Genomic DNA, 108,426 nt, shown 5'->3' with positions numbered 1-108,426 from the left:
GTCAGCCGACGAGACAACGAGGATCGCACCGTCCATCTGCGCGGCGCCGGTGATCATGTTTTTAACATAGTCGGCGTGGCCCGGGCAGTCAACGTGAGCGTAGTGGCGGTTTTCCGTCTCATACTCAACGTGAGCGGTGTTGATCGTAATGCCGCGCTCCTTCTCTTCCGGAGCCTTGTCGATGGAATCATAAGCCTGATACTCGGCAGCGCCGCCCATAGCCAGCACCTTGGTGATTGCGGCGGTCAGCGTGGTCTTGCCATGGTCAACGTGGCCGATGGTGCCGATGTTAACGTGCGGCTTGTTGCGCTCAAATTTTGCTTTTCCCATTTTGGGTATCCTCCTCGTAAATTGAATTCTTAGTCATTGGTAAAATCATTCTACTGCAATTTGTAGAAAAATGCAATAGTTTTTAGTTGTCGTTTTTGCTGCGCGCGTCGATGATCTTTTCCTGAATCGACTTCGGCACTTCGGTATAGTGGCTCGGACTCATGGTGTACTGGCCGCGGCCCTGCGAACGCGAACGAAGGTCGGTCGCATAACCGAACATCTCAGACAGCGGAACAGCAGCGGCGATCGCTTGTACGCTGCCACGGGCCTCCATGCCCTGAATCTGGCCGCGGCGAGAGTTCAGGTCGCCGATAACGTCGCCCATATACTCTTCCGGGACCATGACATCAACCTGCATGATGGGCTCCATCAGCACCGGGTCGGCTTTCTTCATTGCTTCCTTGAACGCCATAGAACCGGCGATCTTAAAGGCCATTTCAGAGGAGTCAACTTCGTGATAAGAACCATCGTACAACGTGACTTTCACATCGACAACCGGATAGCCAGCCAGAATGCCGGCCTGCATAGCGCCTTGGATACCCTGGTTGACAGGCTCAATATATTCTTTCGGAATCGCGCCGCCAACGATCTTGTTGATGAACTCGTAGCCCTTGCCGGACTCGTTCGGCTCAACAATGATCTTACAGTGGCCATACTGGCCTTTACCGCCGGACTGGCGGGCGTATTTCTGGTCGACATCGGCCGAACGGCGGATAGTCTCCTTATACGCTACCTGAGGCGAACCAACGTTGGCTTCAACCTTGAACTCACGCAGCAGACGGTCGACAATGATTTCCAGATGAAGCTCGCCCATGCCTGCAATGATGGTCTGGCCAGTCTCTTCGTCCGTATAGGTGCGGAACGTCGGGTCTTCTTCCGCCAGCTTCTGCAGCGCAATACCCATCTTTTCCTGACCGGCCTTAGTCTTGGGCTCGATCGCAACACGGATAACCGGATCCGGGAACTCCATTGACTCGAGGATGATCGGATGCTTTTCATCACAGAGCGTATCGCCCGTGGTGGTATTCTTAAAGCCTACCGCAGCTGCGATATCGCCCGAGTAAACTACGTCGATATCCTGACGGTGGTTCGCGTGCATCTGCAAAATGCGGCCAAGGCGCTCACGGTTGTCCTTGGTGGCGTTCAGCACCGAGGAACCGGCCGTGATCGTACCGGAATATACGCGGAAGAATGTCAAACGTCCAACAAACGGGTCGGTCGCAATCTTGAACGCGAGCGCGGAGAACGGCGCGTCGTCGGAAGACGGGCGGCTGTCCTCTTCGTCGGTTTTGGGATTAATACCCTTGATATCCGGGATATCAGTCGGCGCGGGCATATAATCGACAACTGCGTCGAGCAGCATCTGGACGCCCTTGTTGCGGTAAGCGGTGCCGCACATGACCGGGATGATCTGTACGTTACACACGCCCTTGCGCAGCGCGGCCTTCATTTCCGGAATGGTCAGTTCCTCGCCCTCGAGGTACTTTTCCATCAGCGTGTCGTCCAGCTCGGCAATGGCTTCGACCATCGCGTCGTGGTACTCCTGCGCTTTTTCCTTCATGTCCTCCGGGATCTCTTCATCGCGGACATCCTTGCCGAGGTCGTCATAATAGACTTCCGCGCGCATAGTCATCAGATCGATGATGCCCTTGAAGGTATCTTCCACGCCGATCGGCAGCTGGATCGGAACCGCGTTGCACTTGAGGCGGTCCTTCATCATGTCGACAACGTTATAGAAGTTTGCGCCCATGATGTCCATCTTGTTGACGAACGCCATACGCGGAACCTGATACTTGTCTGCCTGATGCCAAACAGTCTCAGACTGCGGCTCAACGCCGCCCTTGGCGCAGAATACGGTGACCGAGCCGTCGAGTACGCGCAGCGAGCGCTCTACTTCCACGGTAAAGTCAACGTGGCCCGGGGTGTCGATGATATTGATGCGGTGCTCCTGATACTGGTGCTGCGAGCCGTCCCAGTGGCAGGTCGTAGCAGCCGAAGTGATCGTGATACCGCGCTCCTGCTCCTGCTCCATCCAGTCCATGGTGGCGCCGCCGTCATGCGTCTCGCCGATCTTATGGTTTACACCGGTGTAAAACAGGATACGTTCGGTGGTAGTGGTTTTACCGGCATCGATATGGGCCATGATACCGATATTTCTGGTTCGTTCCAGGGGATATTCTCTAGGCATATTGCTCTCCTTTCAAAGCGTTATGCGGCTACGCGATTAATAGCGGTAGTGCGCGAACGCCTTGTTCGCTTCCGCCATCTTGTGCGTATCCTCACGCTTCTTGACAGCACCGCCCAGATTGTTGCAGGCATCCAAGATCTCGCCTGCAAGACGCTCGCGCATGGTCTTCTCGCTGCGGGCGCGGGAATACTTGGTGATCCAGCGCAGGCCCAGCGTCTGACGGCGCTCGGGACGCACTTCCATCGGCACCTGATAGGTGGCGCCGCCTACGCGGCGGGCCTTGACTTCGAGCGACGGCATGATATTCTCCATCGCCTCAGTGAAAACCTCCAGCGGTTCACGTCCGCTCTTCTCGCGGACGATATCGAAAGCACCATAAACGACCTTCTGCGAAACGCCCTTCTTGCCGTCCAGCATGATCGAGTTGACCAGCTTGGTGACGAGCTTGGAATTATAAAGCGGATCGGGCAGAACGTCTCTTTTGGGGACATTACCTCTTCTTGGCACTTTACTTCCCTCCTTCAAAATAATTTGATTTCATAGGTACTCCGGCTTCCTTTTGAAAACCGTTGTAATGCCTGTCCGAGGTAATATATCGGGTAGAGGATATAAAACACCCAGACAAAGCATGTTTGTGCTTTGCTGAAAACTTCAACTTTTCTCGCAAAACGTGACCGGAAGCTTACTTGCCGGCCTTCGGACGCTTGGCGCCGTACTTGGAACGGGCCTGACGGCGGTCGTTTACACCCTGGGTATCCAGCGTGCCGCGGATGATGTGGTAACGGACGCCGGGGAGATCCTTAACACGGCCACCGCGCACCATAACGACCGAGTGCTCCTGCAGGTTGTGGCCGATACCAGGGATGTAAGCGGATACTTCCATCTGGTTAGTCAGCTTTACACGAGCGACCTTACGAAGCGCAGAGTTCGGCTTCTTAGGCGTCATGGTCTTAACCGTTGTGCAGACACCGCGCTTCTGCGGAGCCGACTGATCGGTGGTCTTCTTCTTCTGCGAGTTGTAGCCCACCTGCAGAGCCGGCGCCGTCGACTTGGCGGCGACTGCCTCGCGACCCTTACGGACGAGTTGGTTAAAAGTTGGCATTTTATTTCCTCCTTCTTTCAAAAGTGTTTATGAAAAGCGCATTTTCGCGCGTTTCAGCAAAAAAATTAAGATTCCTCAGCGCAGCACGGTCACGACCGCGGCGCCGACATCGATGCCCGCGGCATCGCCCAGTTCGGTCATCGTGGTGATCTCGCTCACCTCGGTGCCGGTTTGCTCGCAAAGCTCGTAAATCGGCTGCGTGACGCGCTTTTCTGCGTCCAGCGCGACGAACACCATGATGGCCTGACCGTCCCGGATCGCCTTTTTCGACTGCTTCACGCCGATGACCTTGTGCGCCGTGCGAAGTTCTGAAAGCATAGTAACCCTCCTATACGGCATGCTATAATAGTATAACGGTTTGAAGGCATGAAGTCAAGTCATTTCGTGATGTTTTCATACAGTTTTTCATCAAATCTCCGGGTTTTGAAAAAACAGGAGAATGCCCTTAGCATTCCCCTGTTTCTTTTCCATTATACAAGCATTCAGTCGAGATCGACCGTCTGCTCGTAATGTCCGTCGCAGTACTCGGTCATACCCGATCCAGCGGGGATCAACTTGCCAATGATGACGTTTTCCTTCAGTCCCAGCAGCGGGTCGACCTTGCCCTTGATCGCGGCGTCGGTCAGTACGCGGGTGGTCTCCTGGAATGAAGCCGCGCTCATCCACGAATCTGTCGCGAGAGATGCCTTGGTGATACCCATCAGCGTCGGCTCGGCGGAAGCGAGACGCAATCCCTCTTCACCGGCGTCGATGCGCTCCTGCACCTTATGATTATAGTCCTCAAACTCCAGTAGGTCGATGACCGAACCAGGTAGCACTTCGGCGTCGCCCGCGTCCTCCACGCGCACCTTGCGCATCATCTGGCGGACAATGACCTCGATATGCTTATCGTTAATATCAACGCCCTGCTGACGATAAACCTTCTGGACTTCCTTGATCTCATAATCATGCACCGCGCGGGGATCGAGGATGCGCAGGATGTCATGCGGGCTCAGCGAACCCTCGTTTAGCTGCTCGCCGAGTGCGACTTCCTGTCCGTCCTCCACGCGAATGCCGGAGGAAGAAGCCAGCTGGTAAGAACGCACCTCGCCCGAGTCCTTATTGGTGATGTTGACCGTCTTAACCGTCGTGCGCTTGGATTCCTCGATAGAAACCACACCCGGGATCTCGGCCAATGTCGCCACCTTCTTGGGCTTGCGCGCCTCAAACAGTTCTTCTACACGCGGCAGACCCTGTGTGATATCGCTGCCCGCTACACCGCCGGTATGGAACGTACGCATGGTCAGCTGCGTGCCCGGCTCGCCGATCGACTGCGCCGCAATAATGCCGACAGCCTCGCCCTTGCCGCACGGATTGCCCGTGGCAAGGTTCATACCGTAGCAGTGCGTGCACACGCCCTTACGCGCGCGGCATTCCAAAACGCTGCGGATCTGCACGCGGCTGATGCCGGCGGCCTGAATCGCGTTAGCGTCGGCATCGTCCATCATTTTGGACTTGGAAACGATAACTTCTCCCGTCTTGGGATCGCAGATGTCATCAACCGGATAGCGGCCGAGCAAACGCTCGTGCAGCGGCTCAATGATCTGGTTTCCTTCCTTGATATCCTCAACCCAGATCCCCTTAACGGCACCACAGTCATCTTCTCGGATGATGACATCCTGAGATACGTCGACCAAGCGTCGGGTCAGGTAGCCTGAGTCAGCCGTACGCAGTGCGGTATCCGCTAAGCCCTTACGTGCGCCGCGCGCCGAGATGAAGTACTCGAGCACGGACAGGCCTTCACGGAAGTTGGACTTAATCGGGATTTCAATGGTTTTACCCGAGGTGGATGCCATCAAGCCGCGCATACCGGCAAGCTGGCGGATCTGGTTGATGCTACCGCGCGCGCCCGAATCCGCCATCATGTGGATGGGGTTAAAGCGCTGATCGCGCATATTATCCTGCAGCTTCGCTGTTACTTTCTTGGTGGTCGATTCCCACTCTGCAACAGTCAAGCGGTAGCGCTCCTCATCAGTAATAAAGCCGCGCTTGTATTTTTTATCGATCTTAGCGACCTGCTGTTCGGATTCATGGATCAGCGGAGCCTTTTCATCTGGTACCAGCATATCGGCGACCGCAACCGTCAACGCACCCTTGGTAGAATATTTATAGCCCATAGCCTTGATGGAGTCAAGTACCTCGGCGGTCACGTTAAAGCCGTGCACGTGGATACATTTGTCGATAATCTTGCCCAGCTCTTTTTTGCCGCAGGTGAACATGATCTCCAGGTCGAGGAGCTTATCCGGGTCGCTGCGATCGACAAAGCCAAGATCCTGTGGGATGCGCTCGTTAAAGATCAGGCGGCCGGGAGTCGCATCCACGATCTTGGAAATCGTTTTGCCACCCATTTCGCGCGCGACACGCACCTTGATCGGCGCATGGATGCCCACAACGCCCTGATCGTACGCCATAAGCGCTTCCTCAACATTGCGGAACACCTTGCCCGCGCCCGGTTCGGTATCGCGGTCGATGGTCAAGTAATAGGAGCCGAGAACCATATCCTGCGAAGGAATGGTGACAGGCTTGCCGTCCTGCGGTTTAAGCAGGTTGTTGGCCGACAGCATGAGCAGGCGCGCTTCCGCCTGCGCTTCCGCACTGAGCGGCACGTGGACCGCCATCTGGTCGCCGTCAAAGTCGGCGTTAAACGCTGTACACACCAGCGGATGCAGACGAATCGCGCGGCCCTCAACCAGCACAGGTTCAAACGCCTGAATGCCCAGACGGTGCAGCGTCGGCGCACGGTTCAGCATGACCGGATGACCCTTGATGATGTCCTCCAGCACATCCCAGACCTCGGTTTTGGCGCGCTCGACCATCTTTTTAGCCGATTTAATATTGGAGGCCGTACCGTCCTCAACGAGGCGCTTCATAACAAAGGGTTTGAACAGCTCGAGCGCCATTTCCTTAGGCAGGCCGCATTGATAAATCTTCAGGTCCGGACCGACGACGATAACCGAACGCCCCGAGTAGTCGACACGCTTGCCCAGCAGATTCTGCCGGAAACGCCCTTGCTTACCCTTTAGCATATCGGACAGCGACTTGAGCGCGCGGTTGTTAGGGCCGGTGACCGGGCGGCCACGACGGCCGTTATCGATCAACGCGTCGACCGCTTCCTGCAGCATACGCTTTTCGTTGCGCACAATAATATCGGGCGCGCCAAGCTCGAGCAGGCGCTTTAAGCGATTGTTGCGGTTAATGACGCGGCGGTATAGGTCGTTCAGGTCGGAGGTCGCGAAGCGGCCGCCGTCCAGCTGAACCATCGGGCGGATTTCCGGCGGGATGACCGGGACGACGTCCATAATCATCCATTCCGGGCGATTGCCTGACAGACGGAACGACTCGACGACTTCCAGACGCTTGATCAAGCGCAGACGTTTTTGGCCGGATGCGTCTTTCAGTTCTGCGGTCAATTCCTTGGAAAGCTGCTCCAGATCAAGTTCCTCGAGCAGCGCCTTGATCGACTCCGCACCCATGCCGGCCTTGAAATCGTCCTCATACTTTTCGCGCATGTCGCGGTACTCCGCCTCGGTGAGGATCTGCTTTTTCATCAGCGGCGTGTCACCCGGATCGATGACAATATAGTTGGCAAAATACAGCACCTTTTCAAGCACGCGCGGACTGATGTCCAAAATTAAGCCCATGCGGGACGGAATGCCCTTAAAATACCAGATATGCGACACCGGCGCGGCCAGTTTAATATGGCCCATGCGCTCGCGGCGCACCTTGGCACGCGTAACTTCTACGCCGCATTTATCGCAGACCTTGCCCTTAAAGCGGACTTTCTTATATTTACCGCAATGGCACTCCCAATCCTTGGTTGGACCAAAGATACGCTCGCAGAAAAGGCCGTCCTTTTCTGGCTTAAGCGTGCGGTAGTTAATTGTTTCAGGCTTTTTCACCTCGCCGTAAGACCACTCTTCGATCAGTGCAGGCGAAGCCAAACCGATTTTGATGGCGTTAAATGTATGATATCCCATAAATTTTTATGATGCTCCTTCCCTGTTAACAGACGGTTTTAGACGAACGGACAAGCGAGATCACTCGCCCAGCCCGTCGTCAAAATCGTCCTCGGCATCTTCGCCGTCAGCCTCGGCGGTATCGAGAGAGAAAAGATCGGTGTCGCCCTCTTCGGCATCGTTGATGGCAAAGCCAGCGGCCGCGAACTCATCATCAGCGCCCGAAACGGGATGCTCCATCGGACGGATAAAATCAGTATCGTCTTCCTCGTCGTCTGCCAGTTCGATCACGTCCATGTTCTCATCGAGCACCTGGATATCGAGGCAGAGCGACTGCAGTTCCTTGACCAGAACCTTAAAGGATTCCGGTACGCCCGGCTGCGGAACGTTATGGCCCTTGACAATGGCCTCATAGGTCTTGACGCGTCCGGTGATATCATCCGACTTGACGGTCAGGATCTCCTGCAGGGTATAAGCCGCGCCATAGGCTTCGAGCGCCCAGACTTCCATTTCGCCGAAGCGCTGGCCGCCAAACTGCGCCTTGCCGCCGAGTGGCTGCTGGGTAACCAGCGAATACGGGCCGGTCGAACGGGCATGGATCTTATCGTCGACCAGATGGTGAAGCTTGAGGTAATACATATAGCCAACGGTAACCGGATTATCGAACTTATCGCCAGTGCGGCCGTCGTAAACCACGCTCTTGCCGTCCTCGCCAACGCCAGCCTGCACGAGCGCCTCCTTAATATCCTCCAGCGTCGCGCCGTCGAATACCGGGGTTTCTACTTTCCAGCCCATCTTTTTGGCTGCGAAGCCCAGATGGACCTCGAGCACCTGGCCGATATTCATACGGGACGGAACGCCCAAGGGATTCAAAACAATATCGAGCGGCGTACCGTCCTCTAGGAACGGCATATCTTCCTGAGGCAGGATGCGTGAAACAACGCCCTTGTTGCCATGGCGGCCCGCCATTTTGTCGCCGACTGAAATCTTGCGCTTCTGCGCAATATAAACGCGGACTACCATGTTGACGCCGGGCGAAAGCTCGTCGCCATTTTCGCGAGTAAACACCTTAACGTCGACAACGATACCGGATTCGCCATGCGGCGCCCGCAACGAGGTATCACGCACCTCGCGCGCCTTTTCGCCGAAGATGGCGCGAAGCAAACGCTCTTCCGCGGTCAGTTCGGTCTCACCCTTGGGCGTGACCTTTCCGACAAGGATATCGCCCGCCTGCACCTCGGCGCCGACACGGATAATACCGCGTTCGTCGAGATTCCTCAACGCGTCCTCGCCGACGTTCGGAATGTCGCGGGTGATTTCTTCCGGCCCAAGCTTAGTATCGCGGGACTCGGATTCATATTCCTCGATGTGGATCGAGGTATACACGTCGTCGCGCACGAGGCGCTCATTGAGAAGAACAGCATCCTCGTAGTTATAACCTTCCCAAGTCATAAAGCCAATCAGCGCGTTTTTGCCGAGCGCGATCTCGCCGTTTTCGGTCGAGGGGCCGTCCGCCAGCACGTCGCCGCATTTTACACGCTCGCCCAAATCGACAATCGGGCGCATGTTAATGCAGGTGGACTGGTTGGAGCGCAGGAACTTGGTCAGGTGATAGCTCTTCTCTTCCCCGTTGTCATAACGCACAACAACTTCGCGGGCGGTGACGCGGGTGACGATGCCATCGCTCTCAGCGAGCGGGATCGTACCGGAATCAACTGCCGCCTTGTATTCCATGCCTGTCGCCACGACCGGCGCCTCGCACTTTAAGAGCGGCACTGCCTGGCGCTGCATGTTCGCGCCCATCAGCGCGCGGTTTGCATCGTCATGGTCGAGGAACGGGATAAACGCAGTTGCGACCGAGACCATCATGCGGGGCGAAACGTCCATTAGGTCTACATCCTTGCGGTCGACCTCGACGAACTCATCGCGCATACGGCAGGTAACGCGTTCATTAATCAAATAACCGTTATCATCGATCGGCTCGGTCGCCTGACAGGTGATATACTCATCCTCGATATCGGCAGTCATATAAATGACCTCGTCGGTCACACGGCCGGCCTCCTTATCGATCACACGGTAAGGTGCTTCGATAAAGCCGAAATCATTGACGCGGGCGTAAGTCGCCAGATATGAAATCAGGCCGATATTCGGGCCTTCAGGCGTTTCGATTGGGCACAAGCGGCCATAATGGCTGTAGTGCACGTCTCGTACTTCCATCGACGCGCGATCACGCGACAAGCCGCCCGGGCCGAGCGCAGACAGACGGCGCTTATGCGTAAGCTCCGCTAGCGGGTTGTTCTGATCCATAAACTGGCTTAGCGGCGAGGAGCCGAAAAACTCTTTGATCGCGGCCGTGACAGGACGGATATTGATCAGCGACTGCGGCGTGACGATATCCAGATCCTGAATCGTCATACGCTCACGGATGACGCGCTCCATACGGGAAAAGCCGATGCGGAACTGATTCTGCAGCAGTTCACCCACACAGCGCAGACGGCGGTTACCCAGATGGTCGATGTCGTCGGTCGTGCCGATGCCGTTGCCCAGATTGAGCAGATAGCAAATCGACGCGAGCATATCATCCACAATGATGGTCTTCGGGATCAAGTCGTTCATACGCGCCTGCACCTGCGCCTTGAACTCATCGCCCTTATACTGCTCCATCAGCTCTTTGAGTACGACAAAGCGGACTTTTTCCTTTACGCCCAGATCTTCGGCGCTGAAACCGGTATAGTCAGCGAAATCGTTGATATCGACCATACCGTTGCCGAACACCTTCACTGCACGATCCTCGGCGGATTCGATGGTCACGCCATGCACGCCGCGGCGCGAAATCAGGCGTGCCTTTTCGCGCGAAAGGATCTCGCCCTCTTCGGCAAGGATCTCACCGGTCATCGGGTCGACTGCGGGCTCCAACAGCTTGTGCCCGGTGATACGGCGGGCAATATCGAGCTTTTTATTATACTTGTAACGACCGACCGCAGAAATATCGTAGCGGCGGACATCAAAGAACATTGCGTCCATCAGGCTGACAGCGTTTTCTACAGAGGGCGGCTCGCCCGGACGCATCTTCTTATAAATCTCGATCAGCGCTTCGTCCGCCGTAGTCGCAGGATCCTTTTCCAGCGTTGCGACGATGCGTTCATCTTCGCCGAAGACATCCTTAATCTCCGCGTCGGTTTTGACACCGATCGCGCGGATAAACGAAGTAATCGGGATCTTGCGGTTTTTGTCAATACGGACATAAAACACATCGTTCGAGTCGGTCTCGTACTCTAGCCACGCGCCACGGTATGGAATAACTGTCGCGGAGAGGAGCGGCTTGTCGGTCTTGTCAAGTTCGCGGCCAAAATACACACCGGGTGAACGGACAAGCTGCGATACAATCGCGCGCTCGGCACCGTTGATGATAAAGGTGGCCGAATCGGTCATGCGCGGGAAATCTCCCATAAAGATTTCCTGTTCCTTGATCTCGCCGGTCTCCTTATTGCGCAGGCGCATACGCACTTTGAGCGGAGAAGCATATGTGGCATCGCGCGCCTTGCATTCCTCCACCGAATATTTGGGCGCGTCGTCCATCGAATAATCGAGGAACGAAAGCTCAAGGTTCCCGGTGTAGTCGGTGATGCTGGCAGTGTCTGCAAACACCTCGCGCAGACCTTCCGCCAAAAACCACTGATAGGACTTCTTCTGCACCTCGATCAAATTCGGCATCTCCAGAATCTCATCGATGCGTGCAAAACTCTTTCGCGTGGTTTTGCCGTGCTGTACGTCTTTCACCATCATGTGCTTTGATCACTCCATTTCTTACGCATTATTTTGATACGCCAGGCGGCGTGGCAAAATTCTTATTTTGGGTCTTGCGTTTCACGCCCGACCATGATAACATGTAGTTAGATATTGGCACAATTGCTCCATTTTCGTTGAGCGTTTTATTATACCATATTTTTTCCTGCATAGTCAAGAAGTTTTTTGCATAAAAAAGCGAACGGATTTATCCGTTCGCTTTTCTTTTTTTACAGAACCTTGCTTAAAAAGTCTTTTAACCGCGGATGCTGTGGATTTGCGAAGAATTCCGCCGGTTCATTTTGTTCGACTATGTTTCCGCCGTCCATAAACAGCACCCGGGTGCCGACCTCCCGCGCAAAGCCCATTTCATGCGTAACGACGACCATCGTCATGCCATCTTCCGCCAGTTCTTTCATAATTTCAAGCACCTCGCCGACCATTTCCGGATCAAGCGCCGAAGTGGGCTCGTCAAACAGCATTACATCCGGGTTCATGGCGAGCGCACGCGCGATCGCAATGCGCTGCTGCTGGCCGCCGGAAAGCTGATTTGGAAAGCTGTCCGCCTTGTCCGGCAGTCCAACACGTGACAGCAGACGCAACGCATTTCTTTCCGCCTCGTCCTCTTTCATAATACCCAATTTGACCGGAGCTAGCTTGATATTTTCCTTAACCGACAGATGCGGGAACAGATTAAACTGTTGGAACACCATCCCCATCTTCCGGCGAATACGGTTGATGTCCGTCTTAGTTGAGGTGATATTCATGCCCTCAAAGATGATTTCGCCGCTCGTAGGTTCCTCAAGCAAGTTGAGGCAGCGCAGGAAAGTCGACTTCCCTGATCCGGACGGCCCGATGATGACCACCTTTTCACCCTTTTCAATATGTTCATTGACACCGGTCAGCACCTCGTGGTCTCCAAAGGATTTATGCAGGTCTTTAACGTCGATCACTTGCAGCCAGCCTCCTTTCCAGTCGCTTCTGCACCTGTCCAAGCAACACGACCATGGTCAGGTAAATCAACGCGACAATGTAAAGCGGAGTCATCGTCCACACAATGGTTTTAATATTGGTCGAAACCTTGGTCAGCTCTACGACCGCGATCGTACCGGCCACAGAAGTCTCTTTGAGCAGGGTGATAAACTCATTGAACAATGCGGGCAGGATGTTTTTAACCGCTTGCGGCAATACGATCAACCGCATGGTCATACCTGCGGTCAGACCGAGCGAGCGACCCGCTTCGGTCTGACCCTTGCTGACCGACTGAATCCCAGAGCGCACAATCTCTGCCACATATGCGCCCGAATTGATTCCAAAGCCCAGCATGGCGGCAAAGGTGCCGTCGGATGCCGAAGCGAAGACGGAAAAGTAAATAATGAGCAGCTGCAACATGACTGGTGTACCTCGGATGACAGTCAAATATAGGTTGCAGACGGCCTCAGCAATTTTTAATAGAACATGCGCTGCACCGCTTCTTTTACTTTGCGCCGCAGAAACCTTTACGATGGCAATCAGTACGCCGATGACCACACCAATCAGGACCGCGACTGCGGCGATTTGCACCGTTTTGCCTAGTCCCTTTAAATACAGCTTCCAGATATCGTCCTTAATCAGCGCATCATATAGTGACGCGCCCCACGCTTCCAACACTCCGATCCCCCGTTCCCTCTAATATTTTTGATATAGCAAAACAGCAGGAGCACAGCGGCTCCTGCTGTAAATTGCATCTGAATTTTACTCAACGCCCATGTGCGTATTGATAAACTGCTCGATCTTGCCTTCGTCAGCCAAACGCTTGAGCGTGGCGTTGACCGCCTCGGCCAGATCCGAACCCTTTGCCATCGCGATCGCGTAGCTCTCTTCGGTCAGCGGGGTATCCAGCAGCTTGAGTTTATCCGAATTGTTCTCCACGATTTTCTTTGCAGGCATTTCGTCAACAATCAGCGCATCGGCCTTGCCCTGCGCAACCGCCATACCGGCTTCCAGCGCGGACTTGAACTTCAGCACGTTCGCATCCTTGATCGACGAGCCGATCTCTTCGTCGCCGGAGGCGTAAAAATCGCCGGTCGTTCCCTCCTGGCAGGACAGCGTTTTACCGGACAGTACGGCGTCGTCAGCCGCCAGATCGGAATCTACAGACACCACAACATACTGCGCAGACTTTACATACTCGTTGCTAAAGTCGACTACTTCCAGACGATCCTCTCGGATCGTCATACCCGCGGCGGCAAAATCGCCCTTGCCCGACTTAACCGCCTCTGGAATCGCGTCAAAGTCCATGTCGACCACCTTGAGTTCGACGCCAAGATCCTTCGCGATCTCATTTGCAATATCCACGTCAACGCCCTTTACTTCACCCGATGCGTCCGTATATTCGAACGGCGGGAAGGACGCGTTCGTCAGCATAACGATTTCGCCCTTGTCCTTGATTGCCTGCACCGCGGATGCCGCGGCCTTATCACCATCCCCCTGCGCATCGGCGCCCTTGCTCGAAGCGTCGTTGCCGCAGCCGGCAAGCACCATGCTGGCCGCAAGCGTAGCGCTTAACAGCGCAATAGAAAACTTTCTCATAATCAGGAAACTCCTCTCCAAATACGGTTTTTGCAAACCATTTCATAAACAAGTCATATTATACGGCGGAACGTGTAAAAATGCAATCGCAAAAGTATAAAAATTCGTTTGAACGAATAATTATTTTTGGTTGTTTTGGCAAAACCGTCATTTTTGTGTTATGGACAAATCGCTTTGCATCAGCATAACCTGCAAGCAGAAAAGCTTTTTTGTTTGGAGGTACGCTTATGCCCAGTATCTATTTATCTCCCTCGACGCAGGAATATAACCTGTTTTACGATGGAAACGGCAGTGAAGAATATTACATGAACCTGATTGCCGATGCGATGGAGCCCTATTTAATCTCATCTGGTATCGAATTTACCCGAAACACACCTGATATGACCGCAGCTTCGTCCATTCGCGCGTCCAACGAAGGAAATTATGACGCACACATCGCGCTGCATTCCAATGCGGCGCCGCCCAATCTGTCCGGCCAGCTTCGAGGAACCGATGTGTATTACTATCCAAATTCTCAGCGCAGCGGCCGTTTGGCTGAAATCGTTGCCGCCAACCTGAAAGCGATCTATCCACTCCCCGACCGCGTCCGCGCTGTTCCGACCACCTCGCTGGGCGAAGTCGTCCGTACCCGCGCTCCCTCCATTTTAGTTGAGTTCGCCTATCATGACAATCCCGAGGATACTGAATGGATTCGCAGCCATATCGATGAGATCGGCCGCGTTATGGTGCTCGCGCTGACCGAATATTTCGGCATTCCCTTTATTGAACCCGAGCCTATACGAACTGCCACAGTTGAAGTCGAAAGCGGCAATCTAAACATCCGGTCAGCCCCGTCGCTCTCTGCTCCAATTATTGGCAAAGCGCCCGACGGTGCACAGCTTTTCGTTCTCGGCCAATATGACGGTTGGTTCGTCGTCCGATATAATGAGTTTGAGGGTTATGTCAGCGGCGATTATATCGTGCTAAATTATTGAATTTCCCGCCTATTACCCTTGCGTTCACTTGTGAAAGACAGTATAATGAAACTGTTCGATGCGATTAACGCAAGGAGGTACTTAGAGAAGTGTATCAGATCAAAGAAAAGCGGACGCTGAACGCTAACACCAAACTGATGGTGGTCGAGGCACCGCACGTGGCGAGAAAAGCTGAGCCGGGGCAGTTTATCATCCTGCGCGTTACCGAGGACGGCGAACGCATTCCGCTTACCATCGCGGCATTTGACCGTGAACAAGGCACCATTACAATCATTTTTCAGGAAGTCGGCGCAACAACGATGGCGCTCGGCGAAAAGAATGTCGGGGAAAGCCTCGCAGATTTCGTCGGCCCGCTGGGGAAAGCAAGTGAGCTTGAAGGGTTAAAAAAAGTCGCGGTCGTCGGCGGTGGCCTGGGCTGTGCCATTGCATATCCGCAGGCCAAGAAACTGCATGAAATGGGCTGCGAGGTCGATTTGATCGCAGGCTTTCGTTCCAAGGACATCATTATCCTGGAGGACGAGATGAAAGCCGCTTCGACCAACCTATATGTTGTGACTGACGACGGTTCCAACGGACGAAAAGCATTGGTCACCGAAGTTTTAAAAGAACTGATCGATGCAGGCAACCAGTACGACGCGGTCATCGCAATTGGCCCGATGATCATGATGAAATTCGTCTGTGAGACCACACGCCCCTACGGCATCAACACCATCGTATCGATGAATACAATTATGGTGGACGGTACCGGCATGTGCGGCGGCTGTCGTCTGACCGTCGGTGGCGAGACGAAATTCGCCTGTGTCGACGGCCCTGATTTTGACGGGCATCTGGTCGATTTTGATTCCTCCATGCGCCGCGCGGCGATGTACAAAGCCCAGGAAAGGGCCGCGGTCGAGCGCCACCAGTGCAATCTGATGAATCAGGAGGTCAAATAAAATGCCGAACATGAATCCCAATAAAATGCCGATGCCCGAGCAGGACCCCAATGTCCGCAACAAGAATTTTAAAGAAGTAACGCTCGGCTATACGCCCGAAATGGCCATTGAAGAAGCACAGCGCTGCCTCAACTGCAAAAACAAGCCTTGTATTGCCGGCTGCCCGGTGCAGGTCAAGATTCCTGAATTCATCGCGCTTGTAGCCGAAGGAAAATTTCTTGAGGCTGCGGCGAAGATCAAAGAAACCTCAGCCCTTCCCGCCGTCTGCGGGCGTGTCTGCCCGCAGGAAAGCCAATGCGAATGCAAATGCGTGCGCGGCATCAAGGGCGAGCCGGTCGCTATCGGACGTCTGGAGCGCTTTGTCGCTGATTATGCGCGTGAAAACGGCGAGGAAAAGCCGGAAAAACCCGCAGCCAACGGCCATAAGTGCGCAGTCATCGGCGCTGGCCCTGCCGGTCTCACCTGTGCGGGCGATTTGGCGCGCATGGGCTATCAGGTCACTGTTTTTGAAGCGTTACATACCGCGGGTGGCGTATTGATGTACGGCATTCCCGAGTTTCGCCTGCCCAAAGCGATCGTTCAAAAGGAAATTGACACATTGAAAGACCTTGGCGTAGAATTCGTACTGAATTTTGTCGTCGGCAGGAGCGAAACAATTGACGAGCTGTTCGCGGACGGCTATGAGGCTGTATTTGTCGGATCTGGCGCAGGCCTGCCAACCTTTATCGGCGTGCCGGGCGAGAATGCAAACGGCGTATACTCAGCAAACGAGTACCTCACGCGTATCAACCTGATGAAAGCATACAAAGAGGACTCCGCCACGCCGATCCAGCACGCGCACAAGGTCGCGGTGGTCGGTGGCGGCAATGTGGCAATGGACGCTGCCCGCTGCGCAAAGCGCATGGGAGCGGAGGATGTCTATATCGTCTATCGCCGGTCAGAAAAAGAGCTGCCTGCACGTCTGGAGGAGATCGAGCACGCTAAGGAAGAGGGTATTATCTTTAAATTCCTGACCGCGCCGCTCGAGGTGTTATCGGACGAAAATTTCAACGTCACCGGTATGCGCTGCCAGCAGATGGAATTGGGCGAGCCGGACGAATCTGGCCGTCGCCGTCCGGTGCCGGTTGAGGGCAGCGAGTTCACGCTTGACCTCGACTGCGTTATTGCAGCGATCGGCACCAGTCCGAATCCGCTGATCCGCACGACCACACCGGGGCTGGATACCAACCGCAAGGGCTGCATTGTGGCTGACGAAGAACACGGTATCACTTCCAAAGATGGCGTGTTTGCCGGAGGCGACGCTGTGACCGGCGCGGCCACTGTAATTTTGGCTATGGGCGCGGGCAAGCGCGCTGCCGAAGCGATGGACACATATATCAAAAGCAAGCCGTAAGCATATAAAAAGGGTTCTGCCATTGGCAGAACCCTTTTTATATATTCTTTAGAGATACAGAACTGTATCGATCAGCTGCAAAGAGTTTTCGCCGAGCAATAATGCAAACAGCTCAGCCGGCACCCAGCTGACGCCATCCACCTCATAAGCCGCCGCGCCCAAAGACATCGGCGCACTCATACCGATAGCCTGCACGCTGGAATAATTATAGAGGTCCTCCCCCAAATAGACCGTGGTTTGGCGCGTATCATTTGCCAGGTGAACGCTCTGGTCTTTGCCGTTCCAAGTGACCTTGAAGCCCAGCGTCTCCGCAACCTTACGTGCCGGGACCATGGCAACGCCGTGCTCTATACGGCCTTCTGCGATCGCAATATCGCCCTCATGAATGATGGTAAAGTTCTGGTCGTTCTGCGGCGGCAGCACGACTTTTGCGGCTGTTGCTTGTCCCGGCATCGAGAGTGCGACCGCATCATACCAAGCAAAAAACCGGGTGCCCATACGGATATCGCCTAAGGAGGCGACCTGCTTAGTTGCTAACGGAGAAATCGGGACATTGGCTGGCAACGTGAGTAGCAGCGTGCCATTTTCAGCTTGTACGGTCGGGCCGCTATTGGTATTGTAAACAATCGACTCTGCGGTCAAAAGATGCGCAGGGGTTTTTTTATCGTCCAAATTGACCAGCACAGCCTGCAGTCCAGTTTGCGGCGGCTCGCTCTGATTCATGGCCTCATCATAATAGACGAATACCTTGTCACCGTCTTTGATGTCACTTTCGGTTGCCATTGTACCGGTCTGCGTATCCATCAGCAACGTGTCAGGGCCAAAATGCAGCACCAGCTTCTCATATGTATCGGTCTTTACTGTCATCTCAGAATACAAACCGGACTTCATCAGCATTTTAATAACTGTGGCCTGCTCACCGATACTATACGGAGAATAGACCGATGCCGTCTGGCTCGTCTGGTCGTCGGCAGCGCCCGCAAGCATACCGACCGACAGCATGGCGGCACTAAGCAGCACCGCAATAAAACGTTTTTTCATGGAAATCCCTCCTTATATTGTCTAGACGTATCCTACGCCGATTCTGTTCCTTATTATTTTACCAGCGGATATTGATCTAAGTTTGACGGTGGAGTAAAAGCTGCGGCCTCCCCTACTTTTTGCAGCTTAAACTCGCTCGCCACCGTTCCCGCTAAACCATTTCCCGAAAACGAAAACTCGATTTTCTGGGAGGCAATACGACCAGCGGATACCGTTTGAGAAATGGAGATAGCATCGAACGCAAGTGCATCATAGCCCTCCACCGCGCTACGAGCCGCGTCAAATACTTGGCGCAGGCGTGCCATGCCTGCCCCGCTGTATGCGATTTCATATTGGTTTCCACTGCGCGTCATAGACTGCACGTATACCAGTGGAACGCGCGCATATCCCTCGTTTAAAACGTGCATTTGGCGAGCCAGGATCTCCCGGCGCGATCGCTGCCCGTTCTGACGCGAATACTGCACGCCGTCTGCCGTATAGCTTTCCGCGGTGAATGTCTTGTCCGCAATACCGGGGGACTGCATCGTCACAATGCGCTGCGTCAGCAGTGCGGGTGTCTGCTTATCGATCCAGCTCGTTTCTTCACTCAGTAATGTAAAAGCATTGTTTTCCTGCTCCGCTTTTACCGTTACCTGGCCGGTGATCTGCATGGCTGTCAGCGCTTCCATTCCCTCTGTAGCCTTGCGGTACGCGTTATAAACAGTAAACAGCTTCTGGTACGGATTAGCGGCGGCTTTATCGACTGCCTCCTCCTGCACGAGCTGATCCAGTAATATTATATCCGTTTCCTTGGCGGAAAGTGCCAGCGCCGTATAGCTCGCTGCGGCGACATGATCGCGCAAAAAGTGATCCGGGTCAACCGTCCCTTTATCATACACGCCTACCTGTTCTGCAAACGCCGTCGCTTCCCGATATGTAAAATCGCCCGCGACTTCGGAATAACCCAGTGCACGCAGTAAAAACGCGCCATACATCTGCGCGGTACACGGTTGTTCCGGCTCAAACGTCGTAGCAGTCGCGCCCGTAGTCAAGCCGTTTTCATATAAATATTGCACATATGGCTTTTCCCAGTTTTGCAAATCGGTAAATGGCGCCTCATACGCCAGTTGTTTCGCTTCTGTTTCTTTTCCCAGCAGGCGCACCAGCATGGCCGCCGCCTCGGCGCGGGTCGGCGCACGGTCAAGCTCATATCCCTGCTGTGTGCCCTGGAAAAGCCCAAGCTCGTGCAGATGATCGGCGCTCTCGGTAAACTCAGCAGCCAAGGACGGCACCGTCAGCGCCGCTGTCAGTGCCAGCCCCACAGCGCAGGCGCGAAAAAATTTATGCATGTCGAAAAAGCTCCTTTTCTGGTTTCTATTTAATATTATACCATGCTGAATCATCCTTGCCAACCATTTCGCCGATCCATTGCACAGTTTACTTTAAAATGAGGCATACTAACGTAACCTAAAAGGAGTTAAGGAGTGTTTTAATATGGTCAGTATTCAAAAATGCGGCGTGATCGGCGTGGGTTTTGTCGGTGCAACCTCGGCGTTTACGCTTGCCACCAGCGGGCTGTTTTCCGAGATTACGCTCGTCGATATGAACCAGAAAAAAGCTGAGGGCGAAGCCGCCGACATTAACCACGGTATTTCCTTCGTACGGCCCTGCCGCGTGCATGCAGGCAGCTACGCCGACCTTGCCGAGTGCGGCTTAATCGTCATTGCAGCTGGCGCCAACCAAAAACCGGGCGAAACACGAGTCGAGCTACTCGGGCGCAACCAAGCCATTATGCAGTCTATTATAGGCGAAATCATGGCGGTAAATCGTCATGCGATTCTTTTAATTGTATCGAACCCCGTTGATGTTCTCACGTATATGGTGCAAAAGATTTCAGGGCTTCCAGCGGGCCGTGTGATTGGGTCGGGTACTGTACTGGACACGTCGCGTCTCAAATATCTTCTCGGTCAACACCTCAGCGTGGATATGCGCAATGTACACGCCTTTATTATCGGTGAGCACGGCGACAGCGAGCTGGCTGTCTGGTCGAGTGCCAATATTTCGGGTGTCGACCTCGCTGATTATTGCCGCATTACCGGCAAGGATTACTCGTTCGGCGCGATGCAGCGCATTTATGAAAACGTGCGGGACGCGGCCTATTCCATTATTGAGGGGAAAGGTGCAACCTACTATGGCATTGGTATGGCTGTTCGCCGCATTGCCGAGGCCATTGTGCGCGATGAACATTCCGTACTCCCTGTTTCCTCCTTAATTTCTGGGCACTACGGAGTGGATGGCCTGTGCCTTGGTCTTCCTTCTGTTGTTGGCCGCAGCGGTGTGGAGTCTGTTCTTGATATTCCGCTTTCCCCAGATGAGCTCAGCCAACTGCAAAGCTCAGCAATCAAGCTAAAGTCGCTTATTACGGAATTAGAGTCCTAATAGGCCAAAAGAGCCGGAACTGCGGTTCCGGTTCTTTAAATTTATAGGGATCCATTGACATTAACTTCTTCTCAGGTTATATTGTATATATCCTTTATGTATAATAATTTTATTTGACATTCTTTTGTTTAGAATATATTATTGTATTATTGGATTCATACATAAACAAAAAAACTGGAAAGGTAGGAGTTTTTTATGAATGGTAAACGTTTGCTTGCCGCGTTTCTTAGCGTTTGTATGCTCTCGATTTCTACACCAGCAGCACTGGCGCTAGAGTCTGAAAACACTTCAAACGAGCCGTTAAACCGAGGGAGGGCCCTCGAAATGCTACTGGACGCCGCAGAAGGGTATAATCCCGACCTGACCCCAGAGCTCGTCATGCACGGCGATGAGGATGGCGATTTAAATGTGGATGCGCCTGTCACCCGGGCGGAAGCGCTCGCAATGTTGAACCGTGCGTTTGGTGGTCTTCCCGCGCCGGTCGGTGATAACGCGCGAAAGGCCTATCCGGCGAGCAATTTCACTGATATACCTGATTGGGCAAGAGAGGAGCTTAAGCCGGTCTTTGCCGCTGGAATTGTCGCTGGTACCAGCGGAACAACCGCTTCTCTCAGCGATACCGTCACAGCGGGACAGCTTCAAAAGTTTATCCAGCGTGTATACGCGCTTCTTGGCTCTAATTTTAAGGATGATTTCTACGCGACTGTCAATAAGACATGGCTGGACAGCTCGGTTTTAAAGTCTGGAACGCCGATCAGCGGCACTTTGTATGATCTGATGTTCGATACCGAGCCGCTTACAAAACTGATCAAACAGGCCATACAAGCGCCTAAAAATGAGGATGAAAAACGCATTTCGGCTCTCTATCATAATATTATGGATTGGGACGCGCGCAATGCGGCCGGCCTTGCCCCGATTCAGCCTTATCTGGACGCGGTACAAAATGCAAAAACGCTGGATGATTTGATGGCGATTAAGCATAAAATGGCCGATGAGTTGGCCAGTAACATCCTGATCGGGTTTGGACTGACCACGGACGCGAAAGACAGCACTCAGTATACCCTCGCTTTTTCCACGTTTTCCCCTTCACTGACTAAGGAAATCTACGCGGAAGATGGCGGCGCCAAGAAAGACGCTTATCTAACGTACGTCCAAACTGTCCTGCAAATCGCGGGTCAGGACGAGGCCAGCGCCAGAGCCGATGCCAATCGCTTTTGGGAAATGGAAAAAGCGCTCTCTCCGAACCGTCTCGATCAGCAGGAATACGGCGATATCGACAAGATCTACAATGTTTACACCATGGAACAGCTCAAAGCGCTGTTCCCCCATGTCGATCTCGACGCTGTGTTTGCAGACAGCGGACTGGCGTTTTCAGACAAGATCATCGTTGCAGACACCAAACTGCTGGAAGCTACCGCGTCATATTTTGACGATGCGCACGTGGAAGACTTAAAGCTGCTGATGCGCGTCAGCCTGCTTATCAGCTTTGGCAACTATCTCAGCCGCGATTTCTGGGATGCGTCCGATGCCTATCAAACGGCTTTTCTGGGAACAGAGGGTTCTCTGTCCGATGAGGAAACCGCAACACAGCTTATTCAGGCTCTTCTGTCCGATGAGCTTGGACATCTGTATGTAAAAGCCTACTTCTCCGAAAAGGCCAAGGCTGATGTGGAGGATATGGTGCATGACTTTATCAAGATCTATAAGGAGCGTATTCAGAAGCTCGATTGGATGAGCGACGCCACGAAGAAAAAAGCAATCGAAAAGCTTGATACCATGGGCGTTAAGGTCGGCTACCCGGACGATGGCAAGTGGAACGACCTGCTACGCGGTGTCACGCTCAAGACCAAAGCCGAAGGCGGTAGCTATTTTGATAATATGATTACCATCGCAAAGGCCAACAAGCAGCTTTTGATTGATTGGCAGGGCAAGCCCGTTGATAAGGGACTGTGGCCGATGAGCGCGTATACTGTCAACGCCTGCTATATGGCCACAAACAATGAGATCGTCTTCCCTGCAGGCATCCTCCAGCCGCCAATGTACGATGTCAACGCCTCGCGCGAAGAAAATTTGGGCGGCATCGGCTATGTGATCGCACATGAGATCACACATGCATTCGATAACAACGGCGCGAAATTTGATAAAAATGGTAATGCCACCGATTGGTGGACTGCCGAGGATTATGCGGCGTTCCAGAAGCTGTGTGACCAAGCGGTCAGCTTTTATGACGGCGTGGAATCCGCGCCCGGCATCCCCTGCAACGGTACGCTGACCCTTTCGGAAAACATAGCCGACCTCGGTGCGGCGGCCTGCATTCTGGAAGCGACGAAAATGGAATCCAACCCGGATCTGGAGACCCTGTTCCGCACCATGGCGCGCACCTGGGCATCGACGATGCCACGCGAAACCGCGGTATACTATGCACAGATCGACGTGCACGCGCCTGATAAGCTGCGCGGAAGTCGCGTTCTTCAGTCTCTCGATGATTTCTACGAAGTATTCGATATCCAGCCAGGCGACGGCATGTATCTGCCGCCTGAGGATCGCCTTTCTATCTGGTAACCAAAAAGCCCCTGTTTCGTAAAGAAACAGGGGCTTTCTTTATGCTTTTTCGATAACTACCATATGCGGATAGGCGATTTCGATGCCCTCCTGTTCATAGGCCGTTTTCACGCTTTGCAGCAGGTCGCTTTTCATTGCCGCCGCCGTCGCGTTATCCTTGGCCCAAACCCAGGCACGCAACGTGACCGCGCTTTCGCCCAATTCAATTACCCGCACCAATACCGCTGGGACATTCGCCGCTTTTTCATCAGGCGTGCGGTTATCCAGATAATCCGGATGACTCGCGACCGCATCTGTCAAAAGCTGTTTTGCAAGCGCAAGATCGGATTCATAGGTCACGCCGATTTCCAGCAACACGCAGACCTTGCTGTCCGCATAGTCTGCATTTTCGATAATCGCGCTGTTCATTTTGCTGTTCGGAATGATGACGCGCTTGTTTTCCCACGTCCGTATGGTCGTATGATGCAGCGTGATCTCCTCGACCACGCCGGAGATATCATGATCCAAATACCGCACCACGTCACCAATGACGAATGGCTTAAAGGCTAGGATCATCAGACCGCTGACAACACTGCCCAGCGCTTCCTGTGCCGCAAAGCCGGCGACCAACGCTATCACTCCGCCTGCTGCCAGCACTTTATTCAGACCTGCGCTTAAAAACGGAATGTTGGACACGATCACTGCAAAGCCGGCGAAATAGACCGCGGCGACCGCCACATAGCGGAGGAACGCCAGAACGGTCGCGTTGCTGCTGCTCACCAGCTTCTGGCGCTCTATCATTTTCCGGAATATCCGGCTGACCAGCTTGGCTCCCCAAACCGTCAGCAGCACCGAGACAACCACTAGCCACGCCGTACCGACAAACGCGCCAAGCTTTGTGCTGAAAAACTCGCTGAGCATGGATTCGATCTCCATCTTAATACGCGATGCCCCACACGATCATTTTGCTTGCAGGCTTGCCGCATACCGGGCAAACCTCCGCGATATGCTCCTGTTCAAATGGCATGCAGCGGCTGGGCATTCCCGTCTCCTCCTTGACTTTCTCTTCACAGGCCAGATTGCCGCACCACATTGACTTTACAAACCCCACGCGATCCTTAAGGATCTCTTTCATATCATCCAGCGATTTTGCAGTATATGTGTGCTCCTCGCGGTTTTGCAGGGCTTTCTGGAACAACGCCTGCTGGATATCCTCAAGCAGCTTGGGAATGGTCTCGCCCAGTTCCTCGAATTTGACAATGGTTTTTTCGCGGTTGTCGCGGCGCACCAGCACGCACTGTCCCTGCTCGATGTCACGCGGGCCTACCTCCAGGCGCAGCGGCACTCCTTTCATCTCATATTCCGCAAACTTCCAGCCGGGCGAATTTTCCGACAGGTCGATCTTGGCGCGGATGCCTGCGGCCTTGACAGCCCCGAGCAGTTCCTGCGCCTTTTCGGTCACGCCCTCTTTATGTGCGGCGACCGGGATAACGACCAGCTGCGTTGGCGCGATACGCGGCGGCAGCACCAAACCTTCATCGTCGCCGTGCGTCATGATGATCGCGCCGATCAAACGGGTCGACACGCCCCACGAGGTCTGATACATATACTGTAACGTATTGTTTTTATCGGTGTACTGCATGTCGAACGCACGGGCAAAGCCGTCGCCAAAATAATGGCTGGTGCCCGACTGCAGCGCTTTGCCGTCGTGCATCATGGCTTCGATCGTATAGGTCTGCTCCGCGCCGGCAAAGCGTTCCTTTTCCGTCTTTTCGCCTTTGAGCACCGGGATCGCCAGATATTCCTCGCAGAAACGCGCATAGATATTCAGCATTTGCAGCGTTTCCTGCATAGCCTCGTTCGCTGTTGCGTGCACCGTATGTCCTTCCTGCCACCAGAATTCACGGCTGCGCAGGAACGGGCGAGTCGTCTTTTCCCAGCGGACGACCGAGCACCACTGGTTATACAGCTTAGGCAGGTCACGCCACGAACGGACGGTCTTGGCATAGTGCTCGCAGAACAGTGTTTCCGAGGTGGGACGCACACAGAGTCGCTCCTCCAGCTTTTCCGAACCACCGTGTGTGACCCAGGCTACCTCGGGTGCGAATCCCTCTACATGATCCTTTTCCTTTTGCAACAGCGATTCCGGGATAAACAGCGGCATCGCGACGTTTTCATGTCCGGTTTCTTTAAACATGCCATCAAGCACATGCTGGATATTTTCCCACAGCGCCTGCGCATATGGACGCAGGATGATACAGCCCTTGACCGAAGAATAGTCGATCATTTCAGCTTTTTTAACGATATCGGTATACCACTGGGCAAAATCCACGTCCATCGACGTGATTTCGCTCACCAGTTTCTTCTTGTCTGCCATTCGCTTCACCTTTTCCCATCGTATCACATAGATTGCAGTACCCAAATCTGCGTTTTAACAAGGGGTTATTTTGCCATGAACTTTTCTCAATCCTTTTATGTCAAGCCCGCCTCGCACGAGGTGGTCGAAACCAAGGTCTCGCTGGCCGCCGACCAGCGGCCAGCCCTGCTCGGCACGGTCGTCAGTGCAGACGATAAACCGGTCGAGGCAGCGCTCGTCACCTTTTACTGCTCAGACGCGCCCGCTACGCCGGTTGGCGCGCTATACACTGATGAACAGGGCCGCTTTGCGTTCGGCCCGTTAGAACCTGGACGGCTGTACCAGGTCAAGGTTTTTAAAAGCAGCAACGATGTGCGTACACTTGAGCAAGGCACTTAATTTAGACGGTGGCTGACCTCATACGTCAGCTTTTCAACGAATGCGTCGAGTTCCATTTGTGTGGTTTCTCCGGTCTTACGGTCACGCACGGAGATCAGCCCCGCTTCCTCGTCCTTATCGCCGACTACGATCATATACGGAACTTTTTCGACCTGCGCCTCGCGGATCTTATAACCGATCTTTTCATTACGGCTGTCGGTTTCAACACGGAAGCCCGCATCAAACAGCCGCGCACGGATCGCTTCGGCGTAATCGGCGTTACGGCCGGTTACGGGAAGCACGCGCGTCTGCACCGGCGCGAGCCAGGTCGGAAACGCTCCGGCAAAATGCTCAGTCAAGATGCCAATAAAGCGTTCGATCGAGCCGAACACCACACGGTGTATCATAACCGGGCGGTGTTTTTCACCGTCCGCACCCGTATATTCGAGTTCAAAGCGTTCGGGCATCTGAAAATCGAGCTGGATCGTGCCACACTGCCAGGTACGGCCTAAACAGTCCTCCAGATGGAAGTCAATCTTCGGTCCATAAAACGCGCCGTCACCCTCGTTAATCTCGTAGGATTTTCCCAATTCATCGAGCGCCGCCTTGAGGCTTTCGGTTGCCATTTCCCAATCGGCGAGTTCGCCCATATGGTCTTCCGGCATGGTCGACAGCTCGATATGGTAAGGAAAACCAAACAGCGAATACACCTCGTCGATCAACTTGACGACACCGATGATTTCATCCTTGATCTGCTCGCGCGTCATAAAGATGTGCGCGTCATCCTGCGTAAAGCACCGCACACGCATCAAGCCGTGCAGCGCGCCGGACAGCTCATGCCGGTGCACCAAGCCGAGCTCACCCACGCGAAGCGGCAGGTCACGATAGGAATGCATCTGGGATTTGTAGACCAGCATGCCGCCGGGGCAGTTCATCGGCTTGATCGCAAAGTCCTCTTCGTCGATGACCGTCGTATACATATTGTTCTTATAATGGCCCCAATGTCCCGAACGCTCCCAAAGCGCACGGTTCAACATGATCGGCGTCGAAATCTCCTGATAGCCCGCCTTGCGGTGTATCTCCCTCCAGTAATCAATCAGCGTGTTTTTGATCACCATGCCCTTGGGCAGGAAGAATGGAAAGCCCGGTCCCTCATCCAGAAGCATAAATAAGCCAAGTTCTTTGCCGATCTTGCGGTGGTCGCGGCGTTTGGCCTCTTCCAGGCGTTCCAGATAAGCATCCAGCTCTTCCTTTTTGGGGAATGCCGTACCATAAATACGCTGCAGCATTTTCTTGCTTGAATCGCCGCGCCAGTACGCGCCGGTCACGTTCTGCAGCTTGACCGCATTGCCCTTGACCCGTCCGGTCGAATCCAGATGAGGGCCTGCACACAGATCGGTAAAATCCCCCTGCTTGTAGAATGAAATGACCGCATCTTCGGGCAGGCCTTGAATTAGCTCGACCTTATACGGCTCCTCGCGTTCTTCCATAAATTTGACCGCTTCACCGCGCGGCAGTTCAAAGCGCTCCAATTTAAGCTTTTCCTTGCAAATCTTCCGCATCTCTGCTTCGAGCGCATTTAAATGCTCCTGGGTAAAGGAAAACGGCGCGTCAAAATCATAATAAAAGCCGTTTTCAATTGCCGGGCCGATTGCCAGCTTGACCTCGGGATATAGGCGTTTGACCGCCTGCGCCAAAATATGCGATACCGTGTGACGGTAAGTGTCCCGGTATTCCTTGTTTTCAAACGTGTACTTGATGTCTTCAGACATGATTTTTCCTCCTTACATGTTCGGGGAGAACAAAAAGGCCCACCCCCGATATCAAAATCAGGGGTGAGCACAAAAACCCACGGTTCCACCCTGCTTGCAAGCCTGCAAACGCAGGCTGCCGCTCGGAGTTCGTAACGGGAACGACCCGTCGCGGAATACTAAAAGGTTCCTCCGCGAAGCTCAGGAATCGGTGGCATATTTCCTCGTCCACAGCCGCTTTCAGCCACGGCGGCCGCTCTCTACTGAACAGTTTGGAAAATATGCGTTTTCCATCATTGCCTTTTTCTTATGAATGTTTTTATTTTAAACCCGAAAACTCGGTTTGTCAACCGCTATTTCGCGCTTTCATACCGTCCGACGAACAAAATCTCACCATTTGCGTTATCACGGATCGCAAACCAAAACGGCGAGTCCGCCGTAAATTCCCGCACGAGCGGCGGGCGGCGGGACGGCATTGCGCCGCCCGCGTTCATGGCGGCGGTGACAGCGGCTGCCTCCGTTCCTTTTTCATCAATGACAATATAGGTCTTTTGCAGCACCGTATCTAGAAAAAGGTTGCCCTGCGGTGTCGATGATGCTATTCCAGACAGGTCGGCGCGACCAGCATCATATACTGTTTTTACGCCCAGCGCTTTCAGCGCGTCGTTGAGCGCAGCGCTGAATTCTATTTTAAATTTCGGAACCGCGACCTGCACCTGACTGTCGGAAAACGTTGCACTATCCAAAAAGTGCTGTGCGTTCAGCTTGCCCGCCGCTTTAATCAAATACATGCTGAAATCCGCATCGTGGAAGGTTTCCCAATTGTCACCCGCCTCGTTATCGACCGCATAATTCCGGTAATCCATCTTGACCGCTTCGATGCCAGGCGTACTGTAATACCCGAACATGTCGGTCTGATGCATAAAATCGGTTTGTGTCTTTGTACCATCCGCGTTTGTGAAAGGCTCCTTTTTCGTTGCGGCTTCATTAAACTCATTTTGCCATGCCGCCTTGAAGTAGACTGCATTGACTAACGCCGTGACAAAGTCTCGGTCGTCCTCCGTCAAGATGGTAGGGATTTTTCCCTTGGTCTTATCCTTTACCCATTGGTTGACCTGCTCCACCGAATTATCATCGGTCACCTTTCGAACTTCGGCGCGATAGTTCTCCCGCATGGCAGCTTCAAACGCGGGTTTGAAGGCGCCTACTCCACCATATTGGGTCTGGTTCAGCCAAATTGAATTCGCGGTGTCAAGCGACATAATGCGGGCATAGCCGTCGTATGTTTCAAGCTGAGATTTGACCTCGCGGTTAAACGCAGTAAGCTCGGCTATTCCCAATGCATTTAGTAGCTCACGTTGCGTTTGGCCTCTCGCACCATTTGCCAGCATGGCGAGGCACATGCGTGCAGAGTAGGGGGACAACATAAAGTTACCTTCCCGTTCCACATTCTGCACCAGTGAATCCGCGAAAGACAGAGTTTCCGGCTCGCCGATAGCACCAACCGCTAGCTTGTTTGCATTGGCAATCCAAGTTTCCGCCTCGCTGTCCATCACTTCCGCATTGGGATAAAACTCCGCGCGATCTCCCGTATCGATCACGCCATACATCCAGCATTTCTTCACGCCGTCCTGCGCCCATTTAGGGATATTTTGCATGCTGGGCGCGCCCGTACCACATCCGGGTGGAAGCGTGGTATACTGGTATTCCAGATAACGGCCTAAGATCGCTGCGGCCTCCTGACGGGTGATCCGGTCATCCGGACGGAACAAGCTATTTTCATCACCGTTTACTAGCCATTTCGCATAAGCCCAGCGAACCGCCGTATTCTCCTTGCCCACATCGGAGAACGGGCAGTCGGCATTCTCGTATTGCGCGAGATCTTCACCGGATGCCTGCGCCAACAGTTCCACAAACATGCCGCGTCCGATCACATGATCAGGCATAGCACCAGCCAAGACCGGTAGCGCGATACACAGGGTCAGCGCCAGTACTAAAATCCGCTTTTTCACAAAAATCCCTCCCAGCCTTTCATTTACTGGGTTAGACGGGCAGAATTGCAAAGCGTTCCCTCAGCATTTTAGGGCTTCGTCTTCAATGTACGCCGTAATGCGATCATAGAAGGATAAGCGCTGTTCATCGTTTTCAAACGCGGTAAACGGCACAATCACCGCGGAAAACTCGTCTACAAACACATAGTAGTGCCCCTCGTCGGTTGCAATACGCTGTACCGCCTCATACTGGTAGGTCGTGTCCTCATTTTCACCGACCAGCCGAAATGTTTTGTCCTCCAGTGTCAAGGTTTTCGAGCCGCAAAGCTGTTTGTTGTTGGCATTTTTTAAAATCCTGTCTACATTCTTAATCATTTTGCGCCTCATATACGGTGGTACACCGAAGAAACATACCGCAGCAAGCGCCACATATACCACCACCGACCATGGCGAAAGTTTGAGCCAATACATTAGCCCGGTTCCGCCAAGCAGACAGATTGCGGTGGTCGCAATGCGCGTGGTAAGCATGCTACGCTGGACGATTGCGTTATTATCGAAATAATTAAGATTGAATGCGATATAATCCTCTTTGGTAATATCGTATTGAAGTTCCATGTCTATACTCCTTTTCCGTTCTGTTTTTATTGTATCCGACAGTACAGCAAATTGCAAGAAAAAGGCAGTCCTATTCCGAGTCTTTCTAAAAACCTTTTTATAGTTATCTATTCAATAACGGGCCTATCGTCCGCTACTTTGACTTTGGACAATTTACTATTCTTGAACAGGGACATAAAAATGTCGATCAACCTACAATAATGCAAGCTGCGAAAGTAGGAAAAGCGAAAAAGTGTTCTTGGAAAATTAAAAAAGAACCAGAAGATACAATTGTATCTTCTGGTTCTTTAAATTCTTGGTTGTTTCAGTATCCACCGTCGCTTATTTTGTCCTTCTGCCCTTGATTTCCCTTCCGGAAACCTTCAAAAATGGGCCAAAATCGCGGACGATTGGACTGTTATTCAGCGCACGACAGCAATTCTGTTTTACTTAGCCATCGAGGCAACTTCGGCCGCAAAGTCATCCTGCTTCTTCTCGATACCCTCGCCCTTTTCAAAACGAATGCACTTGACGAGCTTAATCTCTCCGCCCAGTTCCTTGGCGACAGCGGCAATATGCTGCTCTACGGTCACCTTGTTTTCCTTGACGAACGCCTGCTGCAGCAGGCAGTTTTCTTCGTAGTACTTGCCGATACGACCATCGACCATCTTATGGATAATCTGCTCCGGCTTCGGCTTGGCGGCCGTCTTATTTTCCTCGAGCGCCTGCGCCAGTAGGATCTCCTTTTCCTTGGCCAGCGTGGCCTCATCAACCTGCGACTTGTCCATAAACGCCGGATTCATCGCCGCGGCCTGCATACCGATATCCTTGCCAAGCTCCTTGACAATCTCGTTGCCTTTGAGGTTATCAGAAACCTGCAGCGCAACCAGTACGCCAATCACGCCGCCCATGTGGGTGTAGGATACGTTGACGGTCGAAGCGTCAAAACGCTCGAAGCGGCGGATCTGAATGTTCTCGCCGATAGTCAGCACCTTTTCCTGCAGCGCTTCTTGTACGGTGAGTTCACCCAGCTTGCATGCCTTGAGCGCCTCAACGTCAGCCGGGTTCTCGCTCATCACAACGCCAGCCAGATCGGAAACGAACTTCTGAAAATCAGCGTTCTTAGCAACGAAGTCGGTCTCAGAGTTGACTTCAATGATCGCACCTACGCCGCAGTCGCCGCATACGGTCGCGCAAACAACGCCCTCAGCCGCAATACGGTCGGCCTTCTTAGCAGCCTTAGCCAAACCCTTTTCGCGCAGCAGTTCAATCGCCTTGTCAAAATCACCATCTGACTCGGTGAGCGCTTTCTTGCAGTCCATCATGCCTACGTTGGTCATTTCGCGAAGCTTTTTTACGTCAGCAGCGGTAAAAGCCATTTTAAATTCCTCCATTTTTCTATCAGTAACTAAAAAATCCGTAGGACGCTTCGCCCCGGCGCGCCGGGACAAACGCGCCCTACGGTTTACAATTTTATTCGATTAAGCCTGCGCAGCCGGCGCTTCGGCTTCTGCCTTAGCCTCGACCTCGAGCTGCTCGCCCTGCTTGCCTTCCAGCACAGCGTTTGCCATGGTCTGGGAGATCAGCTTGATGGCACGGATCGCATCGTCGTTGCCCGGGATCACATAGTCGACCTCGTCCGGGTCACAGTTCGTGTCAACGATCGCAACGATCGGGATACCCAGCTTACGGGCTTCGGCGATTGCGTTCTTCTCCTTGCGGGAGTCGACAACGAACAGCGCGCCCGGCAGCTTCTTCATCTCACGCACACCGCCGAGGTACTTCTCGAGCTTGGCGATTTCGAGCTGGAGCTTGATAACTTCCTTCTTCGGAAGCAGGTCAAACGTGCCGTCTGCCTGCATCTTCTGAAGCTGGTTCAGACGAGCAATACGGGTACGCATGGTCTTAAAGTTGGTCAGCATGCCGCCCAGCCAACGTGCGTTGACAAAAAACTGTCCCGAACGCTCGGCTTCCTCACGAATTGCGTCCTGCGCCTGCTTCTTGGTGCCGACAAACAGGATAGATTCGCCCGCAGCAGCGATATCGCGAACGAAGAAATACGCTTCTTCCAGCTTCTTGACGGTCTTCTGCAGGTCAATGATATAGATACCATTGCGTTCGGTGAAGATGTACGTCGCCATCTTCGGGTTCCAGCGGCGGGTCTGGTGGCCAAAGTGTACGCCGGCCTCCAGCAGCTGCTTCATAGAGATAACTCCCATTTTTCGTTTCCTCCTCGGTTGTTTCGTCCACTCCGGGTCATCTGACAGCGGCAACCTTTCGGTCACCGGCCGCTTTCATCGCGGAGTGTGAGAATTTGATTATCACACGTCAATCGTGCTTTTATAGGATAGCATAGCCGGACACGGTTGTCAAACATTTTTTGCTTATATGCGCGGATTTATACTTATTTTCTCCATCGAACCAGAATATAATCCTCGCCCAGCGTCTCAATGCAGTTCCACGGGATCACACAATCCTCACGTGAAAACATATTTAAGAACCCGCCACGCCCAGGTACAACAATTGCTGTGATGTTACCGCCAACCGGGTCGATGACCAGATCGATCACTTCGCCAAGACGCGCGCCGTCACATAGGTTGATAACCTCCCGGCAGTGCAGATCAGAAAAACGCAGACACTCCATCCGCTCACTCTCCCAGCGCTTTTTTCATATAACTTGACGTGCTGACTCCTGCCGGACGGTTAAAGCGTCCCATACCGTAAAGGCACTCGGGATCACGCGTCACAGTGTTGATCTGCTCCGAGCAGCCCAGCGTGCACTGAAAGCCCATCGACCGCAGCACTTGCTCGCTTTCTTTTGAACATGCGCCGAATGGGTAAGTATAGCAGGTTGGTTCGGGTAGGCCAGCCTCGACAAGCAATTCCTGCGTCTGCTCGGTGTCCTCACGCAGGAACGATTCATAGCTGACTTCATCCTCGCCCTTACGGCGCAGACAGCCCCGGCGCTCACCATATTCATGCAGATTCCATGAATGGTTTTGCACCTCGAACACATCCTGCATTTCTTCCAAATGTTCCAGCTTCAGGTGCGACCAGTAAGCATTTTCCTCACCGTTTTCGGTAAACAGCGCGGTCTGGCTACCAATCACCGACACCACCGCCCGCATGCCTCGGTCTTTCAATAACGGATACGCATAGACATAATTGTTGAAGTACCCGTCGTCAAACGTTATCATGACCGGCTTTTGCGGAAGTGCGGCTCCCTCTTTGACATAGGCGAGCAAGTCGGCCACTGTAATCGTTTCGTATCCTTCTTTTTTTAGATAATCCAAATCGGCTGCCAGTGCGTTCGGGCTGAGCACATACTTGCCCTGCCTTGCCCCATCCTTCAAAATACTATGGTACATCAGGATTGGCAGCTCGACGCCCTCCTCCTTGCCAAACGCGGCAACAGGCATATCCCTGCCCCATACCCGTGTGCCGCCTATCAGACCGCACAGGATGAGAACAGTGCATAGCGCCTGCACCGCCGTACGCCGAAACCCCAGTTTCATAAAAATCCCCCTTCGGACGTTCCTTGCAAGAAAGGATATGTCCGAGGGGGAACTATTATGTTGTTAGACCTGCACCTTATACTTGTCAATAGCTGTCTGTATTTCCTGATTCTCAGCCTTTTTGCCGTATTGGTCGACCTTCATGCGGCTCTTGGGTTCATGGTTGAGGCTGCACGCACCGCCAACGCAGCCGCCGACGCACGCCATGCCCTCAATAAAGTTTTTATCCAGCTTTCCGGCCTTAGCTTTTAGCAGCGCCAGCTTGCACTCTTCAATGCCGTTGCAGACCTCTGCCTTGACCTCAAATTCCAGCCCCTTTTCCTTTGCAGCCTCCAGTACCGCCTCCGTCAGACCGCCGCTGCGGCCGAAAATGCGGCCCCAGGGCGACGCGTCGACCAGCGCGGTTTCATCGAGCACATTGAGCTCAATCTCCCGGGCATCCAACATAGCCTGCAGTTCTTCAAAGGTGATGACGCAGTCAATCCATAAATCGACTGTCGGCTTCTGCTGCTCGGCTTTTTTTGCCGTACAAGGGCCGATAAAAATCGTCTTGACCGGCATATCCGCATTAATTTTGACATACCGGCCAATCTCAGCCATCGGCGACAGATTATGCGATATCTTATCCGCCAGTTCGGGCACCTGCTTTTGTATGTACGATACGAAAGCCGGACAGCAGGACGAGGTCAAAAAGCCTTTTTCCACGAGTTCGTCCGTTTCCTTGGAGGCGACCATATCGGCGCCCATAGCGGCCTCGACGACATAATCAATCCCGAGCTTTTGGATACCGGTCACCACCTGTCCGAGGCTTGCCTCATCAAACTGCGCGGCGAGCGCAGGGGCAACAATGGCAGCCACCTTATAGTTCTCGCCATGATGGGCGTTTTTGATAATATTGATCGCATCCACCATGAACGATTTATCCATGATCGCGCCAAACGGACACTGGTAGACGCAAGCGCCGCACGCGATGCATTTATCGATATCAATCGCTGCTTTCTTTTCCTCGTTCATCTGGATCGCGCCGACCTTGCACGAGCGTTCGCACGGGCGGACATGCTCCGTGATCGCGCCATACGGGCATACGCGGGCGCATTTGCCGCACTCGATGCATAGGTCGGGATCAATGACTGCCCTGCCGTTTTTGGACTTGGTAATCGCATGCTTGGGACAGTTTTTAATACAGCGCTGCGAAATACATCCGCGACACGACTCGCTGACCTGATAGCGTTCCACCGGGCATTCATCGCAAGCGATCGGAATGACCTCAATCACATTGGGATTGCGCCGGTCGCCGCCCATGGCGAGACGGACGCGTTCCTGTGCAATCGCGCGTTCTTTATAGATGCAGCAACGCATAGTCGCCTTTGGACCGGGTGAAATGATTTTAGGGATTTCATAATAGCTTTCCATAAGGTTTCCGTCGTACGCACGTCCGGCGACCTCTTTCAGCACACGGTATTTCAGCAACTGTACATCGGTTTCAAAATTGCGCACAGCATTCTTCCTCCATCTATCCTAAAATAGCAAAAATCCTTTGTCTCACGCCTATTTCTTATATTCGGCTACACCATCACGGTACAAGTTTCCACCCACGCAGTCCTGCGATACGATTGCGCTGAAGTTTTCGACCGTCAGCCGTTTGACCGACTCACAGCCCAATTCATCATAGGCGATCACTTCGACCCTTTTGATACTGGCCGCTTTTGCAGCGCCCGCGCCTCCGATCGCCACCATGTACACGCCGCCGTTTCGCGCCATCGCATCCTGCACAGCTTGGCTACGTACCCCCTTGCCGATCATGCAGGCAAGGCCGGCATCTAACAGGCGGGGTGCATAGGGATCCATGCGGCCCGAAGTCGTCGGACCGACCGAGCCGATTACCTGCCCCGGCTTGGCCGGGGTCGGACCTGCATAGTAGATTGCAGCTCCGTCCAAATCGAACGGAAGTGGCTCGCCCCCATCCATCGCAGCGACGATTTTTTTATGCGCCGCGTCGCGCGCGGTATAAACGGTTCCCGTTAGGCTGACCGTATCCCCTGCGCGCAGCTTTGGGGCCATATTCTTTAGTTCGTTGGTATGTAGATCATAATGTGCCATGGCTTTAGTCCTCCGTCTTTGGGCGCAGGCCTGCCAGCATGTCGCGAATGCCTTTCGCCTTTCCATCGTTCGCCTCAGGCTTGCCAAGCGTATTGCTGATACGGTCGATTTCCCCAATCACTTCGTTGGCTTTCCGCGCCATCTCAGCCGATTCTGCCTGGCTACGCGCAAGTACGGCACTATAAGTCTCTTTGGCTGCATCAATCTGGCGCTTAACCTGGTCAATCATATCTATAGATTGCCGCCGGAGCTTTGAAAGCTCGTTTTTGGCATCTTCCTCCAGTTGCTTAGCGCGCCGATAGGCGGACAACTCCATTTCGGCGATTTTATCCTTAGATGCAGCGTATTCACCGCATTTCTCGGACAGTTTAGCATTTTCCTCTGCCAGACGGTCATTTTCTTCTGCCAGAGCTGCCGCACGGGCGCTTTGGGCTTCAATTTCAGCCGTCTGCATCGTAAAACCCTTTTCGATATCGTCCAGCTTAGCGCGAATCTGATCCGCGTCCAGTGTCATTTCGCCTAAACGCTCAAGCAGTTCGGCATTCTTCGCCATCAACTGATCGTTTTGTGTACGCAGTTCAGACAGCGCGGTCTGCGATTCGGTCAGCGAGTTTTGCAGTGAATCGGTATGCTCATGATAATTCCGGTCGGTTTCCTCTATGTAGCGCAGCACGTCTTCCCGCCGAAAACCGCCGAAAACTGCGCCGCGAAAGCCTTTCATCTGCTCGTCCATGCCAGTCTCCTCCATATGTGCACATTCGCGCACTATATCTATGTTACAATTATAACAAAGTGTCATTTAAATAGCAACAGTGTTTTATTTTTATTTCAACATTTAATAACAAATCCTAAGTCTAGCAAGCTGTTACCGCCCATAAAGCGCCTCTTGCATTTGACCTGCAAGCGTGCTAAAATAATGTTTATCATGCTAAATTGGAGAATAAAACATGCTTGAACTCAAGGATTTTGAGGCGGCCGCCGACCGCCTGAAGAACGTTATCCACGACGTTCCGCTCTCGACCTCCTGCACTTTTTCGCAAATGACTGGCGCTGAGGTCTATCTCAAATATGAAAATCAGCAAAAGACCGGCTCATTTAAAGTTCGCGGTGCCTACAACAAGATCATGAAACGCTACAAAGAAGGCGATCTGCATGCCGTCGTCGCATCTTCTGCGGGTAATCATGCTCAGGGCGTCGCATTTGCTGCATCGTCGGTCGGCGTGAAGTCCACTATCGTTATGCCACGCTCGACGCCGATCGCCAAGGTCTCTGCTACGCAAGGGTATGGCGCTGAAGTTGTTCTTGCTGGAAATATTTACGACGAAGCCTATGCCCGCGCCTGCGAAATCTGCGAAGAAACGGGTGCTGAGTTCATCCACCCGTTTGACGATGAAGATGTTATGGCTGGTCAGGGCACGATCGCGCTGGAGATTCTGCGCGACCTGCCCTTTGTCGATATGATCTTTGTCCCGGTTGGCGGCGGCGGCTTAATTTCAGGCATTGCAGCCTGCGCCAAACAAGTCAATCCGCGCATCCAGATTATCGGCGTGCAGGCTGAAGGTGCGCCTGCGGTCGCTAATTCTTTCCGTACCGGAGAACTGACGCCGTCCGATTCAGTCCGCACGATCGCGGACGGCATCGCCGTAAAGACACCCGGTACGACCACTTTCCAGTATATCAAGCAGTATGTCGACCGCGTTGTGACGGTATCTGACGCCGAAATCGCTTCAACCGTTTTACTGCTGCTCGAGCGCACTAAGCAGGTCGTCGAAACCTCAGGGGCTGCTTCGCTCGCGGCCGTCCTTAACTCCAAGGTGGATATCAAAGGCAAAAAAGTGGTCTGCGTGCTATCGGGTGGCAATATCGACGTATCTTTTATTCATAAAATCGTCGAAAAGGGCCTCGTTACCCGGTGCCGCCACCTGAAGTTTTCCACCATCATGCCTGACGCGCCCGGCGCGCTGGAACGCTTTTCTCATTTGGTTGCCGATCAAAACGCCAATATCATCCTGTTCCAACACGACCGTGTTCAGGCTGATCTCGATATCGGAGAGGCTATAATACAAGTCGTTTGTGAGGTCGGTGGTGTGGAACATGCGCAGCGCTTGATCGACAAGATGATCGAAGAGGGCTATCAGGTATTTACCACGCAGATATAACAAAACAGCTCCCCGGTTGGGGAGCTGTTTTCTTTTACGGCTTAGCCGTCGTGTTGTCTGTCATACCCGTGCCGTTTTCTCCGGCATTGTTGTTGGTTGTGTTGTTGGCATTGTTTTCATTGCCAGTCAGCGCCTCGCCGGCGTCTTCCAGCCCATTTCCAACCGCGTCGCCTACGTCGTTCGCGCCGTTCTCCAGCGCATCGCCCGCGCCTTCGGTTGGATTGCCGGCATCATTCTTGTTTTCATCCGTACCCTGGGTGGTGCCGTTGCCGTTTGCATTGTCATCTGCCGGTGTGTCCTTCGTGTTCGAGCAGCCACAGCCGAGCAGTAGCGTCAGCAGGGTCAGCATAGCGAAAAGCTTTTTCATTACAGTTCCCTCCTTGCATGTTTGCTCATAGTATGGGAACGTTTTTTCTCTTTATGCGCCTTATGCGCCAAAATTAATTTTTTTCATATGAGAAAGCGCCGCGGAGCAGGTCAGCCCCGTCACCAGGCCAAGCGGTACTGACATGACCAGCAGAAACGGCAGATATGCAACCACCGCACCCGTATTCATCCAAAACACTGCCGCTACCACCTGGCCAACATTATGTACCGCCGCGCCTACGACACTGATCCCCAATAGAGAGCAAAACCGCCCCTCCGCATGCAGAAGCGCCAACATTGCGAGCAGTGACAGCAAACCGCCCGTTAAGGAAAAAATCATTGCGGTAATGCTACCCATCAGCAAAGACGCCAGCACAACACGGCAGATCAGAATTGCAAAGGCGTCCCGCACGCGCAGCTGGGTAAGCGCAAACAGCGTGACCACATTTGCCAAGCCCAGCTTAATACCCGGCACCGGAATCACCGCATCGAGCGGAAATAGGCGTTCGGCAATCGACAGTACGATTGCCAGTCCGGTCAGCAGTCCGCAAAGGGTCAGGCGCTTTGTTTTCATAAGCGGTTTCCTTTCTTTAAAATTTTTAAGATACAATCGCATCAACTTCGCTCTTGCCGCCGACAAGTTTGAGCACAACTTTATGCGGCAGGCAGACTGCGGCTTGACCCGCGCGCGTCAACGTACCCGTACGCACGCAGACTTGGTCGCGGCAATCGGCCTGCACCATGCGCGCGGTCTTGCCCGAGAGCACAATCAGATTATGCCCCCCCAAATCGATTGTCTGATTTGTCTTATCGGTCAGTTCGACCCTCTCAATCTGTACGCCGTCCTGCCACACTTCGGCATACAGTCGATCACCGGCAGTTTGAAGCGACAATATGACTGCCAGTGTGCCCGCCGTCACCAGCACAGCTGCGATAATGACCAAGTCTCCCCATTTTAACTTACTGCACATAGGTATATCCTTTATCCTCGCCATCAAACGTGAAGGCACAAATCTGCTTCACCTTTGGTGTCGTATGGATCTGTTTGTCCGCTGTGATAAACACAGCAGCTATCCCATTTGCTGCACAGAATTCCATACCGTCCTCCAGCCCCATGACAAACAGTGCGGTCGTCAGCGCATCAGCCATAGTTGAGTTCTCGTCAATCACGGTCACACTGCGCAGCCCTGAATCTGCCGGATAGCCGGTGCGTGGGTCAAAAATATGATGATATCGCTTGCCGCCCTGCTCAAAATAACGCTCATAGTCGCCCGATGTCACGACTGACAAGTCCTCTACCGCGACCGTTGCCAGATAATCGGCGGTATTGTCCGGATCGGCAATGCCAACAATCCATGGTTTGCCGCTGTTCGAGCCTACAGCGTAAATATTACCGCCCAGCATCAGCAGCCCAGAGGCATCCGCCTGTCGTAGAATCGCAGCGCACTCATCAGCGGCAATTCCTTTGGCAATACCGCCAAGATCAAGCTGTGCACCGTTTCTCAATGTCACTTCCCACGTATCCGATTCATTTAATTTTCCAATTTCAATATTGTCTGCACCAATCTGCAGGAGCGCTTCGTCGATTTTTTTCTGCTCTGGCACGCACGCAGCATCTGTACCAATACCCCATAAATCAGTCAATACCGCAACAGTTGGATCAAAGCATCCTTCTGTCCAGGAAGACAGCGACGCCGCCTCCTGAATATACGCTGTCACCAACGACGGAAGTGTTTCGCTTGATAGAGCATTGATCTGATAAATTGCACTGTCCGCACGTGTACGGGACAGTAATTTTTCCAATTCGTTTACCTTTTGTTCGCACTGCGCAGCGAGAGTTTGTGCCTTCTGGCCTTGCACCCGAACGGACATAAAAGTATCCATGGCAAAAAAATCTGTCAAATATTCCTTTGGCGCACAGCCGCTGAGCAGAAAAAGCGGCAGTAACACCGCTAGAAGTCGTTTCATACAGACAGTCTCCCTAGTAAAAATCATTTTTTATTATAACCGCCCCCATGAAAAAGTGCAAGAACAAGAAAAGGTGTGACCGCGCAGAATACGGAAGCCTCCAGCCCTTTGGCCGGAGGCTTCTTTGCAATTTTGTTAGCTTTCGCGGCCAATCAGACTGTATGCAAGATCTGCGAGAAACCGGTCGCTACCCAATCCGTTCAGCGCGAATACCGCTTCCTCGGTCAGGCTGCGCACCAGCTCTCGACATTTGGAAGCACCCAAGAGCAATGGGAAGGTCGATTTTTCACTTTTCTCGTCTTTTCCGATTGTTTTGCCGAGCACTGCGCTGTCGCCTTCGATATCGAGCAGGTCGTCCTGAATCTGAAACGCGAGGCCAAGCTTATTGCCAAACGTTTCAGCCGCCGACAGCGTTTTATCGTCTGTTTTGCCCGCCACCGTGCAGCCGAGCGCAGCCGCCGCATGGATGAGGCAGCCGGTTTTGAGCTTTTGCAACAGCATGAGCCTGTCTAGCGCGATTTTTTGATGCTCGCTCTCCATATCGAGCACCTGTCCGCCGATCATGCCGTTCATACCCGCTGCGCGCCCCAGTATCCGGATACATCTCAGCGTGGTTTCCGCCGGCACGCCGTTCGCCTCTCCGGCTACTTCAAACGCCCGGGTCAGCAGCGCATCGCCCGCCAACACAGCGACAGCTTCGCCATATACCTTATGGTTCGTCGGGCGACCGCGGCGCAAGTCATCGTCATCCATGCAGGGCAGATCGTCGTGAATCAGCGAATAGGTGTGGATCATTTCCAGCGCACACGCAAACGGTAATGCCTGTTCCACATCGCCACCGCACAAACGGCAAAATTCAAGTGCGATCACAGGACGCAGCCGCTTCCCGCCCGCTAAGGCTGAATATTTGACCGCCTCAAAAATCACGTCATATCCCGCGTGCTGCTCTTCCGACAAATAGCGGGAGAGCGCCGGTTCGATCATCGCAATATCCGCATCCAGACGCTCTTTCATCGTCATCTTTCCGCGTCCTCCGCTTCAAAGGGCTGCTCAACCAGTTCGCCCTCGCTGTTTTCCAGCATCACCGTCACCTTTTGTTCGGCTGTGTCGAGCAGCTTGCCCAGCGCAGCGGACAGCTTGGTGCCCTCCTCAAACAGCTTCATGCTGTCCGCCAGCGGCGCTTCTCCTTTTTCCAGCAACCGCACGATTTCTTCAAGCCTCGCCATCTGGCTTTCAAATGTTTTGGCCGCCGCCATTTAACATTCCCCTTTCTCGGTATCCGTCACGCGGCAGTGCGCCGTGCCTTTTGCAAATTGTACGCGAAGCATGTCGTCTGTGCGAAGCGTCGCCGCGTCCGTAATCACGCCCTGCCTGCCTGTCGCCACTGCGTAGCCGCGCGACAACACTTTTAACGGGCTGATTGCGTCCAGCGTCGCCACAGCTTTCGCATACCGCAGCCGACGCATCGCCGTAACAGTCTGCCCAGCAGAAAACAGGCGCTGAACGGCCATCTGCAGTGATTGCCGCTTGCTGTCCAGCCGCTTCGGCATCGCCACATAAAGCCGTTCGCTTACCTGATCTAACAGCAAGCGTTTTTCATCGATATATCTGGCTGGCGTACGAAGCGCCAGACGCTCATACAGCGTCTCAAAACGGGTTTTCACTGCGCGCACCTGCCGCTGTGCTGCCATATGCAGCCGCGCGTCCATTTGGCGTAAAGCAAGGCGGCATTCTCCCTGTTCGGGCGCCGCCAGCTCGGCCGCGCCAGACGGCGTTGGTGCGCGCAGGTCTGCGACATAGTCGGCAATAGTCACATCCGGCTCGTGTCCGACCGCAGAGATCACCGGTATTTCCGAGGAAAAAATCGCCCGCGCGACCGGTTCTTCATTGAACGCCCACAAATCCTCCATCGACCCGCCGCCCCGGCCGCACAAAATCACGTCCGCATCGCCAATCGCATTTGTCAGCGCCAGAGCCCTGCAAAGGCTTTCCGCCGCGCCCTGGCCCTGCACCTGCGCGGGATAGAGCGTTACCTTGGCAAGCGGCCAGCGCCGGCCCAAAATGCGGATCATATCACGAACCGCCGCGCCGGTCTGCGAAGTGACAAGTGCAATACTGCGGGGAAAGTTCGGAATGGGCTTTTTAAAAGCCTCGTCAAACAGCCCCTCGTCCGCGAGCTTGCGCTTGAGCTGCTCAAAGGCGACGTTAAGCGCGCCCGCGCCGTCCGGCACGATTTCTGAAATATAAAGCTGTACCTGCCCCGTCCGCGGAAACGAGCTGACCCGTCCGCGCGCAATGACTTTCATGCCGTTTTCCAACCGAAATTTCAGCCGTGCCGCGTCCGAACGGAACATGACCGCGCCCACCGCCGCGCTTTCGTCTTTGAGCGTCAAATAGTGGTGCCCGGACGAATGCGCCTTATAATTTGAAATCTCACCCTGCACAAACAGGTTTCGGTAGCCTGGGACCGCGTCCAGCAAATCTTTGATTTCGTTATTCAGTTGTGAGACTGTATAGACCGTACTCACGTCTTATTCCTTTCATACTGCCGCGCGGCGAGCACCGCTACGCCCACTGCATTGTCTCCGGACAATACGGGGTCGGCAAAAAACACGTCCTCCACCGTCTGCCGCATGCGCGTGCGCACGATCTCGCTCGCCATCACACCGCCCGCACACAGGACGGGATAGGCATATTGCCTACGCGCCTGCCCAGTCGCTTTGACAACTGCGTTGGCCACCGTTTCCAGAGTGAACCGCGCGACCGTTTCAGACGGCTCTCCACGCTCATACAGCGCCAAAACCTGATTCTGCATACCGGAGAGCGAAAACCGGCTTCCGGAAACCTTGGGCGCATAGCCCGCTTGCGGCAAAGTGCCTACCGCAAGCTTGTCCAGTGCCGCGCCCGACGGGAACGGCAGGCCGAGCAGCGCCCCCGCTCGGTCAATCAGCTGTCCGGCCGACAAATCGGTCGTCCCACCGACACAGGCACAGTCCGGCAGACCATCCGCGCCCGGCTGGACCAGCAACAGTTCGGTCGTGCCGCCTGACAAGTGCCAAGCAAGGAACGGTCGGTCGAGCAAATCGAGCCTGTTCGCCGAAAGCGCCGCGGCAGCAACATGTCCCTGCTGGTGCGAGCATGCCACCAGCGGCACAGAAAGCAAATGCGCCGCGCTCCGCGCGACGCTTTCCCCCGCCAAAAAGCAGGGCATATACGATCCTTCGACCGCGCGCGGCCGGGTGCTGATGCCTACAGCGCGCACCGCCCCTTGCGGCAAAGCCTCTATTTTCTCATGCAGGCGCACAGTATGCTGAAAGAGCGCGTCCGACTGGCGAAGGCCAATTGCGCCTTCCGGCACGTCAAGCAAGCTCCCCTCGTTCTGCCATACGCCGCTTACCGGATCGTATACCGCCGCCGAGGTCCGGTAATTTGAGGTGTCAATCCCCAGAAACCAATCAGGCATCGTTCCCGCCCGCCGTTTCCGGTTTGGCTTCTTCCGACGGTACGGTCTCCGGCTGTTCGCCGTTCTGCGCGCGCGCGACCGAACCCAAAATGCCGTTGATAAACGCGGCGGCTTCTTCGGCATCATACGTCTTGGCGAGTTCGACCGCCTCGTTGATCGCAGCGCCGACCGGAACGTCGCTCACGTTATTCATTTCATACAGCGCGAGCCGCAGAATCGCAATCGTCACGCGCGACAAACGGCTTAGCTTCCAGCCGCGTGAATACTTTTCGATCGTTTTGTCCAGCTCGCTGAGATTGGCGGCAACGCCCTTGACAACCTCGCAGATATATTTTGTCTGCGCATTGTCCAGCTTGCCGGCATACAGCGCGATATCTCCTCCCAGCGCACTCATCAAGCTGTCGTCCAACCGGTCGGCCAGCACCTCGTCCGCCTCGAACTCACGGAATCCCATTTCAAAAACCAGATGAAAGGCTATCTCTCTTGCTTTTTTTCTGCTCACAGCGGCAGGCTCCTCCCGATTTCGTCAAATCTCTTGAATAAGCCTTATTCTATCGTATTTTTACCAAAAACGCAAGCGGATAGACAAAGAAAAACGGCGCGGTAAGCCTACCGTGCCGTTTCTTTCTGCTGTTTAGGATTCCGTCTGCGCTTCTTCCTCAGCCGAAGCACAGGGGGCAAAGGTAACGCCGCCGACATGGATATCGACTGACTCAACCCGCAGTCCGGTCATCGACTCGACCGCCGACTTTACATTTTGCTGCACCTGCCCCGCGACCTCGCGGATGTTGTGGCCAAACAGCGCGAGGAAACTAATCTCAAGCTTGACCGCGCCTTCGCCGTCGAGCTCGATCCGCACGCCCTTAGACAGGTTCTTCTTGCTCAAAAAGCTGACGATATCGCTCGTCAAACTTGAATACAGGCCGCTGACGCCCTCGGTATCCGAGGCGGAAAGCGCGGCGATAGAGGCGACAACGTCTTCAGAGATCTTGATCGTGCCCTGCTCGCCCGTGGTCGACCAATACTCCTTATGCTCTGCCATAGTGCTCACTCTCCTTTACGGGCATTATAGCACAGTTTGCCCGAAAAGCAAAGGCAAAATGCGTTTTACGCCGCCTCGACGATCTTAATTTGCCCCGCAGTCATCGCAGTTTCCGTCATCACGATATCCTTGAGTACGGTCACGTCAGTCGCCTGCAGCCCACCCTCGGGTGGTTCTACCACAACGTTGCAGCTATCGCTGCCAATCATGACGACTGCATCCGTATAGCCCTTGGCGCGGATCAGGCTTTCAACACGCGCCTCCGTTACCGAGTTTTCCGCCAGCACAGAAATCTGTGCGGTCGCCTGCTCCTTGGCTTCGCTGTCCGCCGCTTCGCTTTCTGTTGTCTCTTTCAAAATGCTGATCGCTTCGTCGCGGGCCTGTTCGCGAGACAGGCGCGAGGTCGCAAAATAATCGTTCGAGGCTGGTGCGCCCGTCTCTGTTCCCGCGCCGTCTGCCGTCGGCTCCCCTGTCTGCGCCGCATTTCCCGCCTGCTCGGCCACCAGCAGATCGTCCGGTGCCCCCACATGGCTCCAGTTGAGGTATACTGCGACGCACAGCATCAATGCGATCACGCCATATACCGCGCCGCGTTTCTTGATCTTTTTCATGTCCACTCGCCCTCCTGTATTTGGTTCATTATTGTTTATGTACCTGCTGCCATTTTCAGAACAGTAACTTTGTCCGTACCCACGCCGCAAATTGTCGAGACCGCCTGCGTGACCGCATATCGCACCGCCGTATTGTCCGCGCCGTCGCACAGCACGACTGCGCCGCGAAATGTCGGCAGCAGATTTTTGACCGATACCGGGGACTGTCCATAACTGCCGTCGCTCAGCACGGTCAGGCTGCTCTCATAACTCTTTCCGTTCTCGCCAGTCTGCGTCTGCCGTACGTCGACCGCATAGACCGCCTCTTCGGTTTCATCAAGCGACAACATCAGCGACACACGCCCTGCCCCCTCGATAGCCGATAGCTTCTCGCCCAGATCCTGTTCAAACGTGTCCAAGTCAAACACGGCGAAGGTCGGTTCCGCGCCTTTTTCAGCAGTCTTTACCTGCTTAGCGTCCTTAAACCAGCCGCCGGACGCAAGCAATAGCATACCGGTCAGCAGCACGATCAACACCGCGCGGTATTTTTTCAGCAGCGGCAAAAACTTTTCCGCCGCGGGGTGTAAAAAGGCCAGCTCTATTTTTTTCATTTTTGGATCAGCTCCTGTCTTTCGGCGGGCACGCCGCATTCCTCTGTCAGCAGCTGTTGCAGTTCCTCCAGCCGCGACGCGTCGGATTTTTTATAGTATACGGTCACATGGTCGGCCTGCAGCACGCCGTCCGCGTCCGTCGCCATGTCGACACGCACCGTGCAGTCGATACCCGTTTTTGCCGCACGCTGCTCCAGCACATCCGCTATCGCGGCACCGACCGCGCTCATGGCTGTCTGGCTGTTTTCACGCTGCACCTCGGCAGCGGATATGCCATCCTTTTGAAACCACTCGGATACCGGCGGCAGGCGCACCTGTGCAAGCGGTTGCAGCAGCGCGAGCGCCATCAAAAGCCCAGCCGCGACACGCACGATTTCGCGCAGTGCGCTGTCTTTCGACACCGCGAGCGCGACCGACGCCGCTGCTCCCGCCAGCGTCACGCGGAGCAGGATCATTCGAAATAATTCCATCATATCGGCTTCACCATCGCTACTACATAGACAAGTTCAAAATACAAAATCACGCTGCAGGTTGAGAGCATGCCGAGCAGCAGACCGAATCCCGTGCCGATGCCGCCCAGCAGCCCCTCCATGCTCTTGGAGCATAAGGGCGACAAAACAGCCGCGCCTGCTTTATAGCACAGATAACATGCGCCTGCACGCAAAAACGGTACCAGACAGATCGCCGTGACGCACAACATACCGAACACGCCGACCGTATTCTTCAGGAGCGCCGCGCCGGTCAGCATGGTCTCGGTCGCGTCGGATAGGATTCCACCAACCACCGGGACCGCCCCGGATACCGCGAATTTCGCCGTTTTAAGCGCCATCCGGTCTACGCTGCCCGACACGCCGCCTGCTACTGTGATATATGTAATAAACAGCGTTAAAATGAGTTTCAGTGAACCTGCAGTCAAGCTTTTCACTCCGTCCGCCAATCCTCGCAGCAGGCCGTTCGACGTTGCCGCGTCGACTGCGATGATCGCGAGATAGGCGCATACGGCAGGCACGAGCAGCGTTGTAACCAGCCGGATGACCAAATCGAATACAAGCATCGTCGCGACTTGTAAGACTGTCGCAGTCGTGGCGCAGCCGCCGACGGACAGCGCCGCCGCCAGCACAGGCTGCAGCGTTGCGGAAAATACGCTGATCTGCGAAAGCGCCTCCCGGCAGACCGCGAGAACGCTCGAAAAATCGGTCAGCAGTACGACACCGCAGCCAAGCGCGCCCGCCATATCGACCGCGGCGTCCGCCCCGCCGCCCGCTGCTGCGGAAAAACCGCGCGCACAGGCCGTCAGCGCGACAATGACCGCGACCTTGACCATGCTGCGCACCGCGCTTTGCAGTGCGTTCTGCCCATCAGACGCCAAATTGTCGAGCAGTTTCCCGAAGGACGCGCCAAGGTCGCCCGCCACATCGGACGGGACACCGTCCAGATATTGCCGCTGTTCAGCCGGGAGCGCGCCGAGCAGCTCGTTTGTCTGTCCGTCCGCCGTTTGGCCGCCAGCCGCTGACGCGCACGGCAGCAGCAGAGCGGCCAACAGACAGGCTGCAAAAAGCTTTTTCATCATTCCTGTCCTTTCAGATCCAGTCGCCAACCAGTGCAAGCACCTGTTCAAAGAGCGGCAGGCACAGCGCGAGCGCGAGCACAGCGCCCGCGATCTCCAGCTTGGCCGCCAGCGCGGACTGACCAGCATCCTTGCAGAGCGCGCTCATGATACGCACGACTACCGCAACGCCGACAGTCTTAAGTACCGGCAGATATAGGGACTGCGTCATACCGCCCTGTGCGAACACCTGCTCCATTTGCTGCGCCGCGCCGCCGATCTGGGCAAACACGCGAAACAGGATGACCAGCCCCGCGGTCAACGCGAGCAGGAACGCGATGGCCGGGCTTTCTTTTTTTAGGGTCAGCGACAGCACAATGGCAGCCAGCGCGACGCCGCACAGCGCGAAAAGCTCGCCCACCGCTAAAACCCGAACACGCTTTTCATCATCGAGAATAGCTGGCTGATCTCCTGCACAATCAGCATCAGCACGACGATGAGCCCTGCAAGCGTGGTCATGAGCGCCTGTTCCTCCCGTCCTGATCGGGTCAAAAGCTGGCTGAGCACAGCGACCAAGATTCCGACCGCCGCAATTTTAAAAATCAGATCAACGTCCATTTTTTCCTCCGCTCTAAATCAGCACCAGCACGACCAGGATGCCTGTCGCGATCCCGCAGGTGCGGTACAGATTTCCCTTATTCGCCAACTCCCCCGCTGCCTGCTCGCGAGCGGCTGAAAGCCTGCGCGACACCTGCCGCAGCCCTGCAAGCTGCTCGTTCGCATCATAGCGCCCCAAATAGTTCGCGGCCTCGCACAGGATATTGCACTCGCTTTCCCCCAAGCCGATCTCCGCGGCGCATTCGCGCAGGTTAAAACGCCACAGATAGCCGAGCGACAGCCCGTTTTGCTCGCGCAGCCGGCGCTGAAGGGACGCGAACACCAGCCGCACCGATGAATTATCGTTTTCTGCCAGTTCCCCAATGATCTCGGGCAGCGTCGCGCGCCGGCCGGCGATTTCACTTTCGATCAGCTGCATCGCCAGCAGCAGCGCGTCCGCCGCCGCGACCCGCCGCCTGAGCGCCTGCCGCGCAGACAAACCCAGCGCCGCGCACGACCCAAAAATCATGACCGCTCCCAGCAGTTTGAGCATTAGGCGTTCCTCCCTTTTTATAACGTTTCGATTTGATACTTTCTGCGCCCGTCTTCAAGCGAAATGACGACCGCCCGCTCGAATAAACCGAGCTTGAGCAGTGTCCGGTACAGTGCACGTTTCCGGAGATCCTCCAGATCCCGCGCATGCGCACTTGCCAGCACAGAAACCCCGCAGTGGGCGCAGAGCGCGACCGCCTCAACGTCCTCGGGCGCTGTGATCTCGTCGACGACCAGCAGCGCGGGCGACATGGTCTTAAGCAGCATCATGGCCGCCTCTTTTTTTCCGCAGCCCTCGATTACATCCGTGCACGCGCCGACCTCAAACTGTGGCCTGCCCGACGAAAGTGCTGCGATTTCGCAACGCTCGTCCGCTACCGCGACAGATAAACCGCTGTCCGACACCCGGCGGGCCAGCTCGCGCAGCAGCGTTGTTTTGCCAAGGCCGGGCGGCGCGAGCAGCAGCATCGAACACGGTTTCCCGTTTTCGAGCGGCGCGATCTCCGAACCCGCTTCTTCGATCTGCCGCGCGACCCGCAAGTTCAGCGACGAGATGCCGCGGATTCCGCTGACCTCCCCATTTTCCATGACCGCCGTACCGCACACGCCCAGCCGGTGGCCGCCTGCAAGCGTCAAAAAGCCGTGCCGCAGGCTATCTGCATAGCTATGTACTGAATACCGCGCGGCGCGGCTCAAAATATCGCGTAGCAGCTCGGCGGATACTGGTGGAAGCCCAGTTTCCCGCTCGCCTCCCAGCCGTTTGACTGTGGGCGGCCGCCCCGCCCGCAGCCGGACCTCTTCAATGTCATGTCCCTCCGGGAGACTGGCCAGCATACCATGGTAAGGCGGCGGCACGCAGTCGATTGCTTGCAGATACGTCTCGTCCTGTTTCACTTCCATGTTTTATCACCTGTCCTACTCTATGCACCGGCCTGTCCCGCATATGACATGAAAATGAAACAAAAGACCGGTTGACAAAAAGTGCAAGGTATTTTATAATACGTACATATATTGCACAAAGCGATGACAGAGGAAAGTAATTGTCCCAAGTGCGGCTTTCAGGGAGTGTCCGGCATGACTGGAAACGGACGCAGACGCCGGTACGATGAAGTTCCCTCTTGAGCTGCGGCGCTGAACGCATTCACAAGTAGGCGCTGACGGGATTCCTCCGTTATAGGGATAGGATATATACTTGTATCCGAAAAAGTGCGGCGCTTTAGCGCGCCGAATGTGGGTGGTACCGCGGAACCGTTTGTCTTTCGTCCCTCTTTGTGGATGAAAGGCTTTTTTTATTTGTCCGCGCCGGCAAACGACAATAAACCATCTATATAAAGGAGACGGAAACCATGATCATCATTATGAAACCCACCGCAACCCGCGAACATGTTGAGGAGCTTTCCCGCCATATTGAACGCTGGAACGTCAAGGCCAATCCGATCTACGGCGCTGGCACGATCGTGATCGGTCTGGTCGGGGACACGGGTGCGGTCGACAAGGATGCGCTGCTGCGCGACCCGCAGGTGGACAATATTCTGAAAGTGCAGGAGCCATTTAAGCTGGCCAACCGCAAATTTCATCCCGATAACACGCTTGTCGCGGTAGGTAAGAACGTTGTCGTCGGCGGGAAAAAGCTCGTCGTGATGGCCGGACCGTGCTCAGTTGAAGGACACGACCAGATCATTGACGTGGCGCGGCATGTCAAAGCGGAGGGGGCGGCCGTGCTGCGCGGCGGCGCGTGGAAACCCCGTTCTTCCCCCTATTCGTTCCAAGGCATGAAAGCCGAAGGGCTCGATCTGCTCCACGAAGCCAGCATGGACACCGGCCTGCCGGTCGTCACCGAAATCACCAATCCCGCGCATATCGAGCTGTTCCTGGAGAAGTGCGACTGTTTCCAGGTCGGCGCGCGCAACATGCAGAATTTTGAGCTTCTCAAAGAGCTCGGGCAGACCGATAAGCCTGTGCTCTTAAAGCGCGGTTTTGCCAACACCATGGAGGAATTCCTGATGAGCGCCGAATACCTGATGGCAGGCGGCAATGAAAACGTTATCCTCTGTGAGCGCGGCATCCGCACCTATGAGACCTACACCCGCAATACGCTCGACATTTCGGCGGTCCCGGTTTTAAAACGCATGAGCCATCTTCCCGTTATTGTCGATCCCAGCCACGCGGGCGGGATTTACTGGATGGTCGAGCCTCTGGCCAAGGCGGCGGTCGCCGCAGGCGCGGACGGCCTGATGATCGAGGTGCACAACGACCCGGCGCACGCACTGTCCGACGGCGCGCAGAGCCTGACCTACGATTCTTTCCACGACACCATGCAGAATCTGCGCGCGGTGGCCCAGGCGGTCGGCCGCGAGCTGTAAGGAGGGGCGCAATATGGCGCAAACCTTTTCCCTTTCGGGCGCAAACGGTGTTTCCGATATCCACATCGGGACCGGGCTGCTGCGAAATGCTGCTTCGCTGATCCTTGATACCTTTTCGCCCAGCCGCGTGCATATCGTGACCGATACGACGGTCGCACCGCTCTATTTGGACACGCTCAAAGCGCAGTTTTCGCTGCCGGTATCTGAAACGCTGATCCCCGCCGGCGAAGAACACAAACGCCTTTCCACGGTTGAATCGATCTATCACGACCTGCTCAAAAACGGCATGACGCGAAAGGATCTTATAATCGCGCTCGGCGGCGGCGTTGTGGGCGATATCACCGGCTTTGCCGCCGCGACCTTTCTGCGCGGCGTGTCGCTCTGCCAGATTCCGACCACGCTGTTGGCGCAGGTCGATTCCTCGGTCGGCGGCAAAACAGGCGTCGATCTGCCTGAGGGAAAAAACCTGGTAGGCGCGTTTTACCAGCCCCGACTCGTCCTGATCGACCCATCGGTGCTCTCCACCCTGCCGGACGCGACCTTTGCCGACGGCATGGCCGAGGTGGTAAAATACGGCTATATCGCAAACAAGGAGATCCTTTCCTTGTCCGCGAAGACGGATTACCGGCAGCATATTGAACAGATTATTTGCGAATGCGTTAAAATCAAGCGCGACGTGGTTGCGATCGATGAGCACGACACCGGACTTCGCATGATCTTAAATTTTGGCCATACGATCGGCCACGCCGCGGAAAAACTCGGAAATTATGTCGACCTGACCCACGGGCAAGCGGTTGCCATCGGCATGGTATGCGCGACGAAGCTCGCGGCGGAGCGCGGCGGCGAGGATCTGTCCACCCCGCTTATCGCTTTGCTGACCCACCTCGGCCTGCCGACTGTGTTGTCCTATGACCGCGAGGCCATCTTTGAGGCGCTGTTATCGGATAAGAAAAAGTTTGGTGGGACAATCAATTTCATTCTGGTACGCGAACCTGGGCGAGCGGAGATCACCCCGCTCCCGGCGGAAGAATTGCACGAACTTATTTTAAAACTGTAAGGAGGGGCGCAAATGGGCTCCACTTGGGGAAACAGCATTAGAATCTCGGTCTTCGGCGAATCGCACGGCGCCGGCATCGGCGTTACGATCGACGGCTTTCCGCCCGGAGTCGTTTACGACGAAGCGTTTATTCTGCGTGAAATGGAGCGCCGCGCGCCCGGCCGAAATAAGCAGTCGACCGCGCGCAGCGAGAGCGACACGCCCCGTATCCTGTCCGGCGTTTTTGACGGCAGAACCACCGGCACGCCGGTCTGTGCGGTCATCGAAAACACCAATCAGCACTCGGGCGATTATGCCGGGCTCGCAGACCAGCCCCGCCCCGGCCACGCCGACTATACCGGCATGCTGCGCTACAAAAAGTGTAACGACCCGCGCGGCGGCGGCCATTTTTCCGGCCGTCTGACCGCGCCGCTCGTGTTTGCAGGCGCGCTGTGCAAGCTGTGGCTCAAAATGCAGGGCGTTCTTGTCGGCTCGCATATCCAGTCGATCGCGCAAATCCAGGACATGCCGTTCGACGATGTCTGCGTTACCCCCGCGCAACTCGAACAGCTGCGGCTGGCGGACTATCCGGTGCAGAACCCCCGCGCGCTGGACGCGATGCTTGCTGCAATCGAAGATGCTCGGCTTGAGCAGGATTCGGTCGGCGGCGTGATCGAATGCGCCGCCATCGGGGTGCCCGCCGGACTGGGTAGTCCGATGATGGACACAGTTGAAAGCAGGCTGTCGTCTATCCTGTTTGCCGTTCCGGCGGTCAAGGGCGTCGAATTCGGCGCGGGCTTCGGTTTCGCCGCCTTGCGCGGCTCTCATGCAAACGACGCATTTTACAAGGACGGCGATGTTGTTAAAACTGAAACCAACAACAATGGCGGCATTTTAGGCGGTATCACAAGCGGTATGCCTCTGCTCGTCCGCGCGGCCATCAAGCCTACCCCTTCGATCAGCCAGACACAGCAGACGCTCAGCCTGTCGCGCGGCACGGTAGAACAGCTCTCCATCCACGGACGGCACGATCCTTGTATCGTCACCCGCGCGGCTCCGGTCATTGAAGCCGCAGTCGCCGTCGCACTCGCCGATCTTGTGAGGGAGGCGAACGGCTATGCGTGAGCTGCCCGCCATCCGGCAAGATATCAATGAGGTCGATGAGCAGATCCGCGGCCTGTTTCTCCAACGCATGTCGCTCGCGCTGGAGGTCGCACAAACTAAGGCACAGACTGACGATAAAATTTTCAAACCTGACCGCGAAGCCGAGATCCTGCAAAACCGCGCGGCCGGTCTCGATGAGGAGTTGCGCCTGAAATACGTCGCGCTGCTGCAAAACCTGATCTGTGCCAGCCGTGAATACCAATACAGCGAGGTGCTGCGCCAAAACCCGGACAAATTTCCATTCCATCCGGCAGCAAACGCGCTCGCGCCCCGTTCGGTGTACTACCAGGGAGTGCCCGGCGCGTATCAGGAGCTTGCGGCGCGGGCGCTTTTTCCTAAAGTTGAGCCGCAGCATGTGCCGACTTGGGAACAGGTGTTTCGCGCGGTGCGCGACGGAGAGGCCGATGCGGGCGTGGTTCCGGTAGAAAACACGACGGCGGGTACAGTCAGCGAGGTGTACGACCTACTGCTGGAATATGATTTATCGATCAACCATTCCTATATCAAAAAAATCCGGCATTGTCTGGCCGCAGTGCCCGGCACAGCGCTCACGGATATCAAGCGCGTTTGTTCGCATCCGCACGCGCTGCCGCAGTGCCACACCTACATACAAGAGCATCGCTTCGAGGCCTTTGAAGCTGCAAATACCGCAATTGCGGCAAAGAATGTCGCTGCAAAGGGCGATAAACATCTCGCCGCCATCTGCTCGCGCGAAGCCGCCGAACGCTACGGCCTGCACGTCCTCGCCGAGGGCATCAACGACCTCAAGCACAACGAAACGCGCTTTATCGCGGTCAGCCGAACGCTCACCTGCCAGCCGGACGACAACCGCATCGAGATCGCGTTTCATATCCCGAACATCGCTGGATCGCTGAACCGGGTATTGGGCATCTTTTCCGACTACGGCGTCGATATGACCGAGATCCACTCACGCCCCATGAAAGACAGCCCATGGTGCTATGTATTCTATATTGACTTTACCGGAAACATGTGTGAAAGCAAGGTACGCGCGCTCCTATACCAGCTTCACGAGGAGCTACCCTACATCAAGGTCATCGGCAGCTACCGCGCCGCCGAATCAACGGAGGAATAACATGCAAGTCAAGCCATCCGGCCCGCTGCGCGGCGTAATCACCGTGCCGGGCGATAAATCAATCTCGCACCGCGCGGTCATGTTGGGCGCGCTCGCAAAAGGTACCACGCACATCACCGGCTTTCTGATGGGTGAAGATTGCCTGTCCACCATCGACTGCTTCCGCAAGATGGGGGTCCCGGTCGAGATCACGGACAAGGAGGTCATCGTCGAGGGCGTCGGCCTGCACGGTCTGGACGCGCCGGAGGGGACGCTTTACACCGGCAATTCGGGTACGACCACTCGCCTGCTGTGCGGCATTTTGGCAGGTCAGACTTTTTCCTCCACACTGAGCGGCGATGCTTCGATCCGAAAGCGCCCTATGGGACGGGTGATGATGCCCCTCATGGAAATGGGCGCGCGCATCAGCGGCAGGGACGGAAACTATTGCCCGCTGCAGCTATATCCGAGCGAACTGCACGGTATTTCGTACACGCTGCCCGTCGCTTCGGCACAGCTCAAAAGTGCGGTTTTACTCGCCGGCCTCTACGCCGAGGGGCAGACCACCGTCATAGAGCCCGCGCCCTCGCGGGACCATACCGAGCGTATGTTCCGCGCTCTAGGCGTGGAGATCGAGATGCACGGCAATGTTATCACGCTCGATCCGCCGGAGGATCTGTACGCGGTCGATATTGAGGTACCGGGTGATATTTCCTCTGCTGCGTTCTATCTCGTTGCGGGTGCGATCGTTCCGGGTTCTTCGCTCACCATCCGCAACGTCGGCGTCAATCCAACGCGCACCGGCATTCTGGATGTGCTGCGCGCGATGGGCGCGGACATCACAGAAAGCAATTTCCGGGACAACGCGGAACCTGTGTGCGATCTGACCGTCAAACATAGTGTGCTCCGCGGCATCCAGATCGGCGGGGACATTATCCCCCGCCTGATCGACGAACTGCCCGTACTGGCGGTCGCCGCGGCATTTGCGCAGGGAGAGACCGTCATCCGCGATGCCGCCGAACTCAAGGTCAAGGAATCCAACCGCATTGCAGCCATGGTGGCCGAGCTTTCCAAAACGGGCGCCGATGTGACCGAGACGGCGGACGGCATGGTAATTCGCGGCGGCAAGCAGCTTCGCGGCGCAACGTTTGAGACCTATGGAGACCACCGCATCGCGATGAGCCTCGCCGTCTGCGCGCTCGCCTGCCAAGGTTCCAGCCAGGTCCTCGATCCCGAAGTGGTCGCGATCTCCTATCCGACGTTTTTTGAAACGCTGCAAAGTCTGGGAGGCTGAAGCGATGCTGCTTTCCTTTGAAGAATTTCAGAATTTTATACCCCAAAAAGATACCTACGCACTGTTCGGCTGGCCGCTCGGGCATACGATGAGTCCTGAACTGCACACACAGCTTTTTGAAGCGTCGGGACAGGATGCGGACTATATCGGCGTCGCCGTGCCGCCCGAGCAGCTTGCGGAAGCGTTTGAACTGGCCAAAGCAAAGCTTCGCGGCATCAACTGCACCATTCCCCACAAAAAGGCCGTAATTGGGCTGCTTGACGAAGTGGATAACGCCGCGCGCGATCTGCATTCGGTCAATACGGTCGCGTTTCGCGGCGGCAAAGCCATTGGATATAACACCGATATCCTTGGCTTTGCCGAATCGCTTACGCGGGACGGCGTGATACTCTCCGGCAAAAAGGTGCTACTGCTGGGCTACGGCGGCGCAGCTGCCGTGATGGCCTATCACTGTGCCAGAGAGGGAGCGTCTGTCACGATCACCGGGCGCAACCTTGACAAGGCAGCCGCATTGCAGCAGCAGATCTGCGGCGCTCTGCCGCGTGCGCACGTCGCCGTGTTCAGCCGCAAACATATTCCCCGCGACATTCAAATCGTTTTAAATTCCACGCCGCTCGGTATGTTCCCCAAAGAGGAGGCGTGCCCGCTTCACTTTTTGCCCAGAAAGACTGAGTACGTGTTTGACGCGATCTACAACCCGCCGGTCACCGCAACCATGAAGCTTGCCAACCCGAAAAAATGCAAGACGCGCGATGGGCTGTTCATGCTGGTCATGCAGGCAGCGCATGCGCAGGCCATCTGGACGGGCACGGCGTTCGCCCCGCAGGCCTGCGAGACCATTCTACGCCGGTTATACGGCAAAATGGCGGTCAAGCGGCTGCACGACAAGCACGGTAAGCGAAACATCGTGCTGTGCGGCTTTATGGGCAGCGGCAAGACGACGGTCGGCCGCAAACTTTCCCGCCTAACCGGGCTGCCGTTCGTCGACGCCGACCAGTATCTGGAGGCCAAAGAGGGACAGCCGATCCCTGACATTTTCGCGCAGAAAGGTGAAGCCTATTTCCGCGACCGCGAATCCGCCTATATCCGGGAGCTTTGTGGGCGGGACGGCATCGTACTTTCGCTCGGCGGCGGCGCGGTGCTGCGGGAGGAAAACGTTAAAGCGATCCGGGAGACCGGACTGCTCATCCATCTCGACACACCGTACTTCCGCATTCTGAAAAACCTGTCCTATTCGGACAGCCGCCCGCTTCTAAACAAGCCGGACAAGCAAGCCGAAACGCGCCGGCTTTATAATGCGCGCAAGGAGCTTTACCACCGTGTTTCCGACGTTTCGGTGAGAAGCCCAAAAATCTCCGAGGTTTTGGAGAAAGTCGTCAAAAGCATCTGAGAAAACGAGGAGAACCATGAAACAAAGCCGCAAATTTACCCGCCTCACTGCCCTGCTGCTTGCGGTCGGGCAGCTTGTATTGTCTGCCGCTGGCGCGGCGTTCGACAGCGCTTTCAGCTATTCCTATCCCGTTGGAGAGGGCACGACCTACACCCGTACAGAGGGCAAGAACGGCGCAGGCCTGCAAAAGGCAAACATCCTGACCTATGCGCCGAACAGCTCGGTATCCCCGCTGATCGTCTACGCGGATGAGCGCCTCTACGGCAGCAACGCGACGATCATGAACGCGGTCAAATATCTGGCGAATGAAGGCAAGCGCGTCATTGGTGGCGCGAACGCTGATTTTTTTGTCATGTCAAGCGGCATCCCGATCGGTTTGGTCATCGATGAGGGCGAGCTGATCTCTTCCGACGCGTGGCAATACGCAGTCGGCTTCAAGCCGGATGGGTCGGCCGTGATCGGCCGGCCTACCATGTCGATGACGATTTCGGGTTCTGCCGGCACGGTTTCCGTCTCCTATTTCAATAAAACGCGCACTACGGCGGGCGCATATCTGCTCGACCGGAATTACGACGACCAGACCCATTTTACCGCAAACGGCACCAACATTATTCTGGAACGCGTTGACAACAGCCCGGTCAAAGTGAACGGCAGCGTTAAGCTAAAGGTCGTCAATAAGGGAACGGGCAACGGCTCACTGACAATCACCGACAACCAAATGGTGCTGACCAAGTCGGACGGAGCGAACGTGCCCTCTTGGGTTGATTTTGCGGTTGGCGACGAGGTCACGCTCACTGTCGGAGCGTCCGACGGCAACTGGGCGGACGTTAAGTATGCGGTCGGCGGCAAGCAATTGATCGCCGGCGGCTCGGTCACGACCTCCGGCATCGACGCGGCTTCCTCCCGCACGGCGCGCACGGCGGTCGGCATCAAGGCTGACGGTTCGGTCGTCCTTTATGAGATCGACGGATTGCAGTCCTCACACAGTGTTGGCTTGACGGCGGCAGAACTCGGCAATGAGCTGAAAGCGCTTGGCTGCGTTGCCGCGCTGTGCCTTGACGGCGGCGGCTCATCCGCCATGGCGCTGCGCAGACCCGGCAGCGCGGACGCGGAACTCATTACCAGACCTTCGGATGGTTCGCAGCGCCGCTGCGCCAACTATATCTTCTTTGTCAATAACGCACCGGCGGACGGTGTGACCCGTCATGCGGTGCTCACGCCTAGCTTCCGCTATGTCATGCCGGGCGCGTCGACCTGGTTTTCGGTCGCAGGCGCGGATGCATCCTATGGCCCCGCAGAAGCGCCTTCCGGCCTGAGCTATACGGTATCGGGCGATCTTGGCACGGTCGAGGGACAGACGTTCACAGCGGGCAGCAAGACCGGTACCGCCACGATCACCGGTTCCTCGGGCGGTGTCAGCGGCTCAATGGATATCAGCGTCACCGGAGACGTTAACTCGATCTCCGTGCTGAACGGCGAAAAGGAAATTTCTTCGATTTCGGTCAAGCCGGGGCAGGCCATGCAGCTCGATGGCATCGCCTATCATCAGGGTCAGAAAATGGGCTCGAATAACACGTCGTTCACCTGGAGCGTGTCGGGCGGCGTGGGCACGGTCAGCGAGAGCGGCCTGTTCACCGCCGGACAGTCCGCAGCCTCGGGCACATTAACCTGCTCTTACGGTTCGACCAAAAAGACAATAAACGTATCCGTCGGCATGGGCGATCCGCAGGACGCTGAGATCGTGGCCGACTTTGAGGACGGCCAGCCGTGCAAGGCCACTGACGGCATCACACTGGCACTGGCGGACAGCTATACCGAGGCTGCGCGCGGCGTATCCTCGTTGAGAGCCTCTTATGACGGCGCCAAAGTGATTGCGGGCACCATCAGCCTGCCCAAGACAGATGTTACTGACCGCAGCTACCTATCGCTGCTTGCGCAATCCACAGGCACGATGAGCACGCTGACTGCAGTCTTTGAGGACGTAGACGGCAACGAACTGACAGCGGCGCTTTCGGCGGCGACCACCACATCCTGGCAGCGGCTGCAGGCAGCCATTCCAAACGGCGCAAAAACGTTGACCGGCCTGCGCTTTGAGCGTCAGGGCAGCGGCTCCGCGGGTTCCGCGCTCTATCTCGACCAAATCGTCGTTTCCGCACACCATGCGGTTGTGAACAGCGACGCCCCCTCCCTTAAGCTGAATCAGACCAAGCTGACCATAGACGCCGGTAAGGTTGCTGTTATCACCGGCACGGCGACCATGGAGAGCGGCAAATATCCGGTACGCGCCTCCAATTTTGAAGTCAAGGTCGATGGTAAGCTGCTTCAGAACGCCGCCAAAATGAGTGGTTCTGCCCTCACCGTAACCACCGGGGCGCTCGCGGCAGGCACACATGCCGTCAGTATCGACGCAATTGACGACGCAGGCAACCGCACGCGGAAATCGGTCACCGTGACCGCAGGCAGCGCGAAAAATCCGTTTGCCGATACCGATACGCATTGGGCCAAGGGCTATGCCTCCCTGCTGTATACGTCCGGCATCATGAAAGGCGAGACGAAGAACGGCAAGACGTATTTCAGCCCGTCGCGCAATCTTCGGCGCATGGAATTTGCCGTCACGATGGCGCGCGTGCTTGGGCTGGACACCTCCTATACCGGCAAGCTCGATTTCGCGGACGACGCGCAGATTCCTTCATGGGCACGCGGCGCGGTTTACGCTGTATCGCAGGCCGGCATCATGAGCGGCCAGAAATCGGGCGGCAAACTCTATTTCGCCCCGAGCGCCGACATCACCCGCGCCGAAGTCATGACAGTCATCGGCCGCAGCCTGCCGCGTGGCTTCTCCGCCGCTTCACTCGGCTATAAAGATGCTTCTTCGGTGCCCTCCTGGGCCTCCGAACAGGTCAAGACCTGTGTTTCCGCCGGTATTGTCAGCGGCTATGAGGACAACACGCTTCGCCCCAACAACAAGATCACGCGCGGTGAGATCGCTAAGATCGTCGCTCTGCTGTAAACACAAAAAAGAACCGGCTGCCTAAAAAGCAGCCGGTTCTTTTTTATTTTGTCAAAATCCGCCGGTCACGCCAAGCGTCTGTCCAGTGATAAAAGAGGCTTTCTCCGAACAGAGAAACAAGATGCTCTGCGCGGCTTCCTCCGCCGTGCCGATGCGGCCAAGCGGTGTTTCAAATGCCAGTTCGCGCATGGTTTCTGGCGTGTGGCTGGCGTTCATATCGGTTTCAATCACGCCGGGCGCAACACAGTTGACGCGGATACCGGACGGCCCCAATTCAAGCGCAAGGGAGCTGGAAAGCCCGATCAGTGCGGCCTTGCTCGCCGCATAGTGGCTCTCACAGGACGCGCCCCGCACGCCCCAAATTGAGGAAACGGTCACAATACTGCCGCTTTTTTTGTGCACCATCCCGGGCAGCGCCGCGCGGATCACCCGCACCGCGCCCATTAGGTTCACATCGAGCATACGCGTCCAGTCGCCGTCTGACAGGTCGCAAAACATTTTCTGCTCCGCAATACCTGCGTTGCAGACAAGCGCGTCCAGCGTGCCCAGATGCTTTTGCGCTTGCTCTACGCCGCGCTCCACCTCATCCGGCTTCGACAGATCCGCCTGAAGCGCAAGCGTGTCTGGAAATGTCCTGCACAGCTCCCCGGCCTTATCCGCGCGTTCCCGGTATAGGAACGCGACGCGCCAGCCCTCCTGCGCAAACGCGCGGACACAGGCCGCGCCTATGCCGCGCGAACCTCCTGTGATGAGTACGGTCTTGCCCATCAGATAGCGACCGTCTGCTGCGCCACAAACAGATCCTGCTCCAGATCCTTCTGGCGCGCAAGCCCCTCCTCAATGTCAAGATCGGTCACGCGGTTGTCGTCGAACACGATGACGCGGTTTGTCTTGCCCGCTTCAAGCGCCATGACCGCCTCATAGCCCATACGGGTGGCCATCACGCGGTCGCGCGCGGTCGGCGAGCCGCCGCGCTGTATATGGCCGAGGATGGTCACGCGCGTATCGATGCCAGTCGATTCGTGGATGCGGTCTGCAACGTCCTGCGCCGAACCGTACCCTTCCGCAACAATAATGATATGATGGTTGCGGCCCTTGATGCGGCCGACGCGCATTTTCTCGATCAGGTCGGTGTCAAAATCGATATCACGCTCAGGCAGCAGGATCGCGGTCGCGCCGACCGCACAGCCGACGTGCAGCGCCAAATGCCCAGCCCGACGCCCCATGACCTCAACCACCGAGCAGCGCTCGTGCGACTGCATGGTGTCGCGCAGCTTATCGATACATTCGATCGCCGTATTGCAGGCAGTGTCGAAACCAATCGTATAGTCGGTGCATACGATATCGTTATCAATCGTGCCGGGTACCCCGATGCAGGGCACGCCCATGCGCGAAAGCGCCTGCGCGCCGCGGAACGTCCCGTCGCCGCCGCAGCAGATCAGGCCGTCTATCCCAAGATATTTGCAGGTGTCGGCCGCTTTTTGCAGCCCCTCGTCGCTCATCATTTCCTTGCAGCGCGCAGTATACAACATAGTGCCGCCCTTGCGGATAATACCGTCGACCGAGCGCGAGCCCATTTCAATAATATCGCCATTGATCAGGCCGCTGTATCCACGGCGCACGCCCAGCACGGAAATATCATGTGCCGAAGCGGTACGCACGACCGCGCGGATCAGCGCGTTCATACCCGGGGCGTCGCCGCCGCTCGTCAACACGCCGATCCTGCGAATTTGCTTGTCCATTTAGGAAGCCTCCCTGTCAGATTGTATTCTCTGTTCCAAAGTTTGATTCATTATATCATCTGCACACCGCCGCCGTAAAGGGCGAAATCTGCAAATGCGCTACTTCATCGCGACATTTTGCTCCCCCAGCACACCGCGCAGACGCTCTAAGAGCGGGATATCCGCACTGCACCAGAGCGTTCGGGGCGCGAGCATGCGTTTGCCCGTGTCAGCCGGACAGAAAACGACCGGCGTTTCGCCGCTCTGCGCGGCAAGCAGGCTCTTGGCCTTTGTACAAGACACATCGGCCATCGCGGGCACACGCAGATATAACCGCTGCTGTGACAGTTTGGCCGCCTGCCCGTCGGTAAATACCGATTTCTGCGGATTTTCGCGCGCGGCGGCGCTGTCCACCGCGGCTTCTGTCAGCGGCTGCGCCTCATTCAGCAGCACTTTAGGCGCTTCATCCTCGCGTGCGTCGATCTTACCCGTCAACAGCACAGCGCTGTCCTCGGTCAGATACGCGCCGCATCGTTGCAGCGACTTTGGAAAAACGATCAATTCGATCGCCGCCGATTCGTCCTCCGCCGTAACATAAGCCATCATCGAACCGTTTTTCGTCGATTTGAGCCGGACATTGGTAATAACACAGGCGAGCCGGACCGTCATTCCGTCCTTATAGACCGGCGCTTGGCTTTCGCCGGACATATCGTCTAAAATCGCGCGGATGGACGCGGCCTGCGCTTTCTGAGCCAGATCGCGGTATTCATCCATCGGATGCCCGGACAAATACAGCCCCGTGGTCTCCTTTTCCATGCTCATGAGCTCCCGCTTGTCCGCCTCAGGAATGTTGGGGAGCGTGATTTCGCTGTCCCGCACCTGGCTTTCCGCCATGCCGAACAAATCCATTTGTCCCTCAATGTTGCGTTTACGGCTTTGGGAGATCGCGTCGATCACCATGCCCGCCACCTGCAAAAGCTGGCTGCGGTAGCAGCCCATAGAATCGAACGCGCCTGCTTTGATCAGGCTTTCCACCGCGCGGCGGTTCAGCTCATGGTCGTACATGCGCTCGCAGAACTGTTGAAACGAAAGAAATGCTCCGTTCTGCTCACGCTCGGTGACGAGCTGCTTCATAAACGAGCGGCCAACACCTTTGACCGCCGCAAGCCCGAAACGGATATCCTTTCCGGACACGGAAAAGCCGTCAAAGGATTCGTTGACATCGGGCGGCAGGACTGCGATCCCCATTTCCCGCGCGGCTTGAATGTATTCGGAGATTTTTTCCGACCAGTCGAGCACCGAAGTCAGCAACGCCGCCATGTATTCCCTCGGATAGTGGCATTTGAGATAAGCCGTGCGGTAGGTCACGACCGCGTAACTCACCGCATGCGCTTTATTAAACGCATAGTTGGCGAAATCCATGATCTCGTCGAAAATAGAGGCCGCGACCTGCTCGGGCACGCCGCGTTTGACCGCGCCGTCTATCCCCTCTTCCTCGTTTCCGTGAATAAAGTTCACGCGCTCCTTGGCCAGCTCTTTCATTTTCTTTTTGCTCATGGCGCGGCGAACCATGTCCGCCTTGCCGAGCGAATAGCCTGCAAGCTGGCGGAAAACCTCCATGACCTGTTCCTGATAGACCATGCACCCATAGGTGACCGACAGGATGGGCTCCAGCAGCGGGTGCTTGCAGGTCGCCTTTTCCGGATGGTGCTTGCACTCGATGTAGCGCGGAATGGACTGCATCGGCCCTGGGCGGTACAGCGCGACGATTGCCGTAATATCTTCAATGGACTGCGGGCGCAGGCCGGTGACAACGTTGGTGATGCCCGCCGATTCAAGCTGGAACACGCCCATGGTCGAGCCGCGCGATAACATTGCGTAAGTCGCCTCATCCTCCATCGACACCGTCTCAATGTCAAAATCAGGCGTATGGCGGCGCACCATTTTTTCCGCGTCAGCAATGACCGTCAGGTTCCGCAGGCCGAGGAAATCCATTTTCAGCAGGCCGAGTTCTTCGATAGTCGTCATCGGGAACTGTGTGACCATTTGGTCGTCGTTCCGGGACAGCGGCACATAGGTGTCCACCGGATCCTTTGTGATGACGACGCCCGCCGCGTGGGTCGACGCGTGGCGCGGCATGCCCTCGAGCGCGCGCGCCGTGTCGATCAGTTCGCGCGTCTGCGGATTTTCGTCGTACATCTTTTTCAGCTCATTGTTGACCGATAGCGCCTTATTAATCGTGATATGTAGTTCGTTCGGCACCTGCTTGGCCACCGCGTCGACCTCGTTATACGGGATGCTGAGCGCGCGGCCAACGTCGCGGATCGCGCCGCGCGCCGCCATGGTACCAAAGGTGACGATTTGGGCAACGCGGTCTTTCCCGTATTTATTGGTGACATACTCAATGACCTCGGGGCGGCGCACATAGCAGAAATCCACGTCGATATCGGGCATGGATACGCGTTCCGGGTTCAAAAAACGTTCAAAGTAAAGCGAGTAGTGGATGGGGTCCAGATCGGTAATGCCGAGGCAGTAGGATACGAGCGAACCCGCCGCGCTGCCGCGCCCCGGTCCGACCGGGATACCGTTTTTCTTGGCATAGCCGATAAAATCGGACACGATCAGGAAGTAATCGACAAAGCCCATCTTGGCGATCATATCGATCTCATACTGTAAGCGCTCGCGGTTTGAGCCGTCGTCGTCCGGATAGCGGACGGCAAAGCCCTCGTCGCACAGCTTTTGCAGATACCCAAGCGAGGAATAGCCCGCAGGCACGTCGAACTCCGGCAGATGGTATTTGCCGAATTCAAATTCCACCTGGCAGCGCTCCGCGATCATCACAGTGTTTTGAAGCGCCTCGGGATGCTCTGGAAACAGCGCAGCGATCTCGTCCGCGTCCTTGATGTAAAATTCCTCGGTCTCAAACTTCATGCGGGTCGGGTCGTCGACCGTCTTGCCCATCTGGATGGACATCAGCACATCCTGCAGCTTAGCGTCCTTCTTGGTCAGGTAGTGTGCGTCGTTGGTGGCGACCAGACCGAGCTGCAGCTCTTCTGCCAGCTTATAGAGCCCTTCGTTGACGCGCTTTTGCGCCGCGATGCCGTGATCCTGTATCTCCAGATAAAAATGATCGCGGTCGAAAATATTGAGGAACTTCTCGCACAACTCGTACGCGCCGTCCATATCGCCCGCCTCCAACGCGCGCGGGATCGCGCCCGCAAGGCATGCAGACAGGCAGATCAGGCCTTCGCTGTGCTCTTTGAGCAGCTCCATATCAATGCGGGGCTTCATGTAAAATCCCTCGGAAAATCCTAGGCTGACCATATGGATCAAATTGCGGTAGCCGGTCATATTTTCACACAGCAGTATGAGATGCGAGTGCCATTCGCCGTTGACATAGCTGCGCTCAAAGCGCGAGCGCGGCGCGACATACACCTCGCAGCCGATGACCGGATGGATTCCCTTGGCTTTACACGCCTTATAAAAATCTATAACGCCGTACATGACCCCGTGGTCGGTGATCGCGACCGAGGTTTGTCCGAGATCGGCCACGCGGTCGACCAGCTGTTCAATGCGGCAGGCACCGTCCAGCAGGCTGTATTCACTATGCACATGCAGATGGGCAAATGGTTGCATCAGGTATCCTCCCTGCTCGCAAGTTCGGTGATTTTCTTCAAGCGGTGGCTCAGGCCGGGCTTGGAAATTGGCGGCACAAAGCGCGTGGCCAGCTCGGCGAGGCTGTCGGTCGGGTAGGAAAGGCGCAGGCGCACGGTCTCCCGCAGATTCTCGGGGAACGCGCCCTCCCCATGCTTGTCCAGCACTGACTGGATCGCGGCAATCTGCCGCGCTGCCGCGTCCGTCGCTTTCACAAGGTTTGCTGTTTCGCAATTGACCTGCCGGTTGATGGTATTGCGCAGGTTTTTTTCGACTTTGGCCTCCATCAGTTCCATGGCGGCGCGCGGCGCGCCCGTGAGCGTCAGAAAATCTTCCACGCTCGGCGCGTCCTTAAAATACAGCACGTGCGCGCCGCGCCGCACTGTCTGCTTGGGCGACAGCCTCTCGTCCAGCATCAGGCTCATCGTTTCGCCGCACAGACTCGGATGCGCCGAGGTAATCTCCAAATGGCTTTTTTTCTCCGGACCCGCGACCGTGCCCGCCATCAGAAACACCCCGCGCAAAAACGCGGGGATGCAGCAGTCGTTTTCCAGCACATTGCGGTTCAGGTGATAGGTCACATGGTTTTTGCGGTCGTATCCGAGCGCATCAAAAATGAGGCCGATCTGGCTTTCCTCGGTGAGCGCAAGCTGTTTTTTGCGCCCCACCTGCTGCGGCTGCGCGTCCACACCGAACGCTCGCGACAGCAATGCCTGCACCCGGCGCGCGACAGCAGCGTTTTCCGTAGACAGGCGGATTTCGCGGTGTGAAAACACAGACGCATACAGCAGTGCGCCATACGCCTCGGCACGTGTACAACACGGACGCAGCATGGGAACGCGGCATAATTCGGTTTTAACAGTCGTCGAAAAGGACATGGGAACGCTCCTTCTGGTTATCGCTGGTAATCCCTGTGCATGGTGACCACGCCGTATTCCCTGCCCCGGATATGCTGGGAAAGCGCTTCGGTGATAGCGACTGAGCGATGCTTGCCGCCCGTGCAGCCAATGCTAATGATGACGTTTGACTTGCCCTCCGCAACATAGCGCGGCAGCAGGAAATCGACAAGCGAGGTCAGGTGGCTCATCAGCGCATCCGCCGTGCCGCCCTGATATACATAATCGCGCACGTCCGGATCGGTGCCGTTTTTCTCGCGCAGGCTCATCTCATAGTAGGGGTTCGGCAAAAAGCGCACGTCAAACACCAAATCGGATTCGGCGGGAATGCCATATTTAAAGCCAAACGACTGGACAATGACCTCCAACGCCCCCATACTGTCCACACCCGAAAAGAGAGAGAGCAGGCGCTCGCGAAGCCCCGCAGCCGATAGCGCCGTCGTATCGACAACAAAATCCGCGCGGTTTCGCAGCATGGAGAGCAGCTCGCGTTCCTTTTCAATGGCGGCAGTCATGCTGACGCCCTTTTCCATCAGCGGATGCTTGCGACGCGTTTCTTTAAAGCGCCGGATCAGCGTCGGCGTGTCGGTATCGAGAAATAGGATACGGTAATCGCAGCCCATGGTGCGGATCGAATCGAGCGAATCAAAAAGCTGCTGGAAATCGCCGCCTGTGCGAACGTCGGTCACAAGCGCCACGCGCTCATAGCGTTCGGTCGCCGCCAGGCAGATCTCTGCAAAGCGCGGGATGAGCGCGATCGGCAGATTGTCGACACAGTAATAGCCCAAATCCTCAAGAGAAGCCGCCGCACGGCTTTTCCCTGCGCCCGACATGCCAGAAACAATCAAAAAATACATTTTCTCATCCCCTTTTCCCGTCCCTATCCGATGATACGGACCTCACATTCCAACGTAACGCCAAATTGCTCGCGCACGCGCTCCTGCACCAGTCCGATCAAACGCAGCATATCACTGCACGTTGCGCCGCCCCGGTTGATCAAAAATCCCGCGTGCTTTTCCGAGACCTGCGCCGCGCCGACCGAAACGCCTTTCAGCCCTGCATCCTCGATCAGGCGGCCGGCGAAATAGCCGGACGGACGTTTGAACGTCGATCCCGCGGATGCAAAATTCAGCGGTTGCTTGTCGCGACGGCGCTGCGCCAAATCGTTCATTTTTTCCTGGATCGCCGCTGGATCTCCCCCCGCGAGGCGCAGGGTCGACCGGACGACTGTCCAGTCCGCATGACTGCGAAATACGCTCTTTCGGTAGTCGAATGCATGTGCCGCCCCCTCAACCGTCTGTATCTCACCCGCGGCGTTCAGGTATTCAGTGCGCGCGACGATCTGCGCCATCTGCCCGTCGTACGCGCCCGCATTCATAAAGACCGCGCCGCCCAGACTGCCTGGGATGCCTCCGGCAAACTCCGCGCCCGTCAGCCCCGCGCGCTGCGCACTGTGCGCCACCGCGCTTAAAAGCGCGCCCGCCTCTGCAGTCAGGCTGCCGTCCTCTCCGACAACGATCCGGTTCATCGCGGTCGTGCAGACAACTGCGCCGCGGATACCAGCGTCGGACACCAGCATATTCGAGCCGTTGCCCATTACCAGAAACGGCGTATGCCGTTCCCGCAGTATTTCAAGTGCACACTTCAGTGCGTCTGCTGTTTTCGGCAGGACAAACAGGTCTGCCGGCCCGCCAATAGCGAACGTGGTATGCCTGCTCATCATTTCGTTTTCCCGGACTTCTATATCGCCCGACGCACAGCAAAGCGCGTCGGCAAGCTCTTGCATCTGCTCCATATTTTCCTCCGCCTTTGTTCTAAAAACCGATATAGGATTATTATATCAAATCCATCGCCCAAGTGCAATAAAAGGCACCCTAAAAGGGTGCCTTTTCAAAATCACTGCTGATCCGCCTCGTCGAGCATCTGCGCGCCCTCGGCGATGTTGGTCATCGCGTCAGTCAGGTGCTGCTGCATGCTCTCGCCAGCCTTAGTCAGTTCGTCGCCCGTCTTGCCGGCAGCGCCGATAATGTCGTCCACATAGGCGACCATCGACTCACAGCCTGCCTTGATCTTGACGTGTGCATCCGCGTATTCGTCCGGAGGTGTCACCGCCGCAAAATCCGCAAACGGCTTCTTCATGTCCTCCAGAATGGCTTTAGCGCCTTCCACATCGTCGTCCTCAAGGTCGGAAGCCTTGGACTGGAGTTCGGTCAGCGTGTTGCCCATTTTTTCAAACTCGTCGGCATACTCTTCCTTGGTCAGCGCGGTGGGCTGCTGCTCGCTCTGGCTGCCGCCATCCGCATCCGTTCCGCCAGCGTCTTTCTTGTCGCCGCAGGCGGTCAGACTCAGTGCCATCGCGGCAATCAGCATCGCCGCGAACAGGCGCTTCAACATGTTTTTCTGCATTTCTCTGTCCTCATTTCATTGAAATAAAAATGTGTATCTATGTTATGCGGCAAACCGCCGGTACAGAACCGATCCTATGCCGAAACATACTAAAAAATCAGGAATGCACCCACACTTCTTCATGCTCGCCTTTGCGCGGACGGGCCAACAGCGCGCGGATACCGTCCTTTGCGGGCATATCTTGGTATAAAACCGCGTACATCGCCTCAACGATCGGCATGGACACTCCCTGCTGCTTGGCCAGATGATAGCCGGCCTCGGTCGCATAATAACCCTCAACGGTTGCGCCGACCTCAGCCATCGCCTCTTTGGCTGTTTTCCCTTGACCAATCAGAATACCTGCGCGGCGATTGCGCGAGTGCATCGAACAGCAGGTGACGATCAGATCGCCGACGCCGGACAGTCCGGCGAAAGTTTCCTGCTTGGCGCCCAGCGTCACGCCCAGCCGGGCGATCTCGGTTAGGCCGCGGGTCATGAACGCGGCTTTGGAATTGTCTCCCAGCCCCAGACCGTCCGAAATACCCGCGCCGAGCGCAATGATATTTTTAAACGCGCCGCCCAACTCCGCGCCGGTCAGGTCGGACGAAGTATAAACGCGGAAGAAGCTATCGTTCATAAATGCTGCCTGTGTCAATTCGGCAGCTGCGCGGCTACGGGATGCGGCCACGATCGCGGTCGGTACGCCGCGCGCGACCTCCTCGGCGTGTGTCGGTCCGGTCAGTGCAACTACCGGGTTATTGCCGCCCATCGCGCGATCGATCGTTTCGGAGAAACGGCAATAGCCGTTTGCCGAATCGAGACCTTTGCCGACGTTGACGATCACCGTTCCCGCCGGGACGATCTCCGCAAGCTGCGCAGCCGTTTTCGCGACCGCGAAACTCGGCACAGCCATGACGATCAGGTCGGCGCTTCGTGCTTCGGACAAATCGGTCGTGATCCGAATGCCCTCCGGGATTTTGACGCCCGGCAGCAATTTTTCGTTCCCATGCTCTCGCAGAAGCAGATCGCGCTCCTCTTCAAAGAACGTCCACGAGGCCACCTCGTGTCCATTGCTGTGCAGCAGCATGGCCAGCGCAATGCCCCAGCCGCCCGTGCCTAATACGAAAGTCTTCATCCCTGCTCCTCCTCTTCTTCCGTCCGGCTTTCAATCGTCTTTTTGCTTTGAAAGGAAAATTTGTTTTCCTCTCCGCGCAACATACGGCCAATATTAGCACGGTGCATAATGATAACAGCCGCCGCCATGCCAAAGGCGATGCCAACCATTACCGGATCACGGTAGAAAACAAACATGGTGATGGGAAAGCTGGCCGCGCCCAGCACCGAACCAAGCGAGATCCAGCGGGTAAAAACCACCGCGATGAGAAACAGGGCAAGCGCGGCCAGAAAGATACGCCAATCGAAGAGCGCGAGCATGACCGCGCCGACCAGCACCCCTTTTCCGCCCCGAAAACCAAAATAGACCGGGAACATGTGTCCGAGAATGACGAATACGCCTGCAATCAGCTTGCCAAGCGGCCCGCCGAGCAGCGCGCCGATCGCAACCGCCGCAGCGCCTTTCGCAATATCGCCGAGCAGTACGAGCAGCGTTTTGGAGGCGCCCATTGTACGGTAGGCGTTCGTAAGGCCCGCGTTGCCGCTGCCATAGTCCCGGATGTCCTTATGCAGCGCCATTTTGCAGACGATTATGGCAAAACTCAGCGAACCGAGCAGATACGCGCTGATCGCGATGACCGCAAAATGCGGCAGGGTCAGTTGACTCATGTTGTCGTCACTCCGTTATAAAAGTTATTCCTTATCGCCCCGCTGGCGGATGACCATGCGCACCGGAGTGCCGGTCAGCCCGAACACCTCGCGGATCTGGTTTTCCAAATAGCGCTGATAGGAAAAATGGAACAGCCGCGCATCGTTGCAGAAGCAAACGAACGTCGGCGGGCATACGCCTGCCTGTGTCATATAGAAAATCTTAAGGCGGCGGCCCCTGTCGGTCGGCGGCTGCACACGCGCGGTCGCATCGGCGAGGATCGCGTTGAGCTGCCCAGTCGGAATACGCTTATGATTTTGCTCATATACTTCGTGAATCAGCTCGAACAGCTTGTCCACACGCTGCCCGGTCTGCGCCGAAATAAACAGCACGGGCGCGTACGGCATATAGGCTAGTCCCTCGCGGACGCGAAGCGTGTATTCTTTCATGGTCTTTCCGTCTTTTTCAACCAAGTCCCATTTGTTGACCACGATAATGCAGGCCTTGCCCGCATTGTGCGCTTCGCCCGCCACTTTGGTATCCTGTTCGGTCACGCCTTCGACCGCGTCGATCATGATAACGCAGACGTCGGCACGCTCGACCGCCAGCAGCGAACGCATGACCGAAAATTTTTCGATCTTCTCATCCACTTTACTTTTCTTCCGGATTCCCGCAGTATCAATGAACGTAAATTTGCCAAAGGCATTGTCGAGTTCCGCATCAACGCTGTCCCTCGTTGTCCCGGCGATATCGGACACGATCACGCGTTCCTCGCCAAGCACTCTGTTCAGCAGGCTCGATTTGCCAACATTGGGCTTTCCAATCAGTGCGACGCGAATGCGATCGTCCTCTTCTTCCTGTTCGTCCACAGGCGGAAAATGCTCGTAGCAGGCGTCCAGCAGTTCACCCATGCCATAGCCGTGCAGCGCGGAAATGCCGTATGGCTCTCCAAGGCCAAGGTTATAAAACTCATAAAACTCAGGCTCGGGCTGGCCGGGCTTATCGCATTTATTAACCGCAAGCACGATCGGTTTGCCCGACCGCTGCAGCATGGCGGCGACATCCTGATCCGCCGCAGTGATACCAGTACGCAGATCGGTGATCAGGATAATCACATCGGCATTGGAAATAGCGATCTCGGCCTGATAACGCATGAATTTGAGTATCTCGTTATCATTCGACGGCTCGATGCCGCCGGTGTCGACCACTGTAAAATCGCGGCCGCGCCAATCGCTCTCGGCATACAGCCGGTCGCGCGTCACGCCGGGCGTGTCCTCGACGATCGACAGCCGTTTGCCTGCAAATCTGTTAAACAACTGCGATTTGCCGACATTCGGCCGCCCGACGATGGCCACCATTGGTTTTGCCATAAAAAAGCCCTCCTTCATTCAGGGGTCAGTCTTCAAAAATCTTGGCGAGCAGGTCACCGCCGTCGATCTCAACGGGAACGAGCGGCACGCCAAGCGCGTCCGACACCTGCTGCGGGGTATAGTCATCCAGAAAAACATCTCCGCCGTCGCGCAGCATATTCGCGGAGATCAGCACGCGCTCGCCAAGCGGACGGTTTTTCAGCTGCGCGATCAGATCTTGGCCGGTGATAAGGCCGGCAACCGATACCAGAGGCCCGAAAAAATCATTTTGGATGGCAATAACCTTGCCGTTTAAATTATCGCACGCCGCAGCCGCTTCGTCAAGCAGCACGGAAAGCGATGGCGCGGCCGCTGTCCCGGTCGCGATCGTAAACGGGCGGGCGGTTTTACCCTGATAGTCGGGCAGAGCAAGACGAAATTCCTCCATAAACAGCGGCAGCATACCGATACCGTTTTCAAATTGCGTGAATTCCTCATAATACGCAGTGTCCGGCAGCGGACGGCCCGCTTTGAGATACAGCTCATCCCCGCACCAAACCAGCCGGGTGCCAAGGCCATCCAAGCACTCCTGTGCAAACGGCTCGACGATATCGAGCACATCAGCCGCACTTTCTGCCGTTGTCGGCTCGAGCGGATACAAGCCCTCGCGGTGCCGTGTCATACCAAACGGCACGACTGATATCGTATTGACCGCAGGATACAGCTTCTTTAAGTCATTTAACGAGCGGCGCAGCTCTTCCCCATCATTTAGCCCCTTACATACGACGAGCTGGCAATTCATCGTCAGTCCTGCTTCGGCAAAGCGCTCCATGATTTTGAGCGCCTCCCCCGCGCGGCGGTTGCGCAGCATCTTGACGCGAAGCTCCGGATTGGTCGTCTGCACTGAAACATTGACCGGTGAAATGCGCATACGGATCATACGGTCCACATCAGCTTCAGACAGATTGGTGAGCGAAATATAATTGCCCATCAAAAAGGACATGCGCGCGTCGTCGTCCTTGACATATAAGGTTTCGCGCATGCCTTTGGGCAACTGGTCAATAAAGCAGAATACACAGCCGTTTGAACAGCGTTTCATACCGTCCATCAGATAGTGCTCAAACGTCATCCCAAGCGGCTCACCCTCGCGTTTATGCACGCGCACCTCGCGTGTAGATACGCCCTCAGCTGCCCTAACCTGCAATACTAAGTCTGCGTCATAGCTGTAAAATTTATAATCGAGCACGTCGCGGATCGGCGTGCCGTCGATCGAAAGCAGCGTTTCTCCTGCCCGGACGCCCGCGCGCGCAGCCGGACTGCCCGCGTCCACCTCAATGATTTTAGACGCCACGACACACCCTCCTTTTCATAAAAAAATGGAGAAAGCCATTTAGCCTTCTCCATTTTCATGCTTGCCTTAGGCTTCCTTGACGGCAACGACCTCGCGGCCATTGTAGTAACCGCAAGCCTTGCACATTCTGTGGTTCAGCTTCATCTCGCCGCACTTCGGGCATTTGCTCATGCCGGGCAGAGAGAGCTTCCAGTGGGAGTTACGGCGCTTATCGCGACGGGCTTTCGAAATCTTTCTCTTCGGTACTGCCATGGTGGATACACCTCCTACTCTATCTTCTGTGTTTCTTTTTTGACGGTATTGATATCCCCTTTACTCGTCCCCTTTGGAATCGAGCAGGGCGCGCAGAGCTGCGAAGCGGGGATCGACCTGCTTGCTTTCACAGCCGCAGTCGACAACGTTCCGGTCGGCACCGCAATGCGGGCACAGGCCTTTGCAGTCCTCTTTGCACAGATAGGTCATCTGCACCTGCAAAATAAGCGCAGGCACCAGAATGTCCGCAGGATCCACGCTGTCGGTCGTCAGCACGAAGAGATCATCCTCCTCTTCGGCGTCCGGATCATCCGTCAGGATGGTGTCGGCCTCCGCAGTCAGCAGGATCTCGAGCGGTTTGAGGCAGCGGGCGCAGGCAGTCGAGTAGATCGTTTTGATCGTTCCCCGAAGACGCAGCACACCAAGGTCATTTGTGACCTCGCCGCTGATTTGCACCGGACTTTGAAAGGGTTGCGCGCCATACAGCGTTTCGCCGCTCAGGTCGAGCGTGTCGGAAAACGGGATATGGGCGACGCCCGCGCCGGTCAGTTTTTTCAAATCAATCTTCATGTCAACCTCACATGGTACATGGAATAGTATACTACAGCGCATCCTCGTTTGTCAACCAAAAAATGTGCAAAACAGCGTGTTTTCGCACCGGAGCCGAAAACCGGAAAAAGGTTCCGCTCATTTAAAGAGCGGAACCTTTTTGGCATGAGCAGCCAAGCGTTTAAAACGCCTGATCAGCCCATGAGCAGATTCGGTACGAACAGGATGATTCCTGGTACGAATGTAAACACCAGCAATACTGCAAACAGCATGACACACCATGGCCAGACTTCCTTACAGTAGTCACTGAAGCTACATCCCGTAATCGAGGACGAAACAAACATCATCGCGCCGAACGGCGGGGTAACGCCGGCCAGCGTCAGGTTGATCGCCATGACGATACCAAAATGGATCAGGTTTACGCCCAGCGACTGTGCCGCCGGAACGAGCAGCGGAGCCAGCAGGATCATCGCAGCACCGCCCTCGAAGAACATACCAACGATCATGAGCAGAACGTTGACGAGGAGCAGGAACTGCCACGGCTGATGGCAGATAGACAGGATCGCTTCCGAAATGATCATCGGGATGCGTTCCCAAGTCAGGAACTTACCAAACGCGATCGAAGCGCAGATAATCAACATGATACCCGCAGTCGCCTCAACGGACTCGCGCAGGATCGGGGCCAAGCTCTTCCACTTGATCGTACGGTAGATCAGCGCGCCGACCAGCAGTGCGTAAACGATGCAGCACGCACCGGCTTCGGTGGGGGTGAACACGCCGAAGCGCAGGCCCATGATCAGGCCGAACGGCAGGAACAGCGCCCAGACAGACTCTTTCAGGTTCTTGCCGAACTCTTTGGCAGTACCAAATTTCTCACGGGTGGGTTTATAGCCGCGCTTGCGGGACTGATAGCCAGCCAAGGCCATCTCGGCGAGCATAATCAGGAAGCCCGGCAGATAACCGGCATAGAACATTTCCTGAATGGAAACGCCCGACGCGGTAGCGTACAGAATCAGTACGATTCCGGGAGGGATAATCGGGGTGATGCAAGACGACGCAACCGTTACAACGGTTGAGAACGGCTTGGAATAGCCCAGACGTTCCATCTGCGGAACCAGCATCTTGGACTGCATCGCAGCGTCCGCGTTCGCGGAGCCGGACAGGCCGCCCATCAATGCGGACAGCACGATATTGACCTGCGCGAGGCCGCCGCGGAACTTACCGACGAGCAGCTCACAAAGGTTCATCAGGCGTTCCGTGATGCCTGAATAGTTGAAAATAACACCGGCCGCCGTAAAGAACGGGATCGCCAAATATGTAAATGACGTGGTACCGGACATCATATTCTGAACGATGATATCAGTCGGTTGCGACTGAGAATTAAACATAAAGTATACCAGTGTCGAGAAAGCCAGCGAGAACGCTACCGGTATCTTTAAAAAGAGAAATACAAACAGCAGGAGCAATGGCAGCCATACGGATAATTGCATTCCTCGTACCTCCTTCCAATTTTACGTGATTTCATTTCCTTAAGCGCGCTCTTCCAAAGAGGCTTCCTCAATTTCCTTGCCCTTGATAGACCAGTACAGAAAACGAAGCGAGTATAGGGTCATGACAAAGAAGCTGATGAGAGCCGCAACATCCATAAAGGAATACGGAATGCGGAGCGCAGCAGTCGGACGAACCCACGCCTGCACAGTGAGGATATAGCTGTAGTAGGTAAAGAATGCATTGCCGATAGCCAGAACCGTAAAGTTGAAAATGTGGATGACTCGACGGGCTGCCTTGGGCAGACGGTCAACAATAACATCAATCGCGATCATCGCCTGATTCTTATACAGCGTGCAAACGCCGAAGAAAACCGCATAAACAAAGCCGAAGTACGAAACTTCCTCTGCCCATGCGAAAGACTTTCTCAGAACGAAACGCGAAAAAACGTTGACAATGATGGCCAGGCACATAACGACAAAGCCGACGCTGGCAATGTACATTTCCCAGTCACCTAAAAACTTTTTAAAGAAACTCTGTTCTTCTTTTTTATTCACGAAATGATTCACGCCTTTCTTTTGCAAAAAGCCGAGCAAAAAAGCTTTCTAGAAAGCTATATCCGCGCCGCCAAACCAGTTCCCCCCGTTTTAGCGGCGCGGAAAATAACTTCTCTACAGCAAGCCTGTAGATAAAATGCTTAAATCAAATTAAGCGATAGCTTCCTGAATGCGCTCAACCAGATTGTCGCTCCACTCGGGGAAGTTCTTCGGAACATTCTCCATGGAGTAGTTGCGCCACTCATCGATTGCGGCCTCATCCGGGTAAACTTCTTCAACGCCGGACTTCTTCATCTCTTCAAGCATCGGGCCAACAACAGCGTTAACCTCTTCGATCGCCTGCGCCGGGTAAGCTTCGCCTACAGAGGTAATGGCATCCTGAGCTTCCTTGGGCAGAGACTGGAACACTTCTTCAGACATAACCATGATGGTCGGCGCGTACAGATGCTTGGTGTAAACCAGGTACTTGGCGACCTCGTGGATCTTGGCCGAGTACAAGATATGAACCGGGGATTCACAGCCGTCGGCTACGCCCTGGCTGATCGCCTGATAGGTCTCGGACCATGTGCAGGTGGTAGCGTTGCCGCCGATGACGTCAACCATGTTGGTCCACATCTTGGTCGGCGCACAGCGCAGCTTCATGCCCGAAGCTTCCGCACGATTAGTGAACGGCTTCTTAACCAGCCAGTTACGCTCGCCGAAGTAAACGGCGGTGATGATACGCAGGCCCTTGGCATGGAGCTGCTCTTCGAGCTCCTGGCCGAGGTCGGACAGCCACAGGTTGCCGACGTCTTCCGGCTTCTTGAGCAGGTAAGGCATCATGAACGCGGAATAGTCCGGAACATAGTCAGCCAGATGCGAGAAGTCGCAGTCCTGGATGGCCGCGGTGCCTTTGGAGATGGACTCGATCATATCGGTGGTAGCGCCGAGGGACTCAGAAGGATAAATCTGAACGTCCAGGGTGCCGTTGGAAGCTTCGGTGATGCGGTCGCAGAAACCGGACCAAGCTTCGTACATCGGATCGCTCGTGGTCTTGATGGAGTTCATCTTCAGGACGAAAGCCTCGCCGGACGGCTCCTTAGCGGCATCGCCGCCATTGTCTGCCGGCTTGTCGCCGCCGTTTGCCGCGGGATCGCCGCCGCAAGCTGCCAGGCTCAGGAGCATGCTGGACGCTAAGAGCATAGCCAGTAATCTTTTCTTCATGTTACAACCTCTTTCCTTCGCTTTTTGTCAATTGGCTTTTATAAACAGGCCGTGGGGGTGCCGAACCTGAATATACAATTTTATTCGCCGGTGTAATTGGGTTCGCGCTTCTCCAAGAACGCGGAAACGCCTTCGTTAAAGTCCTTATGCCGCGCCATATAGCGGGTGTAGGTAACCTCGAGGTCGTTCTTGCGCTTCATCTGGAAATCCTCCTGCGCGTTTAAGCAGGCTTTTAAATAGCGGAGCACCAACGGACCGCGCTTGCAAATCTCGCGCGCCTTGTCAATTGCCGCCGGCATCAGCTCATCGAGCGTGTCGACCACCTGGGTCACGCCGCCATACTTGGTCAGTTCCTCCGCAGTTATAAAGGTACCGCAGTAACACATATCACGCTGGATCTGGGGCGGCAGGATACGACCGAGATGACCGGAGCCGCCAACAACCGACAGCTTGGCCTCGGGCGCGCCAAACTGGGTGCCCTTGACCGCGATCGTAATATCCGCGCCCGCAGGATAGCACAGGCCACCACCGAGACAATGGCCGTGCACCGCGCAGATCAGCGGTACGCGCAGCTCATATAAGGCGAGCGCGCCGTCATAGTAAATTTCTTGGGTATTGGTTACGTCCTTATCGTCGATGCTCTTTTTAAAGCGTTTAATATCAACACCTACGCAGAACGTTTTCAAATCAGAATGCATGACGCATACCCAAATATCATCGTCATGGTTAATATAATCGCACAGCAGCAGGATCTCTTCCTGCACGGTTCCGCTCGCGGCGTTGACCGGCGGATTGTGCAGCGTCAGAACACCAATATGATCCTCAACGGTCAAAAAAACCTGTGTAAGCTTATGGTCTCCGACTTTTTCAACTTTTCTCGTGGCCATCTGCTTATTCCTCCTCGCCATAGCGCTCGCGGTAAGCGGCCCAGAGCTCGTCGCGGAACTTCGGGTGCGCAATATTGATCAGCAGCTTCGCGCGCTCACGCAGGCTTTTGCCGCGCAAATTCGCAATGCCGTACTCCGTTACAATATAATGCACGTCGGTGCGGGTCGTGGTGACGGTGGTTCCTGGCTCGAATACCGGGACAATACGCGAAACCGTTCCCTTTTTGGCGGTCGACGGCATGGCGAGAATAGCCTTGCCGTTTGGGCACATAGAAGCGCCGCGAACATAGTCGAGCTGTCCTCCAATGCCGGAGAACTGCTTGGCGCCCATGGACTCCGAGTTGACCTGACCATTAAAATCGACTTGCAGGCAGGAATTAATGGCGACCATCTTATTCTGCTGCGCAATGACGACCGGATTATTGACATAATCGACAGGAAGCATCAGCACGTCCGGGTTATTGTCAACAAAATCATACAGCCTTTTGCTGCCCATCAGGAACGCGGCGACCATTTTCCCCTTGTCCAGCGTCTTCTCCGCGCCTGTGATTACGCCTTTTTCATACAAATCGACCACGCCGTCCGAAAACATCTCGGAGTGGATGCCGAGGTCTTTTTTGTCGGTCAGGAATTTTAAGACCGCGTCCGGGATCGAGCCGATGCCGAGCTGCAGCGTAGACCCATCCTCGATGAGGCTGGCGCAATTGCGACCGATGGCCTCCTCGACCTCCCCGATTGCGCCGCCGCCTAACTCGGGCAGCGGGGTCGAGGCTTCGACTGCATAAGTGAGCTTGGAAACATGGATAAACGAATCGCCCATTGTGCGCGGCATTTGGTCATTGACCTGCGCGATCACGATCTTAGCCGCGAGCGCTGCCGGCTTGGTCCCGCCGACCGATACGCCGAACGAGCAGAACCCGTGTTCATCCGGAGGCGTCACTGAGACCAGCACTACATCGACCGGCATGGTACCGTCGGTGAAGAACCGGGGCGATTGATGATAGAAAAACGGCGTATAGTCCGCGCGTCCATCCTGCACAGCGGCGCGCGTTGACGGTCCGACAAACAGCGCGTTATGCTTGATATGTCCCTTCATTTTGGGCAGCGTATATTCGCCCTTGCCCATCGGAACCCAGTGGATAATCTCCACGTCCTTATATTGCTCATAGTTGCGAACCATCGCGTCGACCAGCACCGGCGGTTCGTTCGCAGCGTGTCCGAAAAACACACGCGCGCCGTCCGGAATATGCTTGACCGCTTCATCCGCGGTGGTCAGTTTTGACTGATAGATTTCTCTCCAGTCCTGCATGTTGTCCAGCCTCCCAAAATGCTAGTATCTAGTATAGTTATTCCATCACGAGAAGTCAATCAAAACCTTGAGCATTGATTTATCGGTGCGGGCTTTTTCAAAAGCCTCCATGCTCTTTTCGACCGGATAGACAGCCGAAACGACTTTCGCAAGCTGGTCATTGAGCAGGCCTGCGTTGATGATCTTAGCCGCGCCCTCCATAGATGTCATGGTGTGGTGACGCACGCCGAGCAGCTCGGCCTCATTATAAATAATGGCGTTGATGTCCGTGTTAAAAATGGTGCCCTTAGGCGGCATGCCGACCTGCACCATCGTGCTGCCCTGCTTAATCATGCTGAGGCAGGCGTCGAATCCGCCCTGGAATCCTGTGGCCTCAAAAATCTTATCGTACTTTCCGCCAACCTTTGCCATGCACTGCTCGGCAAAATCGGAAGCCGAAATATCAACAACTTCAAAACCCAGTTCCTTTGCAATACGGATGCGGTCGGGGTTGAGTTCGGCCAGAACGACATGCGCTGCGCCAGCAAGCTTGCACATCATGCCGATCAAAATGCCAATTGTGCCAGCGCCGGCGATGAAAACATCCTCGCCCGGGCGAATGCCCGCACGACGGGTATCGTGCACCGCTACGGTCAGCGGCTCGACCAACGCAGCAATCTGCATATCAACGTCGTCGTTAAACTTAATCAAGCGCTCAGCATTGCACAGCAGGTACTGCGTAAACACGCCGTCCATCGAGGTGCCCATAATCTTAACATTGGTGCACAGATTCTCACGGCCCACATGGCAGCCTTCACAAGCGTTGCATGGCTCGATCGTGTGGGAACAGACCTTGTCGCCAACCTTGAGGTCGGTGCGGTCAGCATTAATCGCGTACAGTTCGCCGCAGGCCTCGTGGCCGATAACCAGAGGCGGCTTTGCCGTCGGATGCTGACCGGCATAAATATGTAAATCCGATCCGCAGATGCCCGCGTATTTTACGCGAACGACCGCCTGCCCCGGGCCAGGCTCGGGAATTGGCGCTTCAACCAATTCTAGTTTATTGACATCGGTCCACAACAGCTTTTTCATAAATACCATGTCCTCCCTAAATGTGTTCATTCATCTACTGTTTGATAACCTGTGTTTCAAAACAGAAGCTGTCCGAACGCCCAGCTTTGCTAAAGTGCTGGGGTCTATTGTGCGGGAACGGTTTCGCAGAGCCGCAAACAAAATAGACACCAGCCGCGCGATCTTTCTCTTGCTTTTCCGCACAAGCATGACTGTCTATCCCATCCCGTTTACACTGCCCCGTCCGTCTCGCCGCGCCATCTTCCGCATCGGCTCAGTGATGCGGAAAAGGTATTTGCCTTTCGCAGCGCTGTGTCCCAGATGATGTGTTGCAGCAGTCCTTTGAAGCACAGTAATACTATAATTTGTTTTGCCCCCAATTGTCAATACCCAACAAAAGATTTCGAGACCGATTCCGCGATTTTGGTTGATTCGCAAAACATCTTGTTCAAAATTTGTTCATCTTTTCCGAGTTTTCTGTTTTCAATCGTCAATTCGCCAGTTTTTACTTTTTATTATTGAACATCTTGCACAATAATAAGCGTTTTCCCTGCAACAAAATAACTTTGTACTGTAACATGTTTTTTGCGGGAAAAATTAATCCCATTGTTCTCTCCCGCCGTTTGCTTGACATCCTTGGGGGATGTATTATAATGACACTGTAATGATAGTTTATGCTGGTTGAAAAGCGGCTTTCCCATTGCATATTCTGCGAATGGGGCTGTTTTTGTTGCAAGACGGAAACGTTCCCGCGTCCCATAAACTGCCATTTTGATCTGTGAACCCTTATTTATATGCTGGAAGGAGCACATCAACTATGAAATTGTCTCTTGCATCCCTAAAAGACGCAACGGCGTGGAAAGGCTACGAGCTGCCCGCATTCGACGTGCAGGCGGTAGCCGAGAAAACCAAAGCCGCCCCTACTTGGCTGCATTTTGGCGCAGGCAACCTGTTTCGCGCGTTTCAGGCAGCCGTCGCGCAGCGCCTGATTGAAAACGGCGACATGGACACCGGCATCATCACCTGCGAAAGCTATGATGATGAAATCGTTACCAAGTGTTTCCACAAGGTGGACAACCTGACTGTCGCCGTCACGCTGGAAGCGGATGGCCGCATCGAAAAGCAGGTCATCGGCTCGGTTGCCGAAACTACAACACTGTTGCACGATCTGGATCGCGTCCGTGAGATTTTTGCCGCCCCGTCGCTGCAGATGGTATCGTTTACCATTACCGAAAAGGGCTATTCGCTGCGCAATGCCAAGCAGGAACTGGTTCCTGTTGTTGCAGAGGATATGAAGAACGGCCCGGCGCAGGCCAAGTCGTTCATGGCGCAGCTCGCCACGTTGTTGCTCCACCGTATGCATAACTGCGGCAAGCCGCTCGCCATGGTTTCGATGGACAATTGCTCACATAATGGCGCGAAGCTGCAAGGTGCGATCATGGAGATCGTTGACGCATGGAAAAAGAATGGTCTGGTGACTGCGGAAGAGTATGCATATCTGACCGAACAAGTCACGTTCCCGTGGTCGATGATCGACAAGATCACCCCCCGCCCCGCTCCTGAAATCGCCGACCAGCTCGAGGCTGACGGCCTGGAGGATATGCACCCGTTCGTTACCAGCAAGAATACTTATATTGCTCCGTTCGTCAATGCCGAGCGCCCGCAGTATCTGGTTATTGAAAACGACTTCCCGAACGGCCGCCCGCCGCTCGACAAATGCGGCGTAATATTTACCGACCGCGATACAGTCAACAAGGTGGAAATGATGAAGGTTTGCACCTGCCTTAACCCGCCCCAGACCGCGCTCGCTGTTTACGGCTGCCTACTGGGCTACACCTCGATCGCCAAGGAAGTGCAGGATCACGAGCTGTATACGCTGATCGACCGCATGTGCCATATCGAGGGTATGCCGGTCGTCGTCAACCCGGGTGTTTTAAGCCCGCAGGCATTCCTTGACGAGGTGTTTGAAACCCGTCTGCCCAACCCGTTCATCCCGGACACGCCGCAGCGCATCGCCACCGATACTTCCCAGAAGGTCTCCATCCGCTTCGGCAATGCAATCAAGAATTACGACGCGATGGGCAAGGCATCTGAGCTGACCTATATTCCGCTCGTACTTGCCGGCTGGCTGCGTTATCTGCTCGCTGTCGACGATGAGGGTAAGGCGTTCGAGTGCAGCGCCGATCCGCTGCTGGCTTCGCTACAAGAAAAGCTGAGCGGTATTACGCTTGGCAATCCGGATGACGCGGCTGTCGCCAAGGTCCGTCCGATTCTGTCCGATGCGGCGATCTTTGGCATTGATCTCGCTGCCTGCGGCTTGGCTGACAAGGTCATCGGCTATTGGAAAGAGATGATGGCCGGCCCCGGCGCTATCCGCGCAACACTGAAAAAATACACGGCTTAAAAGTAAGAAAAAGCGCTGTCCGTTAGGACAGCGCTTTTTTATTTCTTCTTCAGTTCCTTCAGCATCTCTTTTGCACGGATAGAAGCCCACATCCAGTCAGTGCCTTTCTCGGCCAGCTGCTCTAAATACGAAAGTGCCAACTCTGTTTCTTTCTGAGACAAGTAAACGCGCGCAAGCAGCATGCTGGTGTTCACGCGAAACAGCTCGGTCGTGCTATTTCGATTAAGTTCGCGAAGGTATGCGTCATCCTTGCACACACCGGTCAGCGCGTCATAATGATCGCGCAGGATGCGTTCGCTCTCTGTAAAGCGTTCTTTCAGCTGCTCGTTGCCCGGCTTGTCCAACAATTCATGCAGCTGGTCAATGCAATGTTTGGCTTGCTCTGGCTGTTCTCCAAACAAATAAACGGTAGCTTTGTTATTCAGCAGCAGCACGGTGGAGGAATCCTTGCCCTCCCCGCTCACCTCAGGCGCATCATTCAGCAATGCAATTGCCTTTTCAAAGTCGCCGAGCGCTAAATAGGCGTTGGCCAGATGTGCGCGTACGGTCACTTCACGCGCAGGGTTCTTTTTTGAACGCGGCAGCAGTTTCTCATATACTTTCAAAAACCGTTCGGGCGCCAAATTCTGATACAGCCATGACAGTTTACGCTGGTGCGCGGCAAACGCACCGGCTTCTGCAAGCACAAACAGCAGCACACAGCCCAGGATCAGCAACAGCGCAGCCAGCCAAAGCGGTGTGCCGTCCAGCACCTTGCGGATCGCGATAAACAGCAGCACTGCCCCGCCGCCATAAGGCAACAGCCAGTAAGACGGAAATAATTTCAGCATAATCATCCTCCTAAATCGCTAACGTTACTATTATAGCGACATTTTCCGCAGGCCGCAAGAGTAAAACAAAAAAAGCGGACCCAGTTTTTTCCAGGTCCGTTATCAGTTGAATTATAGCGGAATATGCCGCGTCTTCCATGCAGGCTCTTTTGCGCCCTCCCGGACACGCGCCGTGCTGTCCCGCACGACAAGCTGCGCTTCCACCTCGACCACATGCTCCTCCGGCGTTTCGCAGTTTTCGATCAGATCCATCAAAAGGTTAACGCTGAGCCGGCCCTTGGTCTCGATCTGTTGGCTGACCGTGGTCAGGCTGGGGGCAACCTGCTGCGACATTTGAATGTTATCAAATCCCACCACTGAAATATCCTGCGGTATCTTCATGCCGCGATCATGGATCGCGTCCAGCACACCAATCGCCATATAGTCCGAGGCGACAAACAGCGCGGTGACCTCCGGGAACTCTTCCAAAATGCTGTTGGCAAGCTGATAGCCTGAATCAATCGAGTTATATCCCTCGCGCACCATGCCGGGCAGCACCTGCATACCGTGGCGGGCCATGCCGGTCAGATAAGCGCGGCGGCGTTCCTCGCTCGACGGCAGAAAATGCGGACCGTTAATAAACGCTATGTTCCTGTGTCCGAGCGAGAACAGATGCTCCATAGCCAATGTGGCGCCCTTGAAATTGTCGATACAGACCTGATAGGCGGGCTGCGCCGCCGGCGCTTTGCCAATCAGTACGATCGGCACTTTGCTTTCGATCAACTCGTCGATATACGGCGTATGCTCATACAGCGGGCTGATAACCAGCAGGCCGTCCACCCGCTTTTGCAGCACCGCGTCAAACGCTTCCTTCATATCCCGGCAACAGATCATCAGTGCATAGTATTCGCGCTTATACGCCGCTTTCAGCACGCCGCGCTGGATCTCCATATAATACTGGTTTTGAAACACATAATCAATATCATGTGGCACCACAATGCCAATCGTCCGACTCCGGCGCTGTGACATGCTGCGCGCATAGGCATTCGGCTGAAATTGATGCTCCTGAATTACATGCAGCACGCGCTCTTTCGTTCCCGGAAGCACATCCGACTTATTATTCAGCACACGGGAAACCGTTGACTTAGAAACGCCTGCTTCCCGCGCGATCTCCGTGATCGTCATATTCTTTTTCACAGTCGCTCCCCTTTTCTAGTACCTCTGTTTTTATTATACAGAGTTCAAAACTCTCGTGCAATCGAAAACGATAAATTTTTATCATAGCGTTAAGATTTCGTTAATTCGACATTTTTGCTTTACTGGTTTTGTTAATATCTAACAATAAACCGTTCCCGAACTCAGGATATCATACTTTACAGCAGTATGTCAAATACGGTATACTAAAAGAAAGTAATCGAAAGGAACGCCCTGTTTTGAAAGAATATTTTATTGGTAAGAATGACAGCGGACAGCGGCTCAACAAATTTCTGGAAAAAGCGGTGCCGCGTTTGAGCGGTAGCCAGATGCACAAATATTTGCGCCTTAAGCGCATCAAGGTCAACGGCAGGCGGACAGAAGCAGCCTATCGGTTGGCCGAGGGTGATTCGGTACAGCTCTACCTGAACGACGAATATTTTATCGCACCGAGCGAGGTGGAGGCCTTTTTTCAAATCGCCAAGCCGCAAGTCCATATTGTATATGAGGATGAAAACATCCTGCTGGCGGACAAGACGCCCGGCATGGTCGTACATACTGATGAGCGCGGCGAACAGGACACGCTCATCGCACATATTCAGGCCTACCTCTACCAGTCAGGCGCGTGGGATCCGAACGATGCAGCTGCGTTCGCTCCCGCGTTGTGCAACCGGATCGACCGCAATACGGGCGGCATCGTCATCGCCGCGAAAACGGCCGAAGCGCTTCGCATTCTAAATGATAAGATTAAGACCCGCGAGTTGGATAAACGCTATTTGTGCGTCGTCCACGGAACGCCCCGCCCTCCTGCCGGGCAAATCGAAAATTATTTACGCCGCGATGAACGGCGCAAGACCGTTACCCTGCACCGCACACGCGTTCCGGGCAGCAAGACAGCTGTCACTCGTTACCGAACCCTTGCACAAAACGGTGCGCTTTCGCTCGTCGAATGTGAGCTGTTGACCGGACGCACCCATCAAATCCGCGCACAAATGGCCTCTATTGGCTGTCCTTTGCTGGGCGATGGAAAATACGGCACGAATGAACAAAACCGTCCATATGGGGAAAGCGGGCAGGCGCTGTACGCCTATTCCCTGACGTTTCGGTTCGACAGCGATGCCGGCGCGTTATCCTATTTAAATGGGCAAAATTTTACGGTCAGGGATGTTCCATTTGTTCGCAAGTATTTCCCGGGTTACCAGATAGAAAAACCGGGCGGATGCTAAGCCATCCGCCCGGTTTTTCTCTTTTTATAGGAACGTTACCGGGGCATACGTGCCGTCCTGGATCTGCTTGACCGTTTCATCAGAAAGGTTGTTATAAACCTGGCCCGGTTCGAGCGTAATCCCCTTGACTGCCGCCAATTCGGAAACGGTAACAAATGCATAAGTCTTATCCGTCTTGCTCTGCAGTTCGTCGATCGCAGCCAGCACGCCGGGCAGTGTGCCCGGCCAAATATCATGCATTAAAACGATCGCGCCGTCGGAAACCTGATTTAAAATATGGTTTTTTACGCTGTCCGCGTCGTTTTTCGTCTTCCAGTCTTCCGTATCGAGATCCCAGTTGATAATCGGCAAACCGAGCGCTTTCATCTGCTCTTTTACCGTATCGTTCACGCCGCCGCCGACTGGACGCATCACCGTCGGCTTTTGCCCGGTATAGGATTCGATTAAATCGTTGTTGGATTCCACCTGATAGCGCACAGTCTCGGCATCCAGCCGGGTCAGGTTGCCATCCGGGTGATCCATGGTATGGTTGCCTAACTCGTGTCCTTCCTCCAGATAGCGGTTCATGTGGCTGTTAAAATCCTTAATGCGGTAACCGCACATAAAGAACGTCGCATGCACATTGCGTTTTTTGAGCTCATCGAGCAGCGTTGCGGTATAGCCATTTGGGTATGTGTCAGTAGCTCCGGTCGGTCCATCGTCGAACGTCAGCGCAACATAAACGTCTGCCTCCGGGATATTGCTGGTGACCGACTGGGTCAGTTCGCTCTGCATTTCGTCCAGATAGGCTTTCTGGCTGTCAAAGCCATCCAAAGACATCGAGGTAAACGCAAAGGTTCCGCTCCCATCGCCCATATCCGTATACTGCTTGCCAAGCATCCCGGCAAACAGCGCCGTGGATACATAAAACCGGCCGGTATCCTCTACCTTCCAGACCGTAATGTCGTCGCCCTTGAGCGTCTTACCGCCGACCTTGGCCTTGCCGTTGGTCCGCACGGTTGAATCCACGCCGCCTATCGACACGCTCCATTCATCTTTCCCGTCATACTGCGCGGTGCCGCCCAGCGCGGTCACAGCGCCCTCCAGCGGAATATAGCGCGTGCCCTCCTGCTCCATGACGGCACAGCCCTGCTTGCCAGTGCTGTCCGACATCGTTTTCAGTTCTCCTGCCTGCAGCAGCTTATCAGACTCTGTGCGCATGAGCACGCTGCCGTCCAGCACCTGCTGGCGCGATGGTCCGAGCACTTCGAGCGCTTTTTCGGATATCTTCGCAATTTTATCGTCATCCAGCGCTTTTTTGGACTTAGAGACAATCACCAGATGCCCCTTGCCCGCTTCAACTGCACCGACCTGCCAGGACAATGCCTCGCAAATATCGCGCACCGGGACAAAAGTCGTCCCGTTGACAATGGTCGGCGCTGTTGCTAGGGTTTTCGTTTCATCATTAAAGCGTAGCGTTTTGCTGCCGACCTGCACCCGCAGCGTATCTTTTTTCCGGGTGATCGAAACAGTTTTGCTGACCTGTTCATAGTCTACCGTCAACCCCAGGCTCTCACTCATCGCGCGGAGCGGTACGACCGTCGTCCCAGTCTGATCGACAAACGGGGCCGCGCCCTCCAGGTCGATCAGTTTGCCGTCTGCATATGCTTTTGTATTATAAACCTGGAAAACCACTTGATCTTTATCGCCGCCGAAAATAGCGCCTGCAGCGCCCTTGACCAGACGATAGCCGACCGGTATCGCAATGATAATAAGCAGAATCAACGCGATCAGTACGCCGTAATGGCTGTTACGGCGCCGACGGCGGCGCCGATATCTGCTGGTCTGATATGGCATCTCCGTTCATTCCTTCCTATCTCTATCTTATTGCACCATTATATCACTAACAAAGAGTAACTTGGGTTACATTCCTGTTACGTTTCGACAAAGAGCTCGTCCGCCAGCAGCTGGATTCCCACGCCCAGCATATGCGGTCCGACATATGCGCCCAGCGTGCAGTCGATCTCGCCTTCCAAAAATTGCTCAAAATCAGGCAACGCCTTTTGCGCGAGCGTGCGGATCTCTTTTAGTTCGGCCGACGCATCCCCATGTGCGACAGCCAGATTAAAACGCGCCCCGCGCGGCACTAATGCAGCCGCCATCTGCACCATTTTTTCCATGGCAAATTTTCTGCCTCTGATTTTAGCCACATTGACGAGTTCGCCATCCGGCGCAAATGAGATAATTGGTTTGATTTGCAGCAGTGTACCAGCAATCTGCGATATTTTTCCTATGCGGCCGCCTTTCTGCAAATATTCCAAAGTATCCACGCAAAAAAACACATGCGTGTCCGCCATCAGGCGCGGCATTGCGCGAAGCAGCCGCGTCCACGTCCACCCCTCTTCGATCCAGCGCGCCGCTTGTAGCACCGTCATTCCGGTCCCCAGCGAGCCGCTCAGCGTATCGAATGCGCGCACCTCCAGCCCAACTGTCTCCTCGCCGATCACACGCACCATATTATGCGTGCCGCTCAAACCGCTGGAAAAATTAATTGCCAAAGCTTTTGTATAGCCAGCCTGCTTGATGCGCGCAAACGCCTGCTCAACTGATTCTCCGCTCGGCAGCGTCGTCTTGGGCATTTCTTGCTTCAGACGGGTATAAACTTCTCTTGGCGTGATATCAACGCCATCAGAAAATTCGCCGTCAGAAAAAATCAGTTTAAGCGGGACGACATATATATCATATTTTCTAAGCAACTCCTCTGGGATATCCGCACAGGAATCGGTCAATAGCGCTATTTTCTGATCGTTCATCGCTCTCCCTCACAGTTCTTCGCCTGCACTCCAATTGACCAGCAGTTCGGGCCGTGCGGGCGGCTTATCCTGCGGCGGGCCGACTTTGCAGCCAAAATAATCATACCATTGCCCGCACTCTTCACATTGCCACGCGGACGCGCCGGTCTCATCCATAATATAAATTTCATTACCGCAGTCGCACTGCAAAATGGTCATGTTATGCGCCTCTTTCCCACACAGCTTTCTTTGCCATATAGTATAACACAAATAATTGTAAAAGTCGAACCTGAACGCAAAAAGCACGACCGCCAAAACAGTTGCCGTGCTTTTTCTTTGAAGTTAAAGTAACAGCACAAAGTAAAGCTAACAGCCTTGACGTTATCGGTCAAGGCTGTTGCTCCGCAGGATGCTTCCAGTAATTTTTTATTTTCTGTTCGCTATTTTATTGGGTGATGCTTTTACAGTAGCGCATGATCATAGTCGCTGCCTCGGCGCGGGTGGCCTCACCCTTGGGATCGAGGATACCTCCGCCTTTTCCAATAATGACGCCTTGCTCCACCACCCATATAAGGGCGTCGATGGCGTAATCGCTCGCCGCAGCCGCGTCAGTGAAGCCCGCTAGTGTACCAGTGACGGAGGGACTGCCCGCGCAGCGGTACAAGATGGTGGCAAGCTGTTCGCGGGTAATGTTGTCGTCTGGGCCGAACCTACCGTTTCCATATCCGTTAACGATGCTGTTCGCAGCGCCCCAAGCTGCCGCGTCGGTATAATACTTACCAGCCGCCACGTCAAAAAACGATGGGCCGGTCACCGCTGGGCTGTTTTCCAGGCGGTACAGAATCGTGATGATCATACCGCGGGTGACAGCGCCGTTGGGAGTAAACATCGTGTCCGCCGTACCGTTCATCAGTCCGTAATCATGGACGTACCTGACAGCCTCATAGCACCAGTCTCCCTCATTAACGTCGGAAAAGGGGCTTTCTGTGATTTTGCGGAACGCGGCCTCGATGCTGTGCTTAGACATCACCTTTTCAAAAGTATAGGAGTTTACTCTGCCAACCGATACGCCGTCCACCAGCACATCGGCAAGTACATAGCCCTCATCGGGCGTGATGTTGAAGGTCTTGCTGCTGTTGCGGCTCACGCGCACCGTGCCCTTGGGGGCAATCGTGCCGCCCGCCCCCGCCGCAGCGGTGATTTGATAGGTGGTCACGGAGCCGCCGCCCGCAGCCGGGGGCGGCGGCACGAACTTAATCACGGCGGCGGCGCCCTCGCCCTCTAGAACCAACTTCAGCGGGCTGCCAAACGCCTCTCGGCAGGTGAGTTTCTCCAAATCGTCTCCGGTGAGCACATAGTTCCCATCCGACTTTGCCAGCACGGTGTAATCGGTGGAGGGATAGGCAATTTCCACCATCAGAGCCTCGGCCAGGGGCGCCGAGAGCGTGATGGGCTGCGCGGTGTCGTAGGTGTGGATATCCGGGTCGCCGTTGAGGGCATAGCTGCCGCCCAGCATGAGGCCGCCAACGTCCTCCTCCAGGTCAATGGCGCAGGGCGCGGTGACAGTGCCGCCGGTGACGCGGCATCGGACGCGGTTGCCTGCCCGCACCCCATAGCGGGTGCCAGTCATGACCCCGTCGGTGATGGCGGCGTCGGTGCTTCCGCTGATCTCCACCGCGGTTTTGCCGGTGATGGTTCCTCCGGCGATGGTTCCGCGGATGACGGTGCCGCTGCCGGGGGCGCTGTTGGGGGCGTATAGGAACAGGCCGGTATCGTTTGAGCTGATCTGCGCCGTGTCAGTGATGGAAAAGCCGCGATCAGGGTTAGTATTGCTCATCCCCACAAACTCCACGCCGGTATCGCTGCCGAAAATGCTGCCTCCCGAGAGGTCTGCGTCGGGGTAGTAATCAGTTTTCAGGCCAATGCCCGCAATGCTACCGTTCTCCTGCACGTTTCCCGTGGCGGAAATGCTGCCGCCGGTCTGGATGTAGTCGCCGCTAATTACCGAGACGGCAATAGCTGTAAAGCGGTGACCAAGTTCCCCCACGGTGACGGCGGAAGCGTCCATCTCAATGGCGCCGCCCTCCACCTTCAGAGCGCCCGACTGGGCGTGGACAACGCAGCTTTTGTCCTTGGTATCCGGGGCGGTCTCCCCGGTGACGGTGACCCTGATCTTGCCGCCCTCGCCGGTGTCGGCAAGGGTTAGAGAGGCGCCGAGGGCGATATAGACGAGCCCCTCCTTGTTCAGCTGGGAGAGCTCGCCGTCGGCAATGGTGGCGGCATAGGAGACGGTGCAGCCGTTTAAGTCCAAGGTATGATCTCCCCGGGAAACCACCAGGCGATTGCTGCCGTTTGTATCTCCCGCGTTCAGGTTCACATCGGTTTGCAGGCGAATATAGGCCGGAGCCGCGGCGAAGGCCTCAAATAAGGTACCACTCGTTGTGAGATGCTCCGCGTCCACGCCCCACACTGCCTGGGAGACGGCGGTGGTGGGCTTGAGCACGGCGGTGGCGTTATCCTCTCCCACGGTAATGGCCAGCTCGTAGTTTGCAGGCAGAGTTAGCCCACCGCCGCTGTCCACTGCGATAGGCGTTGCGCACGCTTTGCCAAAGGTCAGCTTGCCGCCATAGAAATTGACCTTATGGCCGGTGAGAGCGGGTGCGTTGGTATTGGCGGCAATATTAACGATGGCGGGTACCGTTTTACTTGGCGTGCTGCCGTTTACACCCAGCGTCAAGGTTCCACTGGTAGCGTAGATGGCGCCGCTAACGCTGTTTCCGGTCACTGTGCCACCCGTAATTGCCACGGTGCTGGCGCCGGTGATGTTCAACGCCGCGCCGCTGGTGCAGGTCAGGCTCCCGCCTTCCATCTCAAAGTCGGTTCCTTGCGACAGCGAGATTGCCCCTGTGGAGCCGGTGGATTCCACGGCGCTGTTCTCCAAAACCAGCTTGGCGTTGGCGGAGAGAAAACCCACTTGAATGGGGTTTCCCGTACCGGTGAGAGTACCGCCGCCGTTTATGGTGAGAGTGCCCTTGGCAAGGGTTAGGGTATGGCCCCCCATGTCCACCGTGTTGCCGTTTAGATTCAGCGTGACCGCGCTGCCGAGACCACTCAGGGAGAGCGTGTAGTCGTCTGCGGCGGCAAAGTCCCGGTTAACCCGGATGATACCGCCCGCCGTACCGTCCAGCGCGGTGATGGCCTCGGAAAGGCTACCATTTGTGGAGGCTCCGCCGCCCACCGTCCAGGTCACTTCTGTATCAGGCGGGGCTTCGGCGGGAGTGGTTACCGTGACGGTAATGGAGGTGGAGAGGTCTACACTGTTGGAATTGGTGATTTTCCCCGGAAGGGTGACCGTGCCGCTCATTGTGTAGTCCCCGGCGGTAAAAGGGTTGTAGGCAGAACCGGCCACGTCCCAGGTCACATCCGCCCACCGTCCGCTGCCGTCGGTCTGGACAATGATTTGCCCCGGCAGGCTGGCCTCCAGCTCGTCTCTGGAGGGGGCGGGGACGCCATTTGGCAGGGTGAGGTCCGGCGCGTCTGGCACCCCGGTAAGGTTCACCGTCTGGCCGTTGTCGGCAATGATGACGCCGTGGTTTGCGTTGCTGTTGTCAATTTTGCCTGCTTGCGTGTCGCCTGCGATGCCGCCCACATAGGCGCCATTATTTTGCCAATCGTCGCTACCGAAAAGCTCGCCCCAATAGGTGAGTGTGCCGTCCACCGTGGCGCTTAAAACGCCGTAGTTGGCGCAGCCGGTGATGGAGGGAGTCGGTTTGCCGTGGTCGGAGCCGGTGATGCCGCCCACATACACAGCGTTGTAGCCGCCTCCCACGCTTTTGCCGGTGATCTCGCCGTAATTTATACAGTCTGATATGAGTTGCCCGTCGTTTCTTCCCACGATGCCGCCCAGGGCGTGGTTGTCCCCACCCTCGTTGAACACCTTGCCGGAGAAGGTGCAGCTGGTGATCGTGCCATAACTCTGTCCCACAATCCCGCCGCAGCGAGCGGCGCTCCCCCCCGAGGTCTGCACCGTGCCCTCGACATGCAGGTCTTTCACCGTGCCGCTGCTGCTAAGCGACGCGAACAGCCCGCCGTATCCGCTGTTGGTGAGCTTCACGTCAAGGCCGCTGACGGTATGGCCATTCCCATCCAGCGTGCCACTGAAAGAGGAAATGGGCGTCCATGTTCCGGTGAGGACAATGTCGTCCGCAAGATAATAGCTGCCGGACGATTTCATCGCTGAAAGCTCGGCCTGACTGGAGATGGCAGTTCCCTCTTCCGCACCCAATGCGGCGGCGGGAAGCAGGGGGAGTACCATGCACACTGCAAGGAATATTGCCAGTCCTCGTCTAATTTTCATTGCCGCTCCTTCTTATGATCATCGCCGCCAAGGTTTGGCGTAATATTCTTTCATATTTGTCTTTATAATAGTCCCGGTAGGTGATTTTGTCCAGCCATAGTATGTATTTTATTTTAAACATATTCCTTAAAAATCACCTAGCCAGAGGGTATTGGTGAGACGGCAGACTTCCATCACGGCCCTCGAAAATCACAAAAAAAGCCACGATATACGGTCGTTAAAACCGAATATCGTGGCTTTTCCGTTGGAGCTGTTGATCGGGATTGAACCGACGACCTCATCCTTACCAAGGTGGCTCAAACCCGCATAATATCTGAGTTTTCAGGCATTTTGATGCCAATTTGATGCCTAAATCATTTTATCAGGTTGTCTATATCAGATGATAGTAATCACGTACCAACCGGGAGAGTAAGTCAAGCCGCCCGTCTTCGTATCGCGCAATAATTCTACGGTTACTACTTCAGGACAAAAGTTATCGTATAGGTTTGTCCGTTTGGGAAAGCAGGGTCTGCGAGCCACGATTACAGTTTGATTCGCGTGTCTTTTCATGTTATCATATGAATAACTTTAGATGATTATGGGGGAAGAACGGATGCCAGCACTTGAATGGATTGGGAAACAAAAGGTGATAAACCATCACCAGCAGGTGCCATACCGGGTGTTGGAGCGCCAATATAGTTTTGACGCCGCTGGTCAGCATGACGAAGATAACGGCAGCAGTAATATGATTATCCACGGTGATAATCTGGAAGCGCTCAAGTCGCTGCTCCCTCTGTACGAGGGGGCCGTTAAGTGTATCTATATTGATCCCCCCTATAACACCGGCAACGAAGGCTGGGTCTATAACGATAATGTCAACGACCCCAAAATCAAGAAATGGTTAGGCGAGGTGGTGGGCAAAGAAGGCGAGGACTTAAGCCGCCATGATAAATGGCTTTGCATGATGTATCCCCGACTCAAACTGCTACATAAGCTACTGGCCGATGATGGAGTTATTTTTATCAGCATTGATGAAATTGAACATCGCTATCTGGAACTTATAATGGATGAGCTATTTGGCGCCAATAATCGTATAGATACTTTTGTATGGCAGAACAACTATGGAGGCGGCGCAAAAAGCAACTTTGTTGTTCACTTGCATGAGTATGTATTATGTTTTGCTAAAAACATAGGGACTGTTGGAAAACTAGAGCTTCCACCAGATGAGAATATATTAAAGTATTATAAATACAAAGATGAAAAATTTGATGTTCGTGGGCCTTATCGTCTTCAACCATTGGCTACTACTAGCATGGATGATCGGCCTAATTTAAGATATCCTTTATATTTCGAAGGTCATGAGATTTGGCCGGAAAAACAATGGTTTTGGTCTAAAGAACGAGCATTAGACGCGCAGGCAAGTAACGATCTTGTTTTTTCTCAGCGGAATGGCAAGTGGTCGGTCAATTATAAACAATACTTGAATGGAACTGATGGCGCAGAGAGAAAAAGTAAACCATACTCCATTATCACAGGAATATATACTCAAGCAGGTACCAAAGAAATTAAAAATATTATGGGGAATGGAAAAGCGTTTGATTTTCCTAAACCGCCAGATTTAATTAAGCATTTCATCCAAATGGTGACAGCCAGTGATGATATTATTCTTGACTCTTTCGCTGGTTCCGGCACCACCGCTCACGCTGTCCTCAACATGAACAAGGCCGATGGTGGTAACCGCAAATTCATCCTCATTGAGATGATGGACTATGCTGACAGCATCACTGCCGAGCGGGTAAAGCGGGTCATTTCCGGTTATGGCGAGGGACAGAGCGCCGTGGAGGGCACGGGCGGAGACTTCAGTTTCTATGAGTTGGGCGAGGTAATGCTCCATTCAGACAGCAATCTGAACGAGACACTGGACACAGAAAAAATTCGTCAATATGTCTATTTCACGGAAACTAGGCAGCCGTTGGCGCCCAGCCCGGAAGCGGACAATCCCTATTTCCTTGGCCTGCACAGTAATGCAGCCTATTACTTCTACTACGATAAATTGAAGATTACCACATTGGATCGTGCCTTTCTGACCACACTTGGGACAAAGGCAGACCGCTATATCATCTATGCCGATCTCTGTACTCTTTCGGAGAAAGAACTTACCCGCTTTGGGATTACGTTCAAGAAAATACCCAGAGACATTGCCAAACTTTAAGGGAGCGTGACAAAATGGAACTAAAGGACTATCAGAAGAATGTCCTTGCAGACTTAAAGCGTTTTCTCGCGCTGCTGACGCAGACACAGAGTACATCAAAAGCATATCGCACTTTGTGGGAAGAAAAAAATGTGATCGTGGGCCTGCAAGATATGCTGCCCTACAAGGACACGATTCCGGGTGTTCCTCATGTCTGTATGAAGGTGCCCACTGGCGGCGGAAAGACTTTTATAGCCGCTGCCGCAATCAAGCCTATTTTTGATTCCATGCCTGCCTCCCGCGCCAAGGCAGTGGTCTGGCTTGTCCCCTCCGACGCCATTCTGACACAGACTCAAAAGGCGTTGACAATGGCTTCCCATCCTTATCGCCAGCGAATCGACGTGGATTTTGGCAGTAATGTGGGGGTTTATTCCAAGGCACAGCTTCTCAGCGGGCAGAACTTTAATCCTACTTCCGTGACGGAACAACTTTCAGTTTTTGTGCTCAGCTATGATTCCTTTCGCACCAGCAAAAAGGAAGGGCGCAAAGCCTACCAGGAGAATGGCGCTCTGGCGGAGTTTGCCAGAATGAGGGGTGATGACAGCACACTGTTGGAGGATACCGACGAGACTGCGCTGATCCAAGTGGTGCGTTCACTCAATCCTGTCATTATTGTGGATGAAAGCCACCATGCCACTTCTGATCTCAGCGTGAAAATGTTGGAGGACTTTAACCCCGCGTTTATTCTTGACCTGACGGCTACTCCGAAAAAGGGAAGTAATATTATTTCTTTTGTGGATGCCGCCCAGCTCAAACAAGAGAATATGGTCAAGCTGCCTGTTATCGTTTATAACCGTAAAAATCAGGCGGATGTCTATTCCGATGCTGTCAGTATTCGTGCCAAACTGGAGGCCCAGGCCAAGCGGGAACAGGAAACCAGTGGTAGATACATCCGCCCTATCGTGTTGTTCCAGGCACAGCCAAAGAATAGCGAGGACAGCACTACTTACGAGAAAATCAAAAAGACGCTGGTAGATGGTGGTATCAAGGAGCAAGAAATTGCAATCAAGACCGGAGACAAAGATGAACTGAAAAATGTAGACTTACTCTCTCCCGACTGCCCAATCCGCTATATCATCACGGTCAACGCACTAAAAGAGGGGTGGGACTGCCCCTTTGCCTATATACTGGCGACGGTGGCAAACCGCTCGTCAGTGGTAGATGTGGAACAAATCTTAGGCCGAGTGCTTCGCCTGCCTTATACAAAACCTAATAAAAGCGATGTGCTGAATCTCTCTTATGTCATTACCTCGTCAGCCGACTTTTATGGGACGTTGGATAAGGTGGTTGAGGGCCTTAACCGCGCCGGATTCAGCAGTAGGGACTATCGTGTTAAGGAGATGGAACCCGCCGAAGAACCCACGATTCTCGCAGACGATTCGGCACAACTCATCTTCCCGCCGCAGTCGGAAACGGAGGAGGACGAGACGCCGGAAGTAGACACAGCCGTTTTGCGTGAAAAATTCCAAGCGGCTATTCAAGAGGCCGAGAATACCCCTGTTGATGACGCCGTCCAAAACGATCAACTACTTGCCGCCGCCGCCGAGCAAGGCGCTGCATACAGTGCAGAGATCAACACCACAGAAGATACAGACTATTCCGCTGCCCCGCAGGAGGTGAGGGATAAGATGAGTTGCTTTAAAATGGTCGAGGAGTTTGCAGAGGAAGCCAGCGCGCTTCGTTTTCCGCAGTTCATGCTTACCTCTGAACCCAGTATTTTCTCCGATCAGGAATATGACCTGCTGGAGCTGGACAACCTCGCGCATGGATTTACGCTCAAGGACAAAGATGTGCAGATTGATTTTTCTACTGCCCCAGCAGAGCTCGCCAAGGTGGACGTGGACGATACAAAGGACGCAAAGCCTAGGGCATGGAAAATCACCGGATTTGACAGTACCTACTTTAAAGAGTGGTTCAATGCACAGCCGTCGGCCTCCCGACGTTCTTACTGCAAGGGGATTATTTGCAAAAAGCTCTCCGCCTTTAACTGTATTAATGACAAAGAGTTAAACGAGTATGTGACCCGTGTCATGCACACCATGACCGAGGATGAGTTGTCCGAATTGGAGCAATCGCCCTATCCTTTTGTGCTAAAGATTGAGGAAAAGGTGAAGGAACTTCTGGCTCACCATGCCGCCAGCGTGTTTGATAAATGGCTCGAGCAGGATGTAATCACTTGTCAGCCGTCCTATAAACTGCCGCCCAACATCTCCCCCATTTCTATGATTGATACCATCCCCAAGTCCCTTTATTCTGCGGAGGATGGCAAACTCAACGACTACGAGCGCAAAGTCATCTGGGAATTGGCCTCCCTTCCGAACATCAAGTGGTGGCACCGCAACATCTCCCGCCGCGGGTTCATGATCAATGGTAATGTCCATGCCTTCCCAGATTTAATCGTGCTGACCACAGCGGGGCGCATCCTTATGGTGGAAACGAAGGGCGACCATTTGGATAACGATCAATCCAAGGCAAAGGCTGGCATTGGATCCAAATGGGATGCCATCACGCCACGCCAATTTCGTTATTTTATGGTTTTCCAAACCAAACAGCCCGACTATCCGGGAGCGTATTCATACGAGCGATTTATGGAAATTATTAAGGAACTTTAAAAGACGCGAGTGCAGCTTTTCGCTGCACTCGCATTTTCTTTTAATCAATAATCCTGTCTTGGAGGGCAATGCCGCAAATCTTGTTTTTTTATACTCTAATTGTATTTGTTGCTGCTGCAGTCGGAATTGGAAGCATGGTGAACAGCATCGTTAAGGTCATCAGTATAGACAGCAGACGGCTGCGTATAGATTTCCTCTTAATAATAATCAGTCCTTTCGTGGTGTAATGATCTATGTAAAAAACAGAGACATTCTGTTTGTATTTTAGGAAAATTTTAAAATTTAGGGTGGATGAAATAGAAGGGATGGTGGATAAGTAAAAAAGAGTAAAACTATGCGCAAGGTGTGCCCCTCCTTTTTAAAAAGAAAATATGCCGACACAAAAATATGTCGGCATATATTAAGACGCTGATTTAATTCATAAAGCTCGGTGCTAAAAGCGGAAGCTGCGCAGTCGCGGGATTTTCCTGCAGAAACATTTCATCCAAACGTTCTGTGATCATTTTATAGTTAATCCCATCAATGGTAGCATCAGGAACTTGCGAACTTTTTTCTGAAGCCGAAGCTCCAGCAATACAAAACTGTGGATCCTTATTGATGGATTTTTCGTAGATGGTCTTTGGCATCGAAATCGTAAACGAACCTCTGCCATTCGCATCGGACTTCAGCTTTGTAACAAAGATAGAACCTACGTCAGTGTAACGCATGCCCCAAACCTGAACTTCAACATTTGCGCGAGGTTCATTCGTTACGCTATCGAAAACTTTAAAGGGGATCGTAAACGTCATGAGTTCTTCCCCGCAATTATCTAGATAAGCTTGATATTCATAGGACATTTCTCCGTCAGGCGGAAGCACGTCGGGAACTTGGGCATGTGGCGCGTTATTGTTGCCGGGCTTGCTCTCGTTCGGCTTTTCTTCCGGCTTCCCCACAGGTTCCTGCTCCGGATCAACCGGATCAGTTACAGCGCCATCTTCCGAATAACCTTTCGTCGTAATGATATCTACGCGCTGTTTGGCGCTGTTCCATTCCACGCCAAAGTCGAAGCTTTGTCCAACGTCGCGCAGCTTATAATAGTTATTGTCATTGATATTGAAGCCCGTATACTTGATTTCGGCTCCATCCTTCAGGATCTTATCTGTGCTGGGCTTCGCCTGCTGGACCTTGTTCACAACAGCGCCCATTTCCCCGCCAACCACCGTATACGGCTTGCCGGAGGTCAGGCTGACAGCCTGCTTGCCCGAATCCCAAATAACCTCAAACTGCTTCTCCGTACCGCTGACTACGGCAGCAATATCTCGAACCTTGAAATAGTTGTTGTTGTTAATCGAATAGGCCGCTACATTCACCTTTACGCCGTCCACATAAACGGGCTGGGTCGAAGGCTTAGCCTCGACCGGAGCCGAAGTAACATCAGCGGCCCCCGCCGATACGGTCATAACGCACGCGGTAGCAATCAGAACGCTCAGTACCTTGTTTTTCATAGTAATTCCTCCATCCTAAAGCTTTCTATCGTATAGCTATTTACATTATCTGATGTAAAAGTCTATAAGTCAAGAGCCAGTCTCGCATATTATCTAACTATCACATTAGATATTGCGAGGGTTCATAATGATTCGATTAAACGTACTTGAGCTGTTAGAACGGGTCGGACACAGTAAATACTGGCTGTACAAGCAGCTCGGAATGAGTTATCAGAATTTCAGCAGGATGGTCAATAACCAAACCCGATCCATACGATATGAAAATATTGAGACCATTTGCCGCTTGCTGGAGTGCTCGCCCAATGAGCTGTTTACCATTACGGACGAGCTGCCGGAAAGATAAAAAGAAGCCACGACGAATGTTCGTCGTGGCTTTTTTCTTTATATTTATGTATGTGCCCATTTCCCTTGTGTTAGCAATTCTTAAATCGTCACGCCATTTATTCTACTCGTAATAACGCATCTAACACGCTTTGCTCTGTTTTCTTTTGCAGTGTTGCCGTTAGTCTTGAAGATGTACGAATTACGAGTGTTCCATATACTGCATGTGAACCCGAATTCATCGCTGTGGCGCCATCAAATGTAGACAGATACAAGTCTCTCTTTTTGGCATCTGCTACCGAGGCATACGCTTCAACACAACCTCCTCCATCTGTTCCTTTTTCAATTACACTCGCTCCATAGACGTCCTGCGGATTGACCAAGGGGCTGGAAAAATAGACGGTTGCGGTATAGCCGCCGGGTTTATTTAAATTCCCATTCGGATCATTATCTTCAGTCACAGCTTGCAGTTCAGAGACTGTATCAACTGTTGATAACCGCTCCATTATAAATGCTTCTGAGGGATTCGTTAGCTGTTTGAGTTGCTGAATACTTGTTTCTAAAGCTTGTTTCGCGTCCTTCAATTGTTCGATATATGCTGTGTAATCAATGGTTTGTTTCAAATCATCTGTGGCGCTAATAATCTCTGCTGTGTGTTTAGGTAGTTCAGGAATAACTACTTTTGCTGAATCTGATTCAGCGATAGCCATACGAGCATTTGTCAACACGGTATCGTCAAACGGTTCTTCCTTAGTGTCAAGAAGCACTTGTAGTTCTGCTATTGCCTGATCAAGTTCTTTATTCTTTTCTATAACAGTAGCGGCAGCTGTATGGAACTCCGCAGCAGCAACGTCATGCGGTTTTTTAATCTGAAAATACCAAAACAGTATGACTCCAATAAATACCGCAACTACAAGCAAAGCAACTATTCTATTTCTTGTCTTTTGTTTCATACGGCTCTCCCCCGCTTTATAAGTTATCTTCCGGCGTGTACTCCATCAAGTCACCCGGCTGAACGTCGAGTATTCTACACAACTCCGTAATGGTTGAGACATTGACATTTTTGTCTTTCCACAGCGCATCCACTACTTTGGGGTTTATCCCCTGTTTTCTTAAATCATACTTTTTCAAACCACGAGATTCCATCAACTGAAACAGCTTTTTATATGATATCGGCATAATATTTCGGGGGAAACCACCCGACAGTCACCTCTTTCATTATTCGTTACTTTAGTATACGTTTTCATATCAAAAAAGTCAAGTGAGATACTTCCGGCCAAGAGTTACTATATGGTACATTTTGACGATTACAAGGAGTTACTTTTGTATACAATTATCATTGCCTACACAGTTACTATATGGTACAATAATATTATAAGAATCCCAGCAACGGCCGAGTAGGGATTCACATAACAAATAACTATGACTTATTAGGAGGAAGAAAATATGACCACCCAACATTTAATCACCCTCGCCGGAAGCCTGAAGAACGCGAAGTACATCTGCCAACTGGAGCGCGACGCAATCCAGGAGAACGACGCGCTTCTGACATTTCTGGACACGAACGAAGCGCCGTATTACAACTACGTGCTGTGCGCGCTGGACGAGGACATGGATCTGCTGCCGTTCTATGTCGGCTACACGGCGGACGTTGCCCGCCGCCTGAGCGCCCACGCCGCCCGCATCGCGTTCGACGTTGTGTTCCTATACCACGCGCCGTGCAAGGAGACCGCGCTTTCCAACGAGCAGGCGCTCATGGACCTGCTCGGCACGCGGGATCTGTTCAACGGCAGCCTGACCCAGATGGGAGCCGTCAGCCGAGAGCAGGTTTTGGAGGCGGTCTCGGGCCTGTCCGCGCCGGTGGACCGCGTGCAGCGGTACGCCGCGGCGGACGACGTGCGCAAAACCTATTATTTGAATTATGTGCTGCTGGAAGCGCTGCGGACCTATGCGTTCGATCAGCGGATGGAGATCTCGGAGACCGTGCGCCACTGTTTGGTGACCGGTATTCCCGAGGACTATTTGGAAAGTGCCTATGAAAAGCTTCACGGCGGGACGGGGGCGGCGTCATGAGCCGCGCGCGCCGTCCGCCGCAGTGCGCCGTTTGCCGGGAGGCCGCGCGGTCAGACATGCGAAATCTTGTCGAATGCGGCAAAGGGGTATTCCTGTGCCGCCCCTGCGCGGCGACGGCTTTGCGGTGCTTCGATGCGAAAGCCGTATCCGGGCCAGCCGGGTCTGCGGCGGCTTCGCCCGCCGTTATGACCCCGCAGGACCTCGTTTCGGCGCTGGACAAGGCCGTCGTCGGGCAGGTGGAGGCCAAGCGCGCGCTGGCGGTGGCCGCGTGGAAGCATTTGCAGCGCAAGGCAGGCAACACCGCCGTGCCGCCCGCGCATGTGCTGCTCTACGGCCCGACAGGGTGCGGCAAGACGTATCTTGCCAAGTCACTTGCAAAGCTGCTGGACGTGCCGTTTGTCCCCGTCGACGCGACCACACTGACCGAGACCGGCTACAAGGGCCGCGATGTGCGCGACATCCTGTTCGACGTGCTCGACGCCGCCAGAGCCTATGAGCAGGAAAAACATGCGGTTGTCTTTGTGGACGAGTTCGACAAGCTGGCCGCGCGCGGCAGCGAGAGCCGACAGGCCTACCAGCACGGCACGCAGCACGGCTTTCTGACGCTGCTCGAGGGCGGGCAGCAGACGGCCGAACGACAAACGCGCACGGTTTCATTCGATACGTCGGGCCTGCTGTTCGTGTTCGCCGGTGCCTTTCCGGGCTTGCCGGAGATCGTCTCACAGCGGACGCGCCAGAGCCTGCGCACCATCGGGTTTGGCAGCGAACAGACGCCGCCAGACCCACAGCGTATGCTTTCACAGGCGCTGCCGGAGGATTTCGTCCGTTTCGGCGTCGAGGCTGAGCTGATGGGGCGTATCCCCGTGCTCGCGCCGGTCTCGCCGCTGGGCGTGCCCGACCTTATGCGCATCCTGACCGACGCGGAACATTCGGCCCGCGCACAGTATGCGGACTTTTTTGCACAGCTGGGGCGGGCGTTCACGCTTGACGATGCCGCAGCCGAAGCGCTTGCCCACGCCGCGTATGCATCCGGCACGGGTGCGCGCGGCCTGCGTGGACAGCTTGAGCAAATCGTCACGGAATTGCTGTTTTCGCTGCCCCCGGACAGCGAAATCCATATTACAAAGGAGCTGGTGCACGGTGGACACGAACAAGGCCCAAGCCTTTCTCGCGAGATTGGATGAAACGCTCACCGCGCAGCGGCACAGGCTGATCGGCGGCGGTATCCGGCTGTTGCCGCCCGCGCACACGACCACCCGCGCCGAACAGATGGACGCGGTCTGCTCGCTCGCCGCGCGGCTGACGTTCTGCTGCGCCGCCGCGTATCCGGAAATGGACGCGGCAGAGCTTCGAAGCTGCCGCAGCCGTCTGGCGGCGGCCATCACGTTTCTGCTCTGCGAATGTGCCGAGCGCGACTGCACGTTTGAAAAGCTGCTGCACATACTCGCGCTGGAATCCTGCGTGCTGAACGATCTCCTCGCAAGCGCCTATCGCACACCGCACAGGTTCCGCCACTTCTACCGCGCCGCACTGCACAGCGAGTCAGTCCCGGATTTCGAGCTTGCGCTCGTCCTCTTTCTCATGCGGGAAAATCTGCTTGACGACGTTCCGATTGGGTAAAACCTAGCGTTCGTCATGACCGTATGCGTGTTCCCGCTTTTTGTTGGCGGTCAGCTGCTTTTGGATCGCCTTTTCGTCGTAGAGCGCGCCCAGCGTTTTGCCGCGCACCCAGCCTGTGGCGTCCGGATGTTTATAGGAAATGCGCCCGCGTGAAAACTTGACGTCGATCGCGATCTTCTGCTTTTCTTTCCGCCGCCCATCGACAGAAAGGAGTTCTGTCATGCGATACGAGTCCTCTTGCAAGTGACGCTTAAACTCCAACACGTTTTTTGATATTTTCGCCGCGTCCGAGATTGCCTGACACAGCTCGTCCTGCTGCGTCAGGAAAACTCCCTGCTGGACATGCTCGCCGCGCGCACGTTTCTCTGCAATCGTCTGATCCAGCTTCCGCTGACCGGCCCGCTTTATCTTTTCTTCCTTAGCGCTTCGCTTTCGTGGCGCGCGATGGCCCTCCGGCAAATAGGCATAGCCGCGCGAGCGGCAAAAATCGCGCAAATCGTTATCGATCCGGTGGCGCAAAACCGCCGTATCCTGATGCTTATATCCAGCCTTATACTCGCTCGGCTTGACCGTGCCGTCCGCACGCAGACGCATCCACGTCGGATCCGGCTCGCGGTCTGCACAGCGGATCGAACAGACGATAATATGGACGTGCATATTGCCTGAGCCGCCCGCGCCGTCCGGGTGTGCGCAGATCAACACCCGGTGCCCCTTGAAATACGTTTTGGCTAAATATTCGCCAGCCGCACCGCATTCCTTTAGCGTTAACCCCTTGCCCGTATCGCCCGGCGCAAAAGATATAATGTATTGATGGGTCTTCACTTCGCTGTCCATCCGGTTTTTGCGGTATCTCCGCGCGTCGCGCCAGCAATCCCGCGTCCATGTCTCGGGGCTGCAGTTGACACCGCCGATCAGGTATTCCGGACGTTCCACCATTTGGCCGTCCGCGTCCAAAATCGGCTTGAAAGACGATTCATCGTGCATTTTGGTCAGATAGTCAACCGCCGCGCTGTACAGCAGGTTATGGCTCGCGATGTGCTTGCAGATAGCCACACAGCTCATCCCCTTTTCGGAGAATGCCGTCCCCGACGGTCCTCAGTTGGCCGATCAGCGCGTTCATCTGCGCAATGTCTTCGCGGCTAAGCACACGGCATTGCTTGTTATACACCAGCACATGTACCATTTGGCCAACCAGTTTTTTGATTCGTCCGCCCTCATTCATCAGCAGATCACAGACCCGCACAGCTTCCTCCGGCAGGGCCAAGCTGAGGATTTCACCGCGCAGGATCGCGTCCCGGATAAAAATGCTTTGCGGGAGGCCGGACTGCTGGACGCGCTCTAGGAAGAGCGCATCCTCCTGCGCAGTCAGGCGGGTCTTCCGCTGGATCGTGCGGACACGGCGCGAACGCTCTGGGCTGGCCTCGCCGGTGTCTGCCGATGGGATGATATCGGCAAAATAGGTATCGGCGTCCAGCGTCTCCTGTGCGGCGTTCGGGGACGGAGACGGTTTGTTTGATTCTATCTTATTGATAATGTAATCCAATGGTTTTTTTCGTTCCATCATTTACACCTCTCTATCTTTGATTTGTAGCGGGGTGTGGGGCAGCGTCCCACGGGTGTCCAGAGGGGAGTTATCCCCTTTGGCAAGTCCGTCGTGGTACCCTTTGGGTACCACGGACGGAACTTGCTCTTCGTAGCGCCTCTGATCATACGCGCGCGGTAAGCGTGCACATGATCAGAGGCACTGCGGAAACGTGTGTATATTTCTGCTGAAATTCTATTTGCTGCTCCCATGATCTCCACCATTTTTCCCGTCAACGAACCGCAAGAAAGATTCCCGCACAAAGCGGCATCGGCTTCCGATTACGCATACGTCAAACCCCAACAACCGTGGATTTTCGCGCGCCTGCACGCGCAGCACTTGCGCATCACACGCGAGAACCGGCGCAATATCGGCCGCAGTCAAAAATGTTTGCCGCGACTGGCGAATTTGGTCAAGTGTCATCAGACTCTCCTCCTTTTAACTATCATTATATGCGAGAAATATCAAAACGTCAATATATGATAGAAATATCTTGACGTGATAGTATAGGGGTAGTATGCTTAAATAAAGGAGAGATGGATATGAAGGATACGACGGGAGGGCGCATCAAACAGCGGCGCAAGGAACTGGGGTTGTCTGCGGAGCAGCTGGCAGCGGATATAGGCAAGGGTTCGGCTACGGTTTACCGCTACGAGAATTATGACTATGATCGAATCCCGAATCATGCGATCGAACTAATCGCCAAGCGACTCGACGTGTCGGCGGATTATCTGCGGCGATTTACCGACGATCCGAAGGAAACTGCCGGAGACTTTGGCAATATGAAAATAAATCCGCTTCAAACGCAATGCCGCATCCTGAATCACGACGCTGCCCCCCGTGGCAACGCGGCAGAGCTTGAGCAGCACTACAGAGCGCAATATATGAAGCGGATGCGGTATTCCAAGCGGTTCTCGCAAAGCTTCGAACAATTGACGGAGGACGAGATCGAGAATGTCCTGAGCTATATGGAATTTCTCGCATCGAGGCACAAGTAGCAGTCCTGATTCAGGCGGCGGCAATTCAATCCGCTCCTATCGCGGAGCGATTCCCCTGAGCCATGTACCAGCTCATAAAAAAGGCAAAATAAAGGACCCGGCTATCCACAGCCAAGCAGCATCCAATCGGGCGGATGCCTGCAAACCGCTTGCCGCGAGACAGGTGCTTTGGGTCCGGCACCGGAGGCGGAGAGCGTGCATTTTCAGGAGATGATCCGCTATGGATTGTGTCAAATGCCGCGCTCCGCTGCCGGAAGGCGCACTATTTTGCCCGCGCTGCGGGAAAAAGCAAGTACGGATCAAACGCGCGCGGCACGCCAAACGTTCGAATGGTTACGGCACCATTTTCAAGGCAGGCGGCAGACGGGCAAAGCCTTATGCGGCGCGCCTGCCCGCCACGTATAGCTGCGGTGTGGCACGCCGGCTGCTTGGATACTTTGCAACCTATGCCGAAGCCGAGGAAGCGCTGTTCAAAGCGCGGCTGCAGCCGCAGACGAATACCGCGCGTATGACGCTGCAAACGCTCTACGACGGGTTTATCACGGGGAATTATTTTCTTGGACTTACCGCAGGCAGCCAAAAGAGCCACAAATCCGCATGGATATATTTACAGCCTTATGCGAACGTAGCGGTAACCGCGCTTACCAAAGCAACGTTTCAGGCTGCAATCACTTCGATGCAGGCCAAAGGTCTGAAACGAGAGACGATGGCGAAAGTGCGCAATCTATCCAGCCTGCTATGTAAAGAGGCGATGGGCTGCGGTGTCATTTCGGTTAATTACGGCCAACTTGTCCAGCTCCCCAAGGAGGATAAGACGGCGCGGCTGCCCTTTGATACGCGGCAGCTTGAGAAGCTCTGGCAAGCCGCCGACACGGGAGACGCTGACGCGATGACAGTCCTCGTCATGTGCTACACCGGTATGCGTCCGGGTGAACTGCTGGGCGTGCGCATCGACCAGCATTTGCATTTGGAGGGCGAAGCGCCCTATTTCCAGACCGGCAGCAAGACCGACGCGGGGCGCAACCGCATTATTCCGATCGCGCCGCTGATCCTGCCGATGGTGCGGTCGCTGGCCGCGGGCCGCAGCGAGGGTCCGCTCATCGGCACGCCTACTGGTTTTGCATATAACCTCCCCAATTGGCGCAATCGCTGCTTTCACCCGCTGATGAAGCGTCTGGGGCTGACCGGCTGCACACCCTATACCTGTCGCCATACGTTCGCCAACATCCAGAAGCGGCGCGGCACAGATCCGGAAATGATGATGGAGATCATGGGGCATGAGGACTACGCTACAACGGTCGATTATTATCATGCGACTACTTTCGAGGATATCCAGTCCATTTACAATGCTGTCGCTGATTTGGAACGTCCGGCGAGTACGAGTGCAGCTGATAATAAATAACGAACCCCGCGAGCCGCAGAATGAAACTGTGTCTCGCGGGGTTTTAAGTGATGAAACCCTAGTTTTTCATTTTAATACCGCATATTTTGATGCCATTTTGATGCCAACGCGCATCCTCTGCGCGCTTTTTTCTACAATTTTACAGCCGCTTACCGACACCTTAAAAATACAAAAAAGCCACGATATACGGCCGTTTAAACCGAATATCGTGGCTTTTCCGTTGGAGCTGTTGATCGGGATTGAACCGACGACCTCATCCTTACCAAGGATGTACTCTACCGACTGAGCTACAACAGCATTGGCGACCCGGATGGGACTTGAACCCACGGCCTCCAGCGTGACAGGCTGGCGCTCTAACCAACTGAGCTACCGGGCCATATAAAATTGGTGGGCCTTCGGGGACTCGAACCCGGGACCGACCGGTTATGAGCCGGTTGCTCTAACCAACTGAGCTAAAGGCCCATGTCAACGAATAGCACTTTGCCGCCACGGATTAAGGTGGCGGCAAAGCCTAATCAATATGGCTCCTCAAGTTGGACTCGAACCAACGACCCTGCGGTTAACAGCCGCATGCTCTACCAACTGAGCTATTGAGGAATATCGAAGCGAACCATATAAAACGGTTCGCTCCGTGTGCGCGTCGAGTTATCTTTCCGGGCCGTCGCCAGCCAAGTATTGTCACCGTAAATGAGCTTAACTACTGTGTTCGGAATGGGAACAGGTGTACCCTCATCACCATTGACACGCA

General features: G+C 54.8%; 97 protein-coding genes, 4 tRNA genes, 1 rRNA gene and 1 other annotated feature. Of the genes, 24 read left to right on the top strand and 78 right to left on the bottom strand.

Annotated elements, in window-relative coordinates:
* The 10 genes from SO058_RS06065 to SO058_RS06020 form a co-directional block, all read right to left on the bottom strand.
* The coding region (locus SO058_RS06065) for a GTP-binding protein (protein WP_320842094.1) at window positions 1–330 on the bottom strand (330 nt) is incomplete at its 3' end.
* 82 nt (window positions 331–412) lie between these two features.
* Window positions 413–2,518: an elongation factor G gene (gene fusA / locus SO058_RS06060; RefSeq protein WP_320842093.1), complete on the bottom strand. Its 2,106-nt coding sequence runs from the start codon at window positions 2,516–2,518 to the stop codon at window positions 413–415.
* 36 nt (window positions 2,519–2,554) lie between these two features.
* Window positions 2,555–3,025: a 30S ribosomal protein S7 gene (gene rpsG / locus SO058_RS06055; RefSeq protein ID WP_320842092.1), complete on the bottom strand. Its 471-nt coding sequence runs from the start codon at window positions 3,023–3,025 to the stop codon at window positions 2,555–2,557.
* Window positions 3,026–3,200: 175 nt separating this feature from the next.
* Window positions 3,201–3,620: a 30S ribosomal protein S12 gene (gene rpsL, locus SO058_RS06050; protein WP_320842091.1), complete on the bottom strand. Its 420-nt coding sequence runs from the start codon at window positions 3,618–3,620 to the stop codon at window positions 3,201–3,203.
* A gap of 75 nt (window positions 3,621–3,695) precedes the next feature.
* Window positions 3,696–3,938 carry a ribosomal L7Ae/L30e/S12e/Gadd45 family protein gene (locus SO058_RS06045; protein ID WP_320842090.1) on the bottom strand — a complete coding sequence of 81 codons (243 nt, stop codon included), beginning with the start codon at window positions 3,936–3,938 and terminating at the stop codon, window positions 3,696–3,698.
* 164 nt (window positions 3,939–4,102) lie between these two features.
* On the bottom strand, window positions 4,103–7,636 hold the full coding sequence (gene rpoC / locus SO058_RS06040; protein WP_320842089.1) for a DNA-directed RNA polymerase subunit beta': 3,534 nt from the start codon (window positions 7,634–7,636) through the stop codon (window positions 4,103–4,105).
* Window positions 7,637–7,696: 60 nt separating this feature from the next.
* Window positions 7,697–11,398: a DNA-directed RNA polymerase subunit beta gene (rpoB, locus tag SO058_RS06035; RefSeq protein ID WP_320842095.1), complete on the bottom strand. Its 3,702-nt coding sequence runs from the start codon at window positions 11,396–11,398 to the stop codon at window positions 7,697–7,699.
* 233 nt (window positions 11,399–11,631) lie between these two features.
* Window positions 11,632–12,354, bottom strand: a complete 723-nt coding sequence (locus SO058_RS06030) for an amino acid ABC transporter ATP-binding protein (protein WP_320842088.1) — start codon at window positions 12,352–12,354, stop codon at window positions 11,632–11,634.
* Window positions 12,341–13,051 carry an amino acid ABC transporter permease gene (locus SO058_RS06025; RefSeq protein ID WP_320842087.1) on the bottom strand — a complete coding sequence of 237 codons (711 nt, stop codon included), beginning with the start codon at window positions 13,049–13,051 and terminating at the stop codon, window positions 12,341–12,343. Before SO058_RS06025 ends, SO058_RS06030 begins: the two co-directional genes overlap by 14 nt.
* Before the next feature lie 84 nt (window positions 13,052–13,135).
* Complete coding sequence (locus SO058_RS06020) at window positions 13,136–13,972, bottom strand: ABC transporter substrate-binding protein (RefSeq protein ID WP_320842086.1); 837 nt, start codon at window positions 13,970–13,972, stop codon at window positions 13,136–13,138.
* 227 nt (window positions 13,973–14,199) lie between these two features.
* Here SO058_RS06020 and SO058_RS06015 point away from each other — a divergent pair, with 227 nt between their 5' ends.
* From SO058_RS06015 to gltA, 3 genes are all read left to right on the top strand, one after another.
* Complete coding sequence (locus tag SO058_RS06015) at window positions 14,200–14,946, top strand: N-acetylmuramoyl-L-alanine amidase (protein ID WP_320842085.1); 747 nt, start codon at window positions 14,200–14,202, stop codon at window positions 14,944–14,946.
* An 89-nt stretch (window positions 14,947–15,035) separates the two neighbouring features.
* On the top strand, window positions 15,036–15,881 hold the full coding sequence (locus SO058_RS06010; protein WP_320842084.1) for a sulfide/dihydroorotate dehydrogenase-like FAD/NAD-binding protein: 846 nt from the start codon (window positions 15,036–15,038) through the stop codon (window positions 15,879–15,881).
* A gap of 1 nt (window position 15,882) precedes the next feature.
* Window positions 15,883–17,274, top strand: coding sequence for an NADPH-dependent glutamate synthase (gltA, locus tag SO058_RS06005; RefSeq protein WP_320842083.1), 1,392 nt, complete (start codon window positions 15,883–15,885; stop codon window positions 17,272–17,274).
* A 48-nt stretch (window positions 17,275–17,322) separates the two neighbouring features.
* On the opposite strand, the gene SO058_RS06000 is transcribed toward gltA, so the two are convergent.
* Together SO058_RS06000 and SO058_RS05995 are read right to left on the bottom strand one after the other, a co-directional pair.
* Window positions 17,323–18,315 (bottom strand): stalk domain-containing protein, encoded by a 993-nt coding sequence (locus tag SO058_RS06000; RefSeq protein ID WP_320842082.1) that lies wholly within the window; start codon window positions 18,313–18,315, stop codon window positions 17,323–17,325.
* Between the two features lie 53 nt (window positions 18,316–18,368).
* Complete coding sequence (locus SO058_RS05995) at window positions 18,369–19,643, bottom strand: S-layer homology domain-containing protein (protein WP_320842081.1); 1,275 nt, start codon at window positions 19,641–19,643, stop codon at window positions 18,369–18,371.
* Window positions 19,644–19,788: 145 nt separating this feature from the next.
* Between SO058_RS05995 and SO058_RS05990 the strand changes: the two genes are divergently transcribed.
* Complete coding sequence (locus tag SO058_RS05990) at window positions 19,789–20,733, top strand: L-lactate dehydrogenase (protein WP_320842080.1); 945 nt, start codon at window positions 19,789–19,791, stop codon at window positions 20,731–20,733.
* A gap of 324 nt (window positions 20,734–21,057) precedes the next feature.
* Complete coding sequence (locus SO058_RS05985; protein WP_320842079.1) at window positions 21,058–23,295, top strand: M13 family metallopeptidase; 2,238 nt, start codon at window positions 21,058–21,060, stop codon at window positions 23,293–23,295.
* A 39-nt stretch (window positions 23,296–23,334) separates the two neighbouring features.
* Here SO058_RS05985 and SO058_RS05980 read toward each other — a convergent pair whose 3' ends face one another.
* Both SO058_RS05980 and proS read right to left on the bottom strand, forming a co-directional pair.
* Window positions 23,335–24,195, bottom strand: a complete 861-nt coding sequence (locus SO058_RS05980; RefSeq protein ID WP_320842078.1) for a mechanosensitive ion channel family protein — start codon at window positions 24,193–24,195, stop codon at window positions 23,335–23,337.
* A gap of 16 nt (window positions 24,196–24,211) precedes the next feature.
* Window positions 24,212–25,651 (bottom strand): proline--tRNA ligase, encoded by a 1,440-nt coding sequence (gene proS / locus SO058_RS05975; RefSeq protein WP_320842077.1) that lies wholly within the window; start codon window positions 25,649–25,651, stop codon window positions 24,212–24,214.
* A 75-nt stretch (window positions 25,652–25,726) separates the two neighbouring features.
* Here proS and SO058_RS05970 point away from each other — a divergent pair, with 75 nt between their 5' ends.
* Window positions 25,727–26,029: a carboxypeptidase-like regulatory domain-containing protein gene (locus tag SO058_RS05970; RefSeq protein WP_320842076.1), complete on the top strand. Its 303-nt coding sequence runs from the start codon at window positions 25,727–25,729 to the stop codon at window positions 26,027–26,029.
* Here SO058_RS05970 and thrS read toward each other — a convergent pair.
* The 10 genes from thrS to SO058_RS05920 all read right to left on the bottom strand — a co-directional run bounded on the left by thrS (window position 26,026) and on the right by SO058_RS05920 (window position 36,692).
* Window positions 26,026–27,780, bottom strand: coding sequence for a threonine--tRNA ligase (gene thrS, locus SO058_RS05965; protein ID WP_320842075.1), 1,755 nt, complete (start codon window positions 27,778–27,780; stop codon window positions 26,026–26,028). The genes SO058_RS05970 and thrS overlap by 4 nt on opposite strands.
* A gap of 332 nt (window positions 27,781–28,112) precedes the next feature.
* On the bottom strand, window positions 28,113–29,771 hold the full coding sequence (locus SO058_RS05960) for a serpin family protein (RefSeq protein WP_320842074.1): 1,659 nt from the start codon (window positions 29,769–29,771) through the stop codon (window positions 28,113–28,115).
* Window positions 29,772–29,831: 60 nt separating this feature from the next.
* Window positions 29,832–30,365 (bottom strand): YcxB family protein, encoded by a 534-nt coding sequence (locus tag SO058_RS05955; RefSeq protein ID WP_320842073.1) that lies wholly within the window; start codon window positions 30,363–30,365, stop codon window positions 29,832–29,834.
* A gap of 425 nt (window positions 30,366–30,790) precedes the next feature.
* Window positions 30,791–31,723, bottom strand: coding sequence for a translation elongation factor Ts (gene tsf, locus SO058_RS05950; RefSeq protein ID WP_320842072.1), 933 nt, complete (start codon window positions 31,721–31,723; stop codon window positions 30,791–30,793).
* Window positions 31,724–31,825: 102 nt separating this feature from the next.
* Entirely contained in the window at window positions 31,826–32,563 is a 738-nt protein-coding gene (gene rpsB / locus SO058_RS05945) for a 30S ribosomal protein S2 (protein WP_320842071.1), read from the bottom strand.
* A 185-nt stretch (window positions 32,564–32,748) separates the two neighbouring features.
* Complete coding sequence (locus tag SO058_RS05940) at window positions 32,749–32,988, bottom strand: YlmC/YmxH family sporulation protein (protein ID WP_320842070.1); 240 nt, start codon at window positions 32,986–32,988, stop codon at window positions 32,749–32,751.
* A 4-nt stretch (window positions 32,989–32,992) separates the two neighbouring features.
* Complete coding sequence (locus tag SO058_RS05935; RefSeq protein ID WP_320842069.1) at window positions 32,993–33,859, bottom strand: polysaccharide deacetylase family protein; 867 nt, start codon at window positions 33,857–33,859, stop codon at window positions 32,993–32,995.
* A gap of 63 nt (window positions 33,860–33,922) precedes the next feature.
* Window positions 33,923–35,356, bottom strand: a complete 1,434-nt coding sequence (locus tag SO058_RS05930; RefSeq protein WP_320842068.1) for a monomeric [FeFe] hydrogenase — start codon at window positions 35,354–35,356, stop codon at window positions 33,923–33,925.
* Window positions 35,357–35,407: 51 nt separating this feature from the next.
* Window positions 35,408–35,959, bottom strand: coding sequence for a FumA C-terminus/TtdB family hydratase beta subunit (locus tag SO058_RS05925; RefSeq protein WP_320842067.1), 552 nt, complete (start codon window positions 35,957–35,959; stop codon window positions 35,408–35,410).
* A 4-nt stretch (window positions 35,960–35,963) separates the two neighbouring features.
* Window positions 35,964–36,692 carry a hypothetical protein gene (locus SO058_RS05920; RefSeq protein ID WP_320842066.1) on the bottom strand — a complete coding sequence of 243 codons (729 nt, stop codon included), beginning with the start codon at window positions 36,690–36,692 and terminating at the stop codon, window positions 35,964–35,966.
* A gap of 214 nt (window positions 36,693–36,906) precedes the next feature.
* Here SO058_RS05920 and ilvA point away from each other — a divergent pair, with 214 nt between their 5' ends.
* Window positions 36,907–38,118 (top strand): threonine ammonia-lyase, encoded by a 1,212-nt coding sequence (ilvA, locus tag SO058_RS05915; protein WP_320842065.1) that lies wholly within the window; start codon window positions 36,907–36,909, stop codon window positions 38,116–38,118.
* A 34-nt stretch (window positions 38,119–38,152) separates the two neighbouring features.
* Here the strand turns inward: ilvA and SO058_RS05910 are convergent, their stop codons facing one another.
* From SO058_RS05910 to SO058_RS05825, 18 genes are all read right to left on the bottom strand, one after another.
* On the bottom strand, window positions 38,153–38,485 hold the full coding sequence (locus tag SO058_RS05910; RefSeq protein WP_320842064.1) for a hypothetical protein: 333 nt from the start codon (window positions 38,483–38,485) through the stop codon (window positions 38,153–38,155).
* Window positions 38,486–38,545: 60 nt separating this feature from the next.
* Window positions 38,546–39,058, bottom strand: coding sequence for a Gx transporter family protein (locus tag SO058_RS05905; protein ID WP_320842063.1), 513 nt, complete (start codon window positions 39,056–39,058; stop codon window positions 38,546–38,548).
* Between the two features lie 25 nt (window positions 39,059–39,083).
* Entirely contained in the window at window positions 39,084–39,455 is a 372-nt protein-coding gene (locus tag SO058_RS05900; RefSeq protein ID WP_320842062.1) for a NusG domain II-containing protein, read from the bottom strand.
* Entirely contained in the window at window positions 39,445–40,452 is a 1,008-nt protein-coding gene (locus SO058_RS05895) for an FAD:protein FMN transferase (protein ID WP_320842061.1), read from the bottom strand. Before SO058_RS05895 ends, SO058_RS05900 begins: the two co-directional genes overlap by 11 nt.
* Before the next feature lie 135 nt (window positions 40,453–40,587).
* Window positions 40,588–41,472, bottom strand: a complete 885-nt coding sequence (locus SO058_RS05890; RefSeq protein WP_320842060.1) for a polyprenyl synthetase family protein — start codon at window positions 41,470–41,472, stop codon at window positions 40,588–40,590.
* Window positions 41,469–41,708, bottom strand: a complete 240-nt coding sequence (gene xseB / locus SO058_RS05885) for an exodeoxyribonuclease VII small subunit (RefSeq protein ID WP_320842059.1) — start codon at window positions 41,706–41,708, stop codon at window positions 41,469–41,471. The genes SO058_RS05890 and xseB overlap by 4 nt, the downstream gene beginning before the upstream one ends.
* Window positions 41,709–42,980, bottom strand: a complete 1,272-nt coding sequence (gene xseA / locus SO058_RS05880) for an exodeoxyribonuclease VII large subunit (RefSeq protein WP_320842058.1) — start codon at window positions 42,978–42,980, stop codon at window positions 41,709–41,711.
* Window positions 42,977–43,915 carry a DNA-binding protein gene (locus SO058_RS05875; protein WP_320842057.1) on the bottom strand — a complete coding sequence of 313 codons (939 nt, stop codon included), beginning with the start codon at window positions 43,913–43,915 and terminating at the stop codon, window positions 42,977–42,979. The genes xseA and SO058_RS05875 overlap by 4 nt, the downstream gene beginning before the upstream one ends.
* Window positions 43,908–44,417, bottom strand: coding sequence for a transcription antitermination factor NusB (gene nusB, locus SO058_RS05870; protein WP_320842056.1), 510 nt, complete (start codon window positions 44,415–44,417; stop codon window positions 43,908–43,910). Before nusB ends, SO058_RS05875 begins: the two co-directional genes overlap by 8 nt.
* Window positions 44,418–44,549: 132 nt before the next feature.
* Complete coding sequence (locus SO058_RS05865; protein ID WP_320842055.1) at window positions 44,550–44,957, bottom strand: Asp23/Gls24 family envelope stress response protein; 408 nt, start codon at window positions 44,955–44,957, stop codon at window positions 44,550–44,552.
* 65 nt (window positions 44,958–45,022) lie between these two features.
* The gene (locus SO058_RS05860; protein WP_320842054.1) at window positions 45,023–45,568 is read right to left on the bottom strand and encodes a SpoIIIAH-like family protein; all 546 of its coding nucleotides are present in this window, start codon (window positions 45,566–45,568) and stop codon (window positions 45,023–45,025) included.
* Window positions 45,569–45,603: 35 nt separating this feature from the next.
* A complete protein-coding gene (locus tag SO058_RS05855; protein WP_320842053.1) occupies window positions 45,604–46,158 on the bottom strand; it encodes a hypothetical protein in 555 nt (184 codons plus the stop codon).
* Window positions 46,155–46,631: a hypothetical protein gene (locus tag SO058_RS05850; protein WP_320842052.1), complete on the bottom strand. Its 477-nt coding sequence runs from the start codon at window positions 46,629–46,631 to the stop codon at window positions 46,155–46,157. The genes SO058_RS05855 and SO058_RS05850 overlap by 4 nt, the downstream gene beginning before the upstream one ends.
* On the bottom strand, window positions 46,628–47,725 hold the full coding sequence (locus SO058_RS05845; RefSeq protein ID WP_320842051.1) for a stage III sporulation protein AE: 1,098 nt from the start codon (window positions 47,723–47,725) through the stop codon (window positions 46,628–46,630). Before SO058_RS05845 ends, SO058_RS05850 begins: the two co-directional genes overlap by 4 nt.
* 13 nt (window positions 47,726–47,738) lie before the next feature.
* Entirely contained in the window at window positions 47,739–48,125 is a 387-nt protein-coding gene (locus SO058_RS05840; protein ID WP_320842050.1) for a SpoIIIAC/SpoIIIAD family protein, read from the bottom strand.
* A gap of 2 nt (window positions 48,126–48,127) precedes the next feature.
* Window positions 48,128–48,322: a stage III sporulation protein AC gene (spoIIIAC, locus tag SO058_RS05835; RefSeq protein ID WP_280962479.1), complete on the bottom strand. Its 195-nt coding sequence runs from the start codon at window positions 48,320–48,322 to the stop codon at window positions 48,128–48,130.
* A gap of 13 nt (window positions 48,323–48,335) precedes the next feature.
* A complete protein-coding gene (locus SO058_RS05830; protein WP_320842049.1) occupies window positions 48,336–48,854 on the bottom strand; it encodes a stage III sporulation protein AB in 519 nt (172 codons plus the stop codon).
* 17 nt (window positions 48,855–48,871) lie between these two features.
* Window positions 48,872–49,753 carry an AAA family ATPase gene (locus SO058_RS05825; protein ID WP_320842048.1) on the bottom strand — a complete coding sequence of 294 codons (882 nt, stop codon included), beginning with the start codon at window positions 49,751–49,753 and terminating at the stop codon, window positions 48,872–48,874.
* Between the two features lie 114 nt (window positions 49,754–49,867).
* Window positions 49,868–50,123: a binding site (T-box leader), on the top strand.
* A 76-nt stretch (window positions 50,124–50,199) separates the two neighbouring features.
* Here SO058_RS05825 and aroF point away from each other — a divergent pair.
* From aroF to SO058_RS05790, 7 genes are read left to right on the top strand one after another with little or no spacing between them, the layout of a single operon-like run.
* The gene (aroF, locus tag SO058_RS05820) at window positions 50,200–51,216 is read left to right on the top strand and encodes a 3-deoxy-7-phosphoheptulonate synthase (RefSeq protein WP_320842047.1); all 1,017 of its coding nucleotides are present in this window, start codon (window positions 50,200–50,202) and stop codon (window positions 51,214–51,216) included.
* Window positions 51,217–51,229: 13 nt separating this feature from the next.
* The gene (gene aroB / locus SO058_RS05815; RefSeq protein ID WP_320842046.1) at window positions 51,230–52,273 is read left to right on the top strand and encodes a 3-dehydroquinate synthase; all 1,044 of its coding nucleotides are present in this window, start codon (window positions 51,230–51,232) and stop codon (window positions 52,271–52,273) included.
* Window positions 52,274–52,285: 12 nt separating this feature from the next.
* Window positions 52,286–53,377 (top strand): chorismate synthase, encoded by a 1,092-nt coding sequence (gene aroC / locus SO058_RS05810; RefSeq protein ID WP_320842045.1) that lies wholly within the window; start codon window positions 52,286–52,288, stop codon window positions 53,375–53,377.
* Window positions 53,370–54,509, top strand: coding sequence for a prephenate dehydratase (gene pheA, locus SO058_RS05805; RefSeq protein WP_320842044.1), 1,140 nt, complete (start codon window positions 53,370–53,372; stop codon window positions 54,507–54,509). The genes aroC and pheA overlap by 8 nt, the downstream gene beginning before the upstream one ends.
* 1 nt (window position 54,510) lies before the next feature.
* Complete coding sequence (gene aroA, locus SO058_RS05800; RefSeq protein WP_320842043.1) at window positions 54,511–55,782, top strand: 3-phosphoshikimate 1-carboxyvinyltransferase; 1,272 nt, start codon at window positions 54,511–54,513, stop codon at window positions 55,780–55,782.
* A 4-nt stretch (window positions 55,783–55,786) separates the two neighbouring features.
* The gene (locus SO058_RS05795) at window positions 55,787–57,172 is read left to right on the top strand and encodes a shikimate kinase (RefSeq protein ID WP_320842042.1); all 1,386 of its coding nucleotides are present in this window, start codon (window positions 55,787–55,789) and stop codon (window positions 57,170–57,172) included.
* A 16-nt stretch (window positions 57,173–57,188) separates the two neighbouring features.
* Entirely contained in the window at window positions 57,189–60,182 is a 2,994-nt protein-coding gene (locus SO058_RS05790; protein WP_320842041.1) for an S-layer homology domain-containing protein, read from the top strand.
* Between the two features lie 51 nt (window positions 60,183–60,233).
* Here SO058_RS05790 and SO058_RS05785 read toward each other — a convergent pair whose 3' ends face one another.
* The 20 genes from SO058_RS05785 to SO058_RS05690 form a co-directional block, all read right to left on the bottom strand.
* Window positions 60,234–60,950, bottom strand: a complete 717-nt coding sequence (locus tag SO058_RS05785; protein ID WP_320842040.1) for an SDR family NAD(P)-dependent oxidoreductase — start codon at window positions 60,948–60,950, stop codon at window positions 60,234–60,236.
* Entirely contained in the window at window positions 60,950–61,924 is a 975-nt protein-coding gene (gene pfkA, locus SO058_RS05780; RefSeq protein ID WP_320842039.1) for a 6-phosphofructokinase, read from the bottom strand. The genes SO058_RS05785 and pfkA overlap by 1 nt, the downstream gene beginning before the upstream one ends.
* 99 nt (window positions 61,925–62,023) lie before the next feature.
* Window positions 62,024–65,539 carry a DNA polymerase III subunit alpha gene (locus SO058_RS05775; RefSeq protein WP_320842038.1) on the bottom strand — a complete coding sequence of 1,172 codons (3,516 nt, stop codon included), beginning with the start codon at window positions 65,537–65,539 and terminating at the stop codon, window positions 62,024–62,026.
* Entirely contained in the window at window positions 65,539–66,435 is an 897-nt protein-coding gene (whiA, locus tag SO058_RS05770) for a DNA-binding protein WhiA (protein WP_320842037.1), read from the bottom strand. The genes SO058_RS05775 and whiA overlap by 1 nt, the downstream gene beginning before the upstream one ends.
* A 17-nt stretch (window positions 66,436–66,452) precedes the next feature.
* Window positions 66,453–67,310 (bottom strand): RNase adapter RapZ, encoded by an 858-nt coding sequence (gene rapZ / locus SO058_RS05765; protein ID WP_320842036.1) that lies wholly within the window; start codon window positions 67,308–67,310, stop codon window positions 66,453–66,455.
* A 23-nt stretch (window positions 67,311–67,333) separates the two neighbouring features.
* Complete coding sequence (gene murB, locus SO058_RS05760) at window positions 67,334–68,248, bottom strand: UDP-N-acetylmuramate dehydrogenase (RefSeq protein WP_320842035.1); 915 nt, start codon at window positions 68,246–68,248, stop codon at window positions 67,334–67,336.
* Between the two features lie 101 nt (window positions 68,249–68,349).
* Window positions 68,350–68,859: a hypothetical protein gene (locus SO058_RS05755; protein WP_320842034.1), complete on the bottom strand. Its 510-nt coding sequence runs from the start codon at window positions 68,857–68,859 to the stop codon at window positions 68,350–68,352.
* Window positions 68,860–68,956: 97 nt separating this feature from the next.
* The gene (locus tag SO058_RS05750) at window positions 68,957–69,973 is read right to left on the bottom strand and encodes an NAD(P)H-dependent glycerol-3-phosphate dehydrogenase (protein ID WP_320842033.1); all 1,017 of its coding nucleotides are present in this window, start codon (window positions 69,971–69,973) and stop codon (window positions 68,957–68,959) included.
* On the bottom strand, window positions 69,970–70,620 hold the full coding sequence (plsY, locus tag SO058_RS05745) for a glycerol-3-phosphate 1-O-acyltransferase PlsY (protein ID WP_320842032.1): 651 nt from the start codon (window positions 70,618–70,620) through the stop codon (window positions 69,970–69,972). The genes SO058_RS05750 and plsY overlap by 4 nt, the downstream gene beginning before the upstream one ends.
* A gap of 24 nt (window positions 70,621–70,644) precedes the next feature.
* A complete protein-coding gene (der, locus tag SO058_RS05740) occupies window positions 70,645–71,970 on the bottom strand; it encodes a ribosome biogenesis GTPase Der (RefSeq protein WP_320842031.1) in 1,326 nt (441 codons plus the stop codon).
* Window positions 71,971–71,995: 25 nt separating this feature from the next.
* The gene (locus SO058_RS05735) at window positions 71,996–73,300 is read right to left on the bottom strand and encodes a DUF512 domain-containing protein (protein WP_320842030.1); all 1,305 of its coding nucleotides are present in this window, start codon (window positions 73,298–73,300) and stop codon (window positions 71,996–71,998) included.
* A gap of 66 nt (window positions 73,301–73,366) precedes the next feature.
* The gene (gene rpmF / locus SO058_RS05730) at window positions 73,367–73,552 is read right to left on the bottom strand and encodes a 50S ribosomal protein L32 (protein ID WP_320842029.1); all 186 of its coding nucleotides are present in this window, start codon (window positions 73,550–73,552) and stop codon (window positions 73,367–73,369) included.
* Between the two features lie 60 nt (window positions 73,553–73,612).
* Window positions 73,613–74,122: a YceD family protein gene (locus SO058_RS05725; RefSeq protein ID WP_320842028.1), complete on the bottom strand. Its 510-nt coding sequence runs from the start codon at window positions 74,120–74,122 to the stop codon at window positions 73,613–73,615.
* Window positions 74,123–74,295: 173 nt separating this feature from the next.
* Window positions 74,296–75,591 (bottom strand): TRAP transporter large permease, encoded by a 1,296-nt coding sequence (locus SO058_RS05720; RefSeq protein ID WP_320842027.1) that lies wholly within the window; start codon window positions 75,589–75,591, stop codon window positions 74,296–74,298.
* A gap of 39 nt (window positions 75,592–75,630) precedes the next feature.
* On the bottom strand, window positions 75,631–76,146 hold the full coding sequence (locus SO058_RS05715; protein WP_320842026.1) for a TRAP transporter small permease: 516 nt from the start codon (window positions 76,144–76,146) through the stop codon (window positions 75,631–75,633).
* A gap of 150 nt (window positions 76,147–76,296) precedes the next feature.
* Window positions 76,297–77,349, bottom strand: coding sequence for a TRAP transporter substrate-binding protein DctP (gene dctP / locus SO058_RS05710; RefSeq protein ID WP_320842025.1), 1,053 nt, complete (start codon window positions 77,347–77,349; stop codon window positions 76,297–76,299).
* An 80-nt stretch (window positions 77,350–77,429) separates the two neighbouring features.
* Entirely contained in the window at window positions 77,430–78,236 is an 807-nt protein-coding gene (locus SO058_RS05705) for an enoyl-CoA hydratase/isomerase family protein (RefSeq protein WP_320842024.1), read from the bottom strand.
* A 4-nt stretch (window positions 78,237–78,240) separates the two neighbouring features.
* A complete protein-coding gene (locus SO058_RS05700) occupies window positions 78,241–79,545 on the bottom strand; it encodes an acetyl-CoA hydrolase/transferase family protein (RefSeq protein ID WP_320842023.1) in 1,305 nt (434 codons plus the stop codon).
* A gap of 45 nt (window positions 79,546–79,590) precedes the next feature.
* Complete coding sequence (locus tag SO058_RS05695; RefSeq protein WP_320842022.1) at window positions 79,591–80,616, bottom strand: zinc-dependent alcohol dehydrogenase; 1,026 nt, start codon at window positions 80,614–80,616, stop codon at window positions 79,591–79,593.
* A gap of 494 nt (window positions 80,617–81,110) precedes the next feature.
* Window positions 81,111–81,365 carry a hypothetical protein gene (locus SO058_RS05690; RefSeq protein WP_320842021.1) on the bottom strand — a complete coding sequence of 85 codons (255 nt, stop codon included), beginning with the start codon at window positions 81,363–81,365 and terminating at the stop codon, window positions 81,111–81,113.
* A gap of 47 nt (window positions 81,366–81,412) precedes the next feature.
* Between SO058_RS05690 and SO058_RS05685 the strand changes: the two genes are divergently transcribed.
* Complete coding sequence (locus SO058_RS05685) at window positions 81,413–82,999, top strand: mannitol dehydrogenase family protein (protein ID WP_320842020.1); 1,587 nt, start codon at window positions 81,413–81,415, stop codon at window positions 82,997–82,999.
* A gap of 38 nt (window positions 83,000–83,037) precedes the next feature.
* Here SO058_RS05685 and SO058_RS05680 read toward each other — a convergent pair whose 3' ends face one another.
* Together SO058_RS05680 and SO058_RS05675 are read right to left on the bottom strand one after the other, a co-directional pair.
* Complete coding sequence (locus tag SO058_RS05680) at window positions 83,038–83,829, bottom strand: tetratricopeptide repeat protein (RefSeq protein ID WP_320842019.1); 792 nt, start codon at window positions 83,827–83,829, stop codon at window positions 83,038–83,040.
* Window positions 83,830–83,940: 111 nt separating this feature from the next.
* The gene (locus SO058_RS05675) at window positions 83,941–85,005 is read right to left on the bottom strand and encodes a LacI family DNA-binding transcriptional regulator (RefSeq protein WP_320842018.1); all 1,065 of its coding nucleotides are present in this window, start codon (window positions 85,003–85,005) and stop codon (window positions 83,941–83,943) included.
* Window positions 85,006–85,241: 236 nt separating this feature from the next.
* Here SO058_RS05675 and SO058_RS05670 point away from each other — a divergent pair, with 236 nt between their 5' ends.
* Window positions 85,242–86,228, top strand: a complete 987-nt coding sequence (locus SO058_RS05670) for an RluA family pseudouridine synthase (protein WP_320842017.1) — start codon at window positions 85,242–85,244, stop codon at window positions 86,226–86,228.
* 24 nt (window positions 86,229–86,252) lie between these two features.
* Here SO058_RS05670 and SO058_RS05665 read toward each other — a convergent pair whose 3' ends face one another.
* The 4 genes from SO058_RS05665 to SO058_RS05650 all read right to left on the bottom strand — a co-directional run bounded on the left by SO058_RS05665 (window position 86,253) and on the right by SO058_RS05650 (window position 93,356).
* Window positions 86,253–88,064 carry a polysaccharide deacetylase family protein gene (locus SO058_RS05665; RefSeq protein ID WP_320842016.1) on the bottom strand — a complete coding sequence of 604 codons (1,812 nt, stop codon included), beginning with the start codon at window positions 88,062–88,064 and terminating at the stop codon, window positions 86,253–86,255.
* A 77-nt stretch (window positions 88,065–88,141) separates the two neighbouring features.
* On the bottom strand, window positions 88,142–89,020 hold the full coding sequence (locus SO058_RS05660; RefSeq protein ID WP_320842015.1) for a DegV family protein: 879 nt from the start codon (window positions 89,018–89,020) through the stop codon (window positions 88,142–88,144).
* A 9-nt stretch (window positions 89,021–89,029) separates the two neighbouring features.
* The gene (locus SO058_RS05655; protein ID WP_320842014.1) at window positions 89,030–89,218 is read right to left on the bottom strand and encodes a hypothetical protein; all 189 of its coding nucleotides are present in this window, start codon (window positions 89,216–89,218) and stop codon (window positions 89,030–89,032) included.
* Window positions 89,219–89,444: 226 nt separating this feature from the next.
* Complete coding sequence (locus SO058_RS05650) at window positions 89,445–93,356, bottom strand: S-layer homology domain-containing protein (RefSeq protein WP_320842013.1); 3,912 nt, start codon at window positions 93,354–93,356, stop codon at window positions 89,445–89,447.
* Window positions 93,357–93,948: 592 nt separating this feature from the next.
* Here SO058_RS05650 and SO058_RS05645 point away from each other — a divergent pair.
* Both SO058_RS05645 and SO058_RS05640 read left to right on the top strand, forming a co-directional pair.
* Complete coding sequence (locus SO058_RS05645; protein ID WP_320842012.1) at window positions 93,949–95,547, top strand: site-specific DNA-methyltransferase; 1,599 nt, start codon at window positions 93,949–93,951, stop codon at window positions 95,545–95,547.
* A gap of 14 nt (window positions 95,548–95,561) precedes the next feature.
* Window positions 95,562–98,198: a DEAD/DEAH box helicase gene (locus SO058_RS05640; protein ID WP_320842011.1), complete on the top strand. Its 2,637-nt coding sequence runs from the start codon at window positions 95,562–95,564 to the stop codon at window positions 98,196–98,198.
* 413 nt (window positions 98,199–98,611) lie between these two features.
* Here the strand turns inward: SO058_RS05640 and SO058_RS05635 are convergent, their stop codons facing one another.
* The gene (locus SO058_RS05635; RefSeq protein WP_320842010.1) at window positions 98,612–99,682 is read right to left on the bottom strand and encodes a hypothetical protein; all 1,071 of its coding nucleotides are present in this window, start codon (window positions 99,680–99,682) and stop codon (window positions 98,612–98,614) included.
* Window positions 99,683–99,809: 127 nt separating this feature from the next.
* Between SO058_RS05635 and SO058_RS05630 the strand changes: the two genes are divergently transcribed.
* Window positions 99,810–100,025 carry a helix-turn-helix domain-containing protein gene (locus SO058_RS05630; protein WP_320842009.1) on the top strand — a complete coding sequence of 72 codons (216 nt, stop codon included), beginning with the start codon at window positions 99,810–99,812 and terminating at the stop codon, window positions 100,023–100,025.
* Window positions 100,026–100,122: 97 nt separating this feature from the next.
* Here the strand turns inward: SO058_RS05630 and SO058_RS05625 are convergent, their stop codons facing one another.
* On the bottom strand, window positions 100,123–100,956 hold the full coding sequence (locus SO058_RS05625) for a hypothetical protein (RefSeq protein WP_320842008.1): 834 nt from the start codon (window positions 100,954–100,956) through the stop codon (window positions 100,123–100,125).
* A 16-nt stretch (window positions 100,957–100,972) separates the two neighbouring features.
* On the bottom strand, window positions 100,973–101,182 hold the full coding sequence (locus SO058_RS05620; RefSeq protein ID WP_320842007.1) for a helix-turn-helix domain-containing protein: 210 nt from the start codon (window positions 101,180–101,182) through the stop codon (window positions 100,973–100,975).
* A 267-nt stretch (window positions 101,183–101,449) separates the two neighbouring features.
* Here SO058_RS05620 and SO058_RS05615 point away from each other — a divergent pair, with 267 nt between their 5' ends.
* From SO058_RS05615 to SO058_RS05605, 3 genes are read left to right on the top strand one after another with little or no spacing between them, the layout of a single operon-like run.
* The gene (locus SO058_RS05615; RefSeq protein WP_320842006.1) at window positions 101,450–102,076 is read left to right on the top strand and encodes a hypothetical protein; all 627 of its coding nucleotides are present in this window, start codon (window positions 101,450–101,452) and stop codon (window positions 102,074–102,076) included.
* Window positions 102,073–103,260, top strand: coding sequence for an AAA family ATPase (locus tag SO058_RS05610; RefSeq protein WP_320842005.1), 1,188 nt, complete (start codon window positions 102,073–102,075; stop codon window positions 103,258–103,260). The genes SO058_RS05615 and SO058_RS05610 overlap by 4 nt, the downstream gene beginning before the upstream one ends.
* Window positions 103,217–103,696 (top strand): hypothetical protein, encoded by a 480-nt coding sequence (locus SO058_RS05605; RefSeq protein ID WP_320842004.1) that lies wholly within the window; start codon window positions 103,217–103,219, stop codon window positions 103,694–103,696. Before SO058_RS05610 ends, SO058_RS05605 begins: the two co-directional genes overlap by 44 nt.
* 3 nt (window positions 103,697–103,699) lie before the next feature.
* On the opposite strand, the gene SO058_RS05600 is transcribed toward SO058_RS05605, so the two are convergent.
* Together SO058_RS05600 and SO058_RS05595 are read right to left on the bottom strand one after the other, a co-directional pair.
* Window positions 103,700–104,749, bottom strand: coding sequence for a relaxase/mobilization nuclease domain-containing protein (locus SO058_RS05600; RefSeq protein ID WP_320842003.1), 1,050 nt, complete (start codon window positions 104,747–104,749; stop codon window positions 103,700–103,702).
* On the bottom strand, window positions 104,718–105,260 hold the full coding sequence (locus tag SO058_RS05595; protein WP_320842002.1) for a plasmid mobilization protein: 543 nt from the start codon (window positions 105,258–105,260) through the stop codon (window positions 104,718–104,720). Before SO058_RS05595 ends, SO058_RS05600 begins: the two co-directional genes overlap by 32 nt.
* A 560-nt stretch (window positions 105,261–105,820) precedes the next feature.
* Between SO058_RS05595 and SO058_RS05590 the strand changes: the two genes are divergently transcribed.
* On the top strand, window positions 105,821–106,276 hold the full coding sequence (locus SO058_RS05590; RefSeq protein ID WP_320842001.1) for a helix-turn-helix domain-containing protein: 456 nt from the start codon (window positions 105,821–105,823) through the stop codon (window positions 106,274–106,276).
* A 220-nt stretch (window positions 106,277–106,496) separates the two neighbouring features.
* A complete protein-coding gene (locus tag SO058_RS05585; protein ID WP_320842000.1) occupies window positions 106,497–107,678 on the top strand; it encodes a tyrosine-type recombinase/integrase in 1,182 nt (393 codons plus the stop codon).
* A gap of 221 nt (window positions 107,679–107,899) precedes the next feature.
* Here the strand turns inward: SO058_RS05585 and SO058_RS05580 are convergent.
* From SO058_RS05580 to rrf, 5 genes are all read right to left on the bottom strand, one after another.
* Window positions 107,900–107,975, bottom strand: a tRNA-Thr gene (locus tag SO058_RS05580).
* Window positions 107,976–107,977: 2 nt separating this feature from the next.
* Window positions 107,978–108,054: transfer RNA gene (locus tag SO058_RS05575), tRNA-Asp, on the bottom strand.
* Window positions 108,055–108,063: 9 nt separating this feature from the next.
* A tRNA-Ile gene (locus SO058_RS05570) sits at window positions 108,064–108,140 on the bottom strand.
* 59 nt (window positions 108,141–108,199) lie between these two features.
* Window positions 108,200–108,275, bottom strand: a tRNA-Asn gene (locus tag SO058_RS05565).
* 35 nt (window positions 108,276–108,310) lie between these two features.
* Window positions 108,311–108,426, bottom strand: a 5S ribosomal RNA gene (gene rrf / locus SO058_RS05560).

Source organism: Agathobaculum sp., assembly GCF_034098985.1.
Taxonomy (GTDB): Bacteria; Bacillota; Clostridia; order Oscillospirales; family Butyricicoccaceae; genus Agathobaculum.
Note: the sequence above shows the minus strand (reverse complement) of the source record. Positions and strands in the feature narration are given on the sequence as shown.

Coding starts and splice junctions, on each gene's coding strand:
- fusA (WP_320842093.1), bottom strand. CDS start 2,518: ATGCCTAGAGAATATCCCCTGGAACGAACCAGAAATATCGGTATCATG.
- rpsL (WP_320842091.1), bottom strand. CDS start 3,620: ATGCCAACTTTTAACCAACTCGTCCGTAAGGGTCGCGAGGCAGTCGCC.
- SO058_RS06045 (WP_320842090.1), bottom strand. CDS start 3,938: ATGCTTTCAGAACTTCGCACGGCGCACAAGGTCATCGGCGTGAAGCAG.
- rpoC (WP_320842089.1), bottom strand. CDS start 7,636: ATGGGATATCATACATTTAACGCCATCAAAATCGGTTTGGCTTCGCCT.
- rpoB (WP_320842095.1), bottom strand. CDS start 11,398: ATGGTGAAAGACGTACAGCACGGCAAAACCACGCGAAAGAGTTTTGCA.
- SO058_RS06020 (WP_320842086.1), bottom strand. CDS start 13,972: ATGAGAAAGTTTTCTATTGCGCTGTTAAGCGCTACGCTTGCGGCCAGC.
- SO058_RS06015 (WP_320842085.1), top strand. CDS start 14,200: ATGCCCAGTATCTATTTATCTCCCTCGACGCAGGAATATAACCTGTTT.
- gltA (WP_320842083.1), top strand. CDS start 15,883: ATGCCGAACATGAATCCCAATAAAATGCCGATGCCCGAGCAGGACCCC.
- SO058_RS06000 (WP_320842082.1), bottom strand. CDS start 18,315: ATGAAAAAACGTTTTATTGCGGTGCTGCTTAGTGCCGCCATGCTGTCG.
- SO058_RS05995 (WP_320842081.1), bottom strand. CDS start 19,643: ATGCATAAATTTTTTCGCGCCTGCGCTGTGGGGCTGGCACTGACAGCG.
- SO058_RS05990 (WP_320842080.1), top strand. CDS start 19,789: ATGGTCAGTATTCAAAAATGCGGCGTGATCGGCGTGGGTTTTGTCGGT.
- SO058_RS05985 (WP_320842079.1), top strand. CDS start 21,058: ATGCTACTGGACGCCGCAGAAGGGTATAATCCCGACCTGACCCCAGAG.
- SO058_RS05980 (WP_320842078.1), bottom strand. CDS start 24,195: ATGCTCAGCGAGTTTTTCAGCACAAAGCTTGGCGCGTTTGTCGGTACG.
- proS (WP_320842077.1), bottom strand. CDS start 25,651: ATGGCAGACAAGAAGAAACTGGTGAGCGAAATCACGTCGATGGACGTG.
- SO058_RS05970 (WP_320842076.1), top strand. CDS start 25,727: ATGAACTTTTCTCAATCCTTTTATGTCAAGCCCGCCTCGCACGAGGTG.
- thrS (WP_320842075.1), bottom strand. CDS start 27,780: ATGTCTGAAGACATCAAGTACACGTTTGAAAACAAGGAATACCGGGAC.
- SO058_RS05955 (WP_320842073.1), bottom strand. CDS start 30,365: ATGGAACTTCAATACGATATTACCAAAGAGGATTATATCGCATTCAAT.
- tsf (WP_320842072.1), bottom strand. CDS start 31,723: ATGGCTTTTACCGCTGCTGACGTAAAAAAGCTTCGCGAAATGACCAAC.
- rpsB (WP_320842071.1), bottom strand. CDS start 32,563: ATGGGAGTTATCTCTATGAAGCAGCTGCTGGAGGCCGGCGTACACTTT.
- SO058_RS05940 (WP_320842070.1), bottom strand. CDS start 32,988: ATGGAGTGTCTGCGTTTTTCTGATCTGCACTGCCGGGAGGTTATCAAC.
- SO058_RS05935 (WP_320842069.1), bottom strand. CDS start 33,859: ATGAAACTGGGGTTTCGGCGTACGGCGGTGCAGGCGCTATGCACTGTT.
- SO058_RS05925 (WP_320842067.1), bottom strand. CDS start 35,959: ATGGCACATTATGATCTACATACCAACGAACTAAAGAATATGGCCCCA.
- SO058_RS05920 (WP_320842066.1), bottom strand. CDS start 36,692: ATGGACGAGCAGATGAAAGGCTTTCGCGGCGCAGTTTTCGGCGGTTTT.
- ilvA (WP_320842065.1), top strand. CDS start 36,907: ATGCTTGAACTCAAGGATTTTGAGGCGGCCGCCGACCGCCTGAAGAAC.
- SO058_RS05910 (WP_320842064.1), bottom strand. CDS start 38,485: ATGAAAAAGCTTTTCGCTATGCTGACCCTGCTGACGCTACTGCTCGGC.
- SO058_RS05905 (WP_320842063.1), bottom strand. CDS start 39,058: ATGAAAACAAAGCGCCTGACCCTTTGCGGACTGCTGACCGGACTGGCA.
- SO058_RS05900 (WP_320842062.1), bottom strand. CDS start 39,455: ATGTGCAGTAAGTTAAAATGGGGAGACTTGGTCATTATCGCAGCTGTG.
- SO058_RS05895 (WP_320842061.1), bottom strand. CDS start 40,452: ATGAAACGACTTCTAGCGGTGTTACTGCCGCTTTTTCTGCTCAGCGGC.
- SO058_RS05890 (WP_320842060.1), bottom strand. CDS start 41,472: ATGACGATGAAAGAGCGTCTGGATGCGGATATTGCGATGATCGAACCG.
- xseB (WP_320842059.1), bottom strand. CDS start 41,708: ATGGCGGCGGCCAAAACATTTGAAAGCCAGATGGCGAGGCTTGAAGAA.
- SO058_RS05875 (WP_320842057.1), bottom strand. CDS start 43,915: ATGCCTGATTGGTTTCTGGGGATTGACACCTCAAATTACCGGACCTCG.
- SO058_RS05865 (WP_320842055.1), bottom strand. CDS start 44,957: ATGGCAGAGCATAAGGAGTATTGGTCGACCACGGGCGAGCAGGGCACG.
- SO058_RS05860 (WP_320842054.1), bottom strand. CDS start 45,568: ATGAAAAAGATCAAGAAACGCGGCGCGGTATATGGCGTGATCGCATTG.
- SO058_RS05855 (WP_320842053.1), bottom strand. CDS start 46,158: ATGAAAAAAATAGAGCTGGCCTTTTTACACCCCGCGGCGGAAAAGTTT.
- SO058_RS05850 (WP_320842052.1), bottom strand. CDS start 46,631: ATGATGGAATTATTTCGAATGATCCTGCTCCGCGTGACGCTGGCGGGA.
- SO058_RS05845 (WP_320842051.1), bottom strand. CDS start 47,725: ATGAAAAAGCTTTTTGCAGCCTGTCTGTTGGCCGCTCTGCTGCTGCCG.
- spoIIIAC (WP_280962479.1), bottom strand. CDS start 48,322: ATGGACGTTGATCTGATTTTTAAAATTGCGGCGGTCGGAATCTTGGTC.
- SO058_RS05830 (WP_320842049.1), bottom strand. CDS start 48,854: ATGCTCAAACTGCTGGGAGCGGTCATGATTTTTGGGTCGTGCGCGGCG.
- SO058_RS05825 (WP_320842048.1), bottom strand. CDS start 49,753: ATGGAAGTGAAACAGGACGAGACGTATCTGCAAGCAATCGACTGCGTG.
- aroF (WP_320842047.1), top strand. CDS start 50,200: ATGATCATCATTATGAAACCCACCGCAACCCGCGAACATGTTGAGGAG.
- aroB (WP_320842046.1), top strand. CDS start 51,230: ATGGCGCAAACCTTTTCCCTTTCGGGCGCAAACGGTGTTTCCGATATC.
- aroC (WP_320842045.1), top strand. CDS start 52,286: ATGGGCTCCACTTGGGGAAACAGCATTAGAATCTCGGTCTTCGGCGAA.
- pheA (WP_320842044.1), top strand. CDS start 53,370: ATGCGTGAGCTGCCCGCCATCCGGCAAGATATCAATGAGGTCGATGAG.
- aroA (WP_320842043.1), top strand. CDS start 54,511: ATGCAAGTCAAGCCATCCGGCCCGCTGCGCGGCGTAATCACCGTGCCG.
- SO058_RS05795 (WP_320842042.1), top strand. CDS start 55,787: ATGCTGCTTTCCTTTGAAGAATTTCAGAATTTTATACCCCAAAAAGAT.
- SO058_RS05790 (WP_320842041.1), top strand. CDS start 57,189: ATGAAACAAAGCCGCAAATTTACCCGCCTCACTGCCCTGCTGCTTGCG.
- SO058_RS05785 (WP_320842040.1), bottom strand. CDS start 60,950: ATGGGCAAGACCGTACTCATCACAGGAGGTTCGCGCGGCATAGGCGCG.
- pfkA (WP_320842039.1), bottom strand. CDS start 61,924: ATGGACAAGCAAATTCGCAGGATCGGCGTGTTGACGAGCGGCGGCGAC.
- SO058_RS05775 (WP_320842038.1), bottom strand. CDS start 65,539: ATGCAACCATTTGCCCATCTGCATGTGCATAGTGAATACAGCCTGCTG.
- whiA (WP_320842037.1), bottom strand. CDS start 66,435: ATGTCCTTTTCGACGACTGTTAAAACCGAATTATGCCGCGTTCCCATG.
- rapZ (WP_320842036.1), bottom strand. CDS start 67,310: ATGTATTTTTTGATTGTTTCTGGCATGTCGGGCGCAGGGAAAAGCCGT.
- murB (WP_320842035.1), bottom strand. CDS start 68,248: ATGGAGCAGATGCAAGAGCTTGCCGACGCGCTTTGCTGTGCGTCGGGC.
- SO058_RS05755 (WP_320842034.1), bottom strand. CDS start 68,859: ATGCAGAAAAACATGTTGAAGCGCCTGTTCGCGGCGATGCTGATTGCC.
- SO058_RS05750 (WP_320842033.1), bottom strand. CDS start 69,973: ATGAAGACTTTCGTATTAGGCACGGGCGGCTGGGGCATTGCGCTGGCC.
- plsY (WP_320842032.1), bottom strand. CDS start 70,620: ATGAGTCAACTGACCCTGCCGCATTTTGCGGTCATCGCGATCAGCGCG.
- der (WP_320842031.1), bottom strand. CDS start 71,970: ATGGCAAAACCAATGGTGGCCATCGTCGGGCGGCCGAATGTCGGCAAA.
- rpmF (WP_320842029.1), bottom strand. CDS start 73,552: ATGGCAGTACCGAAGAGAAAGATTTCGAAAGCCCGTCGCGATAAGCGC.
- SO058_RS05725 (WP_320842028.1), bottom strand. CDS start 74,122: ATGAAGATTGATTTGAAAAAACTGACCGGCGCGGGCGTCGCCCATATC.
- SO058_RS05720 (WP_320842027.1), bottom strand. CDS start 75,591: ATGCAATTATCCGTATGGCTGCCATTGCTCCTGCTGTTTGTATTTCTC.
- dctP (WP_320842025.1), bottom strand. CDS start 77,349: ATGAAGAAAAGATTACTGGCTATGCTCTTAGCGTCCAGCATGCTCCTG.
- SO058_RS05705 (WP_320842024.1), bottom strand. CDS start 78,236: ATGGCCACGAGAAAAGTTGAAAAAGTCGGAGACCATAAGCTTACACAG.
- SO058_RS05700 (WP_320842023.1), bottom strand. CDS start 79,545: ATGCAGGACTGGAGAGAAATCTATCAGTCAAAACTGACCACCGCGGAT.
- SO058_RS05695 (WP_320842022.1), bottom strand. CDS start 80,616: ATGAAAAAGCTGTTGTGGACCGATGTCAATAAACTAGAATTGGTTGAA.
- SO058_RS05690 (WP_320842021.1), bottom strand. CDS start 81,365: ATGGCAGTTTATGGGACGCGGGAACGTTTCCGTCTTGCAACAAAAACA.
- SO058_RS05685 (WP_320842020.1), top strand. CDS start 81,413: ATGAAATTGTCTCTTGCATCCCTAAAAGACGCAACGGCGTGGAAAGGC.
- SO058_RS05680 (WP_320842019.1), bottom strand. CDS start 83,829: ATGCTGAAATTATTTCCGTCTTACTGGCTGTTGCCTTATGGCGGCGGG.
- SO058_RS05665 (WP_320842016.1), bottom strand. CDS start 88,064: ATGCCATATCAGACCAGCAGATATCGGCGCCGCCGTCGGCGCCGTAAC.
- SO058_RS05660 (WP_320842015.1), bottom strand. CDS start 89,020: ATGAACGATCAGAAAATAGCGCTATTGACCGATTCCTGTGCGGATATC.
- SO058_RS05655 (WP_320842014.1), bottom strand. CDS start 89,218: ATGACCATTTTGCAGTGCGACTGCGGTAATGAAATTTATATTATGGAT.
- SO058_RS05650 (WP_320842013.1), bottom strand. CDS start 93,356: ATGAAAATTAGACGAGGACTGGCAATATTCCTTGCAGTGTGCATGGTA.
- SO058_RS05645 (WP_320842012.1), top strand. CDS start 93,949: ATGCCAGCACTTGAATGGATTGGGAAACAAAAGGTGATAAACCATCAC.
- SO058_RS05640 (WP_320842011.1), top strand. CDS start 95,562: ATGGAACTAAAGGACTATCAGAAGAATGTCCTTGCAGACTTAAAGCGT.
- SO058_RS05635 (WP_320842010.1), bottom strand. CDS start 99,682: ATGAAAAACAAGGTACTGAGCGTTCTGATTGCTACCGCGTGCGTTATG.
- SO058_RS05630 (WP_320842009.1), top strand. CDS start 99,810: ATGATTCGATTAAACGTACTTGAGCTGTTAGAACGGGTCGGACACAGT.
- SO058_RS05625 (WP_320842008.1), bottom strand. CDS start 100,956: ATGAAACAAAAGACAAGAAATAGAATAGTTGCTTTGCTTGTAGTTGCG.
- SO058_RS05620 (WP_320842007.1), bottom strand. CDS start 101,182: ATGCCGATATCATATAAAAAGCTGTTTCAGTTGATGGAATCTCGTGGT.
- SO058_RS05615 (WP_320842006.1), top strand. CDS start 101,450: ATGACCACCCAACATTTAATCACCCTCGCCGGAAGCCTGAAGAACGCG.
- SO058_RS05610 (WP_320842005.1), top strand. CDS start 102,073: ATGAGCCGCGCGCGCCGTCCGCCGCAGTGCGCCGTTTGCCGGGAGGCC.
- SO058_RS05595 (WP_320842002.1), bottom strand. CDS start 105,260: ATGATGGAACGAAAAAAACCATTGGATTACATTATCAATAAGATAGAA.
- SO058_RS05590 (WP_320842001.1), top strand. CDS start 105,821: ATGAAGGATACGACGGGAGGGCGCATCAAACAGCGGCGCAAGGAACTG.
- SO058_RS05585 (WP_320842000.1), top strand. CDS start 106,497: ATGGATTGTGTCAAATGCCGCGCTCCGCTGCCGGAAGGCGCACTATTT.